At 68.0% G+C, this 114,389-nt stretch carries 112 protein-coding genes, 4 tRNA genes and 2 pseudogenes (2 of these 118 only partly in view); 53 read left to right on the top strand and 65 right to left on the bottom strand.

Going from position 1 to position 114,389, the window contains the following annotated elements:
* The 3 genes from BLR21_RS16590 to BLR21_RS16580 all read left to right on the top strand — a co-directional run.
* On the top strand, positions 1–578 hold the 3' portion of the coding sequence (locus tag BLR21_RS16590) for a CPBP family intramembrane glutamic endopeptidase (protein WP_090006841.1). The gene continues 121 nt to the left of window position 1, outside the view; 578 of the gene's 699 nt are visible here — the last part of the coding sequence; the start codon falls outside the window, past its left edge; the stop codon is at positions 576–578.
* Positions 579–725: 147 nt separating this feature from the next.
* A complete protein-coding gene (locus BLR21_RS16585) occupies positions 726–1,913 on the top strand; it encodes an arginine deiminase (protein WP_030480320.1) in 1,188 nt (395 codons plus the stop codon).
* Between the two features lie 99 nt (positions 1,914–2,012).
* Positions 2,013–2,573, top strand: coding sequence for a ferritin (locus BLR21_RS16580; RefSeq protein ID WP_090006710.1), 561 nt, complete (start codon positions 2,013–2,015; stop codon positions 2,571–2,573).
* A gap of 72 nt (positions 2,574–2,645) precedes the next feature.
* On the opposite strand, the gene BLR21_RS16575 is transcribed toward BLR21_RS16580, so the two are convergent.
* From BLR21_RS16575 to BLR21_RS16545, 7 genes are all read right to left on the bottom strand, one after another.
* Positions 2,646–3,779: an RNA polymerase sigma factor gene (locus BLR21_RS16575; RefSeq protein WP_090006839.1), complete on the bottom strand. Its 1,134-nt coding sequence runs from the start codon at positions 3,777–3,779 to the stop codon at positions 2,646–2,648.
* Between the two features lie 2 nt (positions 3,780–3,781).
* Entirely contained in the window at positions 3,782–4,189 is a 408-nt protein-coding gene (locus BLR21_RS16570; RefSeq protein WP_090006709.1) for a YciI family protein, read from the bottom strand.
* A 108-nt stretch (positions 4,190–4,297) separates the two neighbouring features.
* Positions 4,298–5,107 (bottom strand): hypothetical protein, encoded by an 810-nt coding sequence (locus BLR21_RS16565; RefSeq protein WP_090006708.1) that lies wholly within the window; start codon positions 5,105–5,107, stop codon positions 4,298–4,300.
* Between the two features lie 3 nt (positions 5,108–5,110).
* Positions 5,111–5,551: a SigE family RNA polymerase sigma factor gene (locus BLR21_RS16560; protein WP_420843893.1), complete on the bottom strand. Its 441-nt coding sequence runs from the start codon at positions 5,549–5,551 to the stop codon at positions 5,111–5,113.
* Between the two features lie 170 nt (positions 5,552–5,721).
* Positions 5,722–6,057, bottom strand: a complete 336-nt coding sequence (locus BLR21_RS16555) for a DUF952 domain-containing protein (protein WP_030480313.1) — start codon at positions 6,055–6,057, stop codon at positions 5,722–5,724.
* A gap of 38 nt (positions 6,058–6,095) precedes the next feature.
* Positions 6,096–7,031, bottom strand: a complete 936-nt coding sequence (locus BLR21_RS16550; protein ID WP_090006706.1) for a DUF5926 family protein — start codon at positions 7,029–7,031, stop codon at positions 6,096–6,098.
* A gap of 27 nt (positions 7,032–7,058) precedes the next feature.
* Positions 7,059–7,799, bottom strand: coding sequence for a glycerophosphodiester phosphodiesterase (locus BLR21_RS16545; protein WP_090006705.1), 741 nt, complete (start codon positions 7,797–7,799; stop codon positions 7,059–7,061).
* A gap of 88 nt (positions 7,800–7,887) precedes the next feature.
* On the opposite strand from BLR21_RS16545, the gene BLR21_RS16540 reads away from it, so the two are divergent.
* Positions 7,888–9,072 (top strand): cytochrome P450, encoded by a 1,185-nt coding sequence (locus tag BLR21_RS16540; protein ID WP_090006704.1) that lies wholly within the window; start codon positions 7,888–7,890, stop codon positions 9,070–9,072.
* On the opposite strand, the gene BLR21_RS16535 is transcribed toward BLR21_RS16540, so the two are convergent.
* From BLR21_RS16535 to BLR21_RS16480, 12 genes are all read right to left on the bottom strand, one after another.
* Positions 9,059–11,728 (bottom strand): NACHT domain-containing protein, encoded by a 2,670-nt coding sequence (locus BLR21_RS16535; RefSeq protein WP_176929658.1) that lies wholly within the window; start codon positions 11,726–11,728, stop codon positions 9,059–9,061. The two genes, BLR21_RS16540 and BLR21_RS16535, sit on opposite strands and share 14 nt — an antisense overlap.
* Positions 11,729–12,005: 277 nt before the next feature.
* Positions 12,006–13,019, bottom strand: a complete 1,014-nt coding sequence (locus tag BLR21_RS16530) for a glycerophosphodiester phosphodiesterase (RefSeq protein ID WP_090006702.1) — start codon at positions 13,017–13,019, stop codon at positions 12,006–12,008.
* A gap of 66 nt (positions 13,020–13,085) precedes the next feature.
* Entirely contained in the window at positions 13,086–13,991 is a 906-nt protein-coding gene (locus BLR21_RS16525) for a DUF4328 domain-containing protein (protein WP_256334722.1), read from the bottom strand.
* A gap of 2 nt (positions 13,992–13,993) precedes the next feature.
* Complete coding sequence (locus tag BLR21_RS16520; RefSeq protein WP_090006701.1) at positions 13,994–14,332, bottom strand: rhodanese-like domain-containing protein; 339 nt, start codon at positions 14,330–14,332, stop codon at positions 13,994–13,996.
* Between the two features lie 59 nt (positions 14,333–14,391).
* A complete protein-coding gene (locus BLR21_RS16515; protein WP_090006700.1) occupies positions 14,392–15,297 on the bottom strand; it encodes a hypothetical protein in 906 nt (301 codons plus the stop codon).
* On the bottom strand, positions 15,297–15,788 hold the full coding sequence (locus BLR21_RS16510; protein ID WP_090006699.1) for a SigE family RNA polymerase sigma factor: 492 nt from the start codon (positions 15,786–15,788) through the stop codon (positions 15,297–15,299). Before BLR21_RS16510 ends, BLR21_RS16515 begins: the two co-directional genes overlap by 1 nt.
* Positions 15,789–15,906: 118 nt before the next feature.
* Positions 15,907–17,523: a solute symporter family protein gene (locus BLR21_RS16505; protein ID WP_090006698.1), complete on the bottom strand. Its 1,617-nt coding sequence runs from the start codon at positions 17,521–17,523 to the stop codon at positions 15,907–15,909.
* A complete protein-coding gene (locus BLR21_RS16500; RefSeq protein ID WP_090006697.1) occupies positions 17,520–17,870 on the bottom strand; it encodes a DUF485 domain-containing protein in 351 nt (116 codons plus the stop codon). The genes BLR21_RS16505 and BLR21_RS16500 overlap by 4 nt, the downstream gene beginning before the upstream one ends.
* A 257-nt stretch (positions 17,871–18,127) precedes the next feature.
* Positions 18,128–19,927: a sodium/solute symporter gene (locus tag BLR21_RS16495; RefSeq protein ID WP_090006696.1), complete on the bottom strand. Its 1,800-nt coding sequence runs from the start codon at positions 19,925–19,927 to the stop codon at positions 18,128–18,130.
* Between the two features lies 1 nt (position 19,928).
* The gene (locus tag BLR21_RS16490) at positions 19,929–20,357 is read right to left on the bottom strand and encodes a hypothetical protein (RefSeq protein ID WP_090006695.1); all 429 of its coding nucleotides are present in this window, start codon (positions 20,355–20,357) and stop codon (positions 19,929–19,931) included.
* Entirely contained in the window at positions 20,354–21,220 is an 867-nt protein-coding gene (locus BLR21_RS16485; protein ID WP_090006694.1) for a LytR/AlgR family response regulator transcription factor, read from the bottom strand. Before BLR21_RS16485 ends, BLR21_RS16490 begins: the two co-directional genes overlap by 4 nt.
* A gap of 63 nt (positions 21,221–21,283) precedes the next feature.
* On the bottom strand, positions 21,284–22,144 hold the full coding sequence (locus tag BLR21_RS16480) for a S49 family peptidase (RefSeq protein WP_090006693.1): 861 nt from the start codon (positions 22,142–22,144) through the stop codon (positions 21,284–21,286).
* Between the two features lie 98 nt (positions 22,145–22,242).
* Between BLR21_RS16480 and BLR21_RS42520 the strand changes: the two genes are divergently transcribed.
* The gene (locus BLR21_RS42520) at positions 22,243–22,410 is read left to right on the top strand and encodes a hypothetical protein (RefSeq protein WP_166048541.1); all 168 of its coding nucleotides are present in this window, start codon (positions 22,243–22,245) and stop codon (positions 22,408–22,410) included.
* A gap of 233 nt (positions 22,411–22,643) precedes the next feature.
* Here BLR21_RS42520 and BLR21_RS16475 read toward each other — a convergent pair whose 3' ends face one another.
* Positions 22,644–23,906 (bottom strand): sensor histidine kinase, encoded by a 1,263-nt coding sequence (locus BLR21_RS16475; RefSeq protein ID WP_090006692.1) that lies wholly within the window; start codon positions 23,904–23,906, stop codon positions 22,644–22,646.
* Between the two features lie 111 nt (positions 23,907–24,017).
* Here BLR21_RS16475 and BLR21_RS16470 point away from each other — a divergent pair, with 111 nt between their 5' ends.
* Genes BLR21_RS16470 through BLR21_RS16460 form a run of 3 tightly spaced genes read left to right on the top strand, consistent with a single transcriptional unit; the run spans position 24,018 to position 26,693 of the window.
* On the top strand, positions 24,018–24,725 hold the full coding sequence (locus tag BLR21_RS16470; protein WP_090006691.1) for a (Fe-S)-binding protein: 708 nt from the start codon (positions 24,018–24,020) through the stop codon (positions 24,723–24,725).
* The gene (locus BLR21_RS16465) at positions 24,707–26,125 is read left to right on the top strand and encodes a LutB/LldF family L-lactate oxidation iron-sulfur protein (protein ID WP_090006690.1); all 1,419 of its coding nucleotides are present in this window, start codon (positions 24,707–24,709) and stop codon (positions 26,123–26,125) included. Before BLR21_RS16470 ends, BLR21_RS16465 begins: the two co-directional genes overlap by 19 nt.
* Entirely contained in the window at positions 26,118–26,693 is a 576-nt protein-coding gene (locus BLR21_RS16460; protein WP_090006689.1) for a LutC/YkgG family protein, read from the top strand. The genes BLR21_RS16465 and BLR21_RS16460 overlap by 8 nt, the downstream gene beginning before the upstream one ends.
* A gap of 3 nt (positions 26,694–26,696) precedes the next feature.
* Here the strand turns inward: BLR21_RS16460 and BLR21_RS16455 are convergent, their stop codons facing one another.
* From BLR21_RS16455 to BLR21_RS16440, 4 genes are all read right to left on the bottom strand, one after another.
* Positions 26,697–27,143, bottom strand: coding sequence for a hypothetical protein (locus tag BLR21_RS16455; protein ID WP_090006688.1), 447 nt, complete (start codon positions 27,141–27,143; stop codon positions 26,697–26,699).
* A gap of 35 nt (positions 27,144–27,178) precedes the next feature.
* Positions 27,179–28,045 (bottom strand): DNA-formamidopyrimidine glycosylase family protein, encoded by an 867-nt coding sequence (locus BLR21_RS16450; protein WP_090006687.1) that lies wholly within the window; start codon positions 28,043–28,045, stop codon positions 27,179–27,181.
* Positions 28,046–28,060: 15 nt separating this feature from the next.
* Positions 28,061–28,498 (bottom strand): DUF983 domain-containing protein, encoded by a 438-nt coding sequence (locus BLR21_RS16445; RefSeq protein ID WP_090006686.1) that lies wholly within the window; start codon positions 28,496–28,498, stop codon positions 28,061–28,063.
* Positions 28,499–28,592: 94 nt separating this feature from the next.
* Positions 28,593–29,906 (bottom strand): sigma-70 family RNA polymerase sigma factor, encoded by a 1,314-nt coding sequence (locus tag BLR21_RS16440; RefSeq protein ID WP_256334721.1) that lies wholly within the window; start codon positions 29,904–29,906, stop codon positions 28,593–28,595.
* 159 nt (positions 29,907–30,065) lie between these two features.
* On the opposite strand from BLR21_RS16440, the gene BLR21_RS16435 reads away from it, so the two are divergent.
* The 3 genes from BLR21_RS16435 to BLR21_RS16425 all read left to right on the top strand — a co-directional run bounded on the left by BLR21_RS16435 (position 30,066) and on the right by BLR21_RS16425 (position 31,155).
* Positions 30,066–30,464, top strand: coding sequence for a DUF7674 family protein (locus BLR21_RS16435; RefSeq protein ID WP_030480289.1), 399 nt, complete (start codon positions 30,066–30,068; stop codon positions 30,462–30,464).
* Positions 30,465–30,497: 33 nt separating this feature from the next.
* A tRNA-Gly gene (locus BLR21_RS16430) sits at positions 30,498–30,570 on the top strand.
* A 156-nt stretch (positions 30,571–30,726) separates the two neighbouring features.
* On the top strand, positions 30,727–31,155 hold the full coding sequence (locus BLR21_RS16425; RefSeq protein WP_090006684.1) for an OsmC family protein: 429 nt from the start codon (positions 30,727–30,729) through the stop codon (positions 31,153–31,155).
* Here the strand turns inward: BLR21_RS16425 and BLR21_RS16420 are convergent.
* Positions 31,130–31,921: a cytochrome P450 gene (locus BLR21_RS16420; RefSeq protein ID WP_176929657.1), complete on the bottom strand. Its 792-nt coding sequence runs from the start codon at positions 31,919–31,921 to the stop codon at positions 31,130–31,132. The genes BLR21_RS16425 and BLR21_RS16420 overlap by 26 nt on opposite strands.
* 681 nt (positions 31,922–32,602) lie before the next feature.
* On the opposite strand from BLR21_RS16420, the gene BLR21_RS42515 reads away from it, so the two are divergent.
* The 3 genes from BLR21_RS42515 (at position 32,603) to BLR21_RS16405 (ending at position 33,831) form a co-directional block, all read left to right on the top strand.
* On the top strand, positions 32,603–32,953 hold the full coding sequence (locus tag BLR21_RS42515) for a hypothetical protein (RefSeq protein WP_176929656.1): 351 nt from the start codon (positions 32,603–32,605) through the stop codon (positions 32,951–32,953).
* A gap of 83 nt (positions 32,954–33,036) precedes the next feature.
* Positions 33,037–33,429 (top strand): contact-dependent growth inhibition system immunity protein, encoded by a 393-nt coding sequence (locus tag BLR21_RS16410; protein ID WP_090006681.1) that lies wholly within the window; start codon positions 33,037–33,039, stop codon positions 33,427–33,429.
* 45 nt (positions 33,430–33,474) lie between these two features.
* The gene (locus BLR21_RS16405) at positions 33,475–33,831 is read left to right on the top strand and encodes a septal ring lytic transglycosylase RlpA family protein (protein ID WP_090006680.1); all 357 of its coding nucleotides are present in this window, start codon (positions 33,475–33,477) and stop codon (positions 33,829–33,831) included.
* A gap of 130 nt (positions 33,832–33,961) precedes the next feature.
* Here BLR21_RS16405 and BLR21_RS16400 read toward each other — a convergent pair whose 3' ends face one another.
* From BLR21_RS16400 to BLR21_RS16385, 4 genes and pseudogenes are all read right to left on the bottom strand, one after another.
* Positions 33,962–34,177, bottom strand: a complete 216-nt coding sequence (locus tag BLR21_RS16400; RefSeq protein ID WP_143027742.1) for a hypothetical protein — start codon at positions 34,175–34,177, stop codon at positions 33,962–33,964.
* Positions 34,178–34,289: 112 nt separating this feature from the next.
* On the bottom strand, positions 34,290–36,131 hold the full coding sequence (locus BLR21_RS16395) for an SdrD B-like domain-containing protein (protein WP_143027741.1): 1,842 nt from the start codon (positions 36,129–36,131) through the stop codon (positions 34,290–34,292).
* A gap of 160 nt (positions 36,132–36,291) precedes the next feature.
* Positions 36,292–36,959: pseudogene (gene msrA / locus BLR21_RS16390) on the bottom strand (peptide-methionine (S)-S-oxide reductase MsrA).
* A 182-nt stretch (positions 36,960–37,141) separates the two neighbouring features.
* Positions 37,142–38,869, bottom strand: a complete 1,728-nt coding sequence (locus tag BLR21_RS16385; RefSeq protein ID WP_143027740.1) for a hypothetical protein — start codon at positions 38,867–38,869, stop codon at positions 37,142–37,144.
* A 426-nt stretch (positions 38,870–39,295) separates the two neighbouring features.
* On the opposite strand from BLR21_RS16385, the gene BLR21_RS16380 reads away from it, so the two are divergent.
* From BLR21_RS16380 to BLR21_RS16365, 4 genes are read left to right on the top strand one after another with little or no spacing between them, the layout of a single operon-like run.
* Positions 39,296–40,399: a hypothetical protein gene (locus BLR21_RS16380; RefSeq protein ID WP_090006676.1), complete on the top strand. Its 1,104-nt coding sequence runs from the start codon at positions 39,296–39,298 to the stop codon at positions 40,397–40,399.
* A 35-nt stretch (positions 40,400–40,434) separates the two neighbouring features.
* Positions 40,435–42,474: a glycosyltransferase family 4 protein gene (locus BLR21_RS16375; RefSeq protein ID WP_256334720.1), complete on the top strand. Its 2,040-nt coding sequence runs from the start codon at positions 40,435–40,437 to the stop codon at positions 42,472–42,474.
* Between the two features lie 48 nt (positions 42,475–42,522).
* Positions 42,523–43,611, top strand: a complete 1,089-nt coding sequence (locus tag BLR21_RS16370; protein WP_090006674.1) for a hypothetical protein — start codon at positions 42,523–42,525, stop codon at positions 43,609–43,611.
* A 2-nt stretch (positions 43,612–43,613) separates the two neighbouring features.
* Positions 43,614–45,908, top strand: a complete 2,295-nt coding sequence (locus BLR21_RS16365) for a glycosyltransferase (protein ID WP_256334719.1) — start codon at positions 43,614–43,616, stop codon at positions 45,906–45,908.
* On the opposite strand, the gene BLR21_RS16360 is transcribed toward BLR21_RS16365, so the two are convergent.
* Complete coding sequence (locus tag BLR21_RS16360) at positions 45,877–46,776, bottom strand: FkbM family methyltransferase (RefSeq protein WP_090006673.1); 900 nt, start codon at positions 46,774–46,776, stop codon at positions 45,877–45,879. The genes BLR21_RS16365 and BLR21_RS16360 overlap by 32 nt on opposite strands.
* A 335-nt stretch (positions 46,777–47,111) precedes the next feature.
* On the opposite strand from BLR21_RS16360, the gene BLR21_RS16355 reads away from it, so the two are divergent.
* The 3 genes from BLR21_RS16355 (at position 47,112) to BLR21_RS16345 (ending at position 48,596) form a co-directional block, all read left to right on the top strand.
* The gene (locus BLR21_RS16355) at positions 47,112–47,486 is read left to right on the top strand and encodes a hypothetical protein (protein WP_030480275.1); all 375 of its coding nucleotides are present in this window, start codon (positions 47,112–47,114) and stop codon (positions 47,484–47,486) included.
* 466 nt (positions 47,487–47,952) lie between these two features.
* On the top strand, positions 47,953–48,297 hold the full coding sequence (locus BLR21_RS16350; RefSeq protein WP_090006672.1) for a hypothetical protein: 345 nt from the start codon (positions 47,953–47,955) through the stop codon (positions 48,295–48,297).
* 86 nt (positions 48,298–48,383) lie between these two features.
* Complete coding sequence (locus BLR21_RS16345; RefSeq protein WP_090006671.1) at positions 48,384–48,596, top strand: hypothetical protein; 213 nt, start codon at positions 48,384–48,386, stop codon at positions 48,594–48,596.
* Positions 48,597–48,598: 2 nt separating this feature from the next.
* Here BLR21_RS16345 and BLR21_RS16340 read toward each other — a convergent pair whose 3' ends face one another.
* Positions 48,599–50,380 carry a gamma-glutamyltransferase family protein gene (locus tag BLR21_RS16340; protein WP_090006836.1) on the bottom strand — a complete coding sequence of 594 codons (1,782 nt, stop codon included), beginning with the start codon at positions 50,378–50,380 and terminating at the stop codon, positions 48,599–48,601.
* Positions 50,381–50,716: 336 nt separating this feature from the next.
* Between BLR21_RS16340 and BLR21_RS16335 the strand changes: the two genes are divergently transcribed.
* The gene (locus BLR21_RS16335; RefSeq protein ID WP_090006670.1) at positions 50,717–51,475 is read left to right on the top strand and encodes an SDR family NAD(P)-dependent oxidoreductase; all 759 of its coding nucleotides are present in this window, start codon (positions 50,717–50,719) and stop codon (positions 51,473–51,475) included.
* Here the strand turns inward: BLR21_RS16335 and BLR21_RS16330 are convergent.
* A complete protein-coding gene (locus BLR21_RS16330) occupies positions 51,472–53,115 on the bottom strand; it encodes a TM0106 family RecB-like putative nuclease (protein WP_090006669.1) in 1,644 nt (547 codons plus the stop codon). The two genes, BLR21_RS16335 and BLR21_RS16330, sit on opposite strands and share 4 nt — an antisense overlap.
* Before the next feature lie 83 nt (positions 53,116–53,198).
* On the opposite strand from BLR21_RS16330, the gene BLR21_RS16325 reads away from it, so the two are divergent.
* Positions 53,199–53,633, top strand: a complete 435-nt coding sequence (locus tag BLR21_RS16325) for a DUF6474 family protein (RefSeq protein WP_090006668.1) — start codon at positions 53,199–53,201, stop codon at positions 53,631–53,633.
* Here BLR21_RS16325 and BLR21_RS16320 read toward each other — a convergent pair.
* Positions 53,611–55,260, bottom strand: coding sequence for a BCCT family transporter (locus BLR21_RS16320; protein ID WP_090006835.1), 1,650 nt, complete (start codon positions 55,258–55,260; stop codon positions 53,611–53,613). The genes BLR21_RS16325 and BLR21_RS16320 overlap by 23 nt on opposite strands.
* Before the next feature lie 59 nt (positions 55,261–55,319).
* On the opposite strand from BLR21_RS16320, the gene BLR21_RS16315 reads away from it, so the two are divergent.
* Genes BLR21_RS16315 through BLR21_RS16300 form a run of 4 tightly spaced genes read left to right on the top strand, consistent with a single transcriptional unit; the run spans position 55,320 to position 58,153 of the window.
* Positions 55,320–55,835 carry a hypothetical protein gene (locus BLR21_RS16315; RefSeq protein ID WP_090006667.1) on the top strand — a complete coding sequence of 172 codons (516 nt, stop codon included), beginning with the start codon at positions 55,320–55,322 and terminating at the stop codon, positions 55,833–55,835.
* A 49-nt stretch (positions 55,836–55,884) separates the two neighbouring features.
* Positions 55,885–56,613 carry a YcnI family copper-binding membrane protein gene (locus BLR21_RS16310; protein ID WP_090006666.1) on the top strand — a complete coding sequence of 243 codons (729 nt, stop codon included), beginning with the start codon at positions 55,885–55,887 and terminating at the stop codon, positions 56,611–56,613.
* Positions 56,610–57,137 (top strand): copper resistance CopC family protein, encoded by a 528-nt coding sequence (locus BLR21_RS16305; protein WP_090006665.1) that lies wholly within the window; start codon positions 56,610–56,612, stop codon positions 57,135–57,137. Before BLR21_RS16310 ends, BLR21_RS16305 begins: the two co-directional genes overlap by 4 nt.
* Complete coding sequence (locus tag BLR21_RS16300; RefSeq protein ID WP_090006664.1) at positions 57,134–58,153, top strand: copper resistance D family protein; 1,020 nt, start codon at positions 57,134–57,136, stop codon at positions 58,151–58,153. Before BLR21_RS16305 ends, BLR21_RS16300 begins: the two co-directional genes overlap by 4 nt.
* Here the strand turns inward: BLR21_RS16300 and BLR21_RS16295 are convergent.
* Positions 58,146–58,979, bottom strand: a complete 834-nt coding sequence (locus tag BLR21_RS16295; RefSeq protein ID WP_090006663.1) for a LysR family transcriptional regulator — start codon at positions 58,977–58,979, stop codon at positions 58,146–58,148. The genes BLR21_RS16300 and BLR21_RS16295 overlap by 8 nt on opposite strands.
* 87 nt (positions 58,980–59,066) lie before the next feature.
* Between BLR21_RS16295 and BLR21_RS16290 the strand changes: the two genes are divergently transcribed.
* Positions 59,067–59,786: an SDR family oxidoreductase gene (locus tag BLR21_RS16290; RefSeq protein WP_090006662.1), complete on the top strand. Its 720-nt coding sequence runs from the start codon at positions 59,067–59,069 to the stop codon at positions 59,784–59,786.
* A gap of 91 nt (positions 59,787–59,877) precedes the next feature.
* On the opposite strand, the gene BLR21_RS16285 is transcribed toward BLR21_RS16290, so the two are convergent.
* The gene (locus BLR21_RS16285; RefSeq protein WP_090006834.1) at positions 59,878–60,159 is read right to left on the bottom strand and encodes a hypothetical protein; all 282 of its coding nucleotides are present in this window, start codon (positions 60,157–60,159) and stop codon (positions 59,878–59,880) included.
* Positions 60,160–60,312: 153 nt separating this feature from the next.
* On the bottom strand, positions 60,313–61,695 hold the full coding sequence (locus BLR21_RS16280; RefSeq protein ID WP_090006661.1) for a helix-turn-helix domain-containing protein: 1,383 nt from the start codon (positions 61,693–61,695) through the stop codon (positions 60,313–60,315).
* Positions 61,696–61,886: 191 nt separating this feature from the next.
* Here BLR21_RS16280 and BLR21_RS16275 point away from each other — a divergent pair, with 191 nt between their 5' ends.
* Together BLR21_RS16275 and BLR21_RS16270 are read left to right on the top strand one after the other, a co-directional pair.
* Positions 61,887–62,177 carry a hypothetical protein gene (locus BLR21_RS16275; RefSeq protein ID WP_256334718.1) on the top strand — a complete coding sequence of 97 codons (291 nt, stop codon included), beginning with the start codon at positions 61,887–61,889 and terminating at the stop codon, positions 62,175–62,177.
* Between the two features lie 12 nt (positions 62,178–62,189).
* On the top strand, positions 62,190–62,549 hold the full coding sequence (locus BLR21_RS16270) for a hypothetical protein (RefSeq protein ID WP_030480258.1): 360 nt from the start codon (positions 62,190–62,192) through the stop codon (positions 62,547–62,549).
* Between the two features lie 309 nt (positions 62,550–62,858).
* Here BLR21_RS16270 and BLR21_RS16265 read toward each other — a convergent pair whose 3' ends face one another.
* The 3 genes from BLR21_RS16265 to BLR21_RS16255 are packed head-to-tail and all read right to left on the bottom strand — an operon-like array spanning position 62,859 to position 66,086.
* Positions 62,859–63,638, bottom strand: coding sequence for an SDR family NAD(P)-dependent oxidoreductase (locus tag BLR21_RS16265; RefSeq protein ID WP_090006660.1), 780 nt, complete (start codon positions 63,636–63,638; stop codon positions 62,859–62,861).
* Positions 63,638–64,798, bottom strand: coding sequence for an MFS transporter (locus BLR21_RS16260; RefSeq protein WP_090006832.1), 1,161 nt, complete (start codon positions 64,796–64,798; stop codon positions 63,638–63,640). The genes BLR21_RS16265 and BLR21_RS16260 overlap by 1 nt, the downstream gene beginning before the upstream one ends.
* A 40-nt stretch (positions 64,799–64,838) precedes the next feature.
* Positions 64,839–66,086, bottom strand: coding sequence for a GH1 family beta-glucosidase (locus BLR21_RS16255; protein ID WP_090006659.1), 1,248 nt, complete (start codon positions 66,084–66,086; stop codon positions 64,839–64,841).
* A gap of 82 nt (positions 66,087–66,168) precedes the next feature.
* Between BLR21_RS16255 and BLR21_RS16250 the strand changes: the two genes are divergently transcribed.
* On the top strand, positions 66,169–66,813 hold the full coding sequence (locus tag BLR21_RS16250; protein WP_218130888.1) for a TetR/AcrR family transcriptional regulator: 645 nt from the start codon (positions 66,169–66,171) through the stop codon (positions 66,811–66,813).
* On the opposite strand, the gene BLR21_RS16245 is transcribed toward BLR21_RS16250, so the two are convergent.
* Entirely contained in the window at positions 66,810–67,991 is a 1,182-nt protein-coding gene (locus BLR21_RS16245; RefSeq protein ID WP_090006658.1) for an amino acid deaminase/aldolase, read from the bottom strand. The two genes, BLR21_RS16250 and BLR21_RS16245, sit on opposite strands and share 4 nt — an antisense overlap.
* Before the next feature lie 86 nt (positions 67,992–68,077).
* On the opposite strand from BLR21_RS16245, the gene BLR21_RS16240 reads away from it, so the two are divergent.
* Entirely contained in the window at positions 68,078–69,358 is a 1,281-nt protein-coding gene (locus tag BLR21_RS16240; RefSeq protein ID WP_256334716.1) for a D-arabinono-1,4-lactone oxidase, read from the top strand.
* On the opposite strand, the gene BLR21_RS16235 is transcribed toward BLR21_RS16240, so the two are convergent.
* The 4 genes from BLR21_RS16235 to BLR21_RS16220 all read right to left on the bottom strand — a co-directional run bounded on the left by BLR21_RS16235 (position 69,355) and on the right by BLR21_RS16220 (position 72,002).
* Complete coding sequence (locus BLR21_RS16235) at positions 69,355–70,011, bottom strand: NAD(P)H-binding protein (RefSeq protein ID WP_090006656.1); 657 nt, start codon at positions 70,009–70,011, stop codon at positions 69,355–69,357. The two genes, BLR21_RS16240 and BLR21_RS16235, sit on opposite strands and share 4 nt — an antisense overlap.
* 14 nt (positions 70,012–70,025) lie before the next feature.
* A complete protein-coding gene (locus BLR21_RS16230) occupies positions 70,026–70,643 on the bottom strand; it encodes a hypothetical protein (protein WP_090006655.1) in 618 nt (205 codons plus the stop codon).
* Between the two features lie 316 nt (positions 70,644–70,959).
* Positions 70,960–71,745, bottom strand: a complete 786-nt coding sequence (locus BLR21_RS41655; protein WP_143027739.1) for an NADP-dependent oxidoreductase — start codon at positions 71,743–71,745, stop codon at positions 70,960–70,962.
* Positions 71,746–71,919: 174 nt separating this feature from the next.
* Positions 71,920–72,002: transfer RNA gene (locus tag BLR21_RS16220), tRNA-Leu, on the bottom strand.
* A gap of 126 nt (positions 72,003–72,128) precedes the next feature.
* Here BLR21_RS16220 and BLR21_RS16215 point away from each other — a divergent pair.
* From BLR21_RS16215 to pknB, 7 genes are read left to right on the top strand one after another with little or no spacing between them, the layout of a single operon-like run.
* Positions 72,129–73,394 (top strand): DUF3662 and FHA domain-containing protein, encoded by a 1,266-nt coding sequence (locus BLR21_RS16215; RefSeq protein WP_090006653.1) that lies wholly within the window; start codon positions 72,129–72,131, stop codon positions 73,392–73,394.
* A 51-nt stretch (positions 73,395–73,445) separates the two neighbouring features.
* Positions 73,446–73,907, top strand: a complete 462-nt coding sequence (locus BLR21_RS16210; RefSeq protein WP_030465595.1) for an FHA domain-containing protein FhaB/FipA — start codon at positions 73,446–73,448, stop codon at positions 73,905–73,907.
* Complete coding sequence (locus BLR21_RS16205; protein ID WP_090006652.1) at positions 73,904–75,295, top strand: PP2C family protein-serine/threonine phosphatase; 1,392 nt, start codon at positions 73,904–73,906, stop codon at positions 75,293–75,295. Before BLR21_RS16210 ends, BLR21_RS16205 begins: the two co-directional genes overlap by 4 nt.
* A 3-nt stretch (positions 75,296–75,298) precedes the next feature.
* Positions 75,299–76,771 (top strand): FtsW/RodA/SpoVE family cell cycle protein, encoded by a 1,473-nt coding sequence (locus tag BLR21_RS16200; RefSeq protein ID WP_090006651.1) that lies wholly within the window; start codon positions 75,299–75,301, stop codon positions 76,769–76,771.
* Entirely contained in the window at positions 76,768–78,243 is a 1,476-nt protein-coding gene (locus tag BLR21_RS16195) for a peptidoglycan D,D-transpeptidase FtsI family protein (RefSeq protein WP_090006650.1), read from the top strand. The genes BLR21_RS16200 and BLR21_RS16195 overlap by 4 nt, the downstream gene beginning before the upstream one ends.
* The gene (locus tag BLR21_RS16190) at positions 78,243–79,727 is read left to right on the top strand and encodes a serine/threonine-protein kinase (protein WP_090006649.1); all 1,485 of its coding nucleotides are present in this window, start codon (positions 78,243–78,245) and stop codon (positions 79,725–79,727) included. The genes BLR21_RS16195 and BLR21_RS16190 overlap by 1 nt, the downstream gene beginning before the upstream one ends.
* A 55-nt stretch (positions 79,728–79,782) precedes the next feature.
* Complete coding sequence (gene pknB / locus BLR21_RS16185) at positions 79,783–81,783, top strand: Stk1 family PASTA domain-containing Ser/Thr kinase (protein ID WP_090006648.1); 2,001 nt, start codon at positions 79,783–79,785, stop codon at positions 81,781–81,783.
* 63 nt (positions 81,784–81,846) lie between these two features.
* Here pknB and BLR21_RS16180 read toward each other — a convergent pair whose 3' ends face one another.
* Positions 81,847–82,488, bottom strand: coding sequence for an aminodeoxychorismate/anthranilate synthase component II (locus tag BLR21_RS16180; protein ID WP_090006647.1), 642 nt, complete (start codon positions 82,486–82,488; stop codon positions 81,847–81,849).
* 77 nt (positions 82,489–82,565) lie between these two features.
* On the opposite strand from BLR21_RS16180, the gene BLR21_RS16175 reads away from it, so the two are divergent.
* Positions 82,566–83,909, top strand: coding sequence for an FAD-dependent oxidoreductase (locus tag BLR21_RS16175; protein WP_090006646.1), 1,344 nt, complete (start codon positions 82,566–82,568; stop codon positions 83,907–83,909).
* A 167-nt stretch (positions 83,910–84,076) separates the two neighbouring features.
* On the opposite strand, the gene BLR21_RS42510 is transcribed toward BLR21_RS16175, so the two are convergent.
* Together BLR21_RS42510 and BLR21_RS16165 are read right to left on the bottom strand one after the other, a co-directional pair.
* Entirely contained in the window at positions 84,077–84,232 is a 156-nt protein-coding gene (locus BLR21_RS42510; RefSeq protein WP_090006645.1) for a hypothetical protein, read from the bottom strand.
* Entirely contained in the window at positions 84,232–85,182 is a 951-nt protein-coding gene (locus BLR21_RS16165; RefSeq protein ID WP_090006644.1) for a class E sortase, read from the bottom strand. The genes BLR21_RS42510 and BLR21_RS16165 overlap by 1 nt, the downstream gene beginning before the upstream one ends.
* A 356-nt stretch (positions 85,183–85,538) precedes the next feature.
* On the opposite strand from BLR21_RS16165, the gene crgA reads away from it, so the two are divergent.
* Positions 85,539–85,805, top strand: a complete 267-nt coding sequence (gene crgA / locus BLR21_RS16160; RefSeq protein WP_030465604.1) for a cell division protein CrgA — start codon at positions 85,539–85,541, stop codon at positions 85,803–85,805.
* Between the two features lie 234 nt (positions 85,806–86,039).
* Positions 86,040–86,435: a PH domain-containing protein gene (locus BLR21_RS16155; RefSeq protein ID WP_256334715.1), complete on the top strand. Its 396-nt coding sequence runs from the start codon at positions 86,040–86,042 to the stop codon at positions 86,433–86,435.
* 7 nt (positions 86,436–86,442) lie between these two features.
* On the opposite strand, the gene BLR21_RS16150 is transcribed toward BLR21_RS16155, so the two are convergent.
* Together BLR21_RS16150 and BLR21_RS16145 are read right to left on the bottom strand one after the other, a co-directional pair.
* Complete coding sequence (locus BLR21_RS16150) at positions 86,443–87,360, bottom strand: rhomboid family intramembrane serine protease (protein WP_256334714.1); 918 nt, start codon at positions 87,358–87,360, stop codon at positions 86,443–86,445.
* Positions 87,357–87,905: a peptidylprolyl isomerase gene (locus BLR21_RS16145; protein WP_030480236.1), complete on the bottom strand. Its 549-nt coding sequence runs from the start codon at positions 87,903–87,905 to the stop codon at positions 87,357–87,359. Before BLR21_RS16145 ends, BLR21_RS16150 begins: the two co-directional genes overlap by 4 nt.
* A gap of 93 nt (positions 87,906–87,998) precedes the next feature.
* Here BLR21_RS16145 and BLR21_RS16140 point away from each other — a divergent pair, with 93 nt between their 5' ends.
* On the top strand, positions 87,999–88,565 hold the full coding sequence (locus BLR21_RS16140) for a hypothetical protein (protein ID WP_090006643.1): 567 nt from the start codon (positions 87,999–88,001) through the stop codon (positions 88,563–88,565).
* Positions 88,566–88,626: 61 nt separating this feature from the next.
* Here the strand turns inward: BLR21_RS16140 and BLR21_RS16135 are convergent, their stop codons facing one another.
* Complete coding sequence (locus tag BLR21_RS16135) at positions 88,627–89,160, bottom strand: DUF2020 domain-containing protein (protein WP_090006642.1); 534 nt, start codon at positions 89,158–89,160, stop codon at positions 88,627–88,629.
* A gap of 107 nt (positions 89,161–89,267) precedes the next feature.
* Here BLR21_RS16135 and BLR21_RS16130 point away from each other — a divergent pair, with 107 nt between their 5' ends.
* Positions 89,268–89,660 carry a DoxX family protein gene (locus BLR21_RS16130; RefSeq protein WP_090006641.1) on the top strand — a complete coding sequence of 131 codons (393 nt, stop codon included), beginning with the start codon at positions 89,268–89,270 and terminating at the stop codon, positions 89,658–89,660.
* A gap of 66 nt (positions 89,661–89,726) precedes the next feature.
* On the opposite strand, the gene BLR21_RS16125 is transcribed toward BLR21_RS16130, so the two are convergent.
* The 11 genes and pseudogenes from BLR21_RS16125 to dnaA all read right to left on the bottom strand — a co-directional run bounded on the left by BLR21_RS16125 (position 89,727) and on the right by dnaA (position 103,561).
* Positions 89,727–89,799 (bottom strand) — tRNA-Ala (locus BLR21_RS16125).
* A 40-nt stretch (positions 89,800–89,839) separates the two neighbouring features.
* Positions 89,840–89,959: pseudogene (locus BLR21_RS43205) on the bottom strand (DLW-39 family protein); the annotation flags it as partial.
* A gap of 199 nt (positions 89,960–90,158) precedes the next feature.
* A tRNA-Ile gene (locus tag BLR21_RS16120) sits at positions 90,159–90,232 on the bottom strand.
* A gap of 70 nt (positions 90,233–90,302) precedes the next feature.
* Positions 90,303–90,950 (bottom strand): DUF3566 domain-containing protein, encoded by a 648-nt coding sequence (locus BLR21_RS44805; protein WP_090006828.1) that lies wholly within the window; start codon positions 90,948–90,950, stop codon positions 90,303–90,305.
* A 391-nt stretch (positions 90,951–91,341) separates the two neighbouring features.
* Positions 91,342–95,145: an intein-containing DNA gyrase subunit A gene (gene gyrA, locus BLR21_RS16110; RefSeq protein ID WP_143027738.1), complete on the bottom strand. Its 3,804-nt coding sequence runs from the start codon at positions 95,143–95,145 to the stop codon at positions 91,342–91,344.
* A 49-nt stretch (positions 95,146–95,194) separates the two neighbouring features.
* On the bottom strand, positions 95,195–97,165 hold the full coding sequence (gyrB, locus tag BLR21_RS16105) for a DNA topoisomerase (ATP-hydrolyzing) subunit B (protein WP_090006640.1): 1,971 nt from the start codon (positions 97,163–97,165) through the stop codon (positions 95,195–95,197).
* Positions 97,166–97,392: 227 nt separating this feature from the next.
* Positions 97,393–97,926, bottom strand: coding sequence for a DciA family protein (locus tag BLR21_RS16100; RefSeq protein WP_090006639.1), 534 nt, complete (start codon positions 97,924–97,926; stop codon positions 97,393–97,395).
* Positions 97,927–98,044: 118 nt separating this feature from the next.
* The gene (gene recF / locus BLR21_RS16095) at positions 98,045–99,151 is read right to left on the bottom strand and encodes a DNA replication/repair protein RecF (RefSeq protein WP_090006638.1); all 1,107 of its coding nucleotides are present in this window, start codon (positions 99,149–99,151) and stop codon (positions 98,045–98,047) included.
* A 5-nt stretch (positions 99,152–99,156) separates the two neighbouring features.
* Positions 99,157–100,071, bottom strand: coding sequence for a phosphogluconate dehydrogenase (NAD(+)-dependent, decarboxylating) (gene gnd, locus BLR21_RS16090; protein WP_256334713.1), 915 nt, complete (start codon positions 100,069–100,071; stop codon positions 99,157–99,159).
* A 43-nt stretch (positions 100,072–100,114) separates the two neighbouring features.
* On the bottom strand, positions 100,115–101,239 hold the full coding sequence (gene dnaN / locus BLR21_RS16085; protein WP_090006636.1) for a DNA polymerase III subunit beta: 1,125 nt from the start codon (positions 101,237–101,239) through the stop codon (positions 100,115–100,117).
* Between the two features lie 741 nt (positions 101,240–101,980).
* Positions 101,981–103,561: a chromosomal replication initiator protein DnaA gene (dnaA, locus tag BLR21_RS16080; protein ID WP_090006635.1), complete on the bottom strand. Its 1,581-nt coding sequence runs from the start codon at positions 103,559–103,561 to the stop codon at positions 101,981–101,983.
* 346 nt (positions 103,562–103,907) lie between these two features.
* On the opposite strand from dnaA, the gene rpmH reads away from it, so the two are divergent.
* The 5 genes from rpmH to BLR21_RS16055 are packed head-to-tail and all read left to right on the top strand — an operon-like array spanning position 103,908 to position 106,301.
* Positions 103,908–104,051, top strand: coding sequence for a 50S ribosomal protein L34 (gene rpmH / locus BLR21_RS16075; protein ID WP_030465619.1), 144 nt, complete (start codon positions 103,908–103,910; stop codon positions 104,049–104,051).
* 26 nt (positions 104,052–104,077) lie between these two features.
* The gene (gene rnpA, locus BLR21_RS16070) at positions 104,078–104,419 is read left to right on the top strand and encodes a ribonuclease P protein component (RefSeq protein WP_090006634.1); all 342 of its coding nucleotides are present in this window, start codon (positions 104,078–104,080) and stop codon (positions 104,417–104,419) included.
* Positions 104,416–104,673, top strand: a complete 258-nt coding sequence (gene yidD, locus BLR21_RS16065) for a membrane protein insertion efficiency factor YidD (RefSeq protein WP_030480223.1) — start codon at positions 104,416–104,418, stop codon at positions 104,671–104,673. Before rnpA ends, yidD begins: the two co-directional genes overlap by 4 nt.
* Positions 104,674–104,678: 5 nt before the next feature.
* Positions 104,679–105,707 (top strand): membrane protein insertase YidC, encoded by a 1,029-nt coding sequence (gene yidC, locus BLR21_RS16060; protein WP_030480222.1) that lies wholly within the window; start codon positions 104,679–104,681, stop codon positions 105,705–105,707.
* Between the two features lie 30 nt (positions 105,708–105,737).
* The gene (locus BLR21_RS16055) at positions 105,738–106,301 is read left to right on the top strand and encodes a Jag family protein (RefSeq protein ID WP_176929655.1); all 564 of its coding nucleotides are present in this window, start codon (positions 105,738–105,740) and stop codon (positions 106,299–106,301) included.
* Positions 106,302–107,112: 811 nt separating this feature from the next.
* Here BLR21_RS16055 and BLR21_RS44680 read toward each other — a convergent pair.
* Positions 107,113–107,529: a protein-tyrosine phosphatase family protein gene (locus tag BLR21_RS44680; RefSeq protein WP_090006633.1), complete on the bottom strand. Its 417-nt coding sequence runs from the start codon at positions 107,527–107,529 to the stop codon at positions 107,113–107,115.
* Between the two features lie 225 nt (positions 107,530–107,754).
* Between BLR21_RS44680 and rsmG the strand changes: the two genes are divergently transcribed.
* From rsmG to BLR21_RS16035, 3 genes are all read left to right on the top strand, one after another.
* On the top strand, positions 107,755–108,402 hold the full coding sequence (gene rsmG, locus BLR21_RS16045) for a 16S rRNA (guanine(527)-N(7))-methyltransferase RsmG (protein WP_090006632.1): 648 nt from the start codon (positions 107,755–107,757) through the stop codon (positions 108,400–108,402).
* Between the two features lie 92 nt (positions 108,403–108,494).
* Entirely contained in the window at positions 108,495–109,370 is an 876-nt protein-coding gene (locus BLR21_RS16040) for a ParA family protein (protein WP_090006631.1), read from the top strand.
* Positions 109,367–110,335, top strand: a complete 969-nt coding sequence (locus BLR21_RS16035; protein WP_090006630.1) for a ParB/RepB/Spo0J family partition protein — start codon at positions 109,367–109,369, stop codon at positions 110,333–110,335. Before BLR21_RS16040 ends, BLR21_RS16035 begins: the two co-directional genes overlap by 4 nt.
* 88 nt (positions 110,336–110,423) lie before the next feature.
* Here BLR21_RS16035 and BLR21_RS16030 read toward each other — a convergent pair whose 3' ends face one another.
* Positions 110,424–111,368, bottom strand: coding sequence for a D-alanine--D-alanine ligase family protein (locus tag BLR21_RS16030; protein ID WP_090006629.1), 945 nt, complete (start codon positions 111,366–111,368; stop codon positions 110,424–110,426).
* A gap of 16 nt (positions 111,369–111,384) precedes the next feature.
* Positions 111,385–112,701, bottom strand: a complete 1,317-nt coding sequence (locus tag BLR21_RS16025; RefSeq protein WP_090006628.1) for an aminotransferase-like domain-containing protein — start codon at positions 112,699–112,701, stop codon at positions 111,385–111,387.
* Between the two features lie 134 nt (positions 112,702–112,835).
* Between BLR21_RS16025 and BLR21_RS16020 the strand changes: the two genes are divergently transcribed.
* Positions 112,836–113,468: a GNAT family N-acetyltransferase gene (locus BLR21_RS16020; protein ID WP_090006627.1), complete on the top strand. Its 633-nt coding sequence runs from the start codon at positions 112,836–112,838 to the stop codon at positions 113,466–113,468.
* A gap of 52 nt (positions 113,469–113,520) precedes the next feature.
* On the opposite strand, the gene BLR21_RS16015 is transcribed toward BLR21_RS16020, so the two are convergent.
* A protein-coding gene (locus BLR21_RS16015) for an N-acetylmuramoyl-L-alanine amidase (RefSeq protein ID WP_090006626.1) crosses the window boundary here: on the bottom strand, positions 113,521–114,389 show its 3' portion. Its footprint extends 271 nt past the window's final position; 869 of the gene's 1,140 nt are visible here — the last part of the coding sequence; the start codon falls outside the window, past its right edge; it ends in the stop codon at positions 113,521–113,523.

The raw sequence follows: 114,389 nt of genomic DNA, 5'->3' as shown, positions 1-114,389 counted from the left end.
TGGACCTCGTGGCACAGCTGCTGGGCGTGCTGCAGCTCGCCGCGTGGGGTGGCATCGGGCTGTACCTGTTGTGGCGCACGGGGATCAAGCTGCGCGTCATCGGGCTCGACGGCACCCGCAAGCGCGCGGACTCGCTGGGCGCGCTGGGACTGGCCGCGATCATCGGCATTCCCGGGCTGGCGTTCTACTTCGCCGCCTGGGCGCTCGGGCTGAACCTCGCCGTGCAGCCGTCCACTCTGGACAACCAGTGGTGGATGAGCCTGGCGCTGATCCTCGCCGCCGCCGGCAACGCGTGGGCGGAGGAGGTGCTCGTCGTCGGGTACCTGATCACGCGCCTGGAACAGCTGGGCTGGCGGCAGTACACGGCGTTGTTCGCCGCGGCCGTGCTGCGCGGCTCGTACCACCTCTACCAGGGCTTCGGCGGGTTCGTCGGCAACCTGGTCATGGGTCTGGTCTTCGGTCTCTACTGGCAGCGGACGAAGCGGTTGTGGCCGTTGGTGATCGCCCACACGATCCTCGACGTGGTGGCGTTCGTGGGCTACACAATGTTGCGTGGCAAAGTGAGCTGGTTGCCCTAATGATTCGACGCAGGAAACTAAATTCACACCCCATTCGTTGCGTTTTCGGGCTCACAAGCGGCGATTTGTGCTGTTCAGGGTTACGCTCGATCGGTGACCGCGCACACGATCGCTGAGACCGAAGCACTTCCGGACGCCGCACCCCGGGTGGACAGCGAGGTGGGTCCGTTGCGGACGGTGCTGCTGCACCGGCCGGGCAACGAGCTCAAGAGGCTCACCCCGCGCAACAACGACCAGCTGCTGTTCGACGGCGTGCCGTGGGTCGGCAGGGCCCAGGAGGAGCATGACGCGTTCGCCGCGACGCTGACCTCCAAGGGGGTCGAGGTCCTGCTGCTGGGCGACGTGCTGGTGCAGGCGCTGGAGGACAACCGCGCGCGCATCGCGGGCATCCACAGCGCCGTCAACGAACGCCGCCTGGGCATCGACCTGGCCGACGCGCTGCGCAGCCACCTCACGTCGCTCGACGCACCGCAGCTCGCGCACGTGCTGATGACCGGCATGACGTTCGAGGAACTGCCGGCCGCCGAGGGCGCGTCGCTGGTGCGCAAGATGCACCTGCCGATCGACTTCGCCGTCGACCCGCTGCCGAACCTGCTCTTCACCCGCGACTCGTCGGTGTGGGTCGGCGACCGCGTGGCCATCACGTCGCTCGCGCTGCCCGCCCGTGACCGTGAGACGACGCTGACCGACCTGATCTACGCCTACCACCCGCGGTTCCGCCGCACGGGCCGTGCGTACGGCGCGCACTCGGCACCGCTGGAGGGCGGCGACGTGCTACTGCTCGCCCCCGGCGTGATCGCCATCGGCGTCGGCGAGCGGACCACCCCGGCGGGCGCGGAGTCGTTCGCCCGCTCCGCTCTCGCGGACGGCCTCGCGCACACGGTGCTGGCGGTGCCGATCGCGCAGGAACGGGCCACGATGCACCTCGACACCGTCTGCACGATGGTCGACCGCGACGCCGTGGTGATGTACCCGGCGATCAGCGACGCGCTCACCGCCTACCCGCTGCGGTCCGACGGCGACGGCGGCGTGCGGGTGGACGGCCCGGTGCCGTTCCTGGAGGCGGCGGCCGAGGCGATGGGCATCGAACGGCTGCGGGTGATCGACACCGGCCTCGACGTCGTCACCGCCGAGCGCGAGCAGTGGGACGACGGCAACAACACCCTCGCCGTGGCTCCCGGTCTCGTCGTGGCGTACGAGCGCAACGTCGAGACGAACGCGCGCCTGGAGGACGCGGGCGTGGAGGTGCTGCGGATCGCCGGTTCGGAACTGGGCTCCGGCCGCGGCGGGCCCCGCTGCATGTCGTGCCCGATCGACCGCGCACCATTGGTGTAAATCTTAGGAATGCCTAACCTTTGTTTGGATTACCTTTCCAAACAAAGGTTAGCTTTTCCTGGAATGCGGGTGACCCCATTTTGGGTTAACGTACTCCTCATGGCCTCGAACGTGAAGAAGATCCTGTCCGGAAAGTCGAACTTCCGCGAGCTGCTGCGGACCCAGGTCGGCAACGAGTTCTCCGCTTCGCAGCAGTACATCGCGCTCGCCGTGTGGTTCGACAACGAGGACCTGCCGCGCCTCGCGTCGCACTTCTACAAGCAGGCTCTCGAAGAGCGCAACCACGCCATGATGATCGTGCAGTTCCTGATGGACAACGACATCCCGGTCGCGGTTCCCGGCGTCGAGACGCCGATCAACGAGTTCAAGTCCCCGCGTGAGCTCGTCGCCCTGGCCCTGAGCCAGGAGCAGCAGGTCACCGCCCAGATCATCGCGCTCGCGAAGGCCGCCCGCGAGGAGAGCGACTACATCGGCGAGCAGTTCATGCAGTGGTTCCTGAAGGAGCAGGTCGAGGAGGTCTCCTCGATGAAGACGCTGCTCACGATCATGGACCGCGCGGACGGCAACATGTTCTACGTGGAGACGTTCCTGACCCGCGAAAGCGTCGGCGACGAGGGTTCCGACTCGGGCGCTCCCACCGCCGCCGGCGGCACGATCTGAGTTTTTCTTCGCACGCTTGAGTGCCTGATCACAAAAGGACCGCCTGACCCGTTTCGGGGACAGGCGGTCCTTTCAGTTGTTGAGCCGGGCGGCCTGACGGGTGAGATATTCCCGTTCGGCGAGGTTCGCCGCTTTTCCGGCGGCCTCGGCGTAGAGTTTCGCGGCCGTTCGCCGGTCGCCGGCGCGTTCGTGGAGATAAGCCGCCACGGCCGAGTAGCGGGGCAGCGTTTCGTCCAGTTCCGCCAACGCTTTCAGCCCGGCGCGTGGTCCGTCCGCCTCGCCCACGGCCACCGCCCGGTTCAGCCGGACGACGGGACTGTCGGTGAGCGCGAGCAGTTCGTCGTACCACTCGACGATCTGCACCCAGTCGGTCTCCTCGGCCACCGGCGCGTCCGCGTGCAGTGCCGCGATGGCCGCCTGCGCCTGGAACTCCCCCAGCCGGTCCTGCGCGAGCGCCGCCTGCAGGATCGCGACACCCTCGGCGATCAGCGCCGTGTCCCACCTGCCGCGGTCCTGCTCGGCGAGCGGCACCAGCCTGCCGCCCGCCGTGGTCCGCGAGGCACGGCGGGCGTGGTGCAGGAGCATGAGCGCGAGCAGGCCCGCGACCTCCGGGTGGTCGATCGCGGCCGCGAGCTGCCGGGTGAGCCGGATGGCCTCGGCGGCCAGGTCGACGTCACCGGAGTAGCCCTCGTTGAAGACCAGGTAGAGCACGCGCAGCACGGTGGCGACGTCGCCGGGCCGGTCGAACCGCACGTCGCCGACCGTCTTCTTGGCCCGGCTGATGCGCTGGGCCATCGTGGCCTCCGGCACCAGGTAGGCCTGCGCGATCTGACGGGTGGTCAGCCCGCCGACGGCCCTGAGGGTGAGCGCGACGGCCGACGACGGCGTGAGCGATGGATGCGCGCACAGGAAGTACAGCTGCAACGTGTCGTCGGTGTCCGGCGCGAGCCCCTGCTCGGGTTCGGCGTCGACGAGATCCTCACGCCGGCGCCGCGCCGTCTCCGCCCGCGTGGCGTCGAGGAACCTGCGCCAGGCCACCGTGACCAGCCAGCCCTTCGGATCGCGCGGCGGGTCCTCCGGCCACACGCGGACAGCCTCGACCAGCGCGTCCTGCACGGCGTCCTCGGCCGCCGCGAAATCGGCTCCGCGGCGGACGAGGATGCCGAGCACGGCCGGCGTGAGGCTCCTGAGCAGCGCCTCGTCCAACGTCACTCCGTGATCGTCGGCGCGGTGCCGTAGAACGGACGGAGCTCGAGCCACTCGTGGATCGGCTTGCCGTCCTTGCCCGGCGCCGCCGACAGCTTCCCCGCCAGTTCGAGCGCGCGCTCGTAGCTGTCGACGTCGATCACCATCCACCCGGCGATGAGGTCCTTCGTCTCCGCGAACGGACCGTCGGTGACCGGCGGCCGTCCCTCACCGTCGTAGCGGACCCACGTCCCCTCCGGCGCGAGCGCCTGGCCGTCGACGTACTCACCGCCGGCCCTGAGCTCGTCCGCGAAGTCGCTCATGTACTGGATGTGTGCGGAGATCTCCTCCGGCGTCCACTGGTCCATCGGCACGTCGTTCGCCGGGGCAGGGGCGCCGCGGTAGTGCTTGAGCAGCAGGTACTTGGCCATCTCGGATCGTCTCCCTCGGTTCGCTCGCGACCATCCTGGCCGCTTTCACGGGGGAGACGAAGCCGAAACGCGGATCTCGACATCGCCGCCGAACTTCCAGCGGAGTAATCAGACGGAGGTGCAGTCGTTGGCGTTCAGTCGCATGAACACGGCCGTCACCACAGTGCCGTCGGTCTCGAACACGTACGTCCACGGAGGCGTCGCCGACATCGGCGCAAGCACACTGGAACCGCTTTGCACGGCGTTCTGGTAGGCGGCTTTCACGTCGGCCACCCGCGAACCCACGCCGACGTTCTTGGGTGTCTTGGCGTAGTTCGGCACGGTGATCCGCACGAGTCCCTTGACCGGCGAGACGATCACGGCGTCGGTGTCGGGCACCGACTTCGTCGCGTAGGCCTTGCACCTGTTGTCCGGATCGGCAGGGCTGGCGGGTTCGACCAGTGATCCCGTCGCCAGCGCGTCGGCCTCGGACATCCCCAGCGCGAGCGTTCCGTACCTGCCCGGCTGCGACTCCGGTGTCGGCGGTGAGGACGACGATTTCGGGCTCGACCTGCTCGTGCCGCCGGCGTCGGGTTTGCCGGTGTTGCCGCCGGTGGAGTTCGGTGGTTGTCCCGTCGTCACGGCCTCGGTCCGGCTGCTCGTGCTGACCGGTGGTGGCGACGCGGACGTCGTGGGGGCCGAGGTGGACGTCGTCAGGAGGGCGCCGGCCGTGCCGTCCGGTGACGACGCACCGAGCCGGCTCACGCCGATCCCGGCACCGACCAGTGTCACGAGGGCGAAGGTCCCGGCCACGGCGTTTCGCCGCCGTCGGCGCCGGTTCGCACCGCGGAGCACGGCTTCGGTGGAGACCGCCACGGAGTGCACGTCCAGCCGATCGTCGCTGAAGAGCCTGCGCAGATCATCGTCCAGATCGCCCACCGGTCAGTCCTTTCCCAGGCGGGTCCGAAGACTCGCCATCGCCTTGCTGCTCTGACTCTTCACCGTGCCGCACGAGATTCCGAGCGCGTCTGCGATCTCGGCCTCGGAGAGGTTCTCGTAGTAGCGCAGCACGACCACCGCTCGCTGCCGTGGCGGCAACGAGCGCAGTGCCTGCCAGAGCGGCTCGTTTTCGAGCCTGCTCAGCTCGGGAGCCACGGCTCCGCTGTCCGGGATGTCGGCCACGAGGTTTTCCCGCCGACGCCGGCGCCAGATGCTGATGTGCGTGTTGGCCATCGCCCGGCGGACGTACGCGAGCGGGTCGTCGCCCTTGCTCTGTACGGCGGCCCAGCGTGACCCGACCTTCTCCAGCACGGACTGCACCAGGTCGGCCGCGTCGTGCGGGTTTCCGGTGAGCGCGTGCCCATAACGCAGAAGTCCGGGCATCGACACGCGCACGAACTCCGCGAAGTCCCCCACGGCTTCCGCTCTTCCTCCGCCGCTTTCGGCGGCTGACTCCAGCTGCAGCACCGCCGTCACGGCACGCCCCCTCCCGAAGCAGCAGACTGGCTTCGAGGAGTCCACGCCCGGGCGCGCCAAACGGTTGCCCCACTAAATCACAGAACGGCAACGGCTTCCGGGAGAACGAACGAACCGTCCCGTTCGCAGGGGAACTCGTGCACCTCGGCCACCGCCGCGACCGGGATCCGGCCGTACACGTGCGGGAACCACAGCGGCGAGTCCGCCACGGCCTCCCACCGCACCGGCACGTCGAGCAGCTTCGGGTCGATGACGAGCAACAACAGCCCGCTCTGCCCGTGGAAGAACCTGCCGGCCGTCACGTGCACGACTCCCCGATCGGAGCAGTGCACGAAGTCCTCGCCGGCGGGCGCGATCGAGCCGGCCGACCGGGCGGCTGCCCAGTCGGCCGTCGAGATGATGTGCAGCAGCACTTATCCACAGCTCCTTGTGGACAACCCTGTGGACAGGGTCATCGAAGCGTGATCTGACGACCGCGCAGGCCGTCGCGGGCGCGGCGTTCGGCGTCGGACAGCGGCTCGTCGGAGGCGAGCGCCTCCAGCAGGCGCTTGCCCAGTGCCTCGGCGGGCTCGGCCCACTCGCGGGCGTGCATCTCGCGGTCGAGGTCCCAGACCGGCACGAGCAGGCCGTGCGCGCGGAACGAACCGGCGTAGCGCGAGCCCTCGCCGAGGTCGAGCTCACCGCGGGCGGCCAGCCTGGCCATCGCGGGCAGCAGCTTCTCCTCGGGCTCCGGACGGACCCAGCGCAGGTGCGCCTTGTCGCCCGCGTCGACCCAGTAGGCGGCCTTCACGCCGGGGGCGTCGAGGCGCTCGGTCGGCAGGATCGCGGCGTTCGCGCGCTCCAGGGACAGCGCCACCTCGCCGGTCGGCTCGGTGCCCTCGGGCATCCACCACACGAAGTCGGTGTGCAGCACGGGGGTGATGTCTGCGTCGGTGTCGAGCAGGTCCTGCAGCCGGGCGGGGTTCTCGCCGGCGTCCGGGCCCACGACCGGCAGTACGTCACCGGTCTTGGCCTGCTGCGCCCACTGCAGCGCCCGCGCCAGGTCGCGGCTGATGTCGCCGGACCGCGTCTGCACCTGCAGACCCACGAACGGCACGTCGTCGCCGCGGATCAGACCGGCGGCGGCCATCGGCAGCACGGTGGCGAGCGTGACCTCACGCCCGTCCTTGACCGGCAGCTTGACGATCGCGGACGGCACGAACTCGCGCAGGGCGATCAGCTCGCACTCGGCGGCCAGGCCCTCGAACGGCCGGGACACGATCACGTCCGTCGCGCCGCCGGGCGCGCCGTGGCAGGCCTTGTAGCGCTTGCCGGAGCCGCACGGGCAGGGCTGCTTCGGGTTGATGCCGTCCTTCGGTGCGTCCTTGACCGCGGTCCGCTTGGCCACCTTGGCCCTCCTCGTGCTCAGGCGTGTCTAGGTGGCCAAATTAGCCGTCAGCAGGCGGCGGGTGTTCGCCGGGGCATTGGTCGCGAGGTAGCGGACTCCCAGGTCACGGCACAGCGCGACGTCCTCGGCTCCGTCCACCGTCCACACGTAGGTCTCGTGGCCCGCGCGCCGCGCCCGATCGACGTAACCGGGATCGTTGCGCAGCAGGTGCACGCCCGGCCCGGTGTAGTCGGCGAACGACGGCAGCGCACCGCTGCGGTACCGGCCCAGGCGGTCCAGGAGCAGCACCGTGCGGATGTCCGGCGCCTGGTCGCGGAACGCCTTCACCGCCGTCGGCGAGAACGACATCATGACGATCTGGCTGGTGAGGCCATGCCTCTTCAGCGCCTCGGCGAGCTTGCGTTCGATCTCGTTGCGGTACCGGACCGGGTGCTTGGTCTCGACGAAGAGCTGCACGTTCGTGCCGTGGACCAGCTCCAGCAGCTCGTCGAGCACCAGCAGCCCGGCCGGCTGGCCGTGGCGGTGCCAGCTGCCGTAGTCGAACGTCTTCAGCTCCTCGAGCGTGAGCGCGCTGACCGTGCCACGCCCGTTCGACGTGCGGGCGAGCGTGCGGTCGTGCACACACACGAGTTCGCCGTCCTTCGACAGCCGGATGTCGCACTCAAGGCCGTCGGCACCCTCTTTGAGCGCGAGCTCGTAGGCGCCGATGGTGTGCTCGGGACGGTCTGTGGACGCGCCGCGGTGCGCGACGATCGCAGGCTGCTGCACACCCGAACGATAGTTCCTTGGCAACAATTTGAGTCATCAATCAAATCGGCGTGGACGAAACGCGGATCGCGACCTACCGTCCCGCCTTGTGACGTTCGACCAGCGTGATCCCGCGTTCATCGCCGACCCGTACCCGGCCTTCGCAGCCCTGCGCGAAGCCGGTGAGGTGCATCACCACGAGCAGATGGGCATCGCCGTCGCCGTCTCGCACGCCGCCTGTTCGGCGGTCCTGCGGCACCGCTCGGTCGGCCGGATCTGGTCGGACGTGAAGCCGGTCGAGCAGTTCATGGCCTTCAACCTGCTGCACCGCAACTCGCTGCTGGAGAACGAGCCGCCCACGCACACCCGCCTGCGCCGCCTGGTCGCCGCCGCGTTCGGCCGCGGCCACGTGGAGCGCCTGCGCCCGTGGGTCGCCGACCTGGCCGACAAGCTCGTCGACGAACTCGTCGCCAAGATCAAGGACCAGGGCCAGGGCGACCTGCTCGCCCACGTCGCCGCGCCGCTGCCGGTCGAGGTGATCGCCGAACTGCTCGGCGTACCCCAGCAGGACCGCTACCTGCTCCAGCCGTGGTCGAACGCCATCGTGAAGATGTACGAGTACGGCCTGCCCGCGGACCAGCAGGCCCTGGCCGAACGCGCGTCCACCGAGTTCGTCGCCTACCTGCGCGAACTGATCGCGTTGCGCCGCGTCTCCCCCGGCAACGACCTCGTGTCCGACCTGGTCGCCGTCACCGACACCGACGGCGCGAGACTCACCGAGGACGAACTCGTCGCCACCGCGGTGCTTCTGCTGATGGCGGGCCACGAAGCCACGGTCAACGTCATCGGCAACGGCGTCTACGCCCTGATGCGGCACCGTTCGCAGTGGGAACGCCTCTCTCCCGAGCTGATGCCCACGGCCGTAGAGGAACTCATCCGCTTCGACTCGCCGCTGCAACTCTTCGAACGCACCGCCACCGAACGCGTGGAGATCGCCGGCCACGTCGTCGAACCGGGCGAGAAGATCGCCGCTCTGCTCGGGGCCGCCGCCCGCGACCCGCTGGTCTTCGAGAACCCGGACGTCCTCGACATCGGCCGCGAGAAGAACCAGCACCTCGGCTTCGGCATGGGCATCCACTACTGCCTGGGCGCGCCGCTGGCCCGCATCGAGGTGGAGGCGGCGCTGTCCTCGTTGCACCGCAAGCTTCCCGGCGCGGTGCTGGCCGAGGAACCCAACCGGCGCGCGGAGTTCGTGATCCGCGGCCTGCACTCGCTGCCCCTCAGCGCTGAATGAGAGCAGCCTTCGTTCGCTGACCCGCAAGGAAGATGCTGAGCTGGTCGAGCACGTCCGGACTGTGCACCCACGCCCGGCGCGCGGCTCGATCAGGCAGGTCCGGCGAGGTGAAGTCGCGCTTCTCCATCGCAGCGGCCACCCGGTGCAGATAGGCGACCACGTCATCTGGCCAAGTCTCGTCCTTCTGGTGCATCGCGACGAAGAGCGCGTACGCAACGTTGGCGTCGTACGCCTTGGTCAATCCGTCTCGCAGCTGTGCCAACGACGGCAACTCCTTGCGAACCGTTCGCGAAAGTTCCCTCAGCAACTCCCATTGCCGCATCAGTCCCATCGCCACCTTCGCGTAGACAACGATTATCACGATCACAACCATGATCGCGAGCGCGATACCAGCGACCTTCAGCCCTTGCTGCACATCGCTCAGAATCCAGACCACGACGAACCCGAAAAGTAGACCGGCAATAAGCAAGTAGATAGGCACGCGCCGCGTGGACCACAAGCCGGCGAAGATCTCGGAGGTGTCCAGGCTCAAACCTTGTGTCGAGTGGTTTCTCTTTTCACGGCGCCCTCGGGCCAAAGACAACAGAATACCAGGACCAGAGAGAACCACGAGAGCGACGAACAACCCCCCGAAGAACGAGCCGATCCCGGAGAACCAGGATTTGAGAAAAGCAGAAAACGGCGGCAGGGATCCGATCACGAACAGCGCGGCGAATACCGAAGGGCCGTCGCCGAAATTGATCCTCGGCAGGAGTACCCGCATGCGGGCGGCACTCGTGGACTCGTGCACGTAGAACAGCCTGGCCACAAAGAAGTACGCGACGGCTAGAACGGAAAAAAGAGCACCCACGGCCCACTCGGCTCCGGTGAGCCAGATGAGAACCCAGATGGCAGGCACCACGGCCGCCGCGTACAGAAGCGGTCCTGCCACCAGCAGCCGCACAACGCGTTCGAAGACGACCGGGTCCGGAATGCGCTTCAGCTGCGCGCGCACCGACAACCGCTCACGGCGCAGTCGTCCACCGACGCTCAGGTCCAGCAACATCCGGCGAAGCTGGAAGTGCAGTGCCTCCGCCAGTTCCGGCACTCGCCGCAGTTGTGCGAACGACTCCTGACGCAACCATTCGCTCGGGCTCGCGAAGCCGTCGGCAAGCAACTTCCGGCACTCCTCCGTCGTGGCTACGGAACAAACCTCCAGCACCCACTTCCGGTCGAAATGCCGTCCCTTCTCCCACACTTCGGCCAACAGGGCGCCCACTCGCGACGGGATCTCCGGATGCGTCTTCAGCAATGCGGGCGAACTGCCTTCCGCGAGGATGTTGAGCAGGTACAGCAGCCCGGGCGGCCAGGCGAAACCCAGATCAGTGGTGCCCGGGACCTCGTCGGGCAGCAGTGACAGCGCCGCCTCCAGCAACCGCTCCACCTGTTCCGGCTGCTGTGTCTGGAGGATCGTCACGGCGGTCTCCCGCCACTGGCCGCTGGTGAGCAGAGTCAGCACGGGCACGCGGTCCGGTTCTCGTATCACCACGCAGGTGGCGAAGTACTCCTGCAACCGCCGATGCGAGAACGTAACGCTGTCGTCGTCACCACCCCGAGCGATCTTCGTGTACACCAACGCATCCAGCGCACGGGTGAGCTCGTCCGCGGACCGGCCGGTCGTGGCGGCGAGCATGCGCACCGCCTGCGCCTTCGGCACTTCCAGTCCCAGCGAGTGCTGGGCCGCGATCAGGAAGGCGAACTCCTCCGCCACCGTGCGGACAGCCGCCCCAGTGACGCCGAAGTGGCCCTGCAGTCGCTCGGCGTCGCGATTGAGCCGGTGGTCGAAGTAGGTCTCCAGCACCGCGTGAACGTTGGTCGGGAAACCGTTGCCCATCCGCATGTGCTCGCACAACAAACCCAGAAACAAAGGATTCCCGGACATCTGCTGTACACCACTTTCGGCGGTGGGCAGCTCACCGAGCAGTTGATCTTCGACGTCGGGCGGCAACTCGGACTTCTCGACCAGGAGCTTCTTGCGCTTCTCCGACAACGGAACGACGCGAAACGTGGGCCACTCCGCGCGGCCGGGACCGCGGAACTCCCGGCTCGCCACGATCCCGCGGCACTTGTTCATGCCGTGCAGGAAGGCGTGCACGGCATCGGCGTAGTCCACGATCACTTCGTTCGCCTCGGTGGCGCTGAGGATGTCCGGGATCTCGTCGAAGGAGTCGAAGAGGAAGAGCCACGTCCCCTCACTCAAACCGCGGTCGAACTCGTCGTCCAGGAACCGCTCGACATCGCGGTCGCGCACGGCGTTGACCGAGGACATCACGAAGTCGCGAACGTCCGCCGAGGTTGGTCTGGTGTCACACCGGAACGTCTTCAGGTTCACGTAGATCGGAATGACCGAGGTCTCGCTGGGCTTGCGCATCGCCCTGGTCGCCATGCGCTGTGCGAGGTGCCGCATCGCCACGCTTTTGCCCGCACCAGGCTCGCCTTCCAGCAGCACGATGCGGTCCTTGCACTCTTCCAGTGCCTTTGAGAGCGACGACACTCGACTCAAGGAGTTCAGTGAGGTGCGGCGGAACCGCCGACGTCTGCCGGTGATCTCCAGCTCCGCCTCGAGTTCGGCGTACCTGGTGTCGCGCCACTCCTCCTTCTCACCGAGGCGCCGCATCTGGCTTTCGACGTGGTCGGCGAACCGGGCCCGCTTCGAGGCTCGCCGCTTGTCCGTGCGAGTCGACAACCAGCGCCAGCCTCGCCCGATGGCCTGTCCCGCACCGAAGTACTTGAACAGCAACAACAACAGTCCGGCGGCGATGAGCGGGGCGACCAGCCAGGCCGGCAGGTAGCGCTCGGCGAACTCCTGGATCGCCTTCAGCAGATCGTTCGCGTGCCCCATGTCCTGCGCCATGCCAGGAACTTCGGACTGGAACGGCCGAGAGTTACAGCAATCAGCCGAACTGGTGATATCTGCGCGGGAGCTTGAACCCGCGCTCCTTCAACACCTTCCGGAGCCGGTCCGGGTAGTCGGTGATGATGCCGTCGACCCCGTCGTCGATCAGCTTGTGCATGGTGGCCGGATCGTTGGTCGTCCACGGGATCACCTTGAGGCCGTGGCGATGCGCGTCCCGCACGAGCCCGCGGGTCGTGAACGGCACGTAGCCGGGGTCGCCTACCTTGCCGTTCTGCGGGTTGCCGTGCACGGGCGACAAAGCCTTGGCGCCGAAGGACTTCACTGCGCGCGCCACGCTGCCACCGAAGTCGGCGAGTTCGAGGCCGCCCGTCCACGGCGAGCCCGGCCGCAGCATCTCCGGCTGCGTCAGCGCCACCAGCGGGATGCGTGGCTCGACCTCGCGCAACCGCATCAGGGTGCCCCAGTCGAAGGACTGGACGGTGATGTTGTGCATGAAGCCCGAGCGGCGGATCTCGCGGACGGCGCGTTGCACGAACTGCTCTCGTGGTGCGGTCTCGTGCGGGGCCGCGGCCTCGACCTTGGTCTCGATGTTGAAGCGGATGCCCCACGCGCGGTGCCTGCGCGCGAGGTCGAAGAGCTCGGCCAGGGTGGGCATGCGGGCGCCCGGCGAGAGTTCCTGCTCCGGGTACTGCGACCACCTCGTGCTGCCGCAGTCGAGCGTCCGCACCTGGGCGAACGTCAGGTCCTTCACGTACTTGCCGGCGTAGGGGAACTCGGGATCGCCGGGGAACGCGGGCGCGGTGTCGAGGCACTTGGCCGGGTTCGTCCTGCGGTCGTGGGTGATGACCTCGCGGCCGTCCCTGGTGATCTGCAGGTCCAGTTCCAGGGTCGTCACGCCGAGTTCGAGCGCCTTGCCGAACGCCTTGAGCGTGCTCTCGACGGTCAGGCCGATACCGCCGCGGTGTGCCTGGAGGTCGAAGTCACGGTGGTGTGCCTGGGCGACGCCTGGTGTGAGCAGCGCGATCACCAGAGCCCCGATGAGTGTCCGCATTCCTCCAACCTGGCACTCACCGGGGAACGCCGGAAGGTCCACCAGGGCGAACGTCGCCTGAACAGATCAGCGGGGCGAGCCCGACGCGCGGAACGAGCGCAGTGGCGGTTCGGGGGCGTCCTTGACCTCCACCACGCGCATCAGCCGGACGGACGCGGAGTCCACCGGCAGCAGCAGGGTGGTGATCCGGCGGACGACCAGTGCCGACGTCACCGCGACAGCGGCGAGCAGCAGATCGGCGAACGCGTGCAGCAGCACGCCGTCCGCGAGGGCCTGGGTGCTGGAGCGGAACGACCACAGGACCACGATCACGACCATCAGCCCCGAGCCGGCCCAGAGTCCCCACCACCAGCGCAGGAGCTTCGACGGGGTCGGACGTTCGCCGGCCGGCCTGCGGGCCACGGCGTGTTCGAGTTCGGCGAGCACCGAGCCGGGCACCACGAGGTTCACGCCGGGCACGATCAACCCGATCAGCACGTCCCGGTCCGGGCGCGAGGGCCCGTAACCGACGAGGGTCGCGGCCACGTTCCGCGCCCGCCGCACCCACAGCATGGTGAGGATCAGTGACAGGAAGCAGCCGGTGATCATGATCGCCGACGAGGACACCACCATGGCGTCCGACGTGCTCACGACACCGGAGGACAAGGCTCCGAACCGGCTCAGCGCGACCAGCACGTAGCGCCAGATCTCGGAGCCCGCGCCCCACACTGCGACGGCGGCGAGCAGCCACAGCGAGTTCTGCGCGGTCCGGCCCAGCCGGCGCACGGCGTCGACCGAGTCGGGCTGCTCGACCGTGCCGGGCACGGCCGTGGGCCAGCGCCACGCGAGCAGCGGGAAGCCCCAGCGCGGCGTGACCGGGTAGTTCGGCGGACCGGCGTAGGACGGCCGCTGCGACCGGTGCGACGGCTGCGGGTACGCACCGGGTGGCGGAGTCGCCACCCAGTCCACGCGCATCGGCTGCAGCGGCTGCACGATCAGATGACCTCGGGTGCCATGCCGTCGGCGCCGCCCTCGAGCGGACGACCGGCGGCTTCCCAGTGCTGCATGCCACCCTCGACGTTGACGGCCTCCCAGCCGTTCTCGTTGAGGTACTGGGTCACGCGGGCGGAACGGCCACCGGCACGGCACACGACGTAGAGCTGCACGTCGTTCGGCACCTCGGCGAGCCGGGCACCGATCTCGCTCATGGGGACGTGCAGCGCGCCGGGTGCATGGCCGGCGTCCCACTCGTCCTGCTCGCGCACGTCCAGCAGAACGGCGCCCTCGGGCAGCTGCGCCGGCACGTCGGCGATCTCCACGCTTGGAACAGTCACGCCTCAGATGTTCCCATGCCGGAGGTTGCACTCACGTGAACCTCCGGCACGGGACACCCTCAGGCCACCCCCGCGATGGCGGGCCCGAGCCTCGAGAACTGCTCCTCGGTCAACGGCAGGTTCACCCGGCCGGGGCCGATGCGCTCCCAGTAGCCCTCCTGCGCCGCGGGACGCAGGTCCTTGCTGCCGTAGTTGGCCAGTTCCAGCCGCAGCATGAGGCCGTCCGGCCGGAACACCTCCATGACCTGCAGGAGCGTCTGGAACGGCTCCGCCGCACGCACGCTGTGGAGCTGGACGATCGTGCCGTCCGGCAACGTCGTCCGGTACGGCGGGTCGCAGTCACCGCTCGTCCAGAGGTTGTCGTCGGCGTACTCCAGCGGCGTGCCCGCGAACCTGCCCGCGACGAGCCGGACGCTGCCGGTGCCGCCGGAGTCGGTCAGGTCGACCGCGTATTCCAGGAACGCCGACTTGTCGGACCTGGGCGACAGCTCGCTGACCCGCACCTCGGGCAGCTGCTCGCGCACCGTGCCGATCCACTTCTGGACGAAGCCGTCGTCCAGTTGCACGGAGCCGAGGTACACCTTCATCGCCCATTTCGGCTGCCCGATGCTGCACCGCGGCATCGGGAGGACCGGGCGTCCGGCGGGAGGCGGCGCGGTGGACGCGGGCGACCACGTCCCGTACGGCTTCTGCGGTGGGGTGTCGACCCGCGGCCAGGTCAACGCGTGCTGCACGGTCGCGGGACCCGCGTCCGGCCGGTCGGCCTGCCGGGGTGGCGGTGCGGCCTGGTTCAGCGTGGCGGCGCCGATCCCGATTCCGACGACCACCACGGCCACGCCCAGCATCGCGCCGGCGCGGTGGGCGAACACCCGGCGGCGGCCGCGCTTCATGACCACGTCCAGCGTCGTCGTGGGAGGCGGTGCGGAGACGTCGAGAGCTCCGCGCAGCTCGTCTTCGATGTTCATCAGGCACTCTCCGAGTTGACCGGTTCGCCGTACGCCTCGCGGAGCGTCGCCAAACCCCTGGCTGTCTGACTCTTGACGTTGCCCGCCGAACAACCGAGCTCGGCGGCCGTCTGTTCGATGGACAGGTCGTGCACGAAACGCAGCACGAGCGCGGCCCGCTGTTTCGGCGCCACCTGTTGCAGTGCCGCGTTCAGCCGGGCGTCGGGATCGGAGAAACCACCACCGACACCGTGTTCGGGCAGGTCGGCCACAGGGTGTTCGCGACCTCGGCCACGGCGCCTGCTGTCGAGGAACAGACGCGTCACGATGGTGCGGACGTACCCCTCCGCCGTTTCACGCCGGATGCCCGGCCATTTCGCATACGCCTTCACGAAGGCGTTCTGCGCGAGTTCTTCCGCCTCCGACCAGTCGCCGCACAACGCGTACGCCGTGCGCCGGGCCCAGTCGAATCTGCTCGTGAAGAACTCCGAGAACTCCTCGTCTCGTCGCACTCCGGTCCCCCAAGCTTGTGCCGCGTTCGCAGTCAGTACGCGGACAGCCCGCGCAGGGTTGCACACACGAAAAACGGGCCGCCCCGTGAAGGACGGCCCGTTCTCGTCGAACTACGAACTAGTGCGCGATGGCCTTCTCGGCGCCCGCGCCGGTGAGGGAGCGGACCTCCATCTCGGCCTGCTTGGCCGGGTCGGCCTTGTCCTTCGACAGGATCGTGCCGACGTAACCGAGCAGGAACGCGACCGGGATCGACACGATGCCGGGGTTCGACAGCGGGAAGAGCGCGAAGTCGGCGTTCTTGAACATCGAGGTCGGCTTGCCGGAGACGGCGGGCGACAGGATGATCAGCGTGATCGTCACGATCAGACCGCCGTAGATGCTCCACAGCGCGCCCGAGGTGTTGAACCTCTTCCAGAACAGCGAGTAGAGGATCGTCGGCAGGTTCGCCGAGGCGGCGACCGCGAAGGCCAGTGCCACGAGGAACGCGATGTTCTGGCCGTTGGCCACGATGCCGCCACCGATGGAGACGAGACCGATGACGATCGCGGTGATGCGGGCGACCTTCACCTCGTCGGTCTTGTCGTCGTCACCGCCGCCGTTGCCGTTCTCCTCCCGGCCCTTCTTGATGATGTTGGCGTAGATGTCGTGTGCGAACGACGCCGACGCCGTGATCGTCAAGCCCGCCACGACCGCGAGGATCGTCGCGAAGGCGACGGCCGCGATCAGGCCGAGCAGGATCGGGCCACCCAGTTCCAGCGCGAGTAGCGGGGCGGCCGAGTTGGCCTTGCCGGGTGCCGCGTTGATCGCGTCCGGACCGACGAGCGCGCCGGCGCCGTAGCCCAGGACCAGGGTGAACAGGTAGAAGATGCCGATCAGCCAGATGGCCCACACGACCGAGCGACGGGCTTCCTTCGCCGTCGGCACGGTGTAGAAGCGCATCAGGATGTGCGGCAGACCCGCGGTGCCGAGGACCAGCGCGAGGGCCAGCGACAGGAAGTCCAGCTTGCTGGTGCCGGTCGCGCCGTACTGCAGGCCCGGGCCGAGGATCTTCTCTCCCGCCTTCGGCGCGGCGTCGACAGCGGCACCGAGCAGGGTCGAGAGGTTGAAGCCGTACTTGCCGAGCACCCAGACGGTCATGATGCCGGCACCGGCGATCAGCAGGACCGCCTTGATGATCTGCACCCAGGTGGTGCCCTTCATGCCGCCGATGAGGACGTAGGCGATCATGAGGGCGCCGACCACGGCGATGACGATCGCCTGGCCGCCGGCGCCCGTGATGCCGAGCAGCAGGGCGACGAGACCACCGGCACCGGCCATCTGGGCCAGCAGGTAGAAGAACGAGACGGCCATCGTCGACGTGGCGGCGGCGGCGCGGACCGGACGCTGACGCATCCGGAAGCTCAGCACGTCGCCCATCGTGTACTTGCCGGTGTTGCGCAGCAGTTCGGCGACCAGCAGCAGCGCGATGAGCCACGCCACCAGGAAGCCGATCGAGTACAGGAAGCCGTCGTAGCCGTTGAGCGCGATGGCGCCCGCGATGCCGAGGAACGACGCGGCCGAGAGGTAGTCACCCGCGATCGCGATGCCGTTCTGGGGACCCGTGAACGCACGACCGGCGGCCAGGTAGTCGGCGGCGGTCTTGTTGTTCCGGCTCGCCCGGATGACCACGAACAGCGTGATCAGGACGAAGACACCGAAGATGCTGATGTTGAGGATCGGGCTGGACTCGTTCACTTGCCGTCTCCCTCGATCTCGTTGCGGAGCTTCTCCGCCAGCGGGTCGAGGTTCTTGTTCGCATGCCGCACGTACAGCGTCGTGATGACGAACGTCGACACGAACTGCAGCAGGCCGAAGATGAGCCCGACGTTGATGTTGCCGAACACCTTGGTTGACATGAAGCCGTGCGCGTAGTCCGCGAGCAGTACGTACAGCAGGTACCACGCGAGGAACAGGCCGGAGACGGGGAATACGAACTTTCGCAGGCGTTGCTTCAGCTCTTTGAAGTCATCGCTCGCTTGGACGTCGGCCCACTTCTGCGCGTCTGGGGCCGACTCAGACGGGGTGTGATCGGCGGTGCTCACAGGCCCCTCCTCGCGGTACTCGTCGTAGGTGTCAGCAACGTGACGTGCACGTAATGCCTCCAGGTGCGGTCTGTTCTTGGTCGAGACCGTAAGGAGACTTGAGTCACTCAGGTAAGACCCCGTTCGTGCCGTTGCGCCCAGCAGTCGGGTGATGCGACGAGCGGTCAGTATGCGTAGACGAACAGCACCCTGCGTGATCTTGTTTACCGTTCACCGATTCGAGTGACCAATTTTCACCCATTTGAAACGATGGCTACTCAGCGTGTTCGACCAGCTCCCCTGCGCTTGTCGTCCGCCAGCCGGGCCTTCTCCTCGGCGGTGCCGAAGCGGGCGATGGAGCGGTCCTGGATGAAGCCGAGCGGGTCCGGCGCGTGCAGCCGGAGCAGGATCTGGCTGACGTCCGCCGGCACCCGTCTGCGCGTCGCCTTGCTGACCACGATCATGACGATGAACGCGACCGGCACCGTGATCAGCGCAGGCTGGGTGATGAACGCGGGCGCCCAGCGGCCGGTGTAGGAGCTCACGACGCTGACGGCCTGAGCGGAGATGACCAGGCCGCCGCCGACCACGAGGCCGCAGACGGCGCCCACCCAGGTGAGTCCTCGCCACCAGATGCCGAGAACCAGGAGCGGGCAGAACGTCGACGCCGCCAGGGCGAAGGACATGGCCACGGTCAGTGACGCGTCGGAGCGCGGCAACAGCAGGGCGAGACCGATCGCGACGAGTCCGGTGAACACGGTCGCCCACCGGAAGTCACGAACCTTGCCCGGCATGATGTCCGTCGACACCACCCCGGCGACCGACACGACGAGTCCCGAGGAGGTCGACAGGAACGCCGCGAACGCGCCCGCCGCGACGATCGCGCCGACGATCTGACCGCCCAGGTTCGGCAGCATCGTCTCGGGCAGCATCAGCACCGCCGCGTCGGTCTTCCCGTTCACCAGCAACTGCGGCAGGTACAGCTTCGACAGCACGCCCAGCACCGTCGGGAAGATGTAGAACAGGCCCAGCAGGTAGAGCACGTGCAACGCCGTGCGCCGGGCCGCCTTGCCGTCCGGGTTGGTGTAGAAGCGCACCAGGACGTGCGGCAGGCCCATCGTGCCGAGGAACGTCGCGAAGATCAGCGAGTACGTCCTGATCAGCTCGGAGATGCCGCCGGTCTGCGGGCGCGACCAGTCGCGGTTCGTCGTCGGCGAGCCCTCGACCACCGGCACCGGGCTGCCCGCGGTGAACTCCAGCGTCGTGCCGGGACTCAGCTCGTAGACGCCGCGGCTCCAGTACACCGACCCGTCCGCGTTCCTGCCGTCGATCTGGCCGCTCACCTTCAACCTGAGCGGCTCGTCGACGCGGACCTTCACGACCTGCTCGGCCACGGTGATCTTCTCGGCCTCCGGGAACCTGATCACGCCGTCGTCGCCGAGCGGCTGCGTGCCGCGGTCGGGAGAGGCCAGGAACACCACGAAGAGCACGAACGTGGGCGCGGCGATCGCGAAGAGCTTGCCCCAGTACTGGAACGCCTGCACGAGCGTGATCGCGCGCATGCCGCCGCCCAGCACGTTGACCACCACGATGACCGTGACGACCAGGCCGCCGAACCACGCGGGCAGGCCGGTGATCGTGGTCAGCGTCAGTCCGGCGGACTGCAGCTGCGGCACCAGGTACAGCACGCCGATGCAGACCACGAAGAAGGTGCAGAAGTGCCGCAGGTTCGCCGATCCCAGCCGGGCCTCGGCGAAGTCCGGCAACGTGTACGCACCGGAGCGGCGCAGCGGCGCGGCGACGAACAGCAGCAGCGCGAGGTACCCGGCGGTGAAGCCGATCGGGTACCAGAGCGCGTCGACGCCGTCCTTGAGCACGAGCCCGGCGACACCGAGGAACGACGCCGCGGACAGGTACTCGCCGGAGATCGCGGCGGCGTTGCGGGTGGCCGGGATCGCACGGCGCGCCACCAGGAAGTCGGGCGTGGTGTTCGCCTTGCGCGACCCGACGTAGCCGAGCAGGAACGTCACGGCCGCAACGGCGACGATGGCGCTGAGGCTCCAGATGGTGGCGTTCACGTCAGCGGTCGACCATGTTCACGAAGTCGCGCTCGTGCCGTTCGGCCTGCCTGCGAAAGACCCACCCGACGCCGTAGAGGATCGGGAAGGGCGCGAGACCGAGCACGAGCCACGGGATGGGAATGCCGAGGATGGTCAGGTCCCCGATCGAGGGGACCAGGTAGAAGGTGATCGGGAGCAGGCACATCCCGATCAGGACGGCGAACGCGAGCCCGAACGCGGACTTGAGCTGCTGCCGGATGAGGTCGCGAACCAGCTTCTCACCGACGCTGGTCTGCTCCTCCAGCTCGATGATCGTTCGTAACGCCTTGCCGCTCTTCTTCGTGGAGTCCGCGAGCACGACCCTGCGGCGACGGGGCCTGCCGCCCTGTTCGCCGAGCCAGGCCTCCCGGGCGGGTGGCTCGGGCTTTCCCGCGTCGTGCCTGCTCACCAGCCGCTCTTCGGCGGTCGCACGATCCGTTCCTTGAGCTCCTTGGTGTGCCGGCGGCTCACCGGGAGCTCCTTGGCACCGTCACCGGTGCCGATGACGACCGCGTAGCCGTTCGCCGTCATCCGCAGCTCGCTCACCAGCGGCAACGCCACCAGGTAGGAGCGGTGGATGCGCACGAAACCCGCGTTCGCCCAGCGTTCTTCGAGCTGGGCGAGCGGGATGCGGACGAGGTGGCTGCCGTCCTGCGTGTGGAGGCGGGCGTAGTCGCCCTGCGCCTCGACGTACCGCACGGACGCGCGCGGCACGAGCTTGATGGTGCCGCCGAGCTCGACGGGGATGACCTCGTCGTCGGTCGGTTCGGCGGGGTTCTGCGCGGCCGGGCCCGCCGGGTTCGCCGGCGCCGCAGTGCGGCCCACCCGGTCGGCGACCCGCGAGATCGCCTTGAGGACGCGCTCCTCGTTGATCGGCTTGTTGATGAAGTCGAGCGCGCCGACGTCGAACGCCGTGACGAGCGCGTCGCGTTCCTCGACACCCGTCACGAAGACCAGCGCGGGCGGATACCGGAACGCACTGAGCACCCGCGCGAGGTCCATTCCGGACAGTCCGGGCATGTTGATGTCCGCGAACACCGCGTCGACCGGCGGCAGGCCGGCCTTGGTCCGCGCCATGACCTCCTGCTCGTAGTCACCCCTCAGGATGCGCAGGGCCTCGGCGGCGTCGAAGGCCGTGAGGACGCGCCTGATGTGAGGACTGCTCTCGAGCAGGAACTTGATCTCGCTCAGGCCGGGAGCCTCGTCATCGACTGCGAGGACGAGGAGACCGGTGTTGTCATGGGTACTCACTGTGTCGGGCATCTTGCCCATCAATGTGCGGTCATGTCTACGCCGGGGTAGGCCTCGACACGCCCTGTGAAACCGAACTGATGCTCACAGCCCGAATCGGGACCAGCGAGCACGTTCCTCGACACTCGCGAGCACCTGCGTCACGAGATCGCCCGATCGGGTGGACGCCCCGGTCAGCCCCAGCTTGGCCAGCAAGGGCTTGCGCGGCTCCGCGATCGTGAGCTCGGCGTCCGGGAAGCGCTTGGCGATGACGGTCCGGATGGTGCCGATGCCGTCGATCAGGCCGAGCTGCTGGGCCCTGGTGCCGGTCCAGATCTCGCCGCTGAAGAGGTCTTCCTCGGTCTTGAGCTTGGCGCCGCGGCGCTCGGTGACCCACGCCCTGAACTGCTCGTGCAGATCGGCGTGCAGACCCTTGAGCCACTCGACGTCCTCGGGCTTCTCCGCCTGGAACGGGTCGAGCCGGACCTTGTTCTCGCCGGCCGTGTAGACGCGGCGCTCGACACCGGCCTTGTCCAGCAGGCCGTTGAGCCCGAACCCGGCGCTCACGACACCGATGGAACCCACGAGAGAGGTGCCGTGCGCGTAGATCTCGTCGCCGGCGCAGGCCAGCCAGTAGCCACCGGACGCGGCCACGTCCTCGCAGAACGCGAGCACCGGCACGTGCTTCTTGGTGGCGAGCTCCCGGATGCGCTCGGCGATCAGTGCGCTCTGGGTGGGCGCGCCACCCGGAGAGTTGATGAGCAGGGCCACGGCGATCAGGCGCTCGTTGTCGAACGCGCGGTTGATGGCCGACTCGACGTTCTGGAGGTTGATCGTGTTGCGCGCGACCGGCGAGGACTGCGGGGTGATGACCCCGTGCAACCGCACCGCCGCGACCACCGGCGGCCGCTCACCCCGGTCCATGACCCTCGGGAGCCGGGCCGCGATCTTGTCCGTGACGCTCATGTACTCGACAGTACGTGCGTTTCGCGGACACGCGGGAGCCCAACTGCGCTGTCGGTTGCTCCCGCGTGACCTGGAACACAAGATGCTAGGTTCGGGCTGTGACGTTCAACCCGATCCGCTGGCTCGAACGGTATGTCGAGTGGTGGGACGACCGGGGCAGGCAGAACGCCGCCGGGCCGACGCCGATGCACATCTACTGGATGTGGGTGAGCTGGAGCGTGTGCGCCGTCGTGCTGATCACGACCTTGGCGGTGGCAGCTCGCTGAGCCGGGCGCTCGTCAGCACTTGCAGCTGTTGAACCCCTTGGCGGTGCACTTGATGCAGACGCGGACGCGCTCGGGTGCTTGTTGTTCGTGCACTGGATGTGGCCTTTACTCGCGGCCGGCCCCTGGTTGCTCAAACGGCCGGCTGTTCATTGGTCAACACCACAATCGGCACGATGTGCGTCCGGGTTGAGCATGATTGACCTTACAACTTCCTGACGGGCCATCGGCGCAGGTCAGGCACGGACCGCGGGCTGCTCCGCCGTCATCGGCTCGTCGGTCATCTGAGACCCGATGTTCAGGTTCGGCAGCACGTTGCGGGCGAACTTCGGCACCTTCAGGATGACCTTGGTGCCCGCGTTCGGCGCCGTCTCCACGACCAGCGCGTACTCGGCGCCGAACACCGTGCGCATGCGGTCGTTGATGTTGCCGATGCCGACGTGCGCGCCGGTCTGGTGGGCGTCCTTGATGTCGTCGAGGCGGTCGGGGTCCATGCCGACGCCGTCGTCCTCGACGCTGATCAGGGCCTCGTTGCCGTTGTCCTCGGCGGTGATGGTGAGCATGCCGCCGCCGGGCTTCTTGGCGAGGCCGTGCCGCACCGCGTTCTCGACCAGGGGCTGCAGGACCAGGAACGGCAGGACGACCTGCAGGACCTCGGGGGCGATGCGCAGCCTGACGCTCAGCCGCGCGCCGTAGCGGGCCTGTTCGATGGTCAGGTAACGATGGATGTTGGTCAATTCATCGGCGAGGGTCGTGAACAAGCCGTCGGTGCGGAACGAGTAGCGCGTGAACTCCGCGAACTCCTGCAGCAGCTCACGGGCGTGCGACGGGTCGGTGCGGATCAGCGAGGAGATCGTGTTCAGCGCGTTGTAGACGAAGTGCGGCGAGATCTGGGCCCGCAGGGCCTTCACCTCGGCCTGGGCCAGCGCCTGGCGCTGCTTCTGGACGACTTCCAGTTCGAGCTGGGTCGAGACGAAGCGGGCGGTCTCCTCGGCCATCCGGATCTGGCGCTTCGAGGCGACGCCGGAGACCACGATCAACGTGCCGGCGACGTCTCCCTCGACGACCAGGGGCACCACGACGACGCTGTGCAGTGAGCACGGACCCTGCAGCTCGCAGCCGAGTTTGCGATGGTCGACGTGTTCCTTGTGGCAGTTGTTGATGGCACGGGCCACCGTGTCGCGGAGGTACTCGTAGTGGTCGTTCGCACCGCCGTCCCACGACAGGACAGTGCCCTCTTCGTCGGTGATGGCGACCGCGACGCACCGCAGCATTTCCCGCAGGTGGGGCGTGGCCTTGTCGGCGGCCTCCTGGGTCAAGCCCGCGCGGAGGTCGCTCGACGCCTTGGACATCCGGTCGAGCATGTCCATCACAGCATCCTCGACAGAGGTACTGACTCGTCGAGCGCGGCACAGCATCACGAAGAGGCCCAGAACGGCCAGGGTCGCGATGACACCGAGCACGGCGCGCTCGGTCAACAGGTCGCCCACAGGGCACATGCTGTGCCGTGGGGTGCCCCTATAGCAAGAGGCGCGCCCGGCGTACCCCCGTACGGTCCACCGGTCCGGGTAGACATCCGATGAATTTGGGGAGAGGGTGTGCGGGTGAAAGTGGCACTGTTCGCGACCTGCCTGACGGACACGTTCTTCCCGGAGACGGCCCGCGCCGTGGTGCGTCTGCTGGAGCGGCTCGGCTGTTCGGTCGAGTTCCCGCTCGATCAGACGTGCTGCGGCCAGATGCACTTCAACACCGGTTACCGGGAGCTTTCGAAGCCGCTGGCCCGCAAGTACACCGACGTCTTCGGAAGCTACGACTACGTGGTTGCGCCATCCGGGTCATGTGCCGGCATGGTCCGGGAGGTCCACCCCACTCTGGGTGAGTCCCCGCCACGCACGTTCGAGCTCGCGGAGTTCCTGGTCGACGTGCTCGGTGTGATCGACGTCGGCGCCTGGTTCCCCCACCGGGTCACCTACCACCCCACCTGTCACTCGTTGCGCATGCTGGGGGTCGGCGACAAGCCGTTGGCGCTGCTCAGGGCCGTGAAGGCACTCGATCTGGTGGAACTGCCGGACTCGACGCACTGCTGCGGCTTCGGTGGCACGTTCGCGGTGAAGAACGCCGAGACGTCCACGGCGATGCTCGCGGACAAGATGACCAGTGTGCTCTCCACCGGCGCCGAGGTCGTGAGTGCGGGCGACAACTCCTGCCTCATGCACATCGGAGGCGGGCTCTCGCGGCTGCGCACGGGCGTGCGGCCGGTGCACCTGGCGGAGATCCTGGCTTCGACGGAGGAGGACCCGTGGCTCGCAACCCGGTGACGTGGCTGGGCAGCCCGACGTTCCCGAAGGCCGCGAAGGAGGCCTTGCAGGACACCCAGCTGCGGCAGAACCTGCGCAAGGCCACCGGCACCATCCGGGGACGCCGGGAGGCCGCCGTCGCCGAGATGACCGACTGGGAACAGCTGCGGGTCGCCGGCGAACAGATCAAGGACGACGTCCTGGCACGCCTCGACACGCTCCTGGTCCAGCTCGAGGAGTCGGTCACGGCACGCGGCGGCGTCGTCCACTGGGCGCGGGACGCCGAGGAGGCGAACCGGATCGTGCTCGACCTCTGCCGCGCCGAGCAGGCGGACGAGGTCGTCAAGGTCAAGTCCATGGCCACGGCCGAGATCGGGCTCAACGAGGCCCTCGAAGCCGGTGGCGTGCACGCGATCGAGACCGACCTCGCCGAGCTGATCGTGCAGCTCGGCGACGACCGGCCGTCGCACATCCTGGTGCCCGCGATCCACCGCAACCGCTCGGAGATCCGCGAGATCTTCCAGCGCCGCATGGGCGTCGAGGTCTCCGACGAACCGGCGGACCTCGCCGAGGCGGCGCGGGTGTACCTGCGGGAGAAGTTCCTGACCACCAGGGTCGCCATCTCTGGAGCGAACTTCGCCGTCGCCGACACCGGGTCGATCGTGGTGCTGGAGTCCGAGGGCAACGGCCGGATGTGCCTGACGCTGCCGGAAACGCTGATCACCGTGATGGGCATCGAGAAGCTCGTGCCGACGTGGCAGGACCTCGAGGTCTTCCTGCAGCTGCTGCCCCGCTCGTCCACGGCGGAACGGATGAACCCGTACACGAGCGTGTGGACCGGCGTGACACCCGGCGACGGTCCGCAGCGGTTCCACCTCGTGCTGATCGACAACGGCCGCACCGCGACGTTGACGGACTCCGTCGGGCGCCAGGCACTCCGATGCATCCGCTGTTCGGCGTGCCTCAACGTCTGCCCGGTCTACGAACGCACCGGCGGCAAGTCGTACGGCTCGGTCTACCCCGGCCCGATCGGCGCGATCCTGACGCCGCAGCTGGTCGGCGACCTGCACGACCCGCAGGCGGCGTCACTTCCTTTCGCCTCTTCGCTTTGCGGCGCCTGTTTCGAGGTCTGTCCGGTGCGGATCGACATCCCGTCCGTCCTCACGCACCTGCGCGCCGAGGTCGTGGAGGCCAAGGGACGCACGGCCGAGTCCGTCGCGATGGCGGCCGCCGCGTGGATGTTCCGGGAGGCCTCGCGTTACGAGAAGGCGCAGAAAGCCGGTTCCCTGGCCCGATTCCTGGCCAGGGACGGCAAGATCACGTCACTGCCGTGGCCGGGGTCGAAGTGGACGTCCTCCCGCGACGTGCCCGCACCGCCGGCCGAGTCGTTCCGCGCCTGGTGGAGGAAGAACCGTGGCTAGCGCCCGAGAAGAGATCCTTCAGCGCATCCGGGACGCGAAGGTGCCGCCGGCCCGTCCGGTCGTCCGCGGCTACGACCGGACCGGACCCGGCGGCGTCGAGTTGTTCGCCGAACGGGTCGCCGACTACCGCGCGATCGTGCACACGGTCACCAGCGTGCCCGACGCGCTGAAGGCACTGGCCGGCAAGCGAATCGTTGCGCCACAAGGCGTTCCGCATGAGTGGCTGATCGACGGCGTCACGTGGTTGCGCGAGCCGTTGTCGATCGAGGAGCTCGACCGGGCCGACGGCGTGCTGACCGGGTGCGCTGTCGCGATCGCGGACACCGGCACGATCGTGCTGGACGGCGGCGAGGCTCAGGGCCGCCGCGCGCTCACCCTGCTGCCCGACTACCACCTGTGCGTGGTGCGGGTGGACCAGATCGCCGCGTCGGTGCCCGAAGCCTTGCAGCGACTGGAACCCACGCGGCCGTTGACGTTCATCAGCGGGCCGTCCGCGACGAGCGACATCGAGCTCAACCGGGTGGAGGGCGTCCACGGCCCTCGCACCCTGGAGGTGTTGATCGTTTAGGGTCTAACCGCAGTGGACTCCGACGGCGTCCTTGATGGCCATCTCGTCGTAGTACTTGGTGATGGCGCGAATCGTCACGCACTTGCCCTTGGCGTACACCTTGACCGGACCGGCGTAGTACTGGAAGTTGCCGGCGTCGTAGTCGTTGTTGTAGCCGGGACGGTTGTTGTCGTCCTCGCGGAAGTCCTGGTTGTACATGCTGATGCTGGCGAAGTGCTTGAACTGCGAGTAGTAGGCGGTCTTCACGTTCGCCGCGCAGTTGTAGCCCGTGCTGGAGTTGTAGTACAGCCGGATCGTGCTCAGGTGGTTCGGCACCTTCGAGTACACCTTGTAGGTGTCGATCAGCGAACCCGTGCACCCGTACTCGGCGGCGTGCGCGTTCATCGGCGCGACGATGAGGGCCGCGGCGGCGGCCACCACGACGGCGACGGCTTTCCTCAGACGTGTCATGCGTACGAGGCTGAGCCAGGCCGGTTAAGCGCCGGTTATTTGAGCAGGCGGGACAGCCGGCGGTCCGCCAGCGGCTTGCCGCCGGTCTGACACGTCGCGCAGTACTGGAACGCCTTGTCCGCGAACGACACCTCACGAACCGTGTCACCGCACACCGGACACGGCAGCCCCGTGCGCGCGTGCACCCGCAGCCCCGACCGCTTCTCACCCTTCAACCGCGCGGCGTCCTGCCCAACGGACCGTGCGACCGCGTCGGTCAGGGTCGTGAGCAGCGCTTCGTGCAGGTGGTCGAGCTGCTCCGAGTTCAGCTTGCCCGTCGTCGCGTACGGCGAAAGCCGCGCCATGTGCATGATCTCGTCGGAGTAGGCGTTGCCGATGCCCGCGATCAGGCTCTGGTCCGTGAGTGACGTCTTGAGGCGCTCGGTCCGCTTGTCGAACAGGTCTTCCAGCTGCGTGCGGGTGATCCCCAACGCGTCCGGGCCCAGCCTGGCGACACTCGCGATGGTCTTCGGGTCACGCACGATCCACGCCGCGAGTCCCTTCTTGGTGCCCGCTTCCGTCAGGTCGAACCCCGGCCCCTGGCCGGGCGGACCCAGGTGGACACGCAACGCCAGCGGCCCGCGGCCCTGCTTGGGCGGTGGCGCCGACATGGTGTCGGCCCAGCGCAGCCAGCCGGCCCGGGCAAGGTGCACGACCAGGTGCAGGCCGTCCGCGACCTCCAGGTCGAGGTGCTTGCCGTGCCGGTGCGCGGCCACGACCTCCTGGCCGTGCAGCGCCGTCCACGGCGGGTCGAACGTCTTCAACACCTGCAGCGAAGCCACGTCGACGCGATGCACCACACGGCCCACCGCGTTCTCACGCAGGTGGTGAACCAGTGCTTCTACCTCGGGTAGTTCGGGCACCGGTCCAGTGTCGCATCAGTCGACGGGTTGCAACGGACCTTCGACATCCGGCAGCGAGTGCATCTCGATCGTCCGGGCGACCCTGGAGGCCTCCTGGCGCACCGCCATCGGGCCGCGAACGGACCCGATCCACCGCTCGGGTGGCAGCTCGTCGGCCGTGGCCTTGCTCTCCGCGACCAGCGTGTGCGGGCGGCGCAGCGCCCAGCGGACCGGGAAGAAGGCGAACAGAAAGATCAGCGCGAGGATCAGCCACGCCGGAACGACGACCTGCTCCGGCGTCCAGGCGATCAGCACGACCACCATCACGACGAGCATGCCACCCATCATGATGCCGGGCAGAGCACCGCCGCTGACGTCGTGTTCGAAGTCGTCGGACTCCACCGGGTTGCGCCACTCGATGCGGCTGTGGACCGTCCACATCCGCCCGTCAGCACCGCGCACCAGCCGCGTCATGTACCCGTCTCCCACGCTCGGTCGGTCTTGGCCAAACCGTACCTGGCGCGGGCAGAGCCTTGTGGGTGAACTCGCCGGACCTTGATCGTCACCGTCAGTTCTGGCGCGGCTCTGTCGGGTAGAGCGTGGCCGTCGTGACCGTGGTCCGCGGCGACGAGCACGGTACGGAGGACGGCGTCGGCGGTCCGGACGACGACGACTGCACGTCGAGCGATCTGATTTCCCTCGTCGTGGACGTCGTGCTGACCACGTCGGACTGGCCCGACGACTCGACGATCGTCTCGGCCCGCTCGGCCGGCGGGTCCTGGCGCGGCTCGCTGGTCGGCGGCGGCACGGACGCGGCGGTCCTGCGCACGGTCTCCTGGCGCTGCCCGCCGGGGTTGACCACGTTCTCCTGCGGCTTGAGCCGCTGTTCGGGAGCGGGCGGCTGGGCCACCACGAGCTCCTGGCTGTGCTCGGAGCTCGACGACCCGGACGTCTCCATGGCGATCACCGGCTTCTGGTCCGGCTGCAGCACGGCGACACCGGCGGCACCGTTGAACACCGCGGCCATCGTCCCGAACAGGCCGACGGTCGCCACGCTCGCCGCCACGAACGCCAGCTTCGCCTTGGTCAGGAACACCTTCCCGGCGAACGCGAGCCCCAGCGCCGACGGCACGATCAGGTACGCCGCGCTGGCGCGCAACGTCGCGCAGACCTCGTTCAGCTCCGTGTAGAGCTGTGTGCAGCCGGAACAGGTGTCGAGGTGGCCGCGGATCCGGCGTTCCTCGACGCCCTGGACCCCGCCCGCGGTGTAGGTGCCGAGCTTCGACCGGATCGCCGCGCACGACGAACGCCCGTCGTCGGCCGCGAGGTGGGCCTGCAGGTACGCCGCACGCAGTCCTTCGCGCGCACGGCGGGCCAACGCCGACATGGCGTTCGGCGAGAGTCCGAAGTGCGGTGCCACGGTGGCGGGGCGTTCACCCTCGACCTCGACCCGCCACAGCACGACCCGCCAGCGTTCGGGCAGGCTGGAGAAAGCCCTGGTGATGAGGTTGTGCTCGGCCCTGCTGTTCGCGTTGTCACTCACCGGCTCGACACGACGGCCCAGCTCCTCGTCCTCCACCGGCACGTCGCGGCGCCGTCCGCTCCACTCCCACGCGACGCGGCGCGCGACGGTGAGCAGGTAGGTGCGGACATGGTCGGTGGGCCCGCTGCCGCGGCGGATCGCCTGGAGCATGCGGAAGAACGATTCAGCGGTGAGGTCGTCGGCCTCGGCCGCCTCCCGGACGTGCCTGAGAGAAAAACGGCGGATCGCGTCCGCATGCCGGGAGAACAGTTCGCCGTAGGCCGAGTCGTCTCCCTCGCGCACTCTGGCGAGCAGGTCCCGGTCGACCTCGTTCTCGTCGACCATCACAGGCCTCAACATGCCACAAGGGGCCAGAACTGCTCCTCGATGAGAACAGGTCGATATACAAGACCATCCGTTCGGCGTGGGCTGATCAGCGCAACGCGATCGGTGACAGGACGGTCACAGGTGGGCGTCGGACGGTCGGCGCGACAAGATCCAGCGACTATCGTCACGCACGTGGTGGACTGGCGAGAACGTGCTTCGGCCCTGGTGCCGGAACTCCGGGCTGTCGCCGAGACCGAGGAGTGGTCCTGCCACGTCTTCTTCTCCGAGCTGTCCCAGCTGGCGCAGGAAGCGCACCGCGCGCAGGACGACGAGGTGCTGCGGCGCGCGTACGGCTTCGCGCACTGGTGCTTCCACCAGCCGGAACAGTTCCTGGAGAACGCGGCACTGATCAGCTTCTACGAGCACGTGTTCGACGACTGGGACCTCCGCGAGGAGGTGGCCGCGTGGCTGCCGGTCGACGTGCTGCCCAAGGTGCGGGCGCTGTGGGAGTGGCGCTGGCCGAAGGAGCAGTTGGACGAGGTAGATCAACTGCTGGCCGGTTTGGAACCCCCCTCGCAAGATGCCGTCTAGAGGCTGTTGTATAGTTGTCTCCCGTAAGGCAGTGCGGATGTAGCGCAGTTGGTAGCGCATCACCTTGCCAAGGTGAGGGTCGCGAGTTCGAGTCTCGTCATCCGCTCTCGAAGAAGCCCGGTGTCCTGTGGACGCCGGGCTTCTTTCGTTTATTGGGTGTTCACGCGGTTCTCGAGGTGATCTCAGGGGCGACCCGTGAAAAGGTGGTCCCAGACCGCTCGCATCAACCTGATCGAGCCCGTTCGACAAGGACCTGGAGATCATGGCCATCAAGCAGACGGCAAACGCTCACTGGGAAGGCTCCCTCGTCGAGGGCAAGGGAAACGTCAGCCTCGCCACCTCCAACAGCGGCAGCTTCGACATCGACTGGAAGGCGCGCGCCGAGGAGGCGGGCGGCAAGACCAGCCCCGAGGAGCTCATCGCCGCCGCGCACTCCTCCTGCTACTCGATGGCGCTCTCGCACGGCCTGACCGGCGCGGGCACGCCGCCCACCTCGATCGACACCAAGGCCGAGGTCTCGTTCCAGGCGGGCGTCGGCATCACCGGCATCCACCTGACCGTCCGCGCCAACGTGCCGGGCCTGTCCCAGGAGGACTTCGTCACGGCCGCCGAGGGCGCCAAGGCGAACTGCCCGGTCTCCAAGGCGCTCGCGGCCGTCGAGAACATCACGCTCGACGCTGCCCTGGTCTGAACCGCAGCTCCGCGGGCCCGTGACTGATCAGGTGCCTGCGGTAGCGCACGTCGCCGGGCTGCTCGGCCACCTCGGACGAGCGGTCGAGCAGCTCTTCGGCGACGATCCGGCCCTCCAGCCGGGCCAGCTGGGCGCCCAGGCAGTAGTGCGGCCCGTGCCCGAAGCCGAGATGCCCCGGCACGGCCGGCCGGCCGGGGTCAAAGTCCTCGCTGAACACCTTCGGGTCACGGTTGCCGGCCGCGTAGTCGAGGAACAAGTGCTCGCCCTCCTCGATCCGCACCCCGTCCACGGTCACCGGGCACGTCGCCGTCCGGAAGAACCCGGCGAACGGCGTGTCGAGCCGCACCACCTCCTCCACCACGCCGCCCAGCCGACGTTCCTTGCCGTCGAGTCGCAGGAACATGCTGGCCAGCATGTTCGTCGTCGAGTCGGCGCCGGCCACGACGACCGCGAGGCACAGCGACAGCCGTTCCTGCTCGGACAGCTGCCCGCCCCGGAACGCGTTCGAGCGCGCGAAGTAGGCGCAGAACTCGTTCATGCCGGCGAAGTACGACCCGAGGGCGCGCTCGCTGACCTCCTCGCCGCTGGTCAGTTCCAGCACCGGTGCCACGAACTCGCGGAACAGCGGGAAGTCCGCTTCGGGCACGCCGAGCACGTCACCGACAACTCCGAGCGCGAACGGCGCGGCGAACTCGCCGACGAACTCCGCTTCTTCCGGCAGTTCGTCGAGCAGGGTCCTCGCGCGTTCCCTAATTGAGTCAGCCATTTGGCGCACGGCCGTTGGGGTGAATTTCTGATTCGCCGCCGCACGAATTCGGGCGTGTCTGGTGCCGTCCGCCGCATTGAGTGAGGACATCAATTCGAGTAATCGCCGCTGCTCCGGCTGCATCCGTGCCGCGAGGGTCGCGACCTGCGGACCTGTCATGTTCCGGGAGGAGAACGTCACCGGATCAGCCAGTACGGCCCGCAGGTCGGCGTATGCGGTGACGCGCCTGGCGTTGATTCTCGGGTCGAATTCCATTGCGCTATCTTTGCGCGGTCATGGCCTTTGTCGGGGCTGACGACAGGACCAACAACGTGATCATCCGCCTGCTCGGGCCGCTCGAACTCACCGGCCCGAACGGAGCAGTTCAGCTCAGCAGTGCGGGACAGAACCCTCGTGACCCGGCTGGCGCTGAACCCGGGCGAGACGGTGCCGAGGAGTGCGCTCGTGGACGCGCTCTGGTCGGACGAAGTGCCCGCTTCCGCCACGAAGACCCTGCACAGCCTGCTCGCGCGCCTGCGCGGTCGAGGAACTGATGGAGGTATCCCTCGCGCTCGGCGAGCCCCACTGGTCAACGCGCTGGTCGAGCGGCACCCGTTCCGCGAGCGAGCACGTCATGGACCACTGCGCGGTGCTGGTGGACACGCTGCTGCGAGCGGCGCCGAACCTCCGTGTCATCGCCACGTGGCCATGGGACGCGGCGACATCGTCGAGGCCCGCGAGCTGGCCACGTCGTCGTTGCGCATCAAGGAGAAGTTCAACGACCTGCTGGGCATCGCGGTGTCGGTCGAGTTGCTGGCGCTGATCTCGGTGGTCACCGGTTCCGCGTCGAACGCCGCGTTGCTGCTGGGCGGCGCGGACCGCGTGCGGCAGTCGATCGGGTTGCCGCTCTTCGGGTCTGCGAACCTCGCGGCGTCGCACAACCAATGCGTGGCGTTGTGCCGGCAGGCGTTAGGGCCTGAACAGTACGAAGAGCACTTCTCGCGCGGTGCGGCGATGACCGTGCCCTCAGTGGTCGCGGCCGCGCAGTCGTGACGCAGGTTCCATGTGAGCGGCCTTCGCCGAACCGTTGCCTCGGCCGGCCCACTGGCGACTGCCTTTGCGGGGACTATGGGTGCGTGGACCGGGACAGAACGCTGGCGCACCTCAGCAAGGACGACTGGGGCAGGCCCGACTCGTCGTCGACCCAGCTCTACCGTGACCTGTGTGCGCTGCGCGATCTGCCGGTGGGACAGCTGACGCCGACGTCGTTGCACCTGCTCGTGACACACCAGGTGGGCCTGGACGTGACCGCGCTGCTGGCCCTGGAACACGTCGAGTGCGACCCGTTGCGATCGGTCGCCCTGTACCCCGGCGACCTGCTCGCCGCTCTACTGAGAGTAGATCACTCGTTCTGGACCGATCACCCAGCGTTACTGTCCAGGATGTCCGCCCTGCTTGATCGACTGCGCACCCTGCCGGACGGCGACTGGCACCTGCTGGTGTCCGCGGCCGAGCAGTTTCCCGGTTAGGCGCGCGTTAGGCGGCTCTTTGCCGGCGGGTGAGTTGCTTGCACCATGGCAAAGACTCTCGCGGCAACCGGCCTCACGCTGGCCTCCCTCGCCGCCACCGCTGTGTTCCTCTCCCCCGTGGCTTCCGCCGAGACCTGTAAGGCTTCCTACTACTCGGGCGGCGGCACGACGGCCAGCGGCGAGCGCTTCGACCCCAACAAGCTGACGGCCGCACACAAGACACTCCCGTTCGGCACTCGCGTGAAGGTGAAGAACCGCTCCAATGGCAAGACGGTGACCGTGCGGATCAACGACCGAGGCCCGTTCATCACCGGCCGCTGCGTAGACCTGACCCCCAGGGCCTTCAAGACGATCGCCCCGCTGTCACAGGGCGTAGTGGGCGTCACGGTCACAAAGGTGTGATCGAGTAGAAATGACCAGCTTCGCTTGACCCAATCGAGTGAACGAGATAGGCAATCCGGGTGTTGGCGGCGATGAGTGGGCCCGGTCGGCTCGCAACCGGGGCTCTCCTAGGTGCGGTCGTCGCCGCGTTTTACGTGCTCGCGCCGCATGTCGGATCGCTCGCGTCGGGCGATCCGGCAGGGCCTGACGGCGACAGACCGGCCCGTGTCTCGCTGATCAACACGCCTTCGTTGATCCCCACGGAGTCCCAACCTCCGTCACAGAGCGTGGTGTCGAGTTCATCGTCCGCAGCACCTTCTTCCACCAGCACAACGACCACGACATCCACGACAACGACCACAACCACGACGACTACTCAGGCTCCGCCGCCAGTAACCACAACGACCTCGCGACCGCGGCCGACGACAACTACGACGACCACGACCACGAGGCCGTGCGGAATCATCTTCTGTTAGTTGCTACGCGGTCCTGCGTCGCGCGAGGAAGACCGACGCGCCGCCGACGAGCAACGTCAGCGCACCGACCAGACCTAGACCCGAGACGCTGGCCCCGGTGTCCGCAAGCGCACCCGCCGTCGCCGTGTACTTGACCGGCAGGACCTTCTGCACGGGCTGCTCGGGCTGGCCGCCACCCGGCGTGCCACCCGGCGTGCCACCGGGCTCGTCGCTCGGCACGACCTCGACGGCCCAGCCGTTGTTGCACCACTCGGTGCAGTCCTGAGCGCTGATCAGCCACTCCGGATGCTTCACCTTCCACGGCCCGTTGACGACGACCTCGTAGAGGCCGGCAGGGATGTCGGTGAAGTAGGCCTGGCCATACTCGCCGGTGCCACTGGCGGTCCCGGCCACGACACCGGTCTTCGGGTCGACCAGGCTGAACGAGACGCCAGTCAGGTGCTCGTCACCGTTCATCCAGCCGTTGCCGTCGCGGTCCACGTAGAGCGAACCGTTGGTGTCCGTGCGCTTGTCGCCGACCTTGACGTAGTCGAAGACGCCGGGGTAGCCGTCGATGATGCCGTCGCTCGTGCCGAAGTCACACGCCACGTAGGCGTGGCCGTAGCGGTCGGCGGAGAGCGGGATTCCCGCGAGCACCGTGAACACGCGGCTCTGACCCGCGAGGATCGTCGCGCCCTTGTCCCAGTCGAGGTCACCGAGTCCGTCCGGGAACGCCATGTGCGGTCCCTCGCCGGAGCGGTTGCAGCCCGCGACGATCCCGGAGATGTCCGAGCCGCCCTTGTTGGTCAGCGTGAACTCCACGGTCGCGAAGCCACCGGCGACGTGGTCGGTGGAGGTGAAGCGCAGCGACGCCGACAGCTGGTCGTTCAGCGGCCGGACCGCCTTGTAGCGCAGCTCCGAGGTGGAGTCGCTGCCGTCGACCGGGATCTGCTCGTTGCTGTACTGCAGAACCCAGCCGCCAGGCAGTTCCTGGAAGTTCAGCCCCCACGTCCGGAGCTCGAGGCCGGTGAAGGTGAAACGACCGTTGGCGTCGGTGCGCGTGCGCGGAGTCACGTTCGGGTCGCCGCCGCCGTACAGGTACGCCTGGGCGCCGGCCAGACCCTCGCCGGCGTCCTGCACGCCGTTGCCGTTCGCGTCACCCCAGAGGATGCCGCCGATGGTGCCCGTCTTGACGGGCTCCCGGAACGGAACCTCGACGGTCGGGCTGCCGTCCATCGAGTCCCGGTCGTTGGTGGCGTTGACGCGGATCTTGAACTTCGCGTTGCCCGCGTAGCTGTAGGTACGGCCCTTGAGGGTGAAGGTCCGCGACTCTCCCGCCGCGAGCTTCGTGTCGGGCGCCCCGCCCCACGGCGCTCGCAGGCCGTCCCAGTCGTCGATGTTGAAGTACGACCCGGAGATGTTCTCGGACCACGCCGCCACGCCGGTGGCTTCGACGGTGCCGCTGTTCGTGATGGTGAGCTTGACCGTCACGGCCTGACCGACGAGGAACGGCCCGGCGCCGACGACCTCGGACGTGGCCTGCACGTCCGAGCGGGCGGGATCGGCAGCCGGCTGCTCAACCTGGTCGGCGGGCTTCTCCTCCGGCTTGTCGGCCGGCGTCTCGCTGACTGGCGGCGCGGTCGACTCGCCCGGAGTGGACGGCTCGGTCGGCGTCGTCGTCTCGGTCGGCGTCGTCTCAGCCGGTGCTTCCGGCTGGGTCGAGGTGCTCGGCGCCGTGACGTCCGTGCTCGGGGTAACAGGGTCTTCCTGCGCGTATGCGGTGAAACAGGTGGTGGCGCTCAACGCCAGAACAGCCGCGAACACGGCCGATCTGCGCGCGACGCCACGCGCGCGTGATCCAGACAAGGTGGAACTCCCCAGACATAGGCCACCGCGACGAAGCGACACGACCCCCGACGTACCGCGCGAAACCCCCCGCCGTGCGGTGAACGTGGTTTCAGCGAGCACGGTAGGGGCACCGACCTGGGATAACAAGTAACTTTCAGCTCACGATCGACTTCGCGGCTCACTGCTCCGCGAGCTTCAGGCCGACCGGGCACGACACACCGGTGCCGCCCAATCCGCAGTACCCGTAGGGATTCTTGGCATCGGACAGGTACTGCTGGTGGTAGTCCTCCGCGTAGTAGAACTCCCCCAGCGACGCCAGCTCCGTGGTGATCGCCCCGCGCCCCGCCTCGCTCAACGCCCGTTGGTACACGGCCGCCGAAGCCTCGGCGGTGACCCGCTGTCCTTCGTCGGCGTACAGGACCATCGACCGGTACTGCGTACCGATGTCGGCGCCCTGCCGCATGCCCTGGGGCGGGTCGTGGCCCTCCCAGAACACCCGCAGCAGGTCCTGGAACGGCAGCGCGGCCGGGTCGAAGACGACGAGGACGACCTCGGCGTGGCCGGTGCGGCCAGAGCAGACCTCTTCGTAGGTCGGGTTCGGGGTGACGCCGCCCGCGTAGCCGACGGCGGTCGACCAGACGCCGGGTGTACGCCAGAAGAGGCGTTCGGCGCCCGAGAAGCAGCCCAGGCCGAAGACCGCGGTGCGGTGCCGGAGGGGAACGGTGGCGTAACCCGACGATCCGGGAACACCGCGTGAAAGTCGGGCACGGTGATCGGGTCCGGGCGGCCTGGCAACGTGTCGGCGGCAGTCGCCTGGCGGGCTTCGTCTCGACCGAACAGCGCCATGACCTGCATTGTATGGATCAGGTCTGCCCGCGAGAACGGCCCGGCGCCGACGACCTGGGCGCGGTCACCTCGTCAGGAGTGGACGGTTCGCCCGATGCTTCCGGTTCGGTCACGTCCGCGCTGGGCGTAGCAGGATCTTCCTGCCCTGCGGTGAAACCGGTTGGGCCACCGCAATGACGCGGTCAGCCCGTGATCGTGAACTTCACGATGTCGCCTTCTTCGACGCGCTCGACCGGCAGCCCGGCGACCGGCCGTGCCGCGAAGTCGACGCCGTACGGACGCGACTTGACGACGACGACCTTCCGGATGCCGTGGTGCTTGAGGACGTCGATGCTGCGCTGGTCCGGGAACGTCCTGGTCACCTCGGAGATCTCCTGGTACTGCGGGGGAAAGTTGCCGGAGTTGCCGTTCGCGAGTTTCGGGAAGCCCTCGATCGACCAGAGCAGGTAGGTGAAGTCGCTCGTGTCGTCGATCGGCAGCATCAGGATCGGCTCCTGCGTCTGCTCGAACACGCGCGCGACATCCGGCGGGATGCCGGGGGTTTGCACGTGTGGCCACCGCGGAATGCCTTCCAGCAACGCCGCGAGCGCCGGGACGAGCAGATAGATCGCGATGAGCTGCAGGGCCACCTGTGTGCGGTCGACCAGCAGCCTGCCGAACTCCGTCACCGCTCCCGCCGCGAGCAGCGCCAGCGGCAGGATCGCCCAGAGCACCAGCCGTCCTGGTGTGCGCATGGCGTCCCAGCCCGGAAGGAAGTCCCACAGGAAGCGGTACAGAGCTCCGTCGAGGAAGTTCACTCCGAGCGACAGGACGACGGAGAGCACGACGGCCGATCCGAGCAGCACACGCACGCGGACCCGCCATGCGCTGACGAAAAGGCCGATCACGGCCAGCAGCACCACGACGAGTCCGGGAAACAGCAGCTTCTCGCCGATGCCCGGCTCCGGGATCGTGCTGTGGTCGTTGAAGATCGTCTCGACCCACAACCAAGTCTCGTACGGAGCCGTCCACAACCCGTTCACCGGCGGTGAGAACACCTCGATCTCGCGCCAGGTCCGCGCGAAGCCGTAGGTCTCCAGCACCCGCAGGTACGGCGTCACCAGGAACCAGGTGACCACGAGGAACACTGCGGCACCGTAGGCGTTCGCGATCACGATCGGCCGGGACCGCCTGCGCCAGGCGGAGACCGCGACCACCAGCCCGACCAGTCCCATGAGATAGACGAACGGGAGGCCGATGGCGAACCCGATCGACACCTGCCAGGTGGCGATCAGCCACCCGGAGAAGATCCACCAGGGCCGGGGCTCGGTTCGTTCCCGGAACGAGTACCCGTGACCGCGGGCCAGCGCCCACAGCGCCAGAGCGATGCCACCGGTCGACACGACGTTGAGGTGATGCAGGTGGGCGAGCCGCCACGGCGCCCACGCGAACACCACACCGGCCAGTGCGGCTGCTTGCCAGCTGCTGCCGAGTTGCTTGGCCAGCAGGTAGCAGCCGGTGAACGCCAGCGCGAAAGCCAGCACGAACGCGGCGTTGTAGCGGAACACGGCCGCGTACTGACCATCACCGAACAGGCTCAGCGGGAGGTAGCCGAGCAAGGAGTCGGTGAACGCGAAGTTGTCCTCCGCCGGGTAGAACTGGTTCGCGGTCCACAGGTCACCGCCCTCGGTCAGGAAGCGGTGCAGCCAGGCCAGCTCCCACGTCTGCAGCAGCGGGTCGCCCAGACCACCGGTGATCAACGACCGAGGATTCAGCACGATCCGGAAGTTGAAGACCATCGAGATCAACAGGCCGAAGTAGAAGGCCACCGCACCCTCGGACCTCAGCAACTGCCCGGCCCTGCGCACGACCTGCCGGCGTCGCTGCTCCCCCTGTTCGGAAACGGTGCCCGATTCCGAAATCGCCCCCACGAACCGACCTCCCGTGCCGCCCAGCCGGGCATCCCCGAACGCCCAACTGGGCACTTCAGGGTGACTGTACTGCGTACGGGTGAAGGGTCGGTCATGCTTCGCCGGTGTTCGACCTGTCGGACAGGACACGCACGTGCCACCAGAACCGCGGTGGCCGCAGGGGTTCGTCACATCCGGGCGGTGCTGATGGGGCGGTCTGCGAACACGGTGGGGAACGGCGGTACCGTCTGTCACGTCGAACGCCCCGGCAGCGCGCCGTGCGGAGCAATCACCTTTCGTCTTTGCGCGACCGGACGACGCCATTGCTTCGATCCAGGGTGGCGTGTGACACAAGGAAGTCACGACTTGCCAGGTCGGCGCGATATCGATCTGTCGGATTCGGCACAATGTCGCAGTCTGACGGTTATCTGGAAGGGGGTGCCAGGCGTGACCTGGCAAGAAGAGCTGCAGAAGCTCGACCTTGAGCTGGCCTCAGGTCGAATCTCTGCGGACGACTACCGCCAACGCAGGGACGAGGTGCTGGCTGGTTCCACGTCAGCTCCGCCCCAGCCCCAGCAGCAAGCCCCCTTCGCCGCGCCGTTCCGCTGGCAGGCCATGCCTCCTCAGCAGCAGGCACCCAACCCCGACGCGACCCAGGTCGTGAGCACGGGGCAGGCAGCGCCGAACCCCGACGCGACCCAGGTGGTCAACACGCAAAAGGCAGGTGACTCCGAGCGCACCCAGTTCGTCCGGCCGGTCAGCGGGCCTGAGCCGCAGCAGGGCGGCTGGCAGTCCGGTCCCTCGGCACCGCCGCCCTGGGTGGGCGGCGACGGCGGGTTCGGACCGATGGGCGGCTCCACCCCCGGCTGGATCGCCCAGGGGCCTGAGACGTTCGACGACGCGGGCAAGAGCAGCGGCAAGGGCCGCATCTTCGCGATCGTCGGCGTGGTCCTGGTGCTGGCGCTGATCGGTGGCGGCATCTGGTGGTTCACGACTCAGTCCGGTGGTGGCGGCAACGGAGGCGAGACCACGGCGCAGACCACCACTCAGACGACGTCGACCAAGCCGAAGCCGAAGGACGACCTTGACATCGTCGCCCTTCCCGGCAGCCAGGAAGACCAGAGCGGGATCAAGACGTTCGAAGACATCGTGGCGCAGAAACTCCTCACCGAGGAGGAGAACGCCGTGTACGCCACGGGCGGCGCGACCAAGGCCCGTGTCGCGGTGTCGAAGCTGCCGAACGGTGACGTGATCCAGGTCATCACCGTGCAGCTGACCGACGCGACCGCGGCGACCACCGCCCGCGAAGCCCTGGCCGCGTTGCAGACCAAGTTCAACATGAAGACCTACACGGGCGGCACCATCCCTGAGGACGTCTCAGCCCACCAGATCGACGTCGAGGGCGACAAGAAGGGCTCGGCCCGCGCGCACTACGTGCACAAGAGCACACTCGTGCGCCTCCAGGTCGCGGGCAAGGACCAGGCCGCGATCAGCAAGGACTTCGACTCGGTCCTCGCTGCGCAGCTCGAGTTCCTGCCGTCCGGCTCGTGACCTCGACGGGCGACCATAGGGTGGTCGCCTGCACGGTGGCGACACGTGCCCAGCTCTCCGCCACGCGGGCGCTGGGCACGTCCTACCTGAGGCAACACCCCGAACACGACTTCGTCGTCGTCGACCTGGAAGACCCACCGGATTGGCTGGGGATCTCCGAGGACGAGTACTTCGAGCTCGCGACCGCCTACGACGTCGGTGAACTGGCCGAAGTCATAACGCCACAGGTGGTGCGAGGGCTTCTCGAGAAGTACGACGTCGTCGTAAAGCTTCCGCCGCGCGCCCTCGTGCTGGCACCTCTCGCTTTCTTCGGCTCGCCCGGATTCGTCGATCTGTCGGACTCGGCGCTCGCGCACTGGAACTTGCACGAGCGGCCGCTCGAGGGCGCGAATCTGATCAGGTTCGACGACTACGACCTGAGCACGCCGTGGGTGATCGCGCCCGGCAGCCCGCAGGTGCTGTTCTCCGAGCGACCCGAGCTGAAGCGGATCTACGACGAGTACGCCAGTCTCGTCGAGCCGCACGACGCGCCATACCGCTTCGGCTTCCTCGCGGATGGAACGCCGATCACCGCTCCGATGCGCACGCTCTTCGACGAGACGCGTACGCATACGAACTTGCTCAACCCCACCGGGGAGAAGCCTCCGCACGCCTTCGACGGCGACCACTTCCGGGAGTGGCTCCGGCTCCCCGCGACACCGATCGAACGCGTCAACGGCTTCAACCGGCTCGTGCTGGCCGTCTGGCGGTCACGCGTCGATTTGCAGGTGGCTTTCCCGCACCCGTTCGGTCCAGGTTTCCGGCAATGGTGCCGGTTGCACGGCACGCACGAAGGCCTTCCCGAGTGGGCGCTCCCCGGTGAGCCGCTCGAACCCGCCGCGCCCATCGACCAGTTCGGCGTCAACGTCGCCGGTTACCACACTGCCGAGCTGGGCGTCGGCGAAATGGGCCGCGTCATGCTGCGGGTGCTGGAGGCCGCGGAGGTCCCGCACGTGTCCGTGGTCGAGGAGCACTCGATCACCACGACCGTGCGGACAGCGCTCGAAGCACCGACATCCATTGGCGCGCCGAGGTTTCCGGTCAGCCTGATCACCGTCAACGGTGACTTCACCGCGCCTCTGCTGGAAGCGAACCCCGAGGTGGGCCACGACCGCTACCGGATCGGGCTGTGGGCATGGGAGCTCGAGGACTTCCCAGCGTCGATGCACCACGGCTACGCCCACGTCGATGAGATCTGGACGGTGAGCGAGTTCTCCCGCCGTGCCATCTCCGCGCATTCACCGGTACCCGTGCACACGATTCCGGTTCCGGTTCCCGACCCCGGTGAGCCGCGCCGCGAGCCGAGCGGCCGCACGCGCTTCCTCTTCGCGTTCGACTACAACAGCACAGCCGGGCGGAAGAACCCCTATGGCCTGGTCACCGCGTTTCAAGCGGCTTTCGAGGAACGTGACGACGTCGAGCTGGTGATCAAGTCGACGAACTCGCACTCGAACGTTGCGTCCGCGGAACGACTCCGTCTTCTGGTCGCCGGCGACGAGCGGATCACCCTGCTCGAGCGCTACCTCACCGTCGGCGAGCTCGCCGACCTGTATGCCACCAGTCACGCCTACGTTTCACTGCACCGCGGCGAAGGTTTCGGGCTCACCGTCGCGGAGGCGATGATCCGCGCGATCCCCGTGATCTCGACCGACTACTCGGGCACGGCGGAGTTCGTCACGCCGGAGACCGGCTGGCCGATCCCGTACTCCACGACGGAGGTCGGTCCGGGCTGGGCCCCCTATCCGGCCGGCGCCCGCTGGGCCGATCCCGACCTGGACTCCGCCGCACGCGCGATGCGAGAGGTGGCCGACGACCCGAAGGAGGCACGGCGGCGTGGTGTCGCCGGACGCGCCCATCTCCTCCGCACCCGTCAGGTCGACGCCGCAGCGAGCTGGGTGGCCGAACGCCTGACAGCGGCCCACGAGGAGTGGCGGGCCCGGCACGAGCCGGTCCCGGTACCGGTTCCCCCGTCACTCGCGAGAAGGGTCGCCAGACGGATCATCAGAACCGTCCGATCACCTGATTCACTCGCTTGACCTGCACTAGAATTCCCGGACACCTTCTCTGCACTCCCTGGACGGCTGATGTCGGAAGCACGGCTGGCGGACGCTCTCGTACGCCTTGATCAGAACAAGGAGCTGCGGCTTCCGCTGCGGTCCCGCGACCTGCTCGGCAGGTTCGTGATGCGACTGCTCTGGCGTCGCCAGGTGAAGTGGCAGATCGAGAACAACATCGCCACCCGCGACGCCGTCAACGCGCTGAGCGAGATGCTGCACGACCAGCAGCAGGTGCCGCGGGGCGAGCTCGCCCACGAGGTGCAGCAACTGCAACGCGCCGACCAGAACATCATGGCCGGGCTGAACCAGCGCCTCTACGCGGCGATCGGAAGCGTTCGCACGGAGCTCAGCGACCTGCGTCTGCAGCTCGTGGACGCCGGCCTGCACGAGGAGAAGGCGGACCAGCGCCTCGACGCGATCGAGTCGCAGCTCGCCGAGCTTGTCGCGGCCTCCCGGGACGCCCGCCTGCGCAACGCCCAGGTCGACCTCGTGCTCGACCGGTTCCGCCGCAGCGCCGACGCCGGGTTCGACGCGTCCACCGTCACGGTCCCGGCCAGGGCGAACGGCGTGGAGCTGGCGATCGCCGAACTGCTGGACGGGCCGGTCGAACACGTGCGTGCGGCGAGGGCGGCGCACCTGCCCGCCGTCGACGGCAGGGGCACCGTGTTCGACGCCGCGCCGTGGCGAGGTGAGTGGTTCGAGGTGCTGCGGGAGGCGGGCATCTCCGCCCACGGCGCGTCAGCAAACCCCTCGGTCGTCAAGCACAACGCGGAACTCGGCTTCCGCCTCGACGAGGCGGACCCGCTGGACGCGCTCGCCGCAGTCGACAAGCGTTCGCTCGGTGCCGTCACCGCCTTCCGCTTCGTCGAGCGGCTGTCGCCGGACGCATTGGGGCAGTTCGTGTCGCTGGCCGCGGAGTCGTTGCGGCCGGGAGGCGTACTGCTGGTGGAGAGCCTGGCAGCCGGCCCCGAGTTCCACCTCGACCCGTTCGCGCTGCGTCCGGTGCACCCCACCTATCTGCGCTTCCTCGCCGAGACGGCGGGCTTCGCCGAGGTGACGACCGAGCACCGCGAACACCCGCTCGGTGCGCGCTTCACGCTGACCGCCCGGATGTGACCGTGCCCAACAGCATGTGGAGCCCGCTGCCGCCCGACCGCAGCGGTATCGCCGACTACACCCACGAGCTTCTCTCCCACCTGGGCGACGGCGTCGAACCCGTCGCCCGCACCAGTCCACGGGCACGGTCCACAGGCGTGGCGTGCTACCAGATGGGCAACCACGCCGGCGTGCACTCGTGGATCTACGAGCAGGCGCTCGCGGTGCCGGGCGTGGTCGTCCTGCACGAGATGTCGTTGCTGGACTTCAACCTTGGCTACTGCCAGGGGCTCACCCCGCAGTTCTACAAGGAACTGAAGGACGCGCACGGCCCCATCTGGGGAGATCCGCACGACCCGGCCCTGCTGCACGGCCTTCCCGCGGTCGAGGTCGACGGCGTGCAGATGCTCGACAGTCGCACCATGACGTTGGAGAGCCGCGTCGTGACGGCGAGCCGCGGCGTGATCGTGCACGACCCGCACTCGGCAGCGCTGCTGCGTGAACGCTTCCCCGGCAAGCCGGTGTTCGTAGTGCCGCACGGCGCACCGGTGCGCGACGACACCGACCGCGAGGACATCCGTTCGCGGTTCGGGTGGACCGACGAGCACGTGGTGTTCGGAGTCTTCGGCGGCTTCAACCGGATCAAGCGCATCCTCGTGACGGTGCTGGCGTTCGCCGAGGTGCGCAGGCGCTGGCCGAACGCCCGGATGCTGATCGCGGGTCACGTCGACTACCCGGACGTGCACGCCGACGTCGTCAGCGCGATCGAGCAGTTCGGCCTCGGGGATTCGGTCCACCTGGAGCTCAGCCCGGCGAAGGACGCGTTCGAGGACCTGATCACCGCCACCGACGTCGTGATCAACCTTCGCTGGCCGACGATGGGTGAGACCAGCGGTGTGATGATGCGAGCGTTCGGCGCCGGCCGGATGGTGATCACGAGCGACCTGCCTCAGCACCGCCACCTCGACAGCGCGTTCTGCCCGCGCGTCCCGACCGAGCCGGCGCGTGAGGCGGAGAAGCTGGCGGCACTGCTGGAGAACGTGGTCGAGAACCCGACCGAGGCACGTGCGGCGGGCAAACTGGCGCGCGACTGGGTCGCCGAACACGCCTCGTGGCCGGTTGCGGCCGACGGTTACCGACGTGCGCTGGACAGCGTCGCCGCGGGTGAGAAGCCCGACGACACCGTTCCGGCCGGTGTGAACCTCTTCGCCGACCTGCGTGCGACAACCGGTCTGTCGGAGTCGTTCCGGCGCGCCGGCTCGGCGATGCGCCGGGCCGGCCTGCCGATGACGTACACCGAGTTCAACTCACGCGCACCGGTCCGCACGGTGCCGGTACCGCGCGAGATGCTGGAGCTGCGTGGGGGCAAGGATCACCCGCTCGACCTATGGATGGTGAACCTCAACGAGTTCCAACTCATCCCGGAGACGGCGCTCGACCGGTACACGATCGCGCTGTGGGCGTGGGAGATGCCGGAAATCCTGGACTACACGCTCCAGCAGCTGCCGCGCGTGAACGAGTTGTGGGTCGTGTCGTCCTACGTGGCCGAGACGTTCCGGACCGTCACCGACGTGCCGATCACGGTCGTGCCGAACGTGGTCACCGAGATCTCACCGTCGCCGGACCGTGCGCGCTTCGGCCTGAACGAGGACGCGTTCGTGGTGCTGTTCACCTTCAGCGCCTCGTCGAGCGACGCGCGGAAGAACCCCTGGGGCGTGATCGAGGCGTTCCGGCGGGCCTTTGCACCGCACGAGCGCGGCACCACCGCGCAGCTCGTGATCAAGGTGGTCGACCTCGACATCTTCCCGCTGATGGCCGCGGCGCTGCAGGACGCGGTCGCAAGCGTCAACGGCGTGCTGATCACAGGCGACCTGACCCGTGCCGAGATGGACTCGCTGCTCGCGAGCTGTGACGTGTACGCGTCGCTGCACCGTTCCGAGGGCTTCGGCATGGGCATGGCCGAGGCGATGTCGATCGGCAAGCCGGTCGTCGCCACCGGCTACAGCGGCAACACCGACTTCATGCCGCCCGGATCAGCCGGGGTAGTCGGGTACGACATCCGCCCGATCACCATGGCCGACCACCGCTACGACGAGCGGTTCGCCGACTGGTACCGCCCAGGGCTGCTGTGGGCGGAGCCCAACGTCCCCCAGGCCGCCGGCTGGCTGCGGCGCCTCGCGGACAGCCCGTCGCTGCGGGCCCGCATGGGCGCGGCGGCCCGGCAGGCGATCTGGGAGCGGTGCAGCTACGAGGCGGTCGGCAAGATCATCCGCGACCGCGTCGAGGCTATTTACGAGGAGCGTTCTCCAGCTCGATGAGCCGTGCCTCCAGCGCGGCGATCCGCTGCCGCGCCCGGACCGTCTCCTGTTCGGCGTGCTGCGCGGCCACCCGCAGCGCGTCGAACTCGACCAGCTCGTGCTCCTTGGCCTGCTCCGCCTCCCGCACGGCCTCTTCGAGCCGGCGGATATACGCGATCTCGGCCATCCGCGCAGCCCGCTGTTCGGCGGCGTCGGCACGGATGTACTTGTCGAACACATTCGCAGGCACAGCGAGCAGTTCCAGCGCCTCGGCGTCGTCCGCCTGCGCATAGAACCGGTTGAGGCCGTCGAACAAGGCGCACCGGTACCCGGCGGCGGTCATCAACGGGTCCCAGGCCTGGTGCGCGGGCTTGGTCGAGCCGGGCTCCGTCGCCTCGACGACCACGACGCGCGGCCGGTGCCGGTCCCAGTCCGCGCCCTCGATGACGGCGAGTTCCTCCCCCTCGACGTCGATCTTGAGGAAGTCGACGACACCGGGATGCTCGTCGAGCACGTCGGCGAGCGTGCGGACCTCCACCTCGACCGGAACGATCTCCAGCGTCGACTCGGCCTGGTAGGTGCTCGCGAGCGCGCTGTCGAGCGTCGACCATCCGGACCGGTTGACGACGTGGTGCAGCACCGCCGAACCGGGCTTCGCGCCGAGCGCGATCGCCAGCGTCACGTCACCGGGCCGCGCCTTGCGGAGCGCCTCCACCTGAGCCGGGATCGGCTCGACGTTGATGCCGCGCCAGCCGAAGTCGTAGAAGTGCTTGGTGACGGAGTCCTCGACGGGATCCGACGCACCGACGTCCACGTAACGCCCGGTCACCCTGCCATGGAAGAGCCGGGCGAGGAGGACATCCTCCGCGTTCTGCGCGTACGAGATCACGCCGCAAACAATATCTGGCGCCCCGGAGCGGCAACCCCCGGTCGAGCCGCCGCGTCTTTACCATCAGCAGCTGAGAGAGCCGGGAGGACCCGATGGCACCTCTGGTGATATTAGTCACATTGGCAAGTTTGGTGTTCCTGGTGCGAACTGTAGCGGCCGTCCTGGCCGTTTCCTCCAGCAAGAAGGCCAACGATTACCCTGCGCCACAAACGTCCACCAATTGAGATACTCGTTCGGAGTACGTCTTACGGTGGAACGTCGACTTACCGTACGATCCTTTCGGGTCGTATGACTGATCAGTCACCCGAAGGGGACCTCACAGGGGTAGGTGCGCCATGGACCACGCACTGAACAAGGTCATCGAGCTGCGCGAGAGTGGCTTTCAGTTCCTCCACCTGAGGGACGACGCCGGGCAGCTCGACCGCATCATGGCGTTCAAGCAGCGCAGAGGCTTCATCGACTCGATCCTGTTCTGGTCGGAGACAGAGGCGCGCGCGGGACGACTTCCCGCGGTCCGCGACTCGGCTCGCCCGGCACAGGCCGTGTGGATCTACGAGGGCCCGCTGATCGAGGCTGTGGACAGGCTGTTGGACCTGCCTGAACCCGGCGCGCGCAACGCTCCCATGCTGATGAAGGCGACGGCCTCGGACTTGGCTGTCGTGACGACGCTGCCGTTCAAGCTGAAGCTGCCGCCGGGGGCCATCGCCTAGTTCGGGCTGTTAGTTCTTTTCGAGGTCGCCGCGCTTTACGGCGCCGATGAACGTTGGGGTGCGGCGACTACCGGAACTCACGTTTCTCGCGTGGGCCTGCTGTGTTCAATACGACCAGAATCGTGACGTTCGGTAGCAACGCGGTGTTCGCCTACCTTTCAGCCGCGAGCTTTCGGATCCACTCCGCCGATTCGTCTGGGATGAGCGCCAACCCCGCCACCTGTTCGAAGGAGGCGGTCGAGGCTGAGACGACGGCGTGTCCTCGATGACCTGTGCTGTGACGTTCGGAAGCTCGCCGAGTGGAACTTGAGCGGATCGTCATCGGACAGCCACTCCCGCCGCCGTCCTCGGACCTGGGCGGGTTTGTGCGCCACTGCGCGCTGGCGCCCCCTAAAGGATGAAGAACTTCCCTCGCCTGAGTTACGCAGCTTGATGTAGAGGGTCCTGACACGACACGTTCGCGCCTATGAACCTCAGGAAGACCGTCGCGGGGGCCGCTGTTGCCCTCGGCAGCGCTACCGTCATGCTCGGCCTGGGTGGTATCGCCAACGCGGACACCGGGTCCGCCGCCGTTCACACCTCGCCCGACCTCGGTGGCCAGCTGGGCGACGTCGCCAGCGTCAGCGACCTCGCGTCCGTGAACACCGCCGACGCAACGGGCAAGATCCAGGCCATCAACGCGCAGGACCTCGACGCCGCCGCGCTGGTCGAGAACGTCGACGCCGGTGCCACCGGTCTGCCGGCCTCCACGCTGCTCGGCCTGAACGAGCCGCACGGTGTGCCGACCGGTGCCGCGTCCGTCGACATCTGATCCGACCAGACCTTCCTGGCCGGGGCGGCGCCCGATTCCCTCCCCCTCGAATCGGGCGCCGTTCCACCTTCCTGGAGCTGAACGCCTTGGGTATCAAGAAGATCGTTGCTTCTGTCGGTATCGCCGCTGGTGCGATCGCCGCGATGGCCGGTACCGCGAGTGCTGCGCCGCAGCTGCCGGACGTCGACCCGATCGGCCAGATCAGCGAGCTCGGTGACAGCGCTGGTGTCAGCACGCTGCACGACTTCAGTGGCAACGTCGACATGAACCACAACGGCACCAAGGTCATCGGCGGCTAGAGCTAGCGGCCTGCCGCGTAGCCCTGCGCGCCGCGTGGGTTCGCGCCGGCGCGTAGGAGTCCGTTCGCGGCATCCCTTGCCACGGCGGACATCCGGCCCAGCGTCCACTCGCCGGCGTCCACCACCCGATGGCCTCGCTGGCGCAGCTCGTCCAGGACGTTCGTGCCGACGCGGGACTCGATGACGAGTTCGCCCGGCGTCCAGGCTCGCGGGTAGAACGAGCTCGGGAACGCGTTCGAGTGCCACATCGGCGAGTCGATCGCCTCCTGCAGGTTCAGGCCCGCCTGGTGTGCCAGCCAGAAGCCGAGCTGCCACTGGTCCTGCTGGTCGCCGCCGGGAGTGCCGAACGCGAGTGCTGGGCGGCCGTCGTGCAGCGCCATCGACGGCGACAGGGTGATGCGCGGGCGCTTGCCGGGGGCCAGCGAGTTCGGCAAACCCTTGTCCAGCCAGAACATCTGGGCGCGGCTGCCCAGGCAGAAGCCGAGTGACGGGATCGTCGGCGACGACTGCAGCCAGCCGCCGGACGGGGTCGCGGAGACCATGTTGCCCCAGCGGTCGACGACGTCCACGTGCACGGTGTCGCCGCGCGTCACGCCGGAGCGTTCCACGGTCGGTTCGCCGATCGCGCCCGTCGGGTCGGACAGCAGGGTCGACGGCCCGCTGATGATGTGGTTGGGCAGCAACGGTTCCCGGCCGTCGGGTGAGCCGGGGCGGAGCTCGAACGAGGCCGTGGACGAGATCAGCGCACGGCGTTCGGAGGCATACGAGCGCGAGAGCAGTGTCTCCAGCGGAACGTCCGGATCGTCGCCGTACCAGGCTTCCCGGTCGGCGAACGCCAGTTTTGCGGCCTCGACGGCGAGGTGGACGGTCTCCGCGGTGGGCTTGCCGTCCACATAGGACAGGTCGTAGCCCTCCAGCAACCGGAGCTGCTGCGCCAGCACGGGTCCCTGCGTCCAAGCGCCGGCCTTCACCAGCGACCACTCGCCGAAGTCCGCGACGAGCGCATCCTCGTAGGACGCCTCCCACGACGCCATGTCGGCACCGGTGAGCACGCCCGCGTGGTCACGTCCGGAGTCGTCGCGGAACTCCGAACGGCAGAACTCGTCGATCTGCGCGGCGACGAACCCCTGCGACCACGCCCGGCGCGCGGCCTCGATCTGCGCCTCGCGATCGGCGCCGGCGGCCTCGGCGGCGGCCAGCAGCCACTCCCAGGTGTCGGCGAGCTTGGGGTTGCGGAACCGGCCGCCGGGAGCCGGCAGGACGCCGTCTGGCATCCACTGCGCGGCGGAGGTCGGCCAGTGGTCGCGGAACAGGTCCGAGACCATGCCGATCGTGTGGGCGGCACGTTCGACGAGGGGGAAGCCGTCACGGGCGTAGCCGATCGCCCGGTCCAGCACCTCACGCAGAGTCTTGGTGCCGTGGTCACGCAGCAGGGTGAGCCATCCGTCCCACGCGCCCGGCACCGTCGCGGCCAGCAGCCCACTGCCGGGGATCAGCGAAAGCCCCAGATCGGTGTAGTGCTCGATCGACGCTCCGGCCGGCGCCACGCCCTGCCCGCAAAGCACCTGAGGGGCCGCGCCGACGGCCGAGAAGATGATCGGCACCTCGCCGCCGGGGCCGTTGAGGTGCGGTTCCACCACCTGCAGGACGAATCCCGCGGTCACGGCGGCGTCGAAGGCGTTGCCGCCGTCCTCCAGCACCGCCATGGCCGACGCGGAGGCCAGCCAGTGGGTCGAAGCGACCATGCCGAAGGTGCCGACGAGTTCGGGACGCGTGGTGAACACACCCACAAAGGTACGCGAGGCTAACTATATTTCATGACTCCAAGTGACCTACACCCCAGACCCGAACGGAGCAGCCCCTGATATCGGTACGACTTTGGTCGTAGCGGACCGTGACAGATCTCCTACCAGAGGTCTACCGACGCGGACGATGTTTCGAACACCGTCGAACGGCACAGTTTCAGACATGGGAATTCTGGGTGTCGCGACGATCTTCATCGGCCTCGCGCTCGTGGCTGCGGTGCCGTTGGTGGCCCTGCTCCACTGGACCGACCGTTGAGTTCGAGGTAACGAGCGTTAACCTCCTCGCGAGCAGTTCGCTTCGAGGAGGATGAAGGCATGGAGATCTCGGGTACCGCGGCCATCGTCACCGGTGGCGCGTCCGGCCTCGGCGGCGCGACGGCACGTGCGCTGGCGGCGCGTGGAGCGCAGGTGTTCGCTCTCGACCTGCCCAGCGCCATCGCGAACGCCGACGCGATCGAGAACGTCACCTACCTGGCCGCCGACGTGACCTCGGGCGAAGAGGTCCAGGCCGCCGTCGACACCGCTGCCGGCTCCGGCGCCCCGCTGCGCATCACGGTGAACTGCGCGGGCATCGGCCCGTCGTCCCGCACCGTCGGCAAGACCGGCCCGCACGACCTCGACCTCTACCGCAAGATCATCGAGGTCAACCTGATCGGCACGTTCAACGTCCTGCGCCTGGCCGCCGCGGCCATGGGCAAGACCGAGGAGCTCGAGCACGGCGCCCGCGGCGTCATCATCAACACCGCGTCGATCGCCGCGTTCGACGGTCAGATCGGCCAGGTCGCCTACGCCTCGTCCAAGGGCGGCGTCGTCGGCATGACCCTCCCGGCCGCCCGCGACCTGAGCAACGTCGGCATCCGCGTGCTGACCATCGCACCCGGCATCGTCGACACCCCGATGCTCGCCACGGTCTCCGACGAGTTCCGCGCGGGCCTCGCCGCCGGCATCCCGTTCCCGAAGCGCCTGGCCCAGCCGTCGGAGTACGCGCAGCTCGCGCTCTCGATCATCGAGCACGACTACCTGAACGCAGAGGTCATCCGCATGGACGGCGCTCTGCGCATGGCACCTCGCTAGAGGTCTCCGGCGAAGGGCAAGCGAGACATCGCGTCCGAGGTCATCCACTCGCGCAGGCGGTGGGTGGCCCGGACGTCGTCCTCGTTGTACCAGAGCAACCGCTGCCGCTGATCGACGTCGAGCTCGTCGCCGTTCATCCCGACCGCGGACCGGTACCAGCGCATGGAGTTCTCGCCGCCGGCCTCGGGATCACGCCACGAGAACCCGGCGGCCGGCGCGATGACCTTCAGGCCCTTGCCGTGCGCGCACAGGAACTGCTCGCGGACGATCCCGAACAGGTCCACCCACGAGTCCGACCCGATGAACTCCTTGACCTGCGCGATCGTCGGGATCCCCGGCTTGCCCGCGAACCGTTCCGCCGACGCCAGCAGCCAGCGGTTCTCGGCGAGCTCGTTGTAGCAGTAGGCGCGGAACGACAGCCCGCGTGCCTTGGCCCGCAACCGGATGCCGGTCAGCCAGGTCCAGAACTCGGCGAACGAACGCGCCTCGTCGTCGCACGGCAGCGCGTCCCACGTCACGAACGCGCGGTAGCCGTGCTCCTCGTCGATGTCCTTTCCGGACAGCAGGCAGCCCCACATGTACGCGCCGAGATCGCCGAAGCTCTCCATGTCGACGTCGACCTCGACGTCCGCGCGCGGCACCTTCATCTCGGGCACCCGGCGCACCAGCGTCAGGTCGCGCAGCCAGGCCCGCGCCAGCACCACGGCGTCGCCGAACGGCATGCCGACGAGCTGTACCGGGCCTTCCGCCGACGGGTCGAGCTCGGCCAGCTGGTCCACAGTGGACAAACCGATCTTGCGCAACGCCGCCGCGTCCTCGCCGCGCACGACGAGGCTGACGTCCCTGCCCTGCTTCAGGTCGCGGTCGCACGTCGGCCACCACGGGCACGTCTTGCAGTCGACGATCCGCGACGGACGGGCCAGCGGTTCCTTCTCGTTCGCGGCCGCCAGCGCCACGGCCAGCCGGTCGCTGAAGCGGGCGTCGTACTCGGCCAGCGCGTTGCGGCCGCCGGGCCACGTCGGCGCCTCGAGGTCGTGCCACAGCACGACGTCCGCGTCCATGCCGATCACGCCACCGGTGGCGCGTCCGTTGCGCGCGTAGCCGGCCGCCTGCAGTTGCCGTTGCGCGTGGGCCAGCCGCAGTTGGTCACGGGGCTGGGGGCGGACCTTGCGGTGCGGGTCCGTGCGGCTGCCGTCGGGCAACGGCATCGTCAGCGGGCTCGTGCGGGCACCCTGGCCGGGGTCGGTGATCTTGTGGCGGACCACCAGCACCGGCACGTAGCCGGTGGAATCCTTGACCAGCAGGTCGATTCCGCCTCGACGGCCACCGCGCGGATCACGGGGCAGCGCGGCGCCCCAGATGTACTGCGCGCCCATCTCCATCGCGGCGAGCGTCACACGTTCGCGGTCCGCGCTGCGCACGTCGGGTCCGCTCGGCACCTCGAAGAGGTTCGAGCCGACGATCCGGCCGAGCGCGTCCGCCACCGCGCGACGGTGGCTCGTCGCGTCCGCTTTCCGTTGTTCCGATGCCGGATCGGGCGCCGCCTTGGGAGCGTCGCGCATTTCCGGATCGTTTTCGAGGTGCACCCGCCGCCGACAACGAGTGACCACGCCGGCGTCTAGCTGCACCTGGGAAGTCACAGGATGCAGGGTATGTCGCGCGTCGGGGAGATGTGTCGGCAACCTGGGCAGTAAGTTTCATCTGACGGAGGAGGTGTACCCGAATGGCGCGCAAAGCGAAGGCCGGCTTCACGCCCGGCCGAGCGAAGAACCTGGTCGGTGTCGCGAAGGTGGTGGCGCCCGCGCTCATTCCGGTGCTGGCCCCGGTGATCGCCCGCGGAGCTGGGGTTTTGAGCGAGCAGTACGACCGCTACCGGGCACGCAGGCTCGGCATCGACGTCGCGGACATCGGTAGGTACTCCGGATACGGCGCCCGGCTGCACGCGCGAATTGTCGGCTTTTCGGAGTCGCTGGAGACATTGCGGGCAACAGATTCCGATTGGGTTTCGAAGACCGAGGCCCGGCTGGCGCAGTTGCTCACCGCTGTTCGCGCCTCCGAACGCATGCCGACGGCCCGGCGCAAAGCAGCGCACCGGGCCGTCGGGACTGATCTGGAGATGCTGGAGCAGGAGTTGCTCAGGCGTCTGAACGTGCGCTGACGTCCGGCGTCCTGCCGGTCACCTCGGCCACGGCCTTGACCGCCGCCTCCTCGACCACCTGACCGGGGTCGAGGTGCGCGGTGACCTCCTCCATCACCTCGGCGACACGCTCCTCACGCCTGATCATCGGGTCGGAACGCAGGTCCTTGGCCAGCGAGACGCACAGCCCGACCATGACGACCATGAACGGCAGCGCCGCGATGATCGTCAGGTTCTGCAGCCCTGTCAGCGCGTTCGACCCGCCGACCAGCAGCATGACCGCGGCGACGGCACCGGTCAGCACACCCCAGAAGATCACCATCGGCCTCCTGGGCCGGATGGTGCCCTCCTGCGAGAGCGTTCCCATCACGATCGACGCGGCGTCGGCGCCCGACACGAAGAAGATCGCCACCAGGAGCATGACGATCACTCCGGCGACTCCCGCCAGCGGGAACTGGCCGAGCAGTGCGAACAGCTGTGACTCGGGCGTCGACTGACCGGCGAGGTCCACTCCGCTGCGCTGCTCGTAGATCGCCGTGCCACCCAGGATCGCGAACCACACCAGCGACACCGTGGACGGCACCAGGATCACACCGGCCACGAACTGCTTGATCGTGCGGCCACGCGAGATCCGCGCGATGAACATGCCGACGAACGGCGTCCACGAGATCCACCACGCCCAGTAGAAGATCGTCCACCCGGACAGCCACGTCTGGGTCGCGTCGCCACCCGAGGCGGCGGTCCGGCCGGCCATGTTCGCGAGCTCGCGGAAGTAGTCGCCCAGCGCGGTCGGCAGCAGGTTCAGGATGAAGATCGTCGGGCCGACCACGAACAGGAACAGCGCCAGCACGAGGGCCAGCACCATGTTGATGTTCGACAGCCACTGGATGCCCTTGGCGACACCCGAGACCGCGGACGCGACGAAGGCCACGGTCAGGATCGCGATGATCGCGACCAGCAGGCCCTTGCCGACGTCACCGGCCCAACCGGCCGCCTCCAGCCCGCTGCCGATCTGCAGGGCGCCGAGACCGAGGGACGCGGCCGAGCCGAAGAGGGTCGCGAAGATGGCCATCACGTCGATGGCGCGCCCCCAGCCCGACGAGGCACGACGGCCCAGGAGCGGCGTGAACGCCGCGCTGATCAGCGAGGACCTGCCGCGGCGGAAGCAGCTGTACGCGATGGCGATGCCGACGATGGCGTAGATCGCCCACGGGTGCAGTGTCCAGTGGAACAGCGTGGTGGCCATCGCGGTCTCGAGCGGATCGCCCTCGGTGCCGGGCGGCGGTTTGACGAAGTGGGTCAGCGGCTCGTTGACGCCGTAGAACATGAGGCCGATGCCCATGCCGGCGCTGAACATCATCGCTACCCAGGACACGGTCTTGAACTCGGGTTTCTCGTCGTCCTGGCCGAGCGGGATCTTCCCGTACCGGCTGAACGCGAGCCACAGGGCGAAGACCACGAACCCGGAGGCCGAGATCACAAAAGCCCAGCCCAGATTCTGGATGATCCAGCCGAGCGCGGCCTTCGAGGCGGCGGCCAGCGAGTCTGTTCCTACGATTCCCCAGGTCACGAATGCGAGCGTGAGACCTGCGGCAACGCCGAACACAACCCGGTCGGTACGGCCCGGCCTGTCGCATTGAACGGTCATGAGGCCCTTGGTACCCACTCGTAGACCTGGCCAAACTCACCCGATTACCCTCAGGTCTCGTGAGCACCCGGACGAGCGAGTTGCGCACCCTTCGCGGTGCCGCTCTCGCGCTGACGTCTGCCGCTCTCACGATCACCGCCCACGGCCTGGGCGGCGGCGAGATCTCCGAGTTCATCCACGCGCTGCCGCTGGTGGCGCTGATCGCGTTCGCGGCGGCGTCACTGGCCGACAAGCGCACCGGGAAGCTCTCGATCATCGCCGGGCTCGGCACGGCCCAGCTCGCGCAGCACCTGCTGCTGACCTGGGTCAGCCACGAGCACACGAACACGCTCACCGGCCAGATGCTCGTGGCGCACCTCGTCGCCGCGACGCTGACCGGCATCCTGCTGTTCCACGCCGAGAACGCCCTGTTCAGACTGGTCGCCGCCGTCACCCGCCTGATCCCCCGCAGGCTCGCGCCGCCGCCGGTCTCGACGCCGGTGCGGACGTTCACCAGCACGCCGTACCTCCAGAACGCGCACCACCTGGAACTGTCGCGGGCAAACGGGCGGCGTGGCCCGCCCTGTGACTCCTGATCATCCGTATCCCCCTGCAGACCCCCTTTGCATCAGGAGCCACAACTTCATGTCGACAAATCGATTTGGCGTGCGCACGCTCGCCGTTCTCGCCGTTGCCGGAATCGCCGTCCTCGGCACCCCGACCATCGCGTCGGCCCACGTCAGCGCCCAGCCCGCGGAGTTCACCCAGGGTGGCCGCGCGACCTTCGCGTTCCGCGTCCCGAACGAGCGCGACAACGCCGGCACCACCAAGATCGAGGTGACGCTGCCGCAGGACACGCCGCTGACCTCGGTGCGCACCAAGCCGCTGACCGGCTGGAAGGCCGAGGCGGTCAAGGGCAAGCTCGACAAGCCGGTGACGATCGCCGGCAAGGAGATCACCGAGGCGTTCACCTCGATCACCTGGACCGCCGAGCCCGGCACGAAGATCGGCGTCAACGAGTACCAGGAGTTCTACGTCGCCCTCGGCACCCTGCCGGAGAAGGACACCCTGCTCCTGCCGACCAAGCAGACCTACGAGAACGGCGAGGTCGTGGACTGGAGCCAGGCCGCCGGTGCCGACGGCAAGGAGCCGGAGCACCCGGCGCCCGCGCTGAAGCTCGCCGCGAAGAAGGCCGGCGACGACGGCCACGGTGGCCACGGCACGACCCCGGCCGCCAACGGCACCGACACGCACGAGGCGTCCGCCGGTTCCGACAAGACCGCCCGCTACCTCGGTGGCGCCGGTCTGGCCGTCGGTGCGCTCGGCCTGGGCTTCGGTGTCGGCGCGATCCTGCGTTCGAGGCGCAAGGCATGAAACGCGCTCTGATCGCGTTCCTGTTCGCTGGTGCGGCCGTGCTCGTCACGGCCGCCCCCGCGGCGGCGCACAACGCACTGATCGGCAGCGACCCGAAGGACAAGTCGTCGCTGGAGGTCGGTCCCTCGACGGTCACGCTGACGTTCGACCAGGACGTGCAGGGCGGCCAGGGCATCAACACGATCTCGGTGGTCGACTCGAACGGCGGCCACTACGAGGTCGCGGGCGACCCGACGATCAAGGACACCGCGGTCTCCGCGAAGGTCAACGCCCTGGGCAAGGCCGGGGAGTACAAGATCGGCTACCGCATCCTGTCCGCGGACGGGCATCCCGTCTCGGGTGAGCTGACCTTCACGCTCACCAAGGACGGCACGGGCACGCCCACCGCGCCGACGAACGACGCCGCGTCCGGCGACTCGGGTTCGAGCGACGGCCTGCCCATCTGGGTCTGGATCGCCGGCGCCGTGGTCCTGCTCGGCGGCGGCGTGTTCTTCGCCCTGCGAGGCGGAGGCGCGAAGGCATGAGCAACGTCCGGACCACCGCCCCCACCCACTACCGCGTGCTCGCCGGACTCGTGTTCGGCGCACTCGGAGGCATCGCGCTCGGCCTCGTCCTGGCACCACCCGTCGTGGTCGCCGGGGTCGTCGACGCGGGGGCGGCGGTCCGGTACGGCCTTCCTGTCACACGGGTGCTGCTCGACGTCTCGGCGACGATCGTCGTCGGGCTGTCGATCCTGCCGAAGCTGCTCGGCTTCGACCGGCCCACGCACACCGAACCCGTCATGCGCATCGCCCGGCCGGCCGCGGTCATCGCCGCCGCCGTCTGGGTGGTCACGGCCCTGACTGCGATCATCCTGCAGGCCGCGGAACTGCGGCCGGGCAGTGACGTCAGCGTCGGCAACGCGATCGACTACATCGCGAACATCGGCGCCGGCAAGGGCCTGCTGTTCAGCGCGTCCTGCGCGTTCGTCTACCTGTTCATCGGCGTGATGGCGGTGCGCAGCGGCGAGTCCGTACCCGCTGAGCTGCGAATTCTCGTCTCGATGTTCGGGCTGCTGCCGATCCCGGTGACCGGGCACGCCTCCAACTGGAAGTACCACGACTACTCGATGGTCTCCATGGAGCTGCACGTGCTGGGTGCCGCGGCGTGGACCGGCGGGCTCGGCGCGTTGATGGCGCTGGTCGCCTACCGCAAGGGGCTGCTGGCGATCGCGCTGCCGAGGTTCTCGAAGATCGCGACCGTCAGCCTGGTCGTCGTCGCGGTCACGGGCCTGTTCAACGGCCTGCTGGAGCTGGTCCTCAACCCGGTCGTGCCGTTCCCGCAGTCGCTGTTCACCACCGGCTACGGGTTGCTGTTCCTGGGCAAGACCGTCTGCGCCGGGCTGATCGCGGTGCTCGGTGCGCACATCCGGTGGCGGCTGCTGCCGAAGATCTCCCAGCACAAGGTCACCGCGATCGTGCAGTGGGCGATCCTGGAAGTGATGATCATGGGCGTCGCCTTCGGGCTCGCCGTCGTGCTGAGCCGCGCTCCGGTCAGCTGAAGCCCGTCGCGACCCTGACCAGGTCGGCGAGTGCGCGTGACCGGCTGTGCGGTGGCCACGCGATCACCGTCGTGACCTGGGGTGCGTCGACGACCGGGATCGCGACCAGACCCTCGGCCAGCCCGGTGCTGACGACTTCCGGCAGGACGGCGACGGCTCGGCCGAGCTCGATCAGCTGGAACAGCTGGGTCAGGTTGCGCACCTCGGCCCCGGAGCCGTCCGGGTAGGTGCCGTCCCTGCGGGGCCAGCGCGCGAGGTCCGGCAGGTCGCTGACGTCGGCCATGCGCAGCCGGGACCTGTCGGCGAGCGGGTGCGCGGCCTGCATGACCGCGACCTGGCCCTCGATGGTCAGGACCTCCACGTCGAGGCCTGTCGTCGGGTCGTACGGCTCATGCAGCAACGCCACGTCGGCCCGTCCGTCGAGCAGCGGGACGTGGGTGTTCGACTCGCACAGCAGAAGCTCGACGGGCACGGCCGCGGGCTCGCCTGCGTACGCGTCGAGCAGCTTCGCCAGCACCTCCCCGGAACTGCCGGCCTTGGCGGCCAGCACCAGCGACGGCCGGTCGGCCGCAGTGGCACGGGTTCGCCGTTCGGCCGCCGCGACCGCACCGAGGATCGCCCTGCCCTCCGCCAGCAGCACCTCGCCGGCGTCGGTGAGCGAGACCTTGCGGCTGGTGCGGATCAGCAACGCGACGCCGAGCCGGTGTTCGAGCTGGGCGATCGCCCGGGAGAGCGGTGGCTGGGCGATGCCGAGACGTTCGGCGGCGCGGCCGAAGTTCAGTTCCTCGGCGACCGCGACGAAGTATCGGAGCTCTCGGGTCTCCATCCCACCACGGTATCCATACCGGCCGGGTATCGCTGCCGCACCGAAGTGGTGTTGGTCCTGACGGCATTCCCGACCACGATCAAATGCATGAGCGAACAGACGATTGCGCTGGTCACCGGCGCGAACAAGGGCATCGGGTACGAGATCGCGGCAGGCCTCGGCGCACTGGGGGTCAGCGTCGGAGTCGGGTCGCGGGACCGCGAACGCGGCGAGGAAGCGGTGGCGAAACTACGTGCGAACGGCGTCGATGCGTTCGCCGTGCCGTTGGACGTGACCGACGACGAGAGCGTGGCTTCCGCCGTGTCACTGCTTGACGAGCGGTTCGGCCGCCTCGACGTGCTGGTGAACAACGCGGGCATTGCGGGGCCGTGGCCCATGGCGCCCTCGACCGCGACCGCGGAGAGCCTGCGGGAGGTGATGGACACCAACGTGATCGGCGTCGTCAGGGTCACCAACGCGATGCTGCCGCTGCTGGGACGGTCGGTGCGGCCGCGCATCGTCAACCAGTCGAGCCATCTCTCGTCGATGACCCTGCAGACCACACCGGGCATGGAGCTGGGCGACGCCGACGGGGTCTACACGCCGTCGAAGACCTTCCTGAACTCCCTCACCGTCCAGTACGCCAAGGAGCTCACGGGCATCAAGGTCAACGGTGCCTGTCCCGGCTACGTCGCCACCGAGTTCAACGATTTCCAGGGACGCGAGACGCCGCAGGACGGCGCGAGGATTGCGGTCAGGCTGGCCACGTTGCCCGACGACGGTCCGACCGGCGGTCTGTTCGACCACGCAGGGACCGTGCCCTGGTGAGAACGGGCCAAATGTTCAACGTGAAACATCAACCGAGTCGAACGGACTCGGCGAGTGGTCCGATCGGCGCGACGAGCTGCGCACGAATGGACTAGTCGGTGATCAGTCGGGCCGAAGATTCTTCGCGCATCCGCGCCAGCCGGTTCATCGTCCGCTGACCGCGGCGGTCCAGCTCACGGCTGTCGATCCAGCCGTTGGCGTAGTAGCGGTAGTCCTGAGCCAGCGCCACGAGCTCGGCTAGGTAATCGGCGGATCGTCGTCGGCGATCCTCGTCGAAGCCCGCCAGCAGCGGTAGCTGGGTGTCCACCACCTCGTCGAGCAACTGCGCGGACCGCAGCGCTCTCCTGGAACGCCACCTCCGAGTAAGGCTCACGCGCCGCACCTCGTCCTTCGCCCCGACCTGCCGCACCTTAGGCGTGGATTTCTCGCCCGTCGATGCTGCATTCGTGTGCGAAGGCCCTGGCGTTACCGGTTCGTGTCCCACGCCATCCAAAAGTGGTGCTATAGGACCCAAACGAGATTGGAACTAGGCGGCCGACTCGGTGCCGGTGAACCGGGCGACGCGGTCCGCGAGCTCGCGGGCCTCGGGGTTGTTGCGGCGCTTGTCGGCTTCCTGGCGGAGCGGCTCCATGCGCTGCTTGGTGCGCACCGACTTGAGGCTTTCCGACAGGTCGACGGCCTGGCGGCCGATCTTGGCGCCGTGGTCGATGTCGCCTTCGAGCAGGTGGTTGATCGCCATCGAGGTCAGGTTGAACGAACGGCTGCGCGCGTACTCGTCGCCGAAGTTGTTGATCGCCTTGGACAGCGCGGGGATCGCGGTCCTCGTGTACTTGGCGTCCACCGTCTGAGCCAGCTCCGTGTGCACCGTGCCGATCATGGACGAGAGGTCGATCTCGTTGAAGAACCGGGCCCACGCGGGCGCTTCGGCGATGTTCGAACGGGAGAACTCGTCACGGGCGCGGCCGAGCAGCTTGAGCGCCTGCTCGTCGGAACCCATCTTCGCGTAGGCCCAGGCCTCGTTGGCGCACAGGATGCCCACGGCCAGTTCGGAACCGGAGTTCTGCGCGGCCAGCTGGCCCAGCTGGAACACCTTCAGCGCGTCGTCAGGGGCGTTCTGGTGCAGGTAGACGCGGCCCATGCGGTACAGGATGTTCGCCATCAGCGCCTCGTTCTCGCCCTGCTTGGCGAGGTCGAGCGCCTGACCGAAGTGGTTGCGGGCCGAGTCCATCAGACCCGTGTCGAACGACGTCCAGCCGGCCAGGTTGTGCAGGTCCGCCAGTGCGACGAAGAGTCGCTGGCGAACGATGTCCGTAGAGCTCGCACCGAGCATCTGCTGTCCCCAGGACAGCTGGGCGACCACCGCGTCGCGGCAGGAACCGCCGCCGTACTGGTAGTCCAGGGCACGCAGAGCCCGCGTCGCCGCTTCGACCTGGCGCACATCGGTCATGCCGATGCGTCCCGGAGCCGGAGTCTGTGTGGGGTGTGAAACCCACGACCCGGAGTCCGCTCCGAACACGGCCGCGCCGACTGTCACGGCGGCGGCGTGCGCGAGGAACTTCCGACGCTTCACCGACTCGTCCTCCTCAGGATGGGGTGAGTCCGCGGTCGCGGCCACCCGTACTGCCGTTGTCTCGTCATAGGCGAGACCCATGTATCCACGTGGGACACCCAGGCCGATGGCGATCCTCGTCAGGACGTCGTACGCCATCACCTGGCGTCCCTTGAGGATCTCCGAGACCTCGGACTGCGACTGCCCAGTGAGCGCCGCGATCTGGCGCTGGGACACGCCGTGCCTTCGGAGCAGCCGGTAGACCGAGCTGATCTCTCGTCGGGCCAGTGCGTCCCGCATCTCCTGTTGGTCCCACACGTCGGCGGGGATCGGAGAGCCCTGGGAACTCATGGTGTTCATCGCGCACCCTCACAGTCCGTTGGGCGTCATCGGCAGACTAGGGGCAGGTCCCCGAGCCCGAGAAGTCCTCTTCGGCGGAGCTGATCGGCTCTACCGAACACCGCTTACCGCTCACCGTAAGACTTCCACCGGTGGGCGCTGTGACGTCCCGTTCCGGCATGAATCATCGCAATCTGGATTCCGGTAAGCGAGTGAGCACGGAGAGGAACGACCTGATAGTGGACAGCTCCTCCCCAGGCTCCACCTCCATTGTGGAGACGGGTGACACCGAATCCACATGGCGCGGCATGACCGGGCAACGTCGGATGTGGCAGATCAGCTGCGGCGACGTCGTCGACCGGGACCGCCAGCTCACCGTGAAGGTCGTTCAGGGCCAAGTGGTCCTGGTAGGCCCTCCCGGTGAGACGGCAGTCTTGTCCCACGACCAGCTCGTACAGCTCAGGGCCGCGCTACGCGAAGCCGCCGACCAGGCGGAAAGGTGACGGTGACGTTCAATGGACGCGATCCTCGGACAGGTTCTTCGCAACGCTGTGTGGGAACGCCTCGACCTGCTCACTGAGCTGGCGAGCCGCGCGGACGCCCCGTCCCTCCTGTCGGTGGCTCGATCCGAGCTCCCTCGGCTGACCGAGGGATGGCGTGCTCTGCTGGCGGCGCACGAGCCGGACGAGAAGGGCAACTGCCCCGAATGTTCCGGCCGCTGGCGCCAGCAGAAGTCACCTTGCTCGGTGTGGCGCGCCGCGTACGAACACCTGGTCGCGGGCGGACTCGCCCCGCGCCCGGCTCGCCATCTGCGCGAGGCCCCGGTGACTCCTCCTGTCACCCGGTCCCGCCGCGCGGTGGCTCGAGCCCACTAACGGGCGTTTGCGACTGACCTGGCGTCCCCCCGACACGACCAGGTCTGCAAACCGCCTACTGACCGGTGGTCCGCGATGTGCGAACCCCCGACCGCTACATCGCGGGCCCCGGTCAGCTTTCCCAACTCCACAGATTCCCGCGGGCCGGTGACGTGCACCTTCCCTCCCCGACCGTCGTCGGTCCGCGGTCACCAACCACGGCCCTTGTCTGCACCTCCCGCGCAGACGAGGGCCGTTTTCACGCTCACGCAGGGGTCCCCCCGAGCTGGGAACCCCTGCGTTTCAACGTACTCAGCAGCACCGACAAGATCAGCGGTGCGTGCCGGTCCTCCAGGTCAGGTACGAGGTCAGGCCCGGAAACAGCCGGCCGGAGATCTCGAACGCCTTGAGCTGCCACGGGAACAGGTGCTCGGCGCGTTCCTTCTCCACCGCGTCCACGATCGCCTTCGCGCACTGCTGCGGCGTGACCGTGGGGATCAGCCGGGCGATGGCCGGGATCCGTTCCTCCGCGCCGGGGTTGTTGGTGAAGTACTCGCTGGAAACCTTGCCGGGCACCACTTCGCTGATCCCGACGCCGGTTCCGCGCAGGTCGAGCCGAAGTGACGCGGTCAGGCCACGCAACGCCCAGCGCGCCGACTGGTAGCCCACCGCCCCCGGAATCGGCAGCCTGGACACCGGCGAGTTCACGTTGACGATCCAGCCGGAACCGCGCGACCGCATGGCGCCCAGGTACTCCCTGGTCAGCAGCAACGCGGCCAGGTACGGCACGGCGGTCATGGTGACCAGCTCGTCGGACGACGTGTCGTCGAGGAACAGCCAGCGCCCGACGCCCGCGTTGTTGACCAGCACGTCGGGGGCGGGAACGTCCTCGGCGAGTGTGCGGATCTGCGCGGCGTCCGCGAGATCCGCCGGATGAGCGGTCGCCGAGCCGCCGAACTCCTTGATCCGTTCGACCTGCAGATCGAGCAGTTCGGCGCTCCGGGCCACAAGGTGGACGTGTGCGCCATGGGCGGCGAACCGGAACGCCGCCTCCGCTCCGATCCCCTGGGACGCTCCCGTGACCAGAACCCTCTTGCCCTCGACCTGCATCAGACCACCGATCGCACTCGACTCATCAACACCGCCGCCAGCGTCGTCGCCAGCGCGGAGACCGCGAACAGACCGCGGTAACCGCCAAGGTTGGCCAGAATCAGCGCGGTCAGCAAGGGAGCGATGACCTGCGGCAACGCGTTGGCCACGTTGAGCACGCCCAGATCCTTGGCCCGATCGGACGCGGCCGGCAGCACCTGCGTGAGCAGTGCGATCGCGACGGCCCAGTACGTGCCGAAGCCGACGCCGAGCAGCGGGGAGGCGATCAGGACGCCGATCCAGGTCGGCCAGACCACCAGGATCAACGCCGCCAGCGCCATCACGGCCGCGGCGCCGTAGACATACGGCTTGCGGCGACCGGAACGATCACTTCGTGCGCCGAACAGCACCGCTCCTGCGGCGAGCGCCACCCCGTAGAGCGCCATGAGCACCAGCAGCCCGTCCTCCGGCGACTCGTGGTGGACCACGTCGCCGAGGAAGTAAAGGAGGTAGAGCGTGCCGAACGCGTTGCCGAGGTTGATCATCAGGTGACCGCCCCACGCCCACGCGAAGTCGGGGTGCTGCCTGGGCGAGATCCAGAACGTCGGCTTGACCGGCTTCACGATGAGCTGCGTGTCCGGCGTGCGCAGAACGAAGAAGATGGCACCGGCCAGCACGATGACCGCGCACGCCAGGTAGCCGGCCTGAAGTCCGCTGACCAGCAAGGTCACCACGACCGCGCCCAGCACCGTGCCGAGCATCTGGCTGATCCCGATGAGTCCGCCGACCTGGGCGCGTTGCTCGACCGGCACCCGGTCCGGCACGGCCGAGGTCAGCGCGGCGAGCATGCCGCCGATGCCGGCCTGCACCAGGCACCAGCCGATGGTCATCACTACGACCGACGGCGCGTTGGCCAGTACGGCGAGACCGGCGGCACCGATGACGGCGCCGGCCAGCGTCCACGGGTGGCGGCGGCCGAACCGCGAGGTCGTGCGGTCGGACAGGAACCCGATCAACGGCACGACCAGCAGTGACACCAGGCCGCCGAAGCCGGTGACGATGCCGAACACCAGCTCCTTGTCGGCCTTGTCCAGCATCTCGGCCTGCTGCGGCAACAGCACCTGGATCGGCGCGTAGACCGCCAGCCACAACCCGAGGTTCGCGCAGAACAGCCAGGCCATCCAGCCGCGGCGAACCCGCACCACCGGCTCGGCGAGGGCTTCACTCACCGCTGATCACCCTTCTGTACCAGTGGAACGAGTCGCGCGGAGTGCGCGCCTGCGTCTCGTAGTCGACCTGGACCAGGCCGAACCGCTGCGAGTACCCGGCTTCCCACTCGAAGTTGTCGAGCAGCGACCACACGAAGTACCCGGCGACATCCGCTGCCTGCGCGGCCTTGAGGTGTCCGTCGAGGTAGGAAATCCGCTCGGCGTCGTTGATCTCGTCGGGGAAGCTGCAGCCGCTCTCGGTGACGTACACCGGCGGCAGGTCCGGGTGCCGCTCGCGCAACGTCGTGATCATCTCGGTCAGCCCGGCCGGCACGATCGGCCAGCCGAACCCGGTGCGCTCGTACTCGTCGATCTCCACCAGTTCGAACGGCAGCGGGTTGCCCTCGGACGGCGCCCTGAGCCGCGTCGGGTTGTAGTAGTTCACGCCGTAGAAGTCGAGCGGCTGGTGGATCGTGGCCAGGTCACCATCGGCGATAGGCAGAAGCTCGGCGACCGCGTCGGGATATCGGCCCGACAGCATGGGATCCGCGTAGATCCAGTTGTGGATTTCGCTGTAGGCCTCGGCGGCTGCTACGTCGTCCGGTCCGACCGGCCACGCGGGGGTGTGGTTGTTCGCCGTGCCGACGGCCTGCGCGTTGAACGACCGGAGCACTTCGACCGCCCGGCCGTGAGCGAGGTTCAGGTGGTGGGCGGTCGGCAACGCGTCGATGAGCAACGTCTTGCCGGGAGCGTGCTCACCGATCGCATAGCCCTGCAACGTCACCATCGCGGGTTCGTTGATCGGGATCCACAGCTTCACGCGGTCGGCGAGCCGGTCCGCGACCAGCGCCGTGTAGTCGGCGAACCGGTCGGCGATGTCCCGGCCCAGCCAGCCGCCCTCGGCTTCGAGTTCCAGCGGCGTATCCCAGTGGTACAACGTCGCCACGGGGGCGATACCGACGTCGACGAGCGCGTCGACCAGGCGGTCGTAGAAGTCGAGTCCCTCGGCGTTGACGGGTCCTTTGCCGGACGGCTGGATGCGCGGCCACGCGATCGAGAACCGGTACGCGTTCACGCCGAGCTGCGTCATGAGCGCAACGTCCTCGCGCCACCGGTGGTAGTGGTCGCACGCAACGGAAGCGTTCTGGTTCTCGTGTACAGGAGAGAACTCGTCCCACACGGAGGGGCCTCGGCCGCCGGCCTCGAAAGCGCCCTCGATCTGGAACGCGGACGTCGACACTCCCCAAAGGAAGTCGCTCATCGATCCTCCAAATGTGAAACTTGTTCGGATCGTAGGCGTGTTGACAGGTTCAGGGAAGTGAAAGAGCCGTACAACAGGCAAGATGGAAGTACCCGAACTACTGGGAGTCGCCGTGACGAGCACCACCCCGCTTCGCCGCCAGCCCGTCCAGCAGCGCAGCGCCAAGAGAGTCGAGCGCATGCTCGAAGCCTGCGCCACCCTGATCGACGAGGTGGGCTACGACGGCGTCACCACGACGTTGATCGCGGAGAGAGCGGGCGTGGCGGTCGGTTCGCTCTACCAGTTCTTCCCCGACAAGAGAGCCGTCGTGCAGGCGCTGACGCTGCGCAACGTCGACAAGTTCTCCCAGGGCATCACCGAACGGCTCGAGCAGGCGACACTCGAGCACTGGTGGGACGCCGTGGACACGGTGTTCGACGTCTACGTGACGATGCACCGCGAGATCCCCGCGTTCGGGAAGCTGCACTTCGGTGACGTCGTGGACATGCGCCTGCTCGACGACCGCCGCGACAACAACGCCGTCATCTCCGACAAGATCTCGGAGCTGATCTCGGTCAAGTTCGCCATTCCGATGGGCGAGGTCGGTCTGCCGATCGCGATCGCCGTCGAGGCCGCCGACGCCGTGATGAAGATGGCGTTCCGCAAGAACCCGAGTGGCGACCAGGCGATCCTGACCGAAGCCAGGGCCCTGGTCAGGGGTTACCTGTCGTCACGCCTGCCGGTCTAACCGAAGTTGCGGCGCTCGCCGCGGTACGTGGGCACGGTGCGCTCGATGCGGTCACCGTGCACCAGGTGCACCTCGTCGAACCGCTCGAACAGCTCGCCCGCCTTGGCGTGCCGCATCCAGACGCGGTCGCCGATGCGCAGCTGTTCCGCCGCCTTGCCGGTGACCGGCGTCTGCACCTCGCCCGCGCCTTCGAGACCGAGCGTCTTCAGACCCTCCGGCAGGTACGGCGACGGCTGGCGGTCGGGTGTCGGCGTGCCGGACGCGATGTAGCCGCCGGCGAACAGCGTGGCCACCCGCCTGGTCGGCTTGCGCACCACGGACAACGCGAACAGCGCCGCCGGTTCCGGCTTGAACGCCTGGTAGCCGTCGAACAGCGTCGGCCCGAAGAGACCGGACCCTGCCGCGAGCTCGGTGACCGACGGGTCCGAGCCGGTGAGCTCCAGGCTGCCGGTGCCGCCACCGTTGACGAACTCCAGGTCGGCGACCTGCCGGACGGCGGTGACCACGGCGGTGCGACGCTGGACCAGCTCAGGGCCGGACCTGCCCTGGATGAGCCGGATCCCGATCGCACGAAGCGGCTGGCCAGGAGGGTTGTCCCCCAGGCCGGCGATCTGGCCCTCGTAGGCCATGACGCCGACCAGCTTGAAGCCGTACCGCCGCACGATCCTGGCGGCGAGCGCCTTGGCCTGCTGCGGCGTGTGGATCGACGAACGGCGCGGTCCGATGTGCACGCCGGGCAACGGCCGCCACGAGACGTCGAGCTCCAGGCAGACCCGGATGTCGGCGTGCGGCCCGATCGCCGCGTCCACGAAGTCGAGGTGCTCGGTGGAGTCGACCATGATCGTGACGCGCTGACGTGCGGTCTCGTTGGCCGCGAGCTTCTGCAGCGACGCGCGGTCGGCGGTCGGGTAGGCGACGAGCAGGTCCTCGGTCACGTTCTGCTCGGACAACCACAACGCCTCGGCCAGCGAGTAGCACATGACGCCGGCGTAACCGGGCCGTTCGAGCGCCCGGCTCACGAGTTCGCGCACGCGGATCGACTTGCTCGCGACCCGGATCGGATGACCGGCAGCGCGCCGGACGAGGTCCGCCGCGTTGTGGTCGAAGGCATCCAGGTCGACGATCGCGAACGGAGGATCCAGGTCCTTCGTCGCGGCGTCGAGTCGAGTTCTGCGCATGCCCTGACGGTACGTGCTGAACCCTTGAAACGTGAAGAGCTTTCACTTACGTTACTCGCAGGTCACACTCTCTCGTGGAGGTTCGCGTGTGGACGAACTGGGCTAGAACGGCTTCGTGCACGCCTGCGCGCGTCGTCCACCCGTCCAGCACGGACGAGATCGCCGCAGCCGTCCTCTCCGGCGGCCGCGTCCGCGCGCGAGGCAGCGGCCACTCGTTCAACGACATCGCCGTCGCCCCGGACACCGCGCTCGACCTGGACCGGTGGACCGGGATCGTACGCGCGGACGCGGAAACGGGACTGGTCACCGTCCGCTCCGGCACTCCCCTGCGCGTCTTCAACGCCGACCTCCACCGCCTGGGCCTGGCGATGCCGAACCTGGGCGACATCGACGCCCAGACCGTCGCCGGCGCGGTCTCCACCTCGACCCACGGCACCGGCGGAAAACTGGGCGTCCTCGCCACCGCCATCGAAGCGCTGGAACTGGTCCTCGCCGACGGCTCCGTGGTCACCTGCTCCCGGACCGAACGCCCGGACCTCTTCAACGCCGCCCGCGTGGGCCTGGGCGCGCTGGGTGTCATCAGCACCCTGACCCTGCGCTGCGTCCCGTCCTTCGTGTTGCAGGCCCAGGAATCCCCCGGCCGCCTCGACGCCGTGCTGGAGCAGTTCGACGACCTCTGCGCCGTGGAGGACCACGTCGAGTTCCACTGGTTCACCCACTCCGACCGCGTGATCCTCAAGCGCAACAACAGGATCACCGAGGCCGCGCGCCCGCTCTCGAAGCTCCGCCAGGCCTGGGAGTACGAGGTCATGGAGAACGCCGCGTTCGGCGCCGTCACGAAGGTCGCCAGGACCTTCCCCCGCTACACCAGGCGCCTCAACGAACTCTGCGGCTCGCTGATCTCCGAACGGTCCTATTCGGACTACTCGCACAACGTCTTCGTGACGCCCAGGCGCGTGAGGTTCGTGGAGACCGAGTTCTCGATCCCCCGCGAATCCCTGATGGACGTGATCCGCGAACTCCAGGCCGTCGCCGCCAAGCTGGGAGAGCGCGACCACCTGATCGTCCCGTGCGAGGTGCGCGTGGCCCAGGCCGACGACATCTGGCTCTCCACGGCGAACGGCCGCGACACCGCGTACATCTCGATGCACCAGGCACTCGGTATGCAGTACAAGGCTTTCTTCGACGCGTACGCGAGCATCGCGGCGTCGGTCGGCGGCCGCCCGCACTGGGGCAAGATGCACGACCTGACCGCGACGGAGCTCCGGCCGCTGTACCCGCACTTCGACGACTTCCTGCGGGTGCGGGACGAGGTCGATCCAGGCAGGACGTTCACGAACCCCTACCTGGACCGCGTGCTCGGCTAGAGGATCAGGCGAACGGCGTCGGCGACCGGCGTCTCGCCGTTCACCAGCTCCAGCGTCTTGCCGATCGTGTTGGGAGCGTTGAGCAGTTCGGCCAGCACGGCGGCGACGTCCGCGCGGGTGACGGACGACCGCGGCAACCGGGGCTCGGCCAACGTGACCAGCCCGGTCGGTGCGTCGTTCACCAGCGGCCCTGGCCGCAGGATCGTCCAGTCGAGATCACGCGGCTTCAGGTCGTCCTCTGCCAGCTTCTTGGCCTTCAGGTACACCGCGAACTCGGGGTCCACCGACGGCGAGTCAGCGGACTCGATCCCGACGGTGGACACCTGCAGGAACCGCCGCACCCCGGCCTCGACGCAGGCAGAAGCGAAGAGCGCAGCGGCCCCGTAGTCCACGGTGTCCTTGCGGGCGGCACCGGATCCGGCGCCGGCACCAGCGGCGAACACGGCCGCGTCAGCACCGTTCAAATACGCGGCGACCGAGTCCAGATCAGCGGACTCCAGGTCGCACAACACCGGAACGGCTCCGGCTTCCTGCACATCGCCAAAATGATCGGGGTTGCGGACCAGTGCTGTGGCGGCGTCTCCACGGGTGGCCAGCAGCTGCTCGAGAAGCAGCGCGATCTGCCCGTGTCCGCCGGCTATGACTACTCGCATGGCCCGACCGTAGATCAGGAAGCGGTGGCGAGCACCTGCTCGTAGACCAGTTCGTTGACCCAGCGGGTGATGGCGGTGTCCTCGGAGGGAGCGTTCTCCTGGCGGCCGGACACGTCGACCGAGAGGTCCTTCTCGTCGTCGGCCAGCAGCACCGAGACGCCGTAGCGGCGCACGCGCGGCAGGCAGTTCGCGAGGTAGTCGTGCGAGAAGGCGACCGACTCGGGCAGGACGACCGCGGCGTTGCCGTAGCGGGCGAAGGGGACGGCGGAAGCCAGCGCCGTCCTCCAGTGACGGGCGACGGCCAGGACGCCGACGATCCGCACCGCGGCGGGGGGAACGCGGCCTTCCATCTCCGGCCACACCCACGTGGAGACGGTGGTCTTGTCGGCCTCGGGGCCCGCACCCACACACACGCGCTCGGCGTGGGCGTCGGCCAGGAGTTCGGCCACGACGACGACCTTGCGGCCCATCAGGACCATTTCGGGGAGAACCACGCCGTGCCAGCCGAGGCGGATCGCCGCAGCGGCAGCCAGCTCCTCGACGGACGCGGGCAGTTCCGGAACCGGGACCGGGGTGGTCGACAGACCGTTCGAGCTGTCGAGCGCCGCGGTCCTTGCTGGGGTGCTGCTCACGCCAGTGCCTCCTCGTCACCCGCGGCGGGAGATCCGCCGCGTTTCGACTCGTGCTCTGGCATAAGAATTAGCAGGAAGCGCGCGGCCCGCCCCCAGGTCACAGGACCCCCTGCGATCGACGGCGCCGACCGGTCGGTGACCGGTCGAGGAGTGGCGAGGGGAGTTCGGTCCTGCTGTGCTGCCGTCTGGGTGACGTTAATCCGGATGGACGCACGAAAAGAGCTGCTCAAAGTAGGTGCGCCAGGCGTGAGGGCAAAAAACCGGTCAGCGGCACCGGTCACCGTCCGCCGACCGTTCACCGCGCCAGAACGACCACCTACATGATGATCACGGTCTTGCCGGGCCCGTGACCTGCGAAAACGTCGGCCGCGTCACGCAACGGCACGCGTCGGCCGATCGGCACTTCCAGGTCACCCGACTGCACCATGGATGCCAGTCGCACCAGCATTTCCCGCGACCCCTTCAGACCGAAGTTCTGCGCGGGATCAGCGGAAACGTAGTTGGTGTTGAAGGCCAGCGGCGCATAGCGCGCGTTCGCCTCGAACGACGAACGGTCGGCGCTCACGAGGTCGATGAGCGCGTCGGCCTCCACGAGGGAGTCGCCGCGGCCGATGGGGATGACCCGCTTGCCCGCCGCACGCGCGAGCTGGACGGCGAACGACCCGACGCCACCCGAGGCACCGACGATCAGCACGGATTCCGCAACACCCAACGACTCGACCAACTGCAAAGCGGTCATGCCGGCAGTAGGCAACGCGGCCGCAACCGCAGGATCAAGACCTTCGGGCAACGGCGCCAACGCGTTCTCAACGGGAACTGTGACGTACTCGGCGTATGTTCCGCCCCCAACAGGACGGCGGAAGAACGTCCCGAAAACCCTCTCCCCAGAACCGACAACCTCACCAGCCCCATCAGTTCCAGGAACCAACGGAAACACGTGAGGAGCAGAACCACGAAGCATCCCGCCGACTACTTTCCGGTCAAACGGGTTCACCCCGGCAGCGAACAACCGAACCAGCAGCTGACCTGGGCCTGGCGCAGGCCGGGCAACCTCGACAAGCTCCAGTTCCGCACCGAAGCCGGCAGCCGCAATCGCCCACATGGCACCCCCCAAACGAGTGACAGACATCACCGATACGATCTCAATTGCCGAACGCGATACGGGGGTCCGGGGGCGGAGCCCTCCGGCTGGGGGTCTGGGGGCTCGGCCCCCAGAAGACACCATAAAGAAAGCCCTGTTCGCGCATTCCGCGAACAGGGCTCTCCCACTTTCGTATGGGCAAGGGGGGAGTTGAACCCCCACGTCCTTTCGGACACACGGACCTGAACCGTGCGCGTCTGCCATTCCGCCACTTGCCCCTGGAGACGTTGGAAACACTAGCACGCGTCCAAACCAGGTTCCTAATCGCCCCCTGTAGGGCTGGTCGTACCCGGATACGATCGGTACAGGAGCCCGGCCGATCGGCACGAACGGAAGGAGTCGACATGGGCCTGCAACGCTTCGAACGCAAGCTCGAAGGCCTGGTCGGCAACACCTTCGCGCGCGTGTTCGGCGGCAGCGTCGTGCCCCAAGAGGTGGCACAGGCACTGCATCGGGAGGGTGACAGCAACATCCGCGAGCTCGCGGGTGGCAGACTGCTAGCCCCCAACCATTACAAGGTGCTGCTCGGGCCTCAGGACCACGAACGTCTTGCGGGCGACGAGCAGGATGAACTACGCATCACACAGCTTCTCGCAGAGGGCCTGCGGGAGCACCTGGCCGAGTCCGGGTGGGATACCTATGGTGACGTCGTAGTCTCCCTGGAGCGCTCCGAGGCGCTGCACACCGGACAGTTCCGAACCAGCTCGTCCGTCGACCCCGACGTGAAAGCGGCCAGCCGACGGTCAGCACCACCTCGCACCGCAGGAGACCGATCCATGAGCCAGCCACCCGGCTACGGACAAGGACAGGGCCAGCCCGGCCAGGACCCTTATGGTCAGGGCGGCTACGGCCAGCAGGGCTACGACCAGCAGCAGGGCTATGACCAGCAGGGTTATGGTCAGCAGCAGGGTTATGGCCAGCAAGGACAGGACCCGGCCTACGGCCAGCAGGGCTACGGCCAGCAACAGGGTTACGACCAGGGTTACGCCGGCGGCCAGCAACAGGGCGGCGGCTACGACCAGGGCTACGGCCAGCAGCAGGGCTACGACCAGGGCTACGGCGGCGGCCAGCAGCAGGGCTACGGCCAGGACCAGGGTTATGGCCAGCAGCAGGGCTACGGCCAGCAGCAGGGTTACGACCAGGGTTACGCCGGCGGCCAGCAACAGGGCGGCGGCTACGACCAGGGCTACGGCCAGCAGCCGGCCGGCGGTTACGACCAGGGTTACGGCCAGCAGCAGGGCTACGGCCAGCAGGGCGGCTACGACCAGGGCTACAACCAGGGCGGATACGCCCCGCCGGCCACCCAGGGCGCGAACCGTCAGCTCAACGCGACGCTGCACCTCGACGACGGATCCAACCGGACGTACAACCTGAAGCAGGGTGGAAACGTCGTAGGTCGTGGGCAGGAAGCCGACTTCCGCCTCCCGGACACCGGAGTCTCCAGGCGCCACCTGGAAATCTCCTGGGACGGGCAGAATGCGATGCTCGCTGATCTCGGTTCGACAAACGGCACCACGGTCAACGGCACGCCAGTGCAGACTTGGCAGCTCGCGGAGGGCGACGTCGTCCGCATCGGCCACTCGTCACTGGTTTTCCGCACCGCGGGCTAGAGGTCGATACGGGCGTCGGTAGGCAACTCAAGGCAGGAGCGGTTACAACCGGTGCCAGAGCTGGTGATGCAGCTGACCAGAGCGGGCTTTCTCGTGCTCCTCTGGCTCTTTGTGCTGGCCGCCCTACGTGTGGTCCGCTCTGATCTTTACGCAGCCTCAGGGCTCCGGGCATCAGGACTGCCCGGATTCCGGAGGTCCGAGAAGTCGGCGAGGGGAAGCAAGGCGCCCCGGCAACTCGTGGTCACCCACGGGGCGCTCACAGGCACCCGCATCTCGCTCGACGGCAGGCCGATCCTGATCGGCCGCGCTGACGACTCCACCCTCGTGCTGGACGACGACTTCGCGTCGACCAGGCACGCGCGGCTGTCCATGCGCGGTACCGACTGGTACGTGGAGGACCTCGGTTCCACGAACGGCACCTACCTAGACCGAGCCAAGGTCACCGCACCCCTGCGTGTACCTCTCGGCACCCCGATCCGCATTGGCAAAACGGTGATCGAGCTGCGCTCATGACCTTGGTTCTTCGATACGCGGCCCGAAGCGACAGGGGCCTGGTTCGTGCCAACAACCAGGACTCCGTGTACGCGGGCCCCCGCCTGCTCGCAGTAGCCGACGGCATGGGTGGCCACGCCGCCGGTGAGGTCGCGAGCAAGGTAGTCATCGCCTCGCTGGCCCACGTCGACGACGACGAGCCCGGCGACGACCTCCTCGGCAAGCTGCGCGACGCGGTCGCCAGTGGCAACGGCGCCATCTCCGAGCTCGTGACGAGCGACCCGGACCTGGAGGGCATGGGCACCACGCTCACGGCCATCCTGTTCGCGGGCAACCGCCTCGGGCTCGTGCACATCGGCGACTCGCGCGCGTACCTCCTGAGGGAGGGCTCCTTCGCGCAGATCACGCACGACGACACGTTCGTCCAGTCGTTGATCGACGAGGGCCGGATCACCCCGGACGAGGCCGCCACGCACCCGCAACGCTCGTTGCTGCTGCGCGCCCTCACCGGGCACGACTTCGAGCCCAGCCTCACGGTGCGCGAAGCGCGCGTCGGCGACCGGTTCCTGCTCTGCTCGGACGGACTGTCCGGCGTCGTGAGCCTGGAGACGCTCGACGAGGCGATCCGCATCCCCGACCCGCAGGCCTGCGCGGACCGGATGATCGAGCTCGCGCTCAAGGGCGGCGGCCCCGACAACGTCACGGTGATCGTGGCGGACGTCCAGGACGTCGACTTCGGCGACGACTACCCGATCCTCGGTGGCGCGGCCGGCGACGGCAGCGAGGACCACAACACCCCGCCCGACTCCGCGGCCTCGCGGGCGAGCGCGCTCACGCAGCAGCGCCCGCCGATGCCGCAGCGGATGGACGCACCGCCACCACCTCCGCAGGACCCGAAGCGCAAGAAGCGCAACGCCATCAAGGCGTTCGCGATCATCTTCGTGCTGCTCCTGCTGACCGGTGTCGTGGCGGTCGGCGGCAAGCTGTGGCTCAACACCCAGTTCTACGTCGGTGCCACCGAGGACGGCCAGGTCGCGATCTTCCGCGGCCTGAACGGCTCGGTGCTCGGCTTCAAGCTGTCGTCCAAGGTCGAGGACTCGTGCCCGCCCGGGTCCACGGGCTGCACCCCGATCACGCTGAACGACCTGCAGGAAGCCGGCCGGAAGACCATCACCGCCGGTATCCGCAGCGACAACGGCCTCGACGGCGCCCGCGCCGCGGTCCGGTTGCTGCGCACCGAGCACATGCTGCCGCTGTGCAAGGACACGTCGTCGACCAGCACGACGCCGACGACGCCGTCCAGCACGCCGCCCGCCAACGGCTCTTCGACCCCGGAGACCGGTTCCACCGAGCCTTCGCTCACCCCCTCCCAGCAAAAGCCGGGTGTGGAATGCCGGGAGGGTCCGTAGTTGATGGGCTCGCCCGTCCCCGCCGGGGAAGGTTCACCAGGCGCGTCGGTGGCGACCAACACGTCGCCGGGGCTGAAGGCGCCGACGCGACGCGGCACCGAACTGGTGATGCTGTCGTTCGCCGCCGGTCTCGTGACGCTGGCGCTGATCCTGGTCGAACTGAACCAGGAACGCTCGCTGAGCCTGAGGATCCTCTACCTCGGTCTCGCGTACCTCGGACTCTTCGCCTGTGCCCACCTCGCCGTGCGCAGGTGGGCGCCCTACGCGGACCCGGCGATCCTGCCGTGCGTCGCGCTGCTCAACGGGCTCGGACTGGTGGTCATCCACCGGATCGACCTGGCCCTGGAGGGCACCGTCTTCCTGGACGGCTCCACGTGGGACCCGGTGGCGTTCAAGCAGGTCATCTGGACCGGCATCGGGTTGCTGATGTTCGCGGCCACGTTGAAGTTCCTCCCGGACCACCGGATGCTCGCGCGCTTCGGCTACACGTTCGGCCTCGTCGGACTGGTCGCGCTGCTGCTTCCCGGTGTGCTGCCGGGCTTCATCGCGCCGACGATCAACGGCGCGAAGATCTGGCTGCGCATCGGACCGCTGTCGCTCCAGCCCGGTGAGTTCGCCAAGATCCTCCTGATGGTCTTCTTCGCCGCGTTCCTCGTGTCGAAGCGGGACCTCTTCACGGTGGCGGGCCGCCGGTTCCTCGGCATGGACCTGCCCCGCGCCCGTGACCTGGGCCCGCTGTTCGCGGCCTGGGGCGTCACGGTCGCGGTCATGGTGCTGCAGAAGGACCTGGGTTCCTCACTGCTGTTCTTCGGCATCGTGCTCGTGCTGCTCTACATCGCCACCGAACGAGCGGCGTGGGTCGTGCTCGGTCTCGGCCTGTTCGCCGGCGGCGCCGTCATCGCGTGGAAGCTCTTCACGCACGTGCAGCAGCGCGTGGCGAACTGGCAGGACCCGATCGCCCGCTACGACGTGATCGGTGGCGGGTACCAGATCTCGCAGTCGCTGTTCGGTCTCGCGACCGGCGGCATCGGCGGTGCCGGTCTCGGCGCGGGCCGGCCGGAGATGATCCCCGAGGCGAACACCGACTTCATCACCGCCGTGATCGGCGAGGAGCTCGGGTTCGTCGGCTTCGCGGCCCTGCTGCTGGTCTACATGGTCTTCGCGTTGCGCGGCCTGCGTGGCGCCATCTCGGTGCGCGACAGCTTCGGCAAGCTCCTGGGCGGCGGTCTCGCGTTCGCGGTGTGCTTCCAGGTGTTCATCGTCGTCGGCGGTGTCACCAAGCTGATCCCGATGACGGGTATCACCGCGCCGTTCCTGTCCTACGGCGGTTCGTCACTTCTCGCCAACTACATCCTGGTCGCGTTGCTACTGCGAATTTCTGCGGCGGCGCGGGCCCCGCAACGGATCGCGAAGCCGAAACCGCAACAACCGGCTATCGCCGACCAGCACACTGTGATGGTGGAGCGTCCCAAATGAACACACCGCTCCGCCGCGTCGGCATGGCCATGATGGTGATGATCGTCCTCCTGCTGGGCAACGCCACGTGGGTCCAGGTGATCAACGCCGACGAGTGGCGCAAGAACCCCTACAACCGCCGGGTGCTGCTCGACGAGTACGCCCGCAAGCGCGGTCTGATCACGGTCGCCGACGGCACCGTGATCGCGGACGTCAAGGAGACGACCGATCGTCTCCGGTACCTGCGCACCTACAACAACGGCCCGGCCTACGCGGCCGTCACCGGCTACCTGTCGGTCACCTACGGCACCTCCGGCATCGAGCGCACCGAGAACGACCTCCTCAACGGCTCGGACGACAGGCTGTTCACCCGCCGTGTCTCCGCGTTGATCACCGGTCGTGACCCGGTCGGCGGCAACGTGCAGCTCACCCTGAACGCCAAGGTGCAGCAGACCGCGTACGACCAGCTGGTGGCGAAGGGCTTCACCGGCTCGGTCGTCGCGATCAAGCCGGACACCGGCGAGATCCTCGCGATGGCGAGCACGCCGTCCTACGACCCGAACCTGCTCGCGAGCCACGACGCGGCGGAGCAGCAGGCGGCGTGGAAGCAGCTCACCGCCAAGGCCAACGGCAACCCGCTGATCAACCGCGCGACCCAGGGTCTCTACCCGCCCGGCTCGACGTACAAGGTCGTCGTGGCGGCCGCGGCGCTCGCGGACGGCAAGAACAAGGACTCCCAGTACACCGCCAAGGGCACGATCAACCTGCCCGGCACGTCGAACGCGCCGTTCCCGAACTTCAACGGCCAGCCCTGCGGCCCCGGCGAGACGGCGTCGATGGAGACCGCGCTCGCCAAGTCGTGCAACACGGCGTTCGGTGAGATGGCGGCACAGGTCGGCAAGTCCAAGCTGACGGCGCAGTCGAACAAGTTCGGCTTCAACGACAACGACCTCGAGGTACCGCTGGCGGTCGAGACGTCGACCCTGGGCGCGATCCAGGACGAGGCCGCGCTCTACCAGAGCGGCATCGGCCAGCGCGACGTGCGCGTGACGCCGCTGCAGAACGCGATGGTCGCGGCGACGATCGCCAACAACGGCAAGCGCATGCACCCGTACCTGGTGTCGAAGATCCTCGGCCCGGACCTGAAGCCGATCGACGAGACCGAGCCCGACCAGATCGAGACCGCCATGAGCACGGCGAACGCGAACGTGCTGCGCGACATGATGGTCCAGTCGGAGATCAACACCGGTGGCGAGGGCCGGCTGTCGAACGTCCAGGTGGCGTCGAAGACCGGTACCGCCGAGCACGGCGAGAACGTGGCGGAGAACAAGCCGCACGCCTGGTACATCGCGTTCGCGCCGGCCCAGAAGCCGGAGATCGCGATCGCGGTCATCGTGGAGGACGGTGGCGACCGCGGTCTGGGCGCCACCGGCGGCAAGGTCGCCGCACCGATCGGGCGCGCCGTGATGAACGCGTACCTGGCAGGCCGCTGATGCTGACCAAGGGCCAGCTCCTCGCCGACCGCTACCGCCTGAGCAGGCGGATAGCGGTCGGTGGCATGGGAGAGGTCTGGGAGGCGGCGGACGACAGGCTCGACCGCCGCGTCGCGGTGAAGGTGCTCAAGGCGGAGCTCTCCGGAGATCCCGAGTTCCTGCACCGGTTCCGGGTCGAGGCGCGGATGACCGCGTCGCTCAACCACCCCGGCATCGCGTCGGTGCACGACTACGGCGAGACCGCGTCGATCGCGGACGGACCGGAGGACACCGCGTACCTGGTGATGGAACTCGTCGAGGGCGAACCGCTCGCGACGATCATCTCCCGGGGCCGGCTGACCGCCGACGTGACGCTCGACCTGCTGGAGCAGACCGGGAACGCGTTGCAGGCGGCCCACGAACGCGGTCTCGTGCACCGCGACGTGAAGCCCGGCAACATCATGGTCACGCCGTCGGGGAAGGTGAAGATCACCGACTTCGGCATCGCGAAGGCCGTGGACGCGGCACCCGTGACGCGGTCGGGCATGGTGATGGGCACCGCGCACTACATCGCCCCCGAGCAGGCTCTTGGCGGCGAGGCCGAACCGGCGAGCGACGTTTACTCGTTGGCAGTGTGTGGTTACGAGTGCATGGCCGGTCATCGGCCGTTCCTCTCGGACAACGCGGTGACGGTCGCGATGATGCACATCCGCGACATCGCGCCGCCGTTGCCGCCGGACGTCCCGCCTGGTGCGCGGGCGTTGATCGAGGCCACGCTGGTGAAGGACCCGAGGCAGCGCTATCGGACCGGCGGTGAGTTCGCCGCGGCGGTCAGCGCGGTGCGGGTGGGTCAGCCGCTGCCGACGCCGTCCGGGTTCTCGATGCCTCCGGTGATCCCGCAGCAGGTGGTGCAGGCACCACCCCCACCACCACAGGCTTCCCAGCCACTGCAGATTCCGCCGCAGATGGCGCACCACCAGGGAGGGCCGGGACGTCCCGGTACCCATCCGGCCATGCAACCGGCGCACCAGACCGGAATGCAGCCGGCGCACCGAACCGGAACGTTCACTCCCATGCCGACGCCACCGGGGAGAAACCGGACCGTCGTCTGGGTTATGGTCGCTGTCCTGGTGGCAGTGCTGGTGATTCTTGGCGTGTTCCTCCTGTGGAAGTTCACCGTCAAGCAGAACGACAGCACCGGGCAAGGTGGCCGGCCGACGACGTCCAGCCCGGCGAACTCGAATCCCCCGGCGAACGGTCAGGCGAAGCCCGACTCCGCCGACCGGATTCCGGGCAGTTCGCCGAAGCGGATCGACGAGGACGACTACATCGGCCGTTCCGGCGACGAGGTCAGCATCGAGCTGATCGACCAAGGCCTGGAACCCCGGGTGCAGAGCGCGCAGGGCACGCCACCGGGCGACTTGAAGAAATGCCGGGTCACCGCCATCGCGCCGACAGGCGAGGTGCCGGTCGGCTCGCAGGTGAAGGTGACGTGCGCGCCATGAGCAAGACCAGAACCGAGTTCGGAACACCGTCGACGAGGAGCGGGACGAAGCACCGATGAGCACTCCGCGACTGCTCTCAAACCGCTACGAACTGGGTGAGACTCTCGGGTACGGCGGCATGTCCGAGGTCCACAAGGGGCGGGATGTCCGCCTCGGCAGAGACGTGGCGATCAAGGTGCTGCGGGCCGACCTCGCCCGTGACTCCCAGTTCCAGGAACGATTCCGGCGTGAGGCGCAGAACTCCGCCGCCCTGAACCACCCGGCGATCGTCGCCGTCTACGACACAGGTGAGACGCAGACCGAGTACGGCCCGTTGCCGTACATCGTGATGGAGTTCGTCGACGGACGGACGCTGCGCGACATCGTGAAGACGCAGGGTCCGCTGTCGGGCAAGCGCGCGATGGAGGTCATGGCCGACGTCTCGGCCGCGCTCGACTTCAGCCACCGGCACGGCATCGTCCACCGCGACGTGAAGCCGGCGAACGTGATGATCACGAAGTCCGGCGCCGTGAAGGTGATGGACTTCGGCATCGCCCGCGCGCTGCACGACGGCCAGGCCGCGGTCACCCAGACCGCCGCCGTCATCGGCACGGCCCAGTACCTGTCGCCGGAGCAGGCGCGCGGCGAGTCCGTCGACGCCCGTTCCGACGTCTACGCGGCCGGTTGTGTGCTGTTCGAACTGCTCACCGGCGAGCCCCCGTTCACCGGCGACTCGCCCGTCGCGGTCGCGTACCAGCACGTGCGGGAAGACCCGAAGGCCCCTTCCCAGCTGAACCCGAAGGTGTCGCCGCAGCTCGACGCGATCGTGCTGAAGGCGATGTCGAAGGGCCCGGCGAACCGCTACCAGTCGGCTGCGGAGATGCGCGGCGACCTGGTGCGCGTGCTGTCGGGTCAGCGTCCGTCCGCGCCCGCCGTGATGACGGCCGAGGACCGCACCGCCGTGATGAACGAGCAGGCGGCAGCGCGTCCCGCACGCACGCAGGTCGTGTCCGGCGGAAGGCACCGCCCGGCGGCGTTGAGGTCGGAGCCGGACGACGACTACGACCCGATCGCCGACGAGGAAGAAGAGCGTCGCGCGAGGCGCAAGAAGGCCATCATGGTCACGTTGGTGGTGATCCTGTGCGTGGCCGTCCTCGGTCTCGCCGCGTGGATCACCAAGAACGTGATGGACCAGGGCAGCGCGGCGACGGAGAAGGCGTCCGTTCCGTCGGTCATCGGTCTGAGCGCGCTCGAAGCCAAGGAGAAGATCACCAAGGCGGGTCTCGTGCCGGCCCAGGAAAGCGTTCCCTGCGAACCGGGTCCGGCCGGCGCCGCGCCGAAGTGCACGGCAGACCAGATCAACAAGGTGATCGGGACCGACCCGGCCGAGGGCACCTCGCTGACCAAGGGCACCAAGGTCACCATCTCCGTCGGCGCGCTTCCCGGTGAGGGCGTCGTGCCCGATCTGAAGGGCAGGACCGCGGCGGAGGCCCAGCAGATCCTGGACAAGGACCCCAACGGCTTCAAGCTGGCGCAGGGCGAGTCGATCGAGGTCGACGACGCGTCCAAGGCCAACAAGGTCGCGGCGCAGACCCCCGACGTCGGCGTGAAGCAGAAGAAGGGCAGCACGATCACCATCCAGCTCGGCAAGGCGCCGGACCGGGTGAACGTGCCGTCCGTGCTGGGCGACGACGAGGCCGACGCTCGCCAGACCCTGGAGGGTTCCGGCTTCAAGGTCGTCATCACCCCGGTCGACAGTGCCAAGCCCGAGGGCACCGTCCTCACGCAGAACCCGCAGGCCAACAGCAAGGTCGACAAGGGCTCGACGGTCACGCTGACGGTCTCGAAGGGCAACCAGATCGAGATGCCGGACCTGGTGGGGCTGACCCAGGAGCAAGCCGAGCAGAAGCTCAGGGCGTTGGGCTGGAACGGTTCCTTCAACGTCGAGAAGGTCTCGAACAGCGACCCGTCGAAGCGCGACAAGGTGCTCACGCAGCAGATCGCCAAGGGCACCGCGATCACGCGGGGCACCGCGGTGAACGTCACCGTGGCCCAGCTCGGGATCGGCGGCAGCTGATCCGCGGAACGTGAAAGGGGCGGCTTCCGTTGGGAAGCCGCCCCTTTCGTCTTTCGCCTTTCGTCAGAGGCGCGCGGCCGCGGCGAGCGTGCGCATGCCGTTCTCGAGCGTCGCGACCGTGGCCTCGGGAACCTCGAAGCCGCAGACCTTGAGCCAGTTCGCGAGCATCCGGTGGCCGCCGTCGGTCAGCACCGACTCGGGGTGGAACTGCACACCCTCGACCGGGAGTTCCTTGTGGCGCATGCCCATCACGATGCCGGTCTCGGTCTTGCCGGTGACCTCGAACTCCGCGGGGATAGTCTCGGGCAGCACCGTCAGCGAGTGGTAGCGCGTCGCGATGAACGGCTGCGGCACGCCGGCGAGAACACCCTTGCCCTCGTGGAAGACGATGCTCGTCTTGCCGTGCAACAACTCGGGCGCGCGGTCGACCGTGCCACCCCAGACGACACCGATGGCCTGGTGGCCGAGGCACACGCCGAAGACGGGTTTGCCGGTGTCGGCACACTTCTTGATGACGTCGATGCTCGAGCCCGCGCGCTCCGGTGTACCGGGGCCGGGGCTGACGAGGACACCGTCGACCTTGCCGATCTCGTCGAGGTCCACCTCGTCGTTGCGCCGCACGACGCACTCCGCACCCAGCTGAGCCAGGTACTGGACCAGGTTGTAGACGAAGCTGTCGTAGTTGTCGACCACGAGCACGCGCATGAAGAGAGCCTAGTCGGTCGAGTCGAGTGAGTTAGCTCTCGTCTCCACTGAGGTAAGGCTACCCTAAAATAGGTGTCATGAGTCGCTCCTTGCGCGTCGCGGTCGTCGGCGCTGGACCGGCGGGCGTGTACGCCGCCGACATCCTGACCAAGTCCGACGTCGACGCGCAGATCGACCTCTTCGAGAAGCTGCCGGCGCCCTATGGCCTCGTCCGCTACGGCGTCGCACCCGACCACCCGCGCATCAAGGGCATCGTCACGGCCCTGCAGAAGGTGCTCGACCGGCCGTCGGTCCGCTTCTTCGGCAACGTCGAGTACGGCGTCGACATCAAGCTCGACGACCTGCGCCAGTTCTACGACGCCGTCATCTTCTCCACCGGCGCCTCGGCCGACCGCGCCCTCGACCTCCCCGGCATCGACCTGCCCGGCAGCTACGGCGCCGCGGACTTCGTGTCCTGGTACGACGGCCACCCCGACGTCCCCCGTACCTGGCCGCTGGAAGCGCGGTCCGTCGCGGTGCTGGGCGTCGGCAACGTCGCCCTGGACGTGGCCCGCATCCTGGCCAAGACCGCCGATGAACTACTGGTGACCGAGATCCCCGAGAACGTCTACGAGGGCCTGTCGTCGTCCCCGGTCACGGACGTGCACGTCTTCGGCCGCCGCGGCCCGGCCCAGGCCAAGTTCACGCCGCTGGAACTGCGCGAACTCGACCACTCGCCGAACGTCGAGGTGATCGTCCACGCCGAGGGCATCGAGTTCGACGAGGCGTCGATGCACGCGATCAGGACCAACAAGCAGGTCGAGATGATCGTGAAGACCCTCCAGGAATGGGCGATCCGCGACGTAGGCACCCGCCCGCGCCGCCTGCACCTGCACTTCCTGGAGGCACCGGTCGAGGTACTCGGCTCCGACCGCGTCACCGGCCTGCGCACCGAAACCCAGGAGCTGACCGGCGACGGCAACGCCCGCGGCACCGGCGTCTACACCGACTGGGACGTCCAGGCCGTCTACCGCGCCGTCGGCTACCTCTCGACACACCTGGCCGACATCCCGTTCGACCACGTCTCGGGCACGATCCCCCACCTCGCCGGCCGCGTGCTGGACCTCGACGAGGTACCCATCCCCGGCGTCTACACGACCGGCTGGATCAAGCGCGGCCCGATCGGCCTCATCGGCCACACCAAGGGCGACGCCCTGGAGACCATCACCAGCCTCCTCGAAGACGCCGCCGCACTCCCCCTCGCCACGTCACCGGAGCCTTCGGCAGTGGTCGAGTTCCTGGAGCAGCGCGGCGTGCCGTTCGTGACCAACGAGGGCTGGGGCCGGCTCGACGCGCACGAGATCGCGCTGGGCGCGGCGCACGGCCGTGAGCGCGTGAAGGTCGTGTCTCGGGAGGAGATGACCGCGGTTTCGAACGGCTGAGAACCTGGGCGGCTGGGCTTGGGCGGCTGGACCTGAACGGCGTGAGCGCCGTTCCCCGATGAAGCCGCCATCGCGTGTTCGCGCGGTGGCGGCTTCACCTGTTCCGGTCGCGTCCGCGCGGACACCGGTCAAGCTGAGACCCGAACTGCGGCTCGCCGAGGAGCAGCTCACTGGGTCGTGACGTTGTTGAACGGCAGTTTCGGCTCAGCCCACGGGAACACCACGAACATCAGCAGCGCGACGATGCCGACGACCAGCACGACGGCCTCGATGACCCGCAGGAACAGCGGGCCCGGCAGGTGCCGCCAGATCCAGCCGTACATCAGCCCTCCGTCATCTCGGGCGGCACGAAGCCGTCGGCCACCGGGTAGCTCTTGGTCTCGATGGCGTGCACGATCAGGCGCTGCTTGTCGGAGAAGCGCGGGTGGCAGGTCGTCAGCGTGAGCAGCCGGGCCTGCTTGTCGGCGGGCACGGTCGTGCCCACCTGGTGCGGGATGGGGGCGATGACCTCGCCCTGGGTCGGCACGACGATCTCCTGGCCGACGGTCTTCGCGTACGCGTCGCCGAGCGTTGTCGACAGCGGGGCGACGCCGGTGCAGGCGGCTTCCTTCGACTTCGGGTTCGAGGCCCAGCCGGCCACCTCGTTCCTCATCGGCAGCACCCGGTAGACGTACCACTGGGTCTGGGTCTGCACGACGATCGAGTTGCAGGACTGGAGCAGGTCGAGGTCGTTGAACGGCGCGCCCTTGCCGACGCGGTGGCCGGCGATGGAGAAGTTGCCGGCCTCGCCGGGCTGGGCGGTGTCCTTGTAGTGGCCGGGGCCGATTTCGAGGTGTTTGTCCGTGGTGCCCTCGACGACGGAGAACTTCCAGTCGTTGCCGAAGACCGGGATGTACATCTTCGCGAAGGCCTTGCCCTCGATGAGGTTCAGCTTCGACTGACGGTTGGGGTCCGCCGGGGGTGGCGTGACGACGTTCGAGCTCCATTCGGAGTCGAGCGCGGCGGTTGCGTCCTGCTGTTTCTCCGCGGAGAGCAGGTCGGTCACGTAGACCTCGTAGACGACGAACAGCAGTACGACCAGGCCCATCGTGATGAGGGCTTCGCCTACGCCGCGTACGGCCTTGCGCGCGACGCTGTCCGGTGGCGGGGCGTCCTTCGCCGCGGGCTCGTCGTCGTAGTACTCGTCATCGTCGTAGTACTCGTCGTCGTAGTCGTCCTCGACGCGCGGGATCACCTCGGTGGGCGGATCGACCGGGCGGGGACGCGGCGGCATCGGCCTGCGTGGCACTCCGCCTGGCGGTGGGCCGGGGAAGGGCGGTCGCTGCTGGGCGTTCGGAGGCAGGCTTCCGGAGAAAGCACTGGTGAACTGAGTCGCCTCGGGCGGCGGTACGGGGTGGGGAGCCGGTGTGGCCCGCACGTGCTGCAGGTCATCACGACGAGGTACAGGACGCCGTGGCGGCGGCTGCTGGGGTCCCGAGTTCACCTGAGAACCTCCGCGCGGACTGTGAACTGAAAACAACTGCGTCTACAAGGATGGTTCGCTGACCACCGCCGCTACGTTAACGTGTCTACTGAGTAGTGCACGTAAACTCGCGTCACTCACGGATATCCACGTCAGGCGAGGACAGCATGCCCAAGTCGAAGGTCCGGAAGAAGGCGGTCTACACCGCACCCACTGACCGCCGCACGCCGGTCAAGGTCAAGGCAGCGGGGCCGTCTCACCCGGTCTACGTCGTTGTCATGCTCGGCTTCATGCTGCTGGGCCTCGCGTGGCTGGTCGTCAACTACATCGCGGCCGAGAAGATCCCGTTCATGCTCGAGCTGGGCGCGTGGAACTTCGCCATCGGCTTCGCGCTGATGATCATCGGTCTGCTGATGACGATGCGCTGGCGCTGAGCGCTCGGCAAGTCACCGTTCGTAGAGGTCGGCCCGGACGTCACACGTCCGGGCCGACCTTTGTTCGCCTCGGGTTCACCTGGTTCATCCGAGCGTCACCGAAGCACACGGTTGTAAGTCATCCCCATTGGGGACAAGTCCTGTGGACAACTTTGCACCAAAATGCACAAGCGACGGTTTTCCCTCATGCGGACCCGTTCAGTTGTCCACATTTCATGCGGGACACTCGACAGTGTGACTCGAACCTGGTCCACGCCCGTCCCGCTGGTCGTCACCGCTTGGGTGGCCGCCCTCGCCCTCGCCGTCGCGGCGTTCATCGCCGACGACAACGCGGGTCGTCTCCTCATCGGACTGGCATCGCTGCTGGTCACCTGCCTCGCGGCGTTCGCGACGATCGCACGCCCGAGGCTCACCGCGGACGTCGACGGCCTGGCCGTGCGCGGGTTCACGGGCACGACGCTGCTGCCGTGGCACGAGGTGAAGGTCAAGCTGCAGACCACCCGCCGGCTCGGCAGGGAACAGCAGACATTGGAACTCGACGCCGATGACCATCTCGTGGTGCTCACGAGACTGGACCTCGGCGCCGATCCCGAAGAAGTCGCCGGAGTGCTCCACGCACTGCGGCCGTGAATCAGTTCTAGCGACAGGTCCTGGCGTACTCCAGGATCACTTCGGCCGCCGTGTCGAGTTCGGAGGCACGCAACATGAACATGACTCCGAGCAACAACGCGGCCACCGCCACAGCGCCGATCTGGTAGGCGTTGCGGTTCTTCGCGGGCGCCTTGACCATGGCGAGCGTCAGCAGGCCGCCGATCACGAACCCGCCGAGGTGCCCGAGCAGCGAGGCGTTGGTGAAGAGGTTCGACACCAGGTTGATGCCGACGATCACGAGGATCGTCGAGATGTCCCGCTTCTGCCGCTTGAACACGATCAGCAGCGCGCCCATCAGGCCGAACACCGCGCCGGACGCGCCGGCGAGCTGCTGGCAGACGGTGCCGAAGAAGAACGCCGCCGCACTGCCGCCGAGCAGCGACAGGAAGTAGACGGCGCTGTACCGCAGCTTGCCCAGCTCCTGCTCGATCACAGGGCCCACCACGAAGAGCGCGGCCATGTTGAGCACGAGGTGGATCAGGCCGAAGTGCATGAACCCCGACGTGAGGATCCGCCACCACTCACCGTTGGCGGTGAGCTCCGGGATCATCGACGTCGCGGTGAACAGGCCGGCCCGCGAGTTGTTCATCGGGCTGCCGGACTGGGCGACCGTGACGACGTACGCGAGCACGTTGAGCGCGATCATCACCTGCGTGATGATCGGGCGGCCGTCGGAGACCACCGCGCCCGCGGACGTGCGGGCTCGGCGGACCGTGCGGGCGCCCTCGTTCACGCAGTCGACGCACTGCATGCCGACCGAGGCGTCGCGCAGACAGTCCGGGCACGCCGGACGGTCGCACCTGCTGCAGCGCAGCCGGGTAGGCCGATCGGAATGACGTGCGCAGACCGGGATGTCCGGCTGCGCTCCGATCGGCCCGTCCGGTGGCACGGGGGCGTTGCTCACGCGCGTTCGATCGTGATCCGCTCGATCTTGATGTCGTTGACCGGACGGTCGCCCGCACCGGTCGTGGTGCCGCCGATCGCGTCGACGACGTCGCGCGACTCCTGGTCGGCGACCTCACCGAAGATCGTGTGCTTGAAGTTCAGCCACGTCGTCGGTGCCACGGTGACGAAGAACTGCGAGCCGTTGGTGTTGGGGCCGGCGTTCGCCATCGCGAGCAGGTAGGGCTTGTTGAACTGCAGTTCGGAGTTGAACTCGTCCGCGAAGCGGTAGCCGGGGCCACCGCGACCGGTACCGGTCGGGTCGCCGGTCTGGAGCATGAAGCCGGCGATGACGCGGTGGAACAGGGTGCCGTCGTAGAACGGACCCGTCTTCGTGCCACTCGCGTTCGCCTCGGTGTAGGTCTTCGTGCCCTCGGCGAGCCCGACGAAGTTCGCCACCGTCTTGGGGGCGTGGTCGGGGAACAGGTTGATGCGGATGTCGCCCTGCGTGGTGTGCAGGGTCGCCGTCACCTTGGTCCCGACGAAGGATTCGTTGCTGTCAGCCACCACCCCATCGTGCCATCCACGGGCGCCGATGTTCAGGAAGGGGCACGATGGGTACCTCTAGGACATCACCAGACGACAACGTGTGGAGCAGAGATGGACGAGGTGGACGTCATGACCCGAGCCGGCGAGAACGTTGGCAAGGCTGTCGGCACCGGTCTGAAGGCCGCGCGTCAGGGCGTCGTTCGCGCTGGTCACGCCGCTGAGGTCAGGCTTGCCGAGCGCGGCATCACGGCGGACCAGGTTCGCGGCGCACTCGTCGAGCGGGCTGACACCCTCATGGGCAAGGCCGAGGACTGGGAGAAGCAGACGCGTCGCTCTCGCAAGCGCCTCGCCAAGAAGAGCGCGAAGACGCGCGCCGACCTCTTGGGCAAGGCCGAGGTCGTGCGCAAGGAAGTGAAGAAGGCGGCGAAGAGCGCGCGCAAGGACGCCAAGGTGCGCGCCAAGGAGATCCGCAAGGCCGCGGCCCAGCTCGGTGCCGACGCGCCGAAGCGCCGCCGCTGGCCGTGGGTGCTCGGTCTCCTGATCGCGGCCGCGGCAGTCGGCTACGTCGCGATGACGCGCCGGCCGCAGGAGGTCCACCTGCAGGACGAGGAGCAGGTCCCGCACGCGGAGCCCGTCCTCAACGGGCAGGTGCCCTCGCCGAAGGAGCCGGTCAAGTAACGGCGACCGCTGACGTTCGCCGCCCCCGTGCACGTTCGCGCGGGGGCGGTGTCGTGCTCACTTAGATCTTCAGGCCCTTGATCGCCTCTTCGGCGATGCGGCGCGCCTTGATCGACTGCTTCTGGTTGCTGGTGACGACCACAGCGGCGTCGCTCTTCGACACGGCGTAGACGACGCCGGTCTCGTTGCTCACGTACCCTCCGCTCCAGCCGGTGGGCGAGTTCGCGGGCTGTGAACCGTCCGGCGCCGCCTTGTTGACGATGAGCTTCGCGACGCTCTCATCCCCCACGTAGACCTGCACGGTCAACTGGATCTCAGTTGCCGTGGCGTAGAAGAAGCATGCTGGGTGAGGTTCGTCCGTTGACAGTTTCACTTTGGGTACGCGCTGTCCGTTGGCTTCCGCGACGAAACCGGTCGCCAGGTACGGGCACGCGCCGTCGTTCGCGGGCTGGGGCGCGGGCGGCACTGTCGGAGCCGCGCTGGTAGTGGTCGTGGCCTGCTGGGGCGGGGTCGTGGGAACCGGCACGTCCTGGGCGACGGGAGTGCCGCAGGCGGCGAGGACGCCGAGCAGGGGCAGCAGCAGTGCTCGTTTCATAGGGGCAACAGTCAACCAGATACCAAAAGCGCCTCTAGCGGGACACTCTAAATTGGTCCATACCTTTTGTGCCTTTGCCCCTGTACCCGCCCTGGAAGGACCCGATCATGGAGTTCCTGGAGCAACGACGAGAGCACGCCCTGGCGCTGTTCCGCATCATCATCGGTCTGCTCTTCGTGTTCCACGGGGTGCAGAAGCTGTCCAAGGGAGTCGAGATTCTCTCGTGGCCGTCCGGCCCCGCGGCCATCATCGAGTTGATCGGCGGCGGCCTCATCCTCATCGGGCTCTGGACGCGCTGGGCCGCGCTGCTCAGTTCCGGCGCCATGGCCTACGCCTACTTCGTGGTGCACCAGCCGAGGGCCCTGCTCCCGATCGAGAACGGCGGCGAGCTCGCGGCGATCTACTCGTGGGCGTTCCTGCTGCTGGCGTTCACCGGTGCCGGCGCGTGGAGCATCGACGCCCTTCGCAAGGCGCCGAAGAAGTCACTCACCTCGGCGTGACGTGATGTGCGGAATGCACTGAAGCCCTGTTCGCAACGGCGCGAACAGGGCTTCAGTGAAAGCGGATGGAGACGAGGGGAATCGAACCCCTAACCCCCGCCTTGCAAAGGCGGTGCTCTGCCAATTGAGCTACGTCCCCAAGCCTGGGGGCGGCGGGCCGCCCGTCAGAGCAAAGATCAGTCGGTGGGAGCGGTGGCCTCGCGCCACAGGTCCGCGTCGGCCTTGGCCGAACGGCTGCGCTTCACGAAGAACAGAACCGCACCGGCGACCACGACGAGTGCGATGATCTTCTTAGCCACTTCAATCCCTCCCAAGACCAAAAACTCAACGACCCCACCACGTTACAGCAAGGCAACAGCAGCAGCCGAGCATTCAAGTGATGGGGGCTCCGGGGGCTTGCCCCCGGCCGGGGGTCTGGGGGCTTGGCCCCCAGAAAAGGAACGATGATTCGGGTAACGGTCGGCGCATTCCGCCGACATGGATAGCCCCCGAATCGAGTGGGCCTAGGAGGACTTGAACCTCCGACCTCTTCATTATCAGTGAAGCGCTCTAACCGCCTGAGCTATAGGCCCTCGATCATCACCCCTCGGGGCAACGAGGAAGACCTTACAGGATCGTCCTCGTTGCTCCCAAATCAGGGGGTCACTCTCGTTCCGACAACGTGAGTTCCAGGCCACCAGCCAGATCCGCGGACACGTTGTAGACGAACGCGCCAACGGTTGCGAGGGCCGTGAACAGCACGATGTTGACGGCGCCGATGATCGCCGAGACGCCGAAGACGCGACCGGCACTGATCAACGGTTCGCCCGGCTCGTTGGCCTGGAGCAGGTCGTTCGCGGTGCTGTTGATCTTGTCCCAGACGCCCATGCCGTGCAGGACGCCGTAGAGCACGCCGACCGCCACGAGCCAGACGAAGAACAGTGCGACGCCCAGCACCAGGGCGAGCTTGAGGACCGACCACGGGTCGACGCGCTTCACCTGGAGCGAGGCGCGGCGCGGGCCACGGCCGGGGCGGCGGGCCGACGGGGTGGACGCGGCGGGGCGGGCCCCGCTGTTGCCCATGTTCACCGACGTGCGGCTGCTGCCCAGGCCGACCGGCACGGCCGAGCCCGTGACCACCGGCTTCTGCACCTTGACGGTGTCCGGGTCGGTCTGCGGGAAGGCCGGGGGCGGTTCGGCGGCGGACGGCACGGGCGGTGCGCCCGGAGCCACGTACGTCGCGGTCGCGTCGCTCTGGGCCGCCTCCGTGTCGTTCGTCACCCGCTGCCAGGGCGGCGGTGCCGACACGATGACCGGCTCGTCGGCGACGGGCGCGGGCGCCGGAGTGGCGCTGCCGAGCGAGACCGTCTTCTCCTCCGCCGGAGCGGCCGGGGTGGCCGCCGGAGCAGGAGTGGGGGTCGGCGTGGCGGTCGGCGCCGGAGTGGCCGGAGCCGCCGGCTTCTCCTGGGCGGGTGCGGCGGCCTCGGCCGCCTTGTCCGCCGACACGGGCTTGGTCTTGTCCTGCGCGGTTCCACCCGAGGAACCGGAGGCCGCAGCCGAGTCCGCCTTCTTCTCCGCCGGATTCTGCGCGGAGTTCTGCGGAGTCGGTTTGGTGATCACCGCGGTTTTGTCCGCGTCCCGACCTTCGCGGTTCTCGGGTGGAGTCACGAGCTTGTCCTTGACCTCTCGCTAGCGATTCCGACTACTCAGCCGAGTCGGTGGGGGTGGCTGCCTGGTCAGCGGCAGAGTCCTCCGCGGCAGACGCCTCACTGATGATGACGTCGCTGGGCTCGTCCGCGTTGCGTGCGACAGCGATCAAAGTGGTGCTCTCGCCGAGGTTCATCAGCCGCACCCCCTTCGTCTGCCGTCCAGCCTTGCGCACCTGCTCGGCCCGGGTCCTGATGACCCCGCCGCTCGAGGTGATGGCGTAGAGCTCGTCGTCGACGTCGACGATGAGCGCGCCCACCAGCCTGCCACGACGGCGGTCGTGCTGAATGGTCAGCACACCCTTGCCGCCACGCCCCTGGACCGGGTAGTCCTCGATGGGCGTTCGCTTCGAGTACCCACCGTCCGTCGCGACCAAAACGAACAGACCCTCTTGGACGACACCGACGGAAAGCAGCTCGTCATCGGCGTTGAACCGCATGCCCTGCACGCCTGACGTGGCACGACCCATCGGGCGCAGCACGTCGTCGGTGGCGTGGAAGCGGATCGACTGACCGTCGGCGGACACCATGAGCAGGTCGTCGTCGGCCGAGCAGAGCACCGCTCCGACCAGCTCGTCGTCCTCGCGCAGGTTGATGCCGATAAGACCACCCGATCGGTTGGAATCGAAGTCGGTGAGCTTCGACTTCTTCACCAGACCCTTGCGAGTGGCGAGCACGAGGTACGGCGACACCCCGTAGTTCTTGATCTGGATGACCTGCGCGATCTCCTCGTCCGGCTGGAACGCGAGGAGGTTCGCGACGTGCTGGCCGCGGGCGTTGCGGTTCGCCTCGGGCAGCTCGTACGCCTTCGTGCGGTAGACACGGCCCTTGTTCGTGAAGAACAGGATCCAGTCGTGCGTCGAGCACACGAAGAAGTGCGCGACGATGTCGTCCTGCTTGAGCTGAGCACCCTGCACGCCCTTGCCGCCGCGCTTCTGCGCCCGGTAGAGGTCGGTCTTGGTGCGCTTCGCGTAGCCGGTGCGCGTGATCGTGACGACCACGTCCTCGACCGCGATCAGGTCCTCCATGGACACGTCGCCGTCGAACGGGATGATCTCCGTGCGCCGGTCGTCGCCGTACTTGTCCACGATGGCCATGAGCTCGTCGCGCACGATGGCGCGCTGCCGCTCCGGCTTCGCGAGGATGTCCTGGAGGTCCGCGATCTCGACCTCGATCTCGGCCAGCTGGTCGACGATCTTCTGACGTTCCAGTGCGGCCAGGCGGCGCAGCTGCATCTCCAGGATCGCGTTCGCCTGGATCTCGTCGACGTCGAGCAGCTCCATCAGGCCCGTGCGCGCGATGTCCGGCGTCTGCGACCGGCGGATCAACGCGATGACCTCGTCGAGCTGGTCGAGCGCCTTCACCAGACCACGCCAGATGTGCGCGCGCTCTTCCGCCTTGCGCAGGCGGAACTTCGTCCGCCGGACGATGACCTCGATCTGGTGCTTCACGTAGTGACGGATCATCTGGTCGAGCCGCAGCGTGCGCGGCACACCGTCGACCAGCGACAGCATGTTGACACCGAACGAGTACTGCAGCTGGGTGTGCTTGTAGAGGTTGTTCAGCACGACCTTCGCCACCGCGTCGCGCTTGAGCGTGACCACGATGCGCATGCCGCGGCGGCTGTTCGACTCGTCCGCGATGTTCGAGATGCCCGTGAGCTTCGCGTCACGCACGAGCGCGGCGATGTTCTCGACGAGGTTGTCCGGGTTGACCTGGTACGGCAGCTCGGTGACGACCAGGATCGTGCGGCCCTTGGCGTCCTCGTCGACCTCGATGACCGCGCGCATCTTCACCGAACCGCGGCCGGTGCGGTACGCGTCCTGGATGCCCGAGTTGCCGAGGATCTGGCCGTACGTCGGGAAGTCCGGGCCCTTGATCCGCTCGATCACGGCTTCGAGGGTCTCCTCGTCGGAGGCCTCCCAGTTGTCCAGCGCCCACACCACGCCCGACGCGACCTCGCGCAGGTTGTGCGGCGGGATGTTCGTCGCCATGCCGACCGCGATGCCCGAGCTGCCGTTGATCAGCAGGTTGGGGATGCGGGACGGCAGGACCGTCGGCTCCTGGATGCGGCCGTCGTAGTTGTCGCGGAAGTCGACGGTCTCTTCCTCGATGTCCGCGAGCATCTGCATGGCCAGCGGGGTCAGGCGGCATTCCGTGTTGTGGCTGACGAACCCGTCCGTGATGAACGCGTGGTCATCCGTGTCGACCCGCAGACTGAACACAGGCTGCACGCCGGCGTCAGTTACCGAAGCGACCTCGGCGTAGTAGAACCGGCCGTCCACCAACGGCTCGACCACGTCGAGAACCTCGCGGTTCGTGATCCGCTCGGCGATCTCGTCGCGGCTGTTGTCCCACCGCTCGATCCGGTCGACGTTGTGCCGCCGCAACCAGTCCCGCTCGGTCCAGCGGTTCGCACCGTTCGCCCGGATGTAGTCGCCGACGAACGGCACGTGGTCGCTGCTCATCGCACGGCTCTCGACCGGAATGGCGTCGAGTATCGCGGCCAGCTTGTCCTGCTTGGCGCCGAGGAACCCGACTCGCGTCGAGAACAGGCGAGCGTCCCGGCGGTTGGTGATGACGACCTTGATCTCGCCGTTGTCGTAGTTCACCTGCGTACTGACGACACCGAACTCCAGCAACAACTGCTGGACCTCACGCGCCAGTTGCGCGCTGCGGGTCGAGTACGAGATCTGAACCGTGTTGCGCGGCAGTGCCGACGCAGAGCCGTCACCGGTGAACAACGAGCTGAGGAACGCGCGCTTGACTGTGTGCCCGCTCTGCCAGATGAACTCCGGTACTCGCTTGCCATAGCTCAGTACACCGAGGGATTCAGCTAGTAGGCTCTTACGGATAGCCGTCGTCCTCGCACTGAACTTGTGCAACGTCTTGCCCGTGCACGTCGTCTCGCGGTAGCGCGAGAGCTTGTCTCCGACAACCAACGTGTACGAGTTCAACACGAAGTCGAAGTAGTCGGTGTCCGTGTTGGCAAACTGGACATAGTCGTCGGACAAGTAGCCCTCGGAGATCAACCCACCCGCGAGGATTCCTGCGGCGTACTCCTTGACGACCATGGTCGTGCCAAGCTCCTGCTGGGTCCGCTGCATGACCACGCGGTCGCCAGGCTGGATCTCGTCCAGCAGCTTCCACAGCAGCGTCGGGACGCCGCCCACATTCACCAGGCAGAGCACCGGGTGGTTGTGCGTGCCGGTGAGCTCGAACCCGTTCCTGGTGCGCAGCTTCAACGTCGGGTGCTCACCCGAGTGGAACAGCATGTCGGCCCGCACCGGGTCACCGTTGCGGTCGAGCACCTTGAGGTCGATCGGGTTGTCGCTGTTCGGCTGCGCGCCCGGCACGATGTCGCCGATCCGCACGGACGAGCCGTCAGCCAGCTTGATTCTCGTTTGGGCCGAAACACAGTAGCGCATCGCGGCAGCCGGGTCGTTGCCCGGCGAGCCGAAGTTGCCCTGACCGTCGATCAGCGGGTATCGCATGGCCCACGGCTGGGCGAGCCGCACGAGCGCGTCGTAGATCGACGAGTCGCCGTGCGGGTGGTAGTTGCCCATCACGTCGCCGACGACGCGGGCGCACTTGTTGTAGCCGCGGTCCGGCCGGAACCCCGAGTCGAACATCGAGTAGAGCACGCGGATGTGGACGGGCTTGAGTCCGTCACGCACGTCCGGCAGTGCCCGGCCGACGATGACGCTCATCGCGTACGCGATGTAGGAGTTCTGCATCTCCTGCTGGATGTCGACCGGCTCGGTGCGGTCGTGCTCCGGCGGAAGGGTCGTCTCAGTCACGGTTCTTCTTTCCTCTTCGCCAGCCGTGGATTTCTGGAAGGGACCGGACTCAGACGTCCAGGAACTTCACGTCCTTGGCATTACGCGTGATGAACGAGCGGCGTGCCTCGACGTCCTCACCCATGAGCACGCTGAACAGCTCGTCGGCGGTGGCGGCGTCGTCCATGGTGACCTGGAGGAGCACCCGGTTCGCCGGGTCCATCGTGGTCTCCCACAGCTCGGCGGCGTTCATCTCGCCGAGACCCTTGTAGCGCTGGATGTTGTCGTCCTTGCCGAGCTTCTTGCCGGCGGCGAGGCCTTCCTTGATCAGGCCGTCGCGCTCGCGGTCGGAGTACGCGTACTCCGGCTCGATCCGCTGCCACTTGATCTTGTAGAGCGGCGGCTGGGCGAGGTAGACGTGGCCGTGTTCGAGCAGCGGCTGCATGAAGCGGAACAGCAGGGTGAGCAGCAGCGTGCGGATGTGCTGGCCGTCGACGTCGGCGTCCGCCATCAGGATGATCTTGTGATAGCGCAGCTTCGACAGGTCGAACTCGTCGTGGATGCTGGTGCCCAGAGCGGTGATCATGCTCTGGACCTCGTTGTTCTTCAGCACGCGGTCGATGCGCGCCTTCTCCACGTTGATGATCTTGCCGCGGATCGGCAGGATGGCCTGGTACATCGAGTCCCGGCCCTCCTTGGCCGAGCCGCCGGCGGAGTCGCCCTCTACGACGTAGAGCTCGCACTCCTCCGGGTTGGTGGAGCGGCAGTCCTTCAGCTTGCCGGGCAGGCCGCCGATGTCCAGCGCGCCCTTGCGGCGGACCAGTTCACGGGCCTTGCGCGCGGCCATGCGGGCCTGCGCCGACGAGACCGCCTTGCTGACGATCGTCTTCGCCTCGTTGGGGTGCCGCTCGAACCAGTCGGCCAGATGCTCGTTCGTCGACTTCTGCACGAACGACTTCGCCTCGCTGTTGCCCAGCTTGGTCTTCGTCTGGCCCTCGAACTGGGGCTCCTTCAACTTCACCGAGATGATCGCGGCGAGACCCTCGCGGATGTCGTCGCCGGTGAGGTTGGTGTCCTTCTCCTTGAGCAGCTTCTTCTCGCGCGCGTACTCGTTGACGACTCGCGTCAGCGCGGCGCGGAAGCCCTCTTCGTGCGTGCCGCCCTCGTGCGTGTTGATCGTGTTCGCGAACGTGTAGACCGAGGCCGTGTAGCCGGTGTTCCACTGCATCGCGACCTCGACCTCGAGGTCCTCACCCTTCGCCTCGAACGCGATGACCTTCTGGTGCACCGCATCGCGCGTGTGGTTGATGTGGCGGACGAAGTCCTCGAGTCCACCGGGGTAGTGGTAGACGCGCTCCTTCACCGCGGCCTGGTGGCCCTCGGCGTCGGCTTCCTCGTCCGCCTCCGAGATCCGCTCGTCGCGCAGGATGATGGTGATCCCCTTGTTGAGGAACGCCATCTCCTGCAGGCGGCGTGCGATCGTCTCGACGTTGTACGTCGTGGTCTCGAAGATCTCCGGGTCGGCCCAGAACGTGGTCGTGGTGCCGGTCTCGTCGGTCGCCTCGCCCTGGCGCAGCTCGTGCGCGGGTTTGGTGGCCTCGTAGCGCTGGGTCCAGACGTGACCCTGGCGCCTGATCTCGAGGTCGACGGCGGTGGACAGCGCGTTCACCACGGAGATGCCGACGCCGTGCAGACCGCCGGACACCGCGTAGGAGTCGCTGTCGAACTTGCCGCCCGCGTGCAGCTTGGTCATGACGACCTCGACGGTCGGCACGTTCTCGATCGGGTGCATGTCGATCGGGATGCCACGACCGTCGTCGATCACCCGGACGCCGCCGTTGGCCAGCAGGGTGACGTCGACCTTCGTGGCGTAACCGGCCATCGCCTCGTCGACTGAGTTGTCCACAACCTCCTGGACCAGGTGGTGCAGACCGCGCTCGCCGGTCGAGCCGATGTACATGCCCGGCCTCTTGCGCACTGCCTCGAGGCCTTCGAGGACGGTGATCGAGGACGCGCCGTACTCATTCTTCTTAGCTGACACGGGCCTGGAGTCTCCTCGCTGATGCGGGCAGAACCCGCACGGTGATGGGTGACGCTTCTGTGATTCTACCGGTGCACCCCGACAGAACGGGGCCAAGGACACCTTTGATTCGGTCACAGAGCGCCTCAAGCGCCATCAGACGGGTCAGGACCGCTGAAAAGGGGGTTCAAATCCGCTGGTGAACCCTCATTGAGCCACAGAATCGCCGCTGAGCCCTTGACAGGACCTCACCCGTAGGTGTCACGCGGACCACGCCCAGGCGCGTGCCTGGGGCCGTGTCGCCAGCTGGGAGCGTCCGGTCCCTTGATCTTGAGCCGTTTGACGACGCCGTTGCCCACGCCCGCGGCGATCCGTTTGATCAGCTCGCGCTGCAGGAGGCGCAGCTGAGTGGCCCACGCCGTCGACGACGCCTGGACCGTCAGTTCCCCGTCACTGAGAGCGATTGGAGTCGCGTGCTCGGCAACGTCCTCACCTACCAGTTTGGCCCACCGACCGAAGACCTGGCCACCCTGGAGCTGCTCGACCCAGCCGCGGTCCGCCGCGATCCTGGAGGCGATCCGCCCGAGCGGCTGGGGGTCGCGGTCGTCCGGGCCCGCACCCGACCAGCGACGCCGGCGACGGTTGACCGGACGGCCCTTCGCCTTGCTCCCCGGCACCCGCCCACGGGCCTTCGCGGCCGCTTTCGCCGCCTCCAGAGCAGCTCGGGCGAGGTCCGAACCCTTCAGCTGCTCACCCTCAGGTGTGAATGAACCTGTGGACAAGTCCGGATTTGTGACCGAGTTATCCACACCATCCACAGACTTGTCCCCAGATGTGTGGGCGGACACACCCGATCGAGCTACATGTGGGGGCTTCGAACCCCGAGAGTCAGCCTCTGAGTCAGACACGCCGCACCTCCCCGCCGTGGACCTCGAACCGGGCACCGACCAGCTCGTCCGGAACGTCCTCCGCCACCGCCGCAGTGATCAGCACCTGCTCGGCGGCGGCCGCCACCTTCGCCAGTTGCCGACGCCGGCCGCGATCGAGTTCCGCGAACACATCGTCCAGCACGAGCACCGGTTCGATGCCGTCGACACGCATCAGCTCGTAGCCGCCGAGCCGCAGGGCGAGCGCGAAGGACCATGACTCTCCGTGACTGGCGTAGCCCTTCGCCGGCAGCTCGCCGAGTGTCAGGTCCAGGTCGTCCCGATGCGGACCGACGAGGCACACGCCCCGTTCGATCTCCTGCCGCCGCACCCGGTCGAGCTCGGCCAGCAGCAGGTCCTCGATGCTCTCCCGGTCCTCCGGCAGGTCGCCGACGCTCGACCGGTACGCGATGAGCGCCGGCCGCGACTCCGGAGCGACCTCCGCGTACGCCGAGGTCACGTGGTCCGCCATGTCGCGGATCAGCTTCAACCGCGCCGCCAGCAGCTCCGCGCCGTGCTTGGCGAGATGCCCGTCCCAGACGTCGAGCGTCGAGAGGTCCGCCGACCGTGAGTGCTTCACCGTCTTCAGCAACGCGCTGCGCTGCTTCAGCACACGGTCGTAGTCACTGCGGACACCGGCATAACGCGGTGTGCGCAGCACGAGCATCTCGTCGAGGAACCGCCGCCGGTCGCTCGGATCGCCCCGCACAAGAGAGAGATCCTCCGGTGCGAACAACACGGTGCGCAGGATCCCGAGCACGTCACGCGGACGCGGCACCGGACCCCGGTTGATCCGTGCCCGGTTCGACTTGCCGGCCGTGATCTCCAGTTCCACGAGCAGCTCGCGGTCGTCGTTGACCACGGCCGTCCGCACGACGGCACGCTGGGCGCCGTGCCGGATCAGCGGCGCGTCGCTGGAGACGCGGTGTGAACCCAGCGTGGCCACGTACCCGATCGCCTCGACCAGGTTCGTCTTGCCCTGGCCGTTGCGCCCGACGAGCACCGACGCGCCGCGCTCGAGCTCCAGGTCGGCGAGCTCCCACGACCGGAAGTCGCTGACCTGGAGGTGTCTGACGTGCACTCTCGCTAGCCCTGGGTGCTGCCGGCGCCGGACGACGGTCCGGCGAGGTGCACCGAGTGACCGCCGAACTGGTTGCGCAGCGCGGCGACGGCACGCATCGCGGGCGAGTCCTCCTGCCGCGACTGGAACCGTGCGAAGAGCGCGGCGGAGATCACCGGGAGCGGCACCGCGTTGTTGATGCCCTCCTCGACGGTCCACCGGCCCTCACCCGAGTCCTCGACGTACCCGCGCAGGTCGTCGAGCTCCGGGTCGGACTCCAGCGCGCGCACCAGCAGGTCGAGCAGCCACGACCGCACGACGGTTCCGCGCTGCCAGGCCGAGATCACCGCGGGCACGTTGTCCACGACGTCGGTCTTGTCGAGCAGCTCGAAGCCCTCGGCGTACGCCTGCATCAGGCCGTACTCGATGCCGTTGTGGACCATCTTCGAGTAGTGGCCGGCGCCGACCTTGCCCGCGTGCGCGAAGCCTTCCTCGCGCGGACCCTCCGGGCGCAGCGCGTCGAAGATCGGCATCGCCTGCTCGACGTGCGCGGCGTCGCCGCCGACCATCAGGGCATAGCCGTTCTCGAGGCCCCACACACCGCCGGACACGCCGCAGTCGAGGTAGCCGATCTCCTTCTCCGCCAACAGGTCCGCGTGGACCCGGTCGTCGGTGAACTTGGAGTTGCCGCCGTCGACGACCAGGTCGCCCGGCGACAGGAGCCCGGACAGCTCCTTCACCGTGTCACGGGTGATGTCGCCGGCGGGCACCATGACCCACACCACGCGTGGCGCTTCGAGCTTGGACACCATGTCCGCCAACGACTCCGAGTCGCTGACCTCGGGGTTGCGGTCGTAGCCGACCACCTCGTGGCCGGCACGGCGCACCCGCTCGCGCATGTTGAAACCCATCTTGCCGAGGCCGACGAGTCCGAGCTGCACGGTGTTCTCCCCTAAGTTCTTCTGGTACCCGGTAAGGGTTTTCTCAGCCGGGAAGGCGAACGGGCATGAGCAGGTACAGGTAGCCCGGCGCCACGTTCCCATCCTCGTCCACCGGCTTCAGCAGCGCCGGTCGGCTGGGTGTGGTGAAGGACAGGTGGACTTTCTGCGTGCGGACCGCACCGAGTCCGTCGAGCAGGTAGCCCGGGTTGAACGCGATGGTGACGGCGTCGCCGGTGTACTCGACCGGAAGCTCTTCCTCGGCCGACCCCTCGTCGTCACCACCGGCGGACAGCCGCAGACCACCGTCGACGAACTCGAGGCGCACCTGCGTGCCGCGCTCGGCGACGAGCGACACGCGCTTGATCGCCTGCTGCAGCGCGTCGATGTCGATGATCGCCGCGGCGCTGTGCTCGGAGGGCAGCAACTGGCGGTACTTCGGGAAGTCCGCGTCGAGCAGGCGGGTGGTGGTCCGCTTGCCGGAGCCGGACAGACCGAGCAGTCCGTCGTTGGCCGCGAGCGACATCTCGACCTTGCTGCCGGACGAGCCGAGCGTCTTGGCCGCGTCGCCGAGAGTGCGGGCCGGGACGAGGACGGCGACCTCGCCGAGGGTGGCGTCCGGCTCCCACGGGAACTCCCGCATGGCGAGCCGGAACCGGTCGGTGGCGACGAGGGTCAGCTTGCCCTCGCCGATCTCGACGCGGACGCCGGTCAGCATCGGGAGCGTGTCGTCCTTGCCGGCCGCGACGGCGACCTGGCTGACGGCCTCACCGAAGACCTCGCCGGGGAGCTCACCGATCAACTGCGGCATCGACGGCAGGGCCGGGTAGTCCTCGACCGGCATCGTCGGGAGGCTGAACCTGGCGCTGCCACAGCTGATCATCATGCGCGCGCCGTCGACCGCGATCTCGACGGGGTGGTTCGGCAGCGCCTTGGTGATGTCGGCGAGAAGACGCCCGGAGACCAGAGCGCGGCCACCGTCGGCGATCGTCGCCGGGACACCGACCTGGGCGGAGACCTCGTAGTCGAACCCGGACACCGTCAGCGAATCGTCAGACTCCGCGTCGAGCAGCACGCCGCCCAGCACGGGGACCGGCGGACGGGACGGAAGGCTGCGAGCGACCCAGGCGACAGCGTCGGCCAGGCCGTCGCGTTCGACGCGGATCTTCATGAGGCGTCCTTTCCTCGACAGTCGACAAGCCCAACCACGACAACGTGCCAGTGGGGGTTAGGGAGCCTCGACCCCGGCTGACCGAGGTGCGGAGCAACCACGTTAGAGCGTCCTGGCCCTTCCCGTCACTTCGGGGTTCGGCCACCGATCCCCGGGAGCTGTCCACGCTGTTTTGCTTTTGAGTTCTTTCTAGAAGAGATCAAACAGCAGTAACAGTAGGGGTTGTGGATTGTGGGGACAGCCCTTAAACCTGCAGGTCAAGGTGTGACCCACCATGTGGACTAAGGGGGGACAGCACCCGGGGACAGATCGGCGCACCCGGGGACAACCAGTTGTGCACAGGTCTCGATCCACAGATCGTCCACAGTTGTCCCCGGGTGCGTCCCCGGGTGCGGGCCAGTTGTACCCGGGTGATGCACAGGCTTCCGTGGCCAGATCGTGGCCTGGGTCTCAGACTTTTCCAGTTGTCCCCACCCCTTCGAGTGCAGGGGGCGAACCGAAAGCCTCGCCGCGCGGCGGACCGTGCCCCGGCTACCTGGGTACGTGTGTGGCGCGTGGTGGTGGTTGGAGCCGCACGGACTGATGCAGTCCCATCGTTGCGCTGAAGTCGTCCCTGGGTGCTCGTCTCGCGCCCCACTGGTCGCGTCCCCGGGCGCCGGGCCCCAGTTGCCCGCTCCGGTTCGCGCGCACGAAAAAGGGGCCCTCCGCGATGGAGGACCCCTTGGCTGCCACCCGGGCGGGTCAGGGAGTGTGGCGGGCGCGCTGCTTGATGCGCGACGTCAGCTCCTGCACCTGGTCGTAGATCCGCCGGCGCTCGGCCATCTCCTTGCGGATCTTCTTGTCCGCGTGCATGACCGTGGTGTGGTCGCGGCCGCCGAACGTCTGGCCGATCTTCGGCAGCGACAGGTCCGTCAGTTCGCGGCACAGGTACATGGAGATCTGCCGTGCCTGCGCGAGCGCCTTCGTCTTGCCGGGGCCGCACAGGTCGTCGATCGAGACCCCGAAGAACTCGGCGGTGACCGCCATGATCATCGGTGCGGTGATCTCCGGTGCGTGCGAGTCCGGGATCAGGTCGCGCAGCACGATCTCGGCGAGCTGGATGTCGACGGGCTGGCGGTTGAGCGACGCGAACGCCGTGACGCGGATGAGCGCGCCTTCGAGCTCGCGGATGTTCCGCTCGATGCGAGAGGCGATGAACTCCAGCACGTCGGCCGGGGCCGCGAGCCGGTCCTGGGCCGCCTTCTTGCGGAGGATCGCGATCCGGGTCTCCAGCTCTGGCGGCTGGATGTCCGTGATCAGGCCCCACTCGAACCGCGTGCGCAGGCGGTCTTCCAGCGTCTCCAGCCGCTTGGGCGGCCGGTCGCTCGACACCACGATCTGCTTGTTCGTGTTGTGGAGCGTGTTGAACGTGTGGAAGAACTCCTCCTGCGTACCTTCCTTGCCCTCCAGGAACTGGATGTCGTCGACGAGGAGAACGTCGATGTCCCGGTAGCGGCGCTGGAAGGCGACCTTGCGGTCGTCACGCAGCGAGTTGATGAAGTCGTTGGTGAACTCCTCGGTCGACACGTACCGCACGCGCATGCCGGGGAACAGGCGCTGGGCGTAGTGCCCGACGGCGTGCAGCAGGTGCGTCTTGCCGAGGCCGCTCTCGCCCCAGATGAAGAGCGGGTTGTACGCCCTGGCCGGAGCCTCGGCCACCGCGACGGCCGCGGCGTGCGCGAACCGGTTCGAGGCGCCGATGACGAACGTGTCGAAGTTGTACTTCTCGTTCAGCCGGGTCTGCGACGGCGACGGGTTCGCGGGCCTCGTGTACGGGAGGTTCGCGTTCGGCGCCGCGCCGCCCGCCGCGTTGGCGGTGTTGAAGGTCGGCCAGATCTCGGTGACGGCGGCGAGCGCGTCGCCTGCCTCGTCCACCTCTTCTTCGGCACCGTCGGCGGCGACCACGTCCTCCGTGATCACGGAGCCGGGCGTGTCGCCGTTGGGAACGGCCGGGATCTGGACCGCCGTCACGGGCTGGATCGGGAGCGGCGTGGTCGGCGGGCTCACGGGACTCACCGGCTCCGGCGAGTCGACCTTCACCGCCAGGGAGACGGTACGGCCGAGCCGGCGGGACAGCGCGGCGGTGATCGGGTCACGCAGTGCGCGTTCGATCGCCTCTTTCGCGAAGTCACTGGGAGCAGCGAGCAGTGCCGTTCCATCCAGCAGACCGATAGGACGGGTGACCCTCATCCACGCACGTTGCTGGGGGGACAGGTGGCTGGTCGCCAGTTCCTGCACCACCTCGGCCCACACGAGACCAAGATCGACCTGCTGGTTCGACACCTCCGCGCTCCCCTCCCCTCCACCGGAGCCGAAGACTCCACCGTGGACACGGAGAATAGAGGTATCCACAGAGTTATCCACAACTGTGCACTAAAAGGTGCGTTGTGTTGCCGGTCGGTGGCGGCTCCCACGCCAACCCGGCATGCGCGAAGGACGAACGGTAACAAGGCCCGGCACACCTCACAAGACGTGGCGTGGCCCACCCCGATTTGGTCGCGGCACCCGGGCATGCGTACCCTCGTACGAGTCTCCCGTTTGCGACGGGCGCCTTTCGCGCGCCTACGTCCACTGCCGTCGGGGACAACCACAAGGCTTTTGTCAGCAGTGAAGCACCGGGAGACCGACCGTGAGCAAGGGTAAGCGCACCTTCCAGCCCAACAACCGCCGCCGCGCGAAGACGCACGGCTTCCGGCTGCGCATGCGGACCCGCGCCGGCCGCGCCATTCTGGCCGCGCGCCGCAGCAAGGGCCGTGCCACTCTGTCCGCCTGACCGCGGCTGGTAAGCGCAGCGTCGTCGTGCTCCCACCGGCCGCCCGGCTCACCCGCAGCCAGGACTTCGGCCTGGTGGTCCGCCGAGGCCGCCGCGCCGGACGACCCCGGTTGGTCGTCCACGTCTTGAAGCCTGACGTGCCCACCTTGGATTCGTCCAAGGTGGGCTTCGTCGTGAGCAAGGCGGTGGGCAACTCGGTGGTTCGCCACCGGGTGTACCGGCGCCTGCGTCACGTGGTGCGTCCCGCGCTGGCAGAGATGCCGCCGGGAACTCTTGTCGTGGTCCGGGCGTTGGCTCCAGCAGCCGAGGCGTCGAGTTCCGAACTCGCCGCCGATTTCTCTTCTGCCCTGCGCAAGGTGCTGCGATGACCACGTTGCCCGCGAAGGTCGCGCTGCTGCCGGTGCACTTCTACCGGAAGTTCATCTCGCCGCTGCTGCCGCCGACCTGCCGCTTCTACCCGAGTTGCAGCGCGTACGCGGTGGAAGCCCTGACAGTCCACGGCGCACTTCGAGGAACCTGGCTGACGATCCGCCGGTTGCTGCGCTGCGGACCCTGGCACCCTGGAGGCCTGGACCCCGTTCCGCCGAGGCGGCAGGTCCCCGACGTATCCACCGAGGAGTAGCTCCCGTGCTCAACTTCATCTACTACCCGGTGTCCTTCATCTTGTGGTGTTGGCACTGGGTGTTCGGCAAGGTCTTCGGTGAGTCGAGCGGATTCGCCTGGGCACTGGCCGTCATCTTCCTGGTCTTCACCCTCCGCGCCATCCTCTTCAAGCCGTTCGTCGGCCAGGTGCGCTCCATGCGAAAGATGCAGGAGTTCGCGCCGGAGATGCAGAAGATCAAGAAGAAGTTCCCGAACGACAAGCAGCGCCAGGCGCAGGAGATGCAGAAGCTGCAGTCCGAGCACGGCGTCAACCCGCTCGGCGGCTGCCTGCCGATGCTGGTGCAGATCCCGGTGTTCATCGGTCTGTTCCACGTGCTGCGCTCGTTCAAGCCTGGCTGGGGCGAGGTCTACTTCTTCGACAAGCAGGGCGTCGACTCGTTCGTCAACGCCAAGCTCTTCGGCACGAACCTCTCGACGTTCATCACGATGCCCGGTGACCAGCTGGCCCAGTACGGCACCGAACGCCTGAACGTCATCCTGCTGTCGGTGCCGCTGATGATCGTGGCGTCCATCGCGACCCACTTCACGGCCCGCCACTCCGTCGCCCGTCAGAACCAGGCCGCGCTGGACAACCCGCAGACGGCCATCATGAACAAGCTGACGCTGTGGATCTTCCCGCTGGGCGTCCTGGCCGGTGGTTTCTTCTTCCCCGTAGCGATCCTGCTGTACTGGCTGTCCAACAACGCGTGGACCCTCGGCCAGCAGCACTTCGTCTACAAGCGCATCGACTCCGAGGAAGAGGAGAAGAAGGCCACGGTCGTCGAAACCCGTCAGGCCCTCGCTCCGAAGCCGGGCGCGAAGCCGGTCAACCCGAAGAAGCCCGCCCCCGGAGCCAAGCCGGCCAACGGCGCCAAGCGCATGCCGACCGCAGGCCCGAGCGGAGCGCCGAAGGCTTCGACGGACGCCACCAACGGCAACGCGAACACCGAGATCCCCGGCCTGACCCCAGGCCGATCCACCAGCAAGAAGCCGGGCAGCAAGAAGCGCCGCTGATTTCGGGCGTTGCCCCGGAGAGGAGACATCGTGTCGGAGACCTTGCAGGCGACCGACGACGTGGAGGCGTCGTCGGAGGCCGCAGCCGAGTCCGAGACCACGGCCGAGCCGCAGTCGCAGACCAAGACCGAAGACCTGCTCGTCCAGGAAGGCGACATCGCAGGCGACTACCTCGAGCGCCTGCTGGACCTGCTGGACTACGACGGCGACATCGACCTGGACGTGGAAAGCGGCAGGGCCATCGTCAGCATCGACGGCGGCGAAGACCTCGCCAAGCTGGTGGGCCCCAGAGGCAACGTCCTCGAATCACTCCAGGAACTCACCCGCCTCGCAGTCCAGCAGGAAACGGGAGTCCGCTCCCGCCTGATGCTGGACATCGCCCAGTGGCGAGCAGGCCGCCGAGCAGAACTGGCGGAGATGGGCAAAACCACCGCAGAAAAGGTGGCCGCCTCAGGCGAACGCGCCCGCCTGCACCCCATGACCCCGTTCGAACGCAAGGTGGTCCACGACGCCGTCGCCACAGTCGCAGGCGTACACAGCGAGAGCGAAGGCGAAGAGCCGCAGCGCCGGGTCATCATCTTCCCGAAGCCCTAGCAGCTCCAGCTTCCCCAGCGGCCCTTGGTTCCACCTGGAACCAGGGGCCGTTCGCTGTCCCAGCCAGGTACGAGCACCGCACCGAAGCGAGAAGCCAAGAAGAGCTCCGTCCCGACCGGGCACGAACAGTCCCACCCAGCGTCCACCACGCAAACGATCGAGGGTCCGTCCGTCACAACGGAAGCGCGAAGTTGGGCGCCGCATCCGGTGACGACATGTCGACACGAGGCGATGGCGGAGCCAAGCCTCCCTGCCGCCCAACGCAACGGCGAAGCCGAGGCGTCCCTCCGCACGCGAAGGGCAACGGCGGAGCCGAGCCACCCCTAACCACCCAAGGCGATGGCGGAGCCGAGGCGTGTGGACCTCTCCCTGCCGGTCAAGCGGTAATGACGCAACCAACCCCGGCGATTGGGGCTTGACCTTGAGTGGGCGGGATGCTCCCCTCATGGGCACGGCCGGGCGCTTTTCAGCCCGGCCTTTTCCGGCCGTCAAGCATCCCGCCAGAGGCTCAAGGTCAAGCCCCAATCGCTATCGACGCGCAGCGGCGATGACCGGCACCGACCCGGTACTGCCCGCCCAGCCACCCACGCAAGGCGACTACTCGCACGGCAGGCGACCACCCCGCTGGAACGCGACACCCCAACGCAAGCCGACCCGCACGGTCCCAACCCGCCCGCCCACACAAGGCGACCGCCCGCACGGCAGGTGACACGCCAACGCAAGCCGACCCCACCCGCCCAGCACCCTCTACGTGTTCCACGTGAAACACCCACCACGCAGACAGGCTGAGCGCACCCACCCCGACCCGCGATCAGCGAGACTCGCGCCCATCCCACCAAGCAGCCAACCACTCCCCCTGCTCAGCCGTGTCCGGCGCCACCACCCCCCGAGCCGCCGAAATCCACCCCCAAGCCTCCCTAGGCGAAACCCCATCCATCCCCAACAACCCAGCCAACAACGACGACCGCCCGACCCCGGCCCAGCAGTGAAACACCACATGCGCCCCACGCCGGTACAGCGCATGGAGCGGCTGAACCGCAGCGACCGCCGACTCCACGTCCGGCACCCCGCGATCCTCGATCGGGAAGCACGCGTACCGCAGGCCGGCGGCGACCACCACCTCCTCATCATCGAGATCGCACTCGACCCGTTCGCTGTCGGTCTGAGCCGACACGAGCACATCAACCCCAACCCGTCGCAGCCCCCGAACCTTGCCTTCCAGATACATGCCACCGGCCGGATGACTCATCGTCGAAACGGTGCCGGGACCGCGCCGAGCAACGGTGTAGAGCAAAGGACGCAACTTTCCCCCAAGTTTCACGTGAAACGGCGCTCAGGATTTGGCGCCGCACACGGTCGATCCGTCATGATGGTGCCCTGGCATTCGCCAGCTCTTCCACCGGCTGCTGGAACACCGCGCCGCGTGGTTTCACGTGAAACGCGGACGGAGAACATGGCCGGGGAGTTGCCCGACAGCGCGAAGCTCGTCTTCGGTGAGCACGTTGAGCGTGCCGCCGAGTTCGTCAGGCTCCTGGAGGAGCACGGCGTGGAGCGCGGACTTATCGGTCCTCGTGAAGTCGAGAAGATTTGGGATCGGCACGTGCTGAACTCGGCCGTGATCGAGGAGCTGTTCCAGCCCAACGAACGTGTCGTCGACGTGGGCTCTGGCGCCGGACTGCCGGGGGTGCCGCTCGCCATCGCGCGGCCGGACCTGAGGATCACGCTTCTCGAGCCCATGGCGCGCCGCATCGCGTGGCTCGAGGAAGTGAAGGAACGGCTCCAGCTCGACAACGTGACGGTCCTCCGGGGACGTGCGGAGGAAGGGCCCATCCGCAAGCAGTTGTTGAACTGCGACGCCGCGACGGCGCGGGCGGTGGCTCCGCTGGAGAAGCTGACGAGGTGGTGCCTTCCGCTTCTCCGGGGCGGTGGGCGGATGGTTGCGCTCAAGGGCGAGCGTGCGCAGGAGGAGCTCGAACGCGACGGCGAGGCGGTGCTCAAAGCTGGGGGCGCCAACGCACATGTCGTCGTCGTGGGAGCGGATGTACTTGAGGTGCCGACGACGGTGCTCATCGTGGAGCGCCAGCAGCGGAGGGATCGTTGAGCGTGTACCCGGAGTTTCACGCGGCCGATGTTCCACGTGAAACGCCCTCCCAACCCAAAGCCAAGCCGACCAACAACGGAGATGACAGCGCCGTGGTGTGGACCCCGATTGCAGAAGAGGCGGCTCGTGCGGCAAGCGTGCTGCACCCCGACGAGTCACTGCTCCCCCGCCCGACACATCGCCGGGTGATGACCGTCGCCAACCAGAAGGGTGGCGTCGGCAAGACGACGAGCACGGTGAACCTCGCTGCCGCGCTCGCCATTCACGGGCTCAAGACGCTCGTGATCGACCTCGACCCTCAGGGCAACGCCAGTACGGCGCTCTCCGTCGAGCACCGCAGCGGCACGCCGTCCGTCTACGAGGTGCTGCTCGGCGAGATCTCCATCGCCGAGGCGGCTCAGGTCAGCCCGACGTCGCCGAACCTCTTCTGCGTGCCCGCGACGATCGACCTCGCGGGTGCCGAGATCGAGCTCGTCTCCATGGTGGCGCGCGAGTCGCGGCTCAAGGAGGCGCTCTCCGCCGAGGCGCTCGACCAGCTGCAGCCGGACTACGTCTTCATCGACTGCCCGCCGAGCCTCGGTCTGCTGACCGTCAACGCGATGGTCGCGGCGCAGGAGGTGCTGATCCCCATTCAGTGCGAGTACTACGCGCTGGAGGGGCTGAGTCAGCTGATCCGCAACATCGAGCTCGTGCAGCAGCACCTCAACCCCGACCTCGCGATCTCCACGATCCTCCTCACGATGTACGACGGACGCACGAAGCTCGCGGACCAGGTGACCAGTGAGGTCCGCGGCCACTTCGGCGACGTCGCCCTCCGGACGGTGATTCCGCGCAGCGTGAAGGTCTCCGAGGCACCAGGATTCGGGCAGACGGTGTTGACGTACGACCCGGGCTCGCGCGGGTCGATGAGTTACCTCGACGCCGCCAAGGAGATCGCGATCCGCGGGGCCAAGGAGGAGGGCGCATGACGGAACAGCGCAAGGGCGGACTCGGGCGCGGTCTGGCCGCACTCATCCCCCAGGGTCCGCCGGCCGGTGCGCCGAGCACGATCCGGTCCGCGGTGGCCGGCAACGGGTCCACCAAGACCCTGGCTCAGCAGCCTGCCGGTGAGGTCGCGGGCGCCATCTACCGCGAGATCGCGGTTACGGCGATCAGGACCAACGCCAAGCAGCCGCGCCAGGTGTTCGACCAGGATGCGATCGACGAGCTCTCGTTCTCCATCAAGGAGTTCGGGCTCATGCAGCCGATCGTGGTCCGCGAGCTGACCGCGGACACCTTCGAGCTCGTCATGGGCGAGCGCCGGTGGCGGGCGACGCAGCAGGCCGGGCTCAGGACGATCCCGGCCATCGTCCGGCAGACCGCCGACGACGTCATGCTGCGCGACGCGCTGCTGGAGAACATCCACCGCGTCCAGCTCAACCCGCTTGAAGAGGCGTCGGCCTACCAGCAGTTGCTGGAGGAGTTCGGCGTCACGCACGAGGAACTCGCGGACCGCATCGGTCGCAGCCGCCCCGTCGTCACGAACACCATCCGGCTGCTGAAGCTCCCCCTCCCCGTTCAGCGGCGGGTCGCGGCGGGCGTGCTGAGCGCCGGGCACGCGCGGGCGCTTCTCGGTCTGGACGACGCGGGAGCGCAGGAGGACCTCGCGGCACGGATCATCGCCGAGGGCATGTCGGTCCGCGCGACCGAAGAAGCGGTGACTGTCGCCAAGAACGAGAAGCCCAAGAAGGAGAAGGCCGCCCCGCGCAAGCAGCTGCACGCGCCCGGTCTGCAGGAGCTCGCCGAGCGCCTCTCCGACAACTTCGACACCCGAGTGAAGGTCGAACTCGGTCAGCGAAAAGGCCGGATCGTGGTCGAATTCGGGTCAGTTGACGATCTTCAAAGGATCATCGGCATGATGAGCCCAGAAACGACAATTCGGACATCGGAGTAGGCCCATAGGATCACCCACGGGCCTTATGTCACGGTGACGATGACGCCCCGCATCCAATCGGATACGGGGTGTCACCTACGAAGAGAGATCAACGAGCGACAGCGCGCTCGATCAAACCGGCGTAGATATCGCCCAACGACTGCCCCGCCGCCTCGACGGCCATCGGCAGGAGCGACGTCTCGGTCAGCCCCGGCGACACGTTCACTTCAAGGAAGTAGACGGTCCCGTCCTCCGCCACGATGGCGTCGGTCCGCGACACGTCCCGCAGCCCGAGCAGCCGGTGCGCCGCCACCGCGAGCTCCCCGACCGCCTTGGCGGAAGCAGTGTCCAACCGAGCCGGCGCGTGGAAGTCGGTGAGCCCTGCGGTGTACCGAGCGGTGTAGTCGTAGACCCCGCTCTCCGGAACGATCTCGACGGCCGGTAGCGCGTAGGGACCCTCCGGGCCGTCGACGACGGCCACCGCCACCTCCACCCCGGAGATGAACTGCTCGGCCAGCACGGTGTCGCCGTACGCCAGGCAGCCGACCATCGCCGGCGGCAGCTCCGCGGCGTCACGGACGACCTGGGCGCCCAGCGCCGAGCCACCCTGGTCCGGCTTCAGCATCAACGGCAGCCCCAGCGTCGAGACCATCGCGTCGAGCACCGGCTTGGCACCCAGCTCCCGGAACGTCGCGTGCGGCAGGACCACCCACTCCGGCGTCGCCAGCCCGGCACGGGCGAGCTCGGCCTTCGCGGTCGGCTTGTCCCACGCACGGCGGCACGCCCGCGAGTCCGTGCCCACGTACGGCACGCCGAACATCTCGAGGATCGCCTGCACCGACCCGTTCTCGCCCTCGCCACCGTGCAGCGCGACGACGACGGCGTCCGGGCGGCCCTCCTGCAACCGCGTCAGCAACGACGAGTCGGCGTCCCACTCCTCCACCGTCACGCCCACGGACCGCAGGGCGGCCGACAGCCGGCGGCCGGAGCGGATCGAGACTTCACGTTCGTGGGAAAGCCCACCGGACAGCACAGCGACCATGCGGTCAGCCACAGCAGAACTCCAAGGATCAGGCGGTGTCGGGCGACGGGGTCTGCGGGCCGGACAGCTGACGGCCCGGCGTCGCCCCGAAGGTCGCGGCCAGCTGCATCTCTTCCTCCATGACGTTCGCCAGGCGGCGGACGCCCTCGCGGATGCGTTCCGGCGTCGGGTAGCAGTACGAGATCCGCAACTGGCGGGAGCCGAAGCCGTCCGCGTAGAAGCCGGTGCCGGACGCGTACGCCACCCGGGCGGTCACGGCGCGGGGCAGCATCGCCTTCGTGTCGATGCCCTCCGGCACCGTCACCCAGACGTAGAAGCCGCCATCCGGAATGTTCCACGTGGAACCTTGCGGCATGTGCTGTTCCAGAGCGGAGATCGCCGCGTCCCGGCGTTCCCGGTACGCCTCGCGGTAGGTCTTGATCTGACCCTTCCAGTCCTGCGTCGACAGGTACCGGGACACGATCATCTGGTTCAGCGTCGGCGGGCACAGCGTGGCCGACTCGGCGGCCAGCACCAGCTTCTCGCGCACCGCGTGCGGCGCCAGCACCCAGCCGACCCGCAGACCGGCGGCGAACGTCTTCGAGAACGACCCGAGGTACACGACGTTGTCGGGGTCCATCGACCGCAACGCCGGGTAGGTCTGCCCGTCGAACCCGAGCAGCCCGTACGGGTTGTCCTCCACGACGAGCACGCCGTAGGTCCGGCAGATCTCCAGGATCTCGGCCCGCCGCGACACCGCCAGCGTCACGCCGGCCGGGTTGTGGAAGTTCGGGATCGTGTAGAGGAACTTGACCCGCTGACCGTTGCGCTTGCAGGCCTCCAGGGCCTCTCGCAGCAACGACGGCACGAGCCCGTCGGCGTCCATCGCGACGTGCACGACCTGCGCCTGGTACGCAGTAAACGACCCGAGGGCGCCCACGTAGGAGGGCCCCTCGGCGATGACGACGTCACCGGGGTCGCAGAAGATCCGGGTGACCATGTCGAGGCCCATCTGCGAGCCCACGGTCACCACCACGTCGTCCGGGTGCCCGTTGATGCCTTCCAGCGCCATCACGTCGCAGATCTGCTCGCGCAGCGTCGGAACACCGTGCGCCGAGCCGTACTGCAGGGCCACCAGGCCCTCGGACGCCACCAGCTGACCGATCTCCGCGGACAGCGACTCCAGAGGCAGGGCGGCCAGGTGCGGCATGCCGCCGGCCAGCGATACGACCTCGGGACGGGACGCGACTGCGAAAAGTGCCCGGATCTCCGATGCCGTCATCCCTGCCGTGCGCGCTGCGTAGCGGCGGAGGTGGGGGTCGAGGCTTCTGGGGCCCTGCTTGGCGGGCTGTCCGGGCACAGTCATGTGGGACTCCTGTATAGGAAATGTCCCGAGCGAGTGTAACCGTCGTCCCGTTCAGGGCACGCGCCTTCCGGCTTCCGTCACATTCGCCTACCCTCGTATGGGTTCGCTGTGTGTGTTAACGGGTGGAGGTCGGGGTGTCCCGTCGCGTCGTAGGCGTCACGCTGGACAACCTGGAGCATCTCTCCAAGCACAGCAGGACGTGCGTTTTCTGGGAACTGGCCCCTCACCTGCGAGAACAGGCTGAGGAATACGGCGACACCGAATTCGAGAAGGAAGCCTGGGTCTCCAGCGTCCTGCTCGAGTGGGGTTCGTGCGGCCGCATCATCTATTGCGACGGCATCCCCGCCGGTTCGGTCTTCTACGCACCGCCGGCCGCCGTTCCGCGCAGCTCCGCCTTCCCGACGTCTCCGGTGAGCCCGGACGCGGTCCTCATGACGTCGCTGGACGTCCTCCCCGAGTTCCGAGGGGGCGGACTCGCGCGAGTCCTCGTGCAGGCCGTGGCGAAGGATCTGACGCGTCGTGGCGTGAAGGCCATCGAGGCGTTCGGCGACATGCGCCCGGACGACGAAGAGGCCAGTTGCGTCACGCCGGCCGACTTCCTCACCAGCGTCGGCTTCAAGACCGTGCGGCCGCACCCGCGCTGGCCCCGGTTGCGGATGGAGCTGCGCAGCTCCATCACCTGGAAGGAAGACGTGGAGGCCGCTCTCGAACGGCTCCTCAACAGCGTCACCGTCTCCACCGCGGAACCCAGTTTCCGCCCGGTCTGAGACAGCGAAAGACCCCCTTCGCCGAAGCGGAGGGGGTCTTTTCGTCAGAGCGTCAGCCCTTGGCCATCTCGTAGCGCAGCAGGTCGTTGAACGTGAACGTGCCCGTCGGCTGGTCGTCCTTGCCGAGCAGGTACAGACGCTTCACGGCCACGAGGATGCCCTCGGCCACGATGTCGCGGAACCCTGGGGTCGACAGCCGTGCGCGGTCTTCCGCGTTCGTCAGGTAGCCCACCTCGACGCGGACGGCCGTGCAGCGGGTGAGCCGCAGCAGTTCCCACGTCTTCGGGTGCGAACCGCAGTTCGACATCGTCGTGCGGGCGGTGACCTCGCGCTGGATGAACCCGGCCAGCGCCTCACCGACGGTCGACGACGCGCCGTTGCCGGTGCCGTAGTGGAACGTCGCCACGCCCTGCGCGTTCGGCGACGAGTTGCCGTCGCTGTGCAGGGACAGGATCAGGTCGGCGCCGGCCTCGTTCGCGAACCGGGCGCGCTCGTTCTCGTCCGGGCAGTTGTCCGGCCCTCGCGTGAGCAGCGCCTCCATGCCGGTGGCCGCCATCTTGCCTTCGAGGCGACGGGCCAGGTCCAGCATCAGGTCGGCCTCGGACAGACCGTCCACGACCACACCGCGGTCCTCGCCACCGTGGCCGGGGTCGATGACGATGCGCTTGCCGGACAGGCGTGAACCGGCGCCGCGAAGCTGTTCCTGCTCGCGCAGCAGCTGCGGACGGCCGCCGCGGACCTTCGGCTGAAGCTGACGCAACGCGCGCACGGTGTCCGGACCGCACATGCCGTCCACGATCAGTCCGTAGTCGCGCTGGAAGTTCTTCAGCGCCTGCTCGGTCTGCTGGCCGAACACGCCGTTGGCGCGACCGGCGTCGTAACCGAGCTCCAGCATGCGTTCCTGCAGAGCCAGCACGTCGT

The organism is Lentzea albidocapillata subsp. violacea, from assembly GCF_900100275.1.
In the GTDB taxonomy this organism is placed as follows: domain Bacteria; phylum Actinomycetota; class Actinomycetes; order Mycobacteriales; family Pseudonocardiaceae; genus Lentzea; species Lentzea violacea.
Note: the sequence above shows the minus strand (reverse complement) of the source record. Positions and strands in the feature narration are given on the sequence as shown.

Coding starts and splice junctions, on each gene's coding strand:
- BLR21_RS16580 (WP_090006710.1), top strand. CDS start 2,013: ATGGCCTCGAACGTGAAGAAGATCCTGTCCGGAAAGTCGAACTTCCGC.
- BLR21_RS16570 (WP_090006709.1), bottom strand. CDS start 4,189: ATGGCCAAGTACCTGCTGCTCAAGCACTACCGCGGCGCCCCTGCCCCG.
- BLR21_RS16560 (WP_420843893.1), bottom strand. CDS start 5,551: ATGCCCGGACTTCTGCGTTATGGGCACGCGCTCACCGGAAACCCGCAC.
- BLR21_RS16535 (WP_176929658.1), bottom strand. CDS start 11,728: ATGCGGCGCCTCGGTGAGAAGGAGGAGTGGCGCGACACCAGGTACGCC.
- BLR21_RS16530 (WP_090006702.1), bottom strand. CDS start 13,019: ATGCGGACACTCATCGGGGCTCTGGTGATCGCGCTGCTCACACCAGGC.
- BLR21_RS16515 (WP_090006700.1), bottom strand. CDS start 15,297: ATGAACATCGAAGACGAGCTGCGCGGAGCTCTCGACGTCTCCGCACCG.
- BLR21_RS16485 (WP_090006694.1), bottom strand. CDS start 21,220: ATGGGCAAGATGCCCGACACAGTGAGTACCCATGACAACACCGGTCTC.
- BLR21_RS16480 (WP_090006693.1), bottom strand. CDS start 22,144: ATGAGCGTCACGGACAAGATCGCGGCCCGGCTCCCGAGGGTCATGGAC.
- BLR21_RS16475 (WP_090006692.1), bottom strand. CDS start 23,906: ATGTGCCCTGTGGGCGACCTGTTGACCGAGCGCGCCGTGCTCGGTGTC.
- BLR21_RS16455 (WP_090006688.1), bottom strand. CDS start 27,143: ATGACACGTCTGAGGAAAGCCGTCGCCGTCGTGGTGGCCGCCGCCGCG.
- BLR21_RS16445 (WP_090006686.1), bottom strand. CDS start 28,498: ATGACGCGGCTGGTGCGCGGTGCTGACGGGCGGATGTGGACGGTCCAC.
- BLR21_RS16440 (WP_256334721.1), bottom strand. CDS start 29,906: ATGTTGAGGCCTGTGATGGTCGACGAGAACGAGGTCGACCGGGACCTG.
- BLR21_RS16425 (WP_090006684.1), top strand. CDS start 30,727: ATGGCCATCAAGCAGACGGCAAACGCTCACTGGGAAGGCTCCCTCGTC.
- BLR21_RS16420 (WP_176929657.1), bottom strand. CDS start 31,921: ATGGCTGACTCAATTAGGGAACGCGCGAGGACCCTGCTCGACGAACTG.
- BLR21_RS16405 (WP_090006680.1), top strand. CDS start 33,475: ATGGCAAAGACTCTCGCGGCAACCGGCCTCACGCTGGCCTCCCTCGCC.
- BLR21_RS16370 (WP_090006674.1), top strand. CDS start 42,523: ATGTCGGAAGCACGGCTGGCGGACGCTCTCGTACGCCTTGATCAGAAC.
- BLR21_RS16355 (WP_030480275.1), top strand. CDS start 47,112: ATGGACCACGCACTGAACAAGGTCATCGAGCTGCGCGAGAGTGGCTTT.
- BLR21_RS16350 (WP_090006672.1), top strand. CDS start 47,953: ATGAACCTCAGGAAGACCGTCGCGGGGGCCGCTGTTGCCCTCGGCAGC.
- BLR21_RS16335 (WP_090006670.1), top strand. CDS start 50,717: ATGGAGATCTCGGGTACCGCGGCCATCGTCACCGGTGGCGCGTCCGGC.
- BLR21_RS16325 (WP_090006668.1), top strand. CDS start 53,199: ATGGCGCGCAAAGCGAAGGCCGGCTTCACGCCCGGCCGAGCGAAGAAC.
- BLR21_RS16320 (WP_090006835.1), bottom strand. CDS start 55,260: ATGACCGTTCAATGCGACAGGCCGGGCCGTACCGACCGGGTTGTGTTC.
- BLR21_RS16310 (WP_090006666.1), top strand. CDS start 55,885: ATGTCGACAAATCGATTTGGCGTGCGCACGCTCGCCGTTCTCGCCGTT.
- BLR21_RS16305 (WP_090006665.1), top strand. CDS start 56,610: ATGAAACGCGCTCTGATCGCGTTCCTGTTCGCTGGTGCGGCCGTGCTC.
- BLR21_RS16300 (WP_090006664.1), top strand. CDS start 57,134: ATGAGCAACGTCCGGACCACCGCCCCCACCCACTACCGCGTGCTCGCC.
- BLR21_RS16295 (WP_090006663.1), bottom strand. CDS start 58,979: ATGGAGACCCGAGAGCTCCGATACTTCGTCGCGGTCGCCGAGGAACTG.
- BLR21_RS16290 (WP_090006662.1), top strand. CDS start 59,067: ATGAGCGAACAGACGATTGCGCTGGTCACCGGCGCGAACAAGGGCATC.
- BLR21_RS16280 (WP_090006661.1), bottom strand. CDS start 61,695: ATGAACACCATGAGTTCCCAGGGCTCTCCGATCCCCGCCGACGTGTGG.
- BLR21_RS16270 (WP_030480258.1), top strand. CDS start 62,190: ATGGACGCGATCCTCGGACAGGTTCTTCGCAACGCTGTGTGGGAACGC.
- BLR21_RS16265 (WP_090006660.1), bottom strand. CDS start 63,638: ATGCAGGTCGAGGGCAAGAGGGTTCTGGTCACGGGAGCGTCCCAGGGG.
- BLR21_RS16260 (WP_090006832.1), bottom strand. CDS start 64,798: ATGGCCTGGCTGTTCTGCGCGAACCTCGGGTTGTGGCTGGCGGTCTAC.
- BLR21_RS16255 (WP_090006659.1), bottom strand. CDS start 66,086: ATGAGCGACTTCCTTTGGGGAGTGTCGACGTCCGCGTTCCAGATCGAG.
- BLR21_RS16250 (WP_218130888.1), top strand. CDS start 66,169: ATGGAAGTACCCGAACTACTGGGAGTCGCCGTGACGAGCACCACCCCG.
- BLR21_RS16245 (WP_090006658.1), bottom strand. CDS start 67,991: ATGCGCAGAACTCGACTCGACGCCGCGACGAAGGACCTGGATCCTCCG.
- BLR21_RS16235 (WP_090006656.1), bottom strand. CDS start 70,011: ATGCGAGTAGTCATAGCCGGCGGACACGGGCAGATCGCGCTGCTTCTC.
- BLR21_RS41655 (WP_143027739.1), bottom strand. CDS start 71,745: ATGTGGGCGATTGCGGCTGCCGGCTTCGGTGCGGAACTGGAGCTTGTC.
- BLR21_RS16215 (WP_090006653.1), top strand. CDS start 72,129: ATGGGCCTGCAACGCTTCGAACGCAAGCTCGAAGGCCTGGTCGGCAAC.
- BLR21_RS16205 (WP_090006652.1), top strand. CDS start 73,904: ATGACCTTGGTTCTTCGATACGCGGCCCGAAGCGACAGGGGCCTGGTT.
- BLR21_RS16200 (WP_090006651.1), top strand. CDS start 75,299: ATGGGCTCGCCCGTCCCCGCCGGGGAAGGTTCACCAGGCGCGTCGGTG.
- BLR21_RS16195 (WP_090006650.1), top strand. CDS start 76,768: ATGAACACACCGCTCCGCCGCGTCGGCATGGCCATGATGGTGATGATC.
- BLR21_RS16190 (WP_090006649.1), top strand. CDS start 78,243: ATGCTGACCAAGGGCCAGCTCCTCGCCGACCGCTACCGCCTGAGCAGG.
- pknB (WP_090006648.1), top strand. CDS start 79,783: ATGAGCACTCCGCGACTGCTCTCAAACCGCTACGAACTGGGTGAGACT.
- BLR21_RS16180 (WP_090006647.1), bottom strand. CDS start 82,488: ATGCGCGTGCTCGTGGTCGACAACTACGACAGCTTCGTCTACAACCTG.
- BLR21_RS16175 (WP_090006646.1), top strand. CDS start 82,566: ATGAGTCGCTCCTTGCGCGTCGCGGTCGTCGGCGCTGGACCGGCGGGC.
- BLR21_RS42510 (WP_090006645.1), bottom strand. CDS start 84,232: ATGTACGGCTGGATCTGGCGGCACCTGCCGGGCCCGCTGTTCCTGCGG.
- BLR21_RS16165 (WP_090006644.1), bottom strand. CDS start 85,182: ATGCCGCCGCGTCCCCGCCCGGTCGATCCGCCCACCGAGGTGATCCCG.
- crgA (WP_030465604.1), top strand. CDS start 85,539: ATGCCCAAGTCGAAGGTCCGGAAGAAGGCGGTCTACACCGCACCCACT.
- BLR21_RS16140 (WP_090006643.1), top strand. CDS start 87,999: ATGGACGAGGTGGACGTCATGACCCGAGCCGGCGAGAACGTTGGCAAG.
- BLR21_RS16135 (WP_090006642.1), bottom strand. CDS start 89,160: ATGAAACGAGCACTGCTGCTGCCCCTGCTCGGCGTCCTCGCCGCCTGC.
- BLR21_RS16130 (WP_090006641.1), top strand. CDS start 89,268: ATGGAGTTCCTGGAGCAACGACGAGAGCACGCCCTGGCGCTGTTCCGC.
- dnaN (WP_090006636.1), bottom strand. CDS start 101,239: ATGAAGATCCGCGTCGAACGCGACGGCCTGGCCGACGCTGTCGCCTGG.
- yidD (WP_030480223.1), top strand. CDS start 104,416: ATGACCACGTTGCCCGCGAAGGTCGCGCTGCTGCCGGTGCACTTCTAC.
- BLR21_RS44680 (WP_090006633.1), bottom strand. CDS start 107,529: ATGTATCTGGAAGGCAAGGTTCGGGGGCTGCGACGGGTTGGGGTTGAT.
- rsmG (WP_090006632.1), top strand. CDS start 107,755: ATGGCCGGGGAGTTGCCCGACAGCGCGAAGCTCGTCTTCGGTGAGCAC.
- BLR21_RS16035 (WP_090006630.1), top strand. CDS start 109,367: ATGACGGAACAGCGCAAGGGCGGACTCGGGCGCGGTCTGGCCGCACTC.
- BLR21_RS16025 (WP_090006628.1), bottom strand. CDS start 112,701: ATGACTGTGCCCGGACAGCCCGCCAAGCAGGGCCCCAGAAGCCTCGAC.